At 73.6% G+C, this 86,149-nt stretch carries 64 protein-coding genes and 2 pseudogenes; 33 read left to right on the forward strand and 33 right to left on the reverse strand.

Annotation, left to right across the window (positions count from 1 at the left end; genetic code table 11):
• Positions 1 to 57: 57 nt before the first annotated feature.
• On the reverse strand, positions 58 to 1,692 hold the full coding sequence (locus ACFV57_RS32715) for an acyl-CoA synthetase (RefSeq protein WP_385239643.1): 1,635 nt from the start codon (positions 1,690 to 1,692) through the stop codon (positions 58 to 60).
• A 257-nt stretch (positions 1,693 to 1,949) separates the two neighbouring features.
• Between ACFV57_RS32715 and ACFV57_RS32720 the strand changes: the two genes are divergently transcribed.
• The 6 genes from ACFV57_RS32720 (at position 1,950) to ACFV57_RS32745 (ending at position 7,010) form a co-directional block, all read left to right on the forward strand.
• The gene (locus ACFV57_RS32720; protein WP_385239644.1) at positions 1,950 to 2,750 is read left to right on the forward strand and encodes a crotonase/enoyl-CoA hydratase family protein; all 801 of its coding nucleotides are present in this window, start codon (positions 1,950 to 1,952) and stop codon (positions 2,748 to 2,750) included.
• Positions 2,751 to 2,876: 126 nt separating this feature from the next.
• Positions 2,877 to 3,839, forward strand: coding sequence for a Zn-ribbon domain-containing OB-fold protein (locus tag ACFV57_RS32725; protein ID WP_385239646.1), 963 nt, complete (start codon positions 2,877 to 2,879; stop codon positions 3,837 to 3,839).
• Entirely contained in the window at positions 3,839 to 4,966 is a 1,128-nt protein-coding gene (locus ACFV57_RS32730) for a thiolase domain-containing protein (RefSeq protein WP_385239648.1), read from the forward strand. The genes ACFV57_RS32725 and ACFV57_RS32730 overlap by 1 nt, the downstream gene beginning before the upstream one ends.
• A complete protein-coding gene (locus ACFV57_RS32735; protein ID WP_385239650.1) occupies positions 4,963 to 6,144 on the forward strand; it encodes a thiolase domain-containing protein in 1,182 nt (393 codons plus the stop codon). The genes ACFV57_RS32730 and ACFV57_RS32735 overlap by 4 nt, the downstream gene beginning before the upstream one ends.
• Before the next feature lie 69 nt (positions 6,145 to 6,213).
• On the forward strand, positions 6,214 to 6,453 hold the full coding sequence (locus tag ACFV57_RS32740; RefSeq protein ID WP_385239652.1) for a DUF397 domain-containing protein: 240 nt from the start codon (positions 6,214 to 6,216) through the stop codon (positions 6,451 to 6,453).
• Positions 6,454 to 6,563: 110 nt separating this feature from the next.
• On the forward strand, positions 6,564 to 7,010 hold the full coding sequence (locus ACFV57_RS32745) for a nitroreductase family deazaflavin-dependent oxidoreductase (protein ID WP_385239654.1): 447 nt from the start codon (positions 6,564 to 6,566) through the stop codon (positions 7,008 to 7,010).
• A 78-nt stretch (positions 7,011 to 7,088) separates the two neighbouring features.
• Here the strand turns inward: ACFV57_RS32745 and ACFV57_RS32750 are convergent, their stop codons facing one another.
• The 5 genes from ACFV57_RS32750 to ACFV57_RS32770 form a co-directional block, all read right to left on the reverse strand.
• A complete protein-coding gene (locus ACFV57_RS32750; protein ID WP_385239656.1) occupies positions 7,089 to 7,826 on the reverse strand; it encodes a dienelactone hydrolase family protein in 738 nt (245 codons plus the stop codon).
• Between the two features lie 219 nt (positions 7,827 to 8,045).
• Positions 8,046 to 9,260 carry an RICIN domain-containing protein gene (locus tag ACFV57_RS32755; protein WP_385239658.1) on the reverse strand — a complete coding sequence of 405 codons (1,215 nt, stop codon included), beginning with the start codon at positions 9,258 to 9,260 and terminating at the stop codon, positions 8,046 to 8,048.
• Positions 9,261 to 9,504: 244 nt separating this feature from the next.
• The gene (locus tag ACFV57_RS32760) at positions 9,505 to 10,188 is read right to left on the reverse strand and encodes a hypothetical protein (RefSeq protein ID WP_385239660.1); all 684 of its coding nucleotides are present in this window, start codon (positions 10,186 to 10,188) and stop codon (positions 9,505 to 9,507) included.
• Positions 10,189 to 10,612: 424 nt separating this feature from the next.
• The gene (locus tag ACFV57_RS32765; protein WP_385239662.1) at positions 10,613 to 11,410 is read right to left on the reverse strand and encodes a DUF2637 domain-containing protein; all 798 of its coding nucleotides are present in this window, start codon (positions 11,408 to 11,410) and stop codon (positions 10,613 to 10,615) included.
• Positions 11,411 to 11,475: 65 nt separating this feature from the next.
• The gene (locus tag ACFV57_RS32770) at positions 11,476 to 11,724 is read right to left on the reverse strand and encodes a hypothetical protein (protein WP_385239664.1); all 249 of its coding nucleotides are present in this window, start codon (positions 11,722 to 11,724) and stop codon (positions 11,476 to 11,478) included.
• A gap of 541 nt (positions 11,725 to 12,265) precedes the next feature.
• Between ACFV57_RS32770 and ACFV57_RS32775 the strand changes: the two genes are divergently transcribed.
• The 5 genes from ACFV57_RS32775 to ACFV57_RS32795 all read left to right on the forward strand — a co-directional run bounded on the left by ACFV57_RS32775 (position 12,266) and on the right by ACFV57_RS32795 (position 20,247).
• Positions 12,266 to 13,780, forward strand: coding sequence for a cytochrome P450 (locus ACFV57_RS32775; RefSeq protein ID WP_385239666.1), 1,515 nt, complete (start codon positions 12,266 to 12,268; stop codon positions 13,778 to 13,780).
• Positions 13,781 to 13,898: 118 nt separating this feature from the next.
• On the forward strand, positions 13,899 to 14,984 hold the full coding sequence (locus ACFV57_RS32780) for a terpene synthase family protein (protein WP_385239668.1): 1,086 nt from the start codon (positions 13,899 to 13,901) through the stop codon (positions 14,982 to 14,984).
• 149 nt (positions 14,985 to 15,133) lie between these two features.
• Complete coding sequence (locus ACFV57_RS32785) at positions 15,134 to 16,510, forward strand: protoporphyrinogen/coproporphyrinogen oxidase (RefSeq protein ID WP_385239670.1); 1,377 nt, start codon at positions 15,134 to 15,136, stop codon at positions 16,508 to 16,510.
• A gap of 263 nt (positions 16,511 to 16,773) precedes the next feature.
• On the forward strand, positions 16,774 to 19,704 hold the full coding sequence (locus ACFV57_RS32790; RefSeq protein ID WP_385239672.1) for an ATP-binding protein: 2,931 nt from the start codon (positions 16,774 to 16,776) through the stop codon (positions 19,702 to 19,704).
• 42 nt (positions 19,705 to 19,746) lie between these two features.
• Positions 19,747 to 20,247 carry a hypothetical protein gene (locus ACFV57_RS32795; protein ID WP_385239674.1) on the forward strand — a complete coding sequence of 167 codons (501 nt, stop codon included), beginning with the start codon at positions 19,747 to 19,749 and terminating at the stop codon, positions 20,245 to 20,247.
• 69 nt (positions 20,248 to 20,316) lie between these two features.
• Here ACFV57_RS32795 and ACFV57_RS32800 read toward each other — a convergent pair whose 3' ends face one another.
• The gene (locus tag ACFV57_RS32800) at positions 20,317 to 22,320 is read right to left on the reverse strand and encodes an N-acetylmuramoyl-L-alanine amidase (RefSeq protein WP_385239676.1); all 2,004 of its coding nucleotides are present in this window, start codon (positions 22,318 to 22,320) and stop codon (positions 20,317 to 20,319) included.
• A gap of 244 nt (positions 22,321 to 22,564) precedes the next feature.
• Positions 22,565 to 23,698: an aminoglycoside phosphotransferase family protein gene (locus tag ACFV57_RS32805; RefSeq protein ID WP_385239678.1), complete on the reverse strand. Its 1,134-nt coding sequence runs from the start codon at positions 23,696 to 23,698 to the stop codon at positions 22,565 to 22,567.
• Between the two features lie 260 nt (positions 23,699 to 23,958).
• On the opposite strand from ACFV57_RS32805, the gene ACFV57_RS32810 reads away from it, so the two are divergent.
• Positions 23,959 to 25,467 (forward strand): hypothetical protein, encoded by a 1,509-nt coding sequence (locus ACFV57_RS32810; protein ID WP_385239679.1) that lies wholly within the window; start codon positions 23,959 to 23,961, stop codon positions 25,465 to 25,467.
• 257 nt (positions 25,468 to 25,724) lie between these two features.
• Here ACFV57_RS32810 and ACFV57_RS32815 read toward each other — a convergent pair whose 3' ends face one another.
• Complete coding sequence (locus ACFV57_RS32815) at positions 25,725 to 27,191, reverse strand: PP2C family protein-serine/threonine phosphatase (protein ID WP_385239681.1); 1,467 nt, start codon at positions 27,189 to 27,191, stop codon at positions 25,725 to 25,727.
• Positions 27,192 to 27,513: 322 nt separating this feature from the next.
• On the opposite strand from ACFV57_RS32815, the gene ACFV57_RS32820 reads away from it, so the two are divergent.
• From ACFV57_RS32820 to ACFV57_RS32830, 3 genes are all read left to right on the forward strand, one after another.
• Positions 27,514 to 28,938 (forward strand): HEAT repeat domain-containing protein, encoded by a 1,425-nt coding sequence (locus ACFV57_RS32820; RefSeq protein ID WP_385239683.1) that lies wholly within the window; start codon positions 27,514 to 27,516, stop codon positions 28,936 to 28,938.
• A 123-nt stretch (positions 28,939 to 29,061) separates the two neighbouring features.
• The gene (locus tag ACFV57_RS32825; protein WP_385239685.1) at positions 29,062 to 30,189 is read left to right on the forward strand and encodes a glycosyltransferase family 4 protein; all 1,128 of its coding nucleotides are present in this window, start codon (positions 29,062 to 29,064) and stop codon (positions 30,187 to 30,189) included.
• Positions 30,186 to 31,430: a glycosyltransferase gene (locus tag ACFV57_RS32830; RefSeq protein WP_385239687.1), complete on the forward strand. Its 1,245-nt coding sequence runs from the start codon at positions 30,186 to 30,188 to the stop codon at positions 31,428 to 31,430. Before ACFV57_RS32825 ends, ACFV57_RS32830 begins: the two co-directional genes overlap by 4 nt.
• On the opposite strand, the gene ACFV57_RS32835 is transcribed toward ACFV57_RS32830, so the two are convergent.
• Positions 31,427 to 32,383 (reverse strand): cupin domain-containing protein, encoded by a 957-nt coding sequence (locus ACFV57_RS32835; protein ID WP_385239689.1) that lies wholly within the window; start codon positions 32,381 to 32,383, stop codon positions 31,427 to 31,429. The genes ACFV57_RS32830 and ACFV57_RS32835 overlap by 4 nt on opposite strands.
• Positions 32,384 to 32,464: 81 nt before the next feature.
• On the opposite strand from ACFV57_RS32835, the gene ACFV57_RS32840 reads away from it, so the two are divergent.
• Positions 32,465 to 33,298, forward strand: coding sequence for an NAD-dependent epimerase/dehydratase family protein (locus tag ACFV57_RS32840; RefSeq protein WP_385239691.1), 834 nt, complete (start codon positions 32,465 to 32,467; stop codon positions 33,296 to 33,298).
• Between the two features lie 20 nt (positions 33,299 to 33,318).
• Here the strand turns inward: ACFV57_RS32840 and ACFV57_RS32845 are convergent, their stop codons facing one another.
• Genes ACFV57_RS32845 through ACFV57_RS32855 form a run of 3 tightly spaced genes read right to left on the reverse strand, consistent with a single transcriptional unit; the run spans position 33,319 to position 35,701 of the window.
• The gene (locus ACFV57_RS32845) at positions 33,319 to 34,383 is read right to left on the reverse strand and encodes a bile acid:sodium symporter family protein (protein ID WP_385239693.1); all 1,065 of its coding nucleotides are present in this window, start codon (positions 34,381 to 34,383) and stop codon (positions 33,319 to 33,321) included.
• Positions 34,376 to 34,822 carry a hypothetical protein gene (locus tag ACFV57_RS32850; RefSeq protein WP_385239695.1) on the reverse strand — a complete coding sequence of 149 codons (447 nt, stop codon included), beginning with the start codon at positions 34,820 to 34,822 and terminating at the stop codon, positions 34,376 to 34,378. The genes ACFV57_RS32845 and ACFV57_RS32850 overlap by 8 nt, the downstream gene beginning before the upstream one ends.
• A 15-nt stretch (positions 34,823 to 34,837) precedes the next feature.
• Positions 34,838 to 35,701, reverse strand: coding sequence for an oxaloacetate decarboxylase (locus ACFV57_RS32855; RefSeq protein WP_385239697.1), 864 nt, complete (start codon positions 35,699 to 35,701; stop codon positions 34,838 to 34,840).
• A 334-nt stretch (positions 35,702 to 36,035) separates the two neighbouring features.
• Here ACFV57_RS32855 and ACFV57_RS32860 point away from each other — a divergent pair, with 334 nt between their 5' ends.
• Entirely contained in the window at positions 36,036 to 39,680 is a 3,645-nt protein-coding gene (locus ACFV57_RS32860; protein WP_385239699.1) for a hydantoinase B/oxoprolinase family protein, read from the forward strand.
• Here the strand turns inward: ACFV57_RS32860 and ACFV57_RS32865 are convergent.
• From ACFV57_RS32865 to ACFV57_RS32875, 3 genes are read right to left on the reverse strand one after another with little or no spacing between them, the layout of a single operon-like run.
• Complete coding sequence (locus ACFV57_RS32865; protein ID WP_385239701.1) at positions 39,663 to 40,544, reverse strand: biotin-dependent carboxyltransferase family protein; 882 nt, start codon at positions 40,542 to 40,544, stop codon at positions 39,663 to 39,665. The genes ACFV57_RS32860 and ACFV57_RS32865 overlap by 18 nt on opposite strands.
• A complete protein-coding gene (gene pxpB / locus ACFV57_RS32870; protein ID WP_385239761.1) occupies positions 40,541 to 41,179 on the reverse strand; it encodes a 5-oxoprolinase subunit PxpB in 639 nt (212 codons plus the stop codon). The genes ACFV57_RS32865 and pxpB overlap by 4 nt, the downstream gene beginning before the upstream one ends.
• Positions 41,180 to 41,226: 47 nt before the next feature.
• A complete protein-coding gene (locus ACFV57_RS32875) occupies positions 41,227 to 42,003 on the reverse strand; it encodes a LamB/YcsF family protein (RefSeq protein WP_385239703.1) in 777 nt (258 codons plus the stop codon).
• 254 nt (positions 42,004 to 42,257) lie between these two features.
• On the opposite strand from ACFV57_RS32875, the gene ACFV57_RS32880 reads away from it, so the two are divergent.
• The 7 genes from ACFV57_RS32880 (at position 42,258) to ACFV57_RS32910 (ending at position 53,021) form a co-directional block, all read left to right on the forward strand.
• Positions 42,258 to 42,983: a GntR family transcriptional regulator gene (locus ACFV57_RS32880; protein ID WP_385239763.1), complete on the forward strand. Its 726-nt coding sequence runs from the start codon at positions 42,258 to 42,260 to the stop codon at positions 42,981 to 42,983.
• 122 nt (positions 42,984 to 43,105) lie between these two features.
• A complete protein-coding gene (locus ACFV57_RS32885; protein ID WP_385239705.1) occupies positions 43,106 to 43,813 on the forward strand; it encodes a DUF969 domain-containing protein in 708 nt (235 codons plus the stop codon).
• Positions 43,810 to 44,778 (forward strand): DUF979 domain-containing protein, encoded by a 969-nt coding sequence (locus ACFV57_RS32890; RefSeq protein ID WP_385239707.1) that lies wholly within the window; start codon positions 43,810 to 43,812, stop codon positions 44,776 to 44,778. The genes ACFV57_RS32885 and ACFV57_RS32890 overlap by 4 nt, the downstream gene beginning before the upstream one ends.
• Before the next feature lie 75 nt (positions 44,779 to 44,853).
• A complete protein-coding gene (gene pcp, locus ACFV57_RS32895) occupies positions 44,854 to 45,507 on the forward strand; it encodes a pyroglutamyl-peptidase I (RefSeq protein WP_385239709.1) in 654 nt (217 codons plus the stop codon).
• A 56-nt stretch (positions 45,508 to 45,563) separates the two neighbouring features.
• Complete coding sequence (locus ACFV57_RS32900; RefSeq protein WP_385239711.1) at positions 45,564 to 47,108, forward strand: hypothetical protein; 1,545 nt, start codon at positions 45,564 to 45,566, stop codon at positions 47,106 to 47,108.
• A gap of 133 nt (positions 47,109 to 47,241) precedes the next feature.
• Positions 47,242 to 48,150, forward strand: a complete 909-nt coding sequence (locus tag ACFV57_RS32905) for a hypothetical protein (protein WP_385239765.1) — start codon at positions 47,242 to 47,244, stop codon at positions 48,148 to 48,150.
• Positions 48,151 to 48,239: 89 nt separating this feature from the next.
• Positions 48,240 to 53,021: a hypothetical protein gene (locus ACFV57_RS32910; RefSeq protein WP_385239713.1), complete on the forward strand. Its 4,782-nt coding sequence runs from the start codon at positions 48,240 to 48,242 to the stop codon at positions 53,019 to 53,021.
• Here ACFV57_RS32910 and ACFV57_RS32915 read toward each other — a convergent pair.
• The 5 genes and pseudogenes from ACFV57_RS32915 to ACFV57_RS32935 form a co-directional block, all read right to left on the reverse strand.
• Positions 53,002 to 54,147: pseudogene (locus ACFV57_RS32915) on the reverse strand (aromatic ring-hydroxylating dioxygenase subunit alpha); the annotation flags it as partial. The gene ACFV57_RS32910 and the pseudogene ACFV57_RS32915 overlap by 20 nt on opposite strands.
• Positions 54,144 to 55,349: an N-methyl-L-tryptophan oxidase gene (solA, locus tag ACFV57_RS32920; RefSeq protein ID WP_385239715.1), complete on the reverse strand. Its 1,206-nt coding sequence runs from the start codon at positions 55,347 to 55,349 to the stop codon at positions 54,144 to 54,146. The pseudogene ACFV57_RS32915 and the gene solA, both read right to left, overlap by 4 nt.
• Before the next feature lie 93 nt (positions 55,350 to 55,442).
• The gene (locus ACFV57_RS32925) at positions 55,443 to 57,920 is read right to left on the reverse strand and encodes an FAD-dependent oxidoreductase (RefSeq protein ID WP_385239717.1); all 2,478 of its coding nucleotides are present in this window, start codon (positions 57,918 to 57,920) and stop codon (positions 55,443 to 55,445) included.
• On the reverse strand, positions 57,917 to 59,002 hold the full coding sequence (locus tag ACFV57_RS32930) for an S-(hydroxymethyl)mycothiol dehydrogenase (RefSeq protein ID WP_385239719.1): 1,086 nt from the start codon (positions 59,000 to 59,002) through the stop codon (positions 57,917 to 57,919). The genes ACFV57_RS32925 and ACFV57_RS32930 overlap by 4 nt, the downstream gene beginning before the upstream one ends.
• A 273-nt stretch (positions 59,003 to 59,275) precedes the next feature.
• Positions 59,276 to 60,082, reverse strand: a complete 807-nt coding sequence (locus ACFV57_RS32935; protein WP_385239721.1) for an IclR family transcriptional regulator — start codon at positions 60,080 to 60,082, stop codon at positions 59,276 to 59,278.
• A 172-nt stretch (positions 60,083 to 60,254) separates the two neighbouring features.
• Between ACFV57_RS32935 and ACFV57_RS32940 the strand changes: the two genes are divergently transcribed.
• Positions 60,255 to 60,599, forward strand: coding sequence for a bifunctional 3-phenylpropionate/cinnamic acid dioxygenase ferredoxin subunit (locus ACFV57_RS32940; RefSeq protein WP_385239723.1), 345 nt, complete (start codon positions 60,255 to 60,257; stop codon positions 60,597 to 60,599).
• A gap of 17 nt (positions 60,600 to 60,616) precedes the next feature.
• Here the strand turns inward: ACFV57_RS32940 and ACFV57_RS32945 are convergent, their stop codons facing one another.
• A complete protein-coding gene (locus ACFV57_RS32945; protein WP_385239725.1) occupies positions 60,617 to 61,183 on the reverse strand; it encodes a hypothetical protein in 567 nt (188 codons plus the stop codon).
• A 268-nt stretch (positions 61,184 to 61,451) separates the two neighbouring features.
• On the opposite strand from ACFV57_RS32945, the gene ACFV57_RS32950 reads away from it, so the two are divergent.
• The 4 genes from ACFV57_RS32950 (at position 61,452) to ACFV57_RS32965 (ending at position 65,769) form a co-directional block, all read left to right on the forward strand.
• Positions 61,452 to 64,199, forward strand: coding sequence for a nitrate- and nitrite sensing domain-containing protein (locus ACFV57_RS32950; RefSeq protein ID WP_385239726.1), 2,748 nt, complete (start codon positions 61,452 to 61,454; stop codon positions 64,197 to 64,199).
• Positions 64,196 to 64,645 (forward strand): roadblock/LC7 domain-containing protein, encoded by a 450-nt coding sequence (locus ACFV57_RS32955; protein WP_385239728.1) that lies wholly within the window; start codon positions 64,196 to 64,198, stop codon positions 64,643 to 64,645. Before ACFV57_RS32950 ends, ACFV57_RS32955 begins: the two co-directional genes overlap by 4 nt.
• 26 nt (positions 64,646 to 64,671) lie before the next feature.
• On the forward strand, positions 64,672 to 65,082 hold the full coding sequence (locus tag ACFV57_RS32960; protein WP_385239730.1) for a DUF742 domain-containing protein: 411 nt from the start codon (positions 64,672 to 64,674) through the stop codon (positions 65,080 to 65,082).
• A gap of 75 nt (positions 65,083 to 65,157) precedes the next feature.
• Entirely contained in the window at positions 65,158 to 65,769 is a 612-nt protein-coding gene (locus ACFV57_RS32965; RefSeq protein WP_385239732.1) for an ATP/GTP-binding protein, read from the forward strand.
• Between the two features lie 71 nt (positions 65,770 to 65,840).
• Here the strand turns inward: ACFV57_RS32965 and glpK are convergent, their stop codons facing one another.
• The 5 genes from glpK to ACFV57_RS32990 all read right to left on the reverse strand — a co-directional run bounded on the left by glpK (position 65,841) and on the right by ACFV57_RS32990 (position 71,950).
• Positions 65,841 to 67,370, reverse strand: coding sequence for a glycerol kinase GlpK (gene glpK / locus ACFV57_RS32970; protein WP_385239734.1), 1,530 nt, complete (start codon positions 67,368 to 67,370; stop codon positions 65,841 to 65,843).
• A gap of 56 nt (positions 67,371 to 67,426) precedes the next feature.
• A complete protein-coding gene (locus ACFV57_RS32975) occupies positions 67,427 to 68,194 on the reverse strand; it encodes an MIP/aquaporin family protein (protein ID WP_385239736.1) in 768 nt (255 codons plus the stop codon).
• A 275-nt stretch (positions 68,195 to 68,469) separates the two neighbouring features.
• Positions 68,470 to 70,152 carry an EAL domain-containing protein gene (locus ACFV57_RS32980; protein ID WP_385239738.1) on the reverse strand — a complete coding sequence of 561 codons (1,683 nt, stop codon included), beginning with the start codon at positions 70,150 to 70,152 and terminating at the stop codon, positions 68,470 to 68,472.
• Positions 70,153 to 70,263: 111 nt separating this feature from the next.
• Positions 70,264 to 71,454 (reverse strand): lipid-transfer protein, encoded by a 1,191-nt coding sequence (locus tag ACFV57_RS32985; RefSeq protein WP_385239740.1) that lies wholly within the window; start codon positions 71,452 to 71,454, stop codon positions 70,264 to 70,266.
• Positions 71,444 to 71,950, reverse strand: coding sequence for a Zn-ribbon domain-containing OB-fold protein (locus ACFV57_RS32990; RefSeq protein ID WP_385239742.1), 507 nt, complete (start codon positions 71,948 to 71,950; stop codon positions 71,444 to 71,446). The genes ACFV57_RS32985 and ACFV57_RS32990 overlap by 11 nt, the downstream gene beginning before the upstream one ends.
• A gap of 354 nt (positions 71,951 to 72,304) precedes the next feature.
• Between ACFV57_RS32990 and ACFV57_RS32995 the strand changes: the two genes are divergently transcribed.
• Together ACFV57_RS32995 and ACFV57_RS33000 are read left to right on the forward strand one after the other, a co-directional pair.
• Positions 72,305 to 72,466 carry a hypothetical protein gene (locus ACFV57_RS32995; protein ID WP_385239744.1) on the forward strand — a complete coding sequence of 54 codons (162 nt, stop codon included), beginning with the start codon at positions 72,305 to 72,307 and terminating at the stop codon, positions 72,464 to 72,466.
• 693 nt (positions 72,467 to 73,159) lie between these two features.
• Positions 73,160 to 74,373, forward strand: a pseudogene (locus ACFV57_RS33000) (transposase).
• On the opposite strand, the gene ACFV57_RS33005 reads toward ACFV57_RS33000, so the two are convergent.
• The 4 genes from ACFV57_RS33005 to ACFV57_RS33020 all read right to left on the reverse strand — a co-directional run bounded on the left by ACFV57_RS33005 (position 74,345) and on the right by ACFV57_RS33020 (position 80,013).
• The gene (locus ACFV57_RS33005; protein ID WP_385239746.1) at positions 74,345 to 75,229 is read right to left on the reverse strand and encodes a M15 family metallopeptidase; all 885 of its coding nucleotides are present in this window, start codon (positions 75,227 to 75,229) and stop codon (positions 74,345 to 74,347) included. The pseudogene ACFV57_RS33000 and the gene ACFV57_RS33005 overlap by 29 nt on opposite strands.
• Before the next feature lie 67 nt (positions 75,230 to 75,296).
• Positions 75,297 to 76,277: a bacteriocin fulvocin C-related protein gene (locus ACFV57_RS33010; protein ID WP_385239748.1), complete on the reverse strand. Its 981-nt coding sequence runs from the start codon at positions 76,275 to 76,277 to the stop codon at positions 75,297 to 75,299.
• Positions 76,278 to 76,511: 234 nt separating this feature from the next.
• Positions 76,512 to 77,516 (reverse strand): methyltransferase, encoded by a 1,005-nt coding sequence (locus ACFV57_RS33015; RefSeq protein WP_385239750.1) that lies wholly within the window; start codon positions 77,514 to 77,516, stop codon positions 76,512 to 76,514.
• Between the two features lie 76 nt (positions 77,517 to 77,592).
• Positions 77,593 to 80,013, reverse strand: a complete 2,421-nt coding sequence (locus ACFV57_RS33020) for a TIM-barrel domain-containing protein (RefSeq protein WP_385239752.1) — start codon at positions 80,011 to 80,013, stop codon at positions 77,593 to 77,595.
• 332 nt (positions 80,014 to 80,345) lie between these two features.
• Between ACFV57_RS33020 and ACFV57_RS33025 the strand changes: the two genes are divergently transcribed.
• Together ACFV57_RS33025 and ACFV57_RS33030 are read left to right on the forward strand one after the other, a co-directional pair.
• Positions 80,346 to 82,370, forward strand: a complete 2,025-nt coding sequence (locus ACFV57_RS33025; protein ID WP_385239754.1) for an acetoacetate--CoA ligase — start codon at positions 80,346 to 80,348, stop codon at positions 82,368 to 82,370.
• Positions 82,371 to 82,472: 102 nt separating this feature from the next.
• Positions 82,473 to 83,405: a hypothetical protein gene (locus tag ACFV57_RS33030; RefSeq protein WP_385239756.1), complete on the forward strand. Its 933-nt coding sequence runs from the start codon at positions 82,473 to 82,475 to the stop codon at positions 83,403 to 83,405.
• Positions 83,406 to 83,523: 118 nt separating this feature from the next.
• Here ACFV57_RS33030 and ptsP read toward each other — a convergent pair whose 3' ends face one another.
• Both ptsP and ACFV57_RS33040 read right to left on the reverse strand, forming a co-directional pair.
• Positions 83,524 to 85,194 (reverse strand): phosphoenolpyruvate--protein phosphotransferase, encoded by a 1,671-nt coding sequence (ptsP, locus tag ACFV57_RS33035; protein ID WP_385239758.1) that lies wholly within the window; start codon positions 85,192 to 85,194, stop codon positions 83,524 to 83,526.
• Positions 85,195 to 85,272: 78 nt separating this feature from the next.
• Complete coding sequence (locus tag ACFV57_RS33040) at positions 85,273 to 85,722, reverse strand: PTS glucose transporter subunit IIA (protein WP_385239759.1); 450 nt, start codon at positions 85,720 to 85,722, stop codon at positions 85,273 to 85,275.
• Between the last annotated feature and the right edge of the window lie 427 nt (positions 85,723 to 86,149).

Genomic DNA, 86,149 nt, shown 5'->3' on the forward strand with positions numbered 1-86,149 from the left:
GAGCCCGGCCCGTGCCGTACGGGAACGGCGCCCGCCAAAAACCGCGGGGTCCGGCTCCTAGGGCGCGCTCGCCCCGGAAACCACCGCCTTCGCCCACCGGTAGTCCGCCTTGCCGCTCGGGGAGCGCCGGATGTGCTCGGTGAGGACGACCGAACGCGGGACCTTGTAGCCGGCCAGCCGGGTACGGCAGTGGTCCCGTACCGCCTCCAGGGTCAGCGGCGCGGCGCCCGCGCGGAGCTGGACGACCGCCGCGACCCGGCTGCCCCACCGCTCGTCCGGTACGCCGGCGACCAGCGCGTCGTACACGTCCGGATGTGCCTTGAGCGCCTGCTCGACCTCCTCCGGGTAGATCTTCTCGCCACCGGAGTTGATGCACTGCGAGCCCCGGCCGAGGACGGTGACGACGCCCGCCTCGTCGACCGTCGCCATGTCGCCGAGCAGCACCCACCGCTCGCCGCCCGCCTCGAAGAACGTCTCGGCGGTCTTGTGCGGATCGTTGTAGTAGCCGAGCGGTACGTGGCCGCGCAGCGCGAGCCGCCCGACCTCGCCGGCCGCCACCGGGGCGTGCGCGGGGGAGGCGGGGTCGACGACGGCCGTGTGCGCGTTGACGCGTAACCGGAAGCCCCGGCCGGGGCCCGCGTCCTCGGTGGCGGTGCCGTTGAAGCCCGACTCGGAGGAGCCGAAGTTGTTGAGCAGCAGGGCGCCCGGCACGAGCGCGGCGAACTGGTCCCGTACGGTCGGCGAGAGGATCGCGCCGGAGCTGCTGACGCTGAACAGCGAGGAGCAGTCGGTGCCCTTGAGCGGGCCCGCCAGCGCGTCCGCGAGGGGGCGCAGCATCGCGTCGCCGACCAGCGAGATGCTGGTGACCTTTTCGCGCTCGACGGTGCGCAGCACCTCCTCCGGCACGTACTTGCGGTGCAGGACCACCTTCTGGCCGAAGTGGAAGGCGATGAAGGCGGTGAGGGTGGAGGTGCCGTGCATCAGCGGGGGAGTGGGGAAGAAGACCAGCCCCTCGCCGCCCGCGGCGACGCGTTCGGCCAGCTCCTCGGGGCGCCGTACCGGTTCGCCGGTGGGCGCGCCGCCGCCCATGCCGGAGAAGAAGATGTCCTCGTGCCGCCACAGCACGCCCTTGGGCATGCCGGTGGTGCCGCCGGTGTAGATGACGAGGCGGTCGCCGCCGGAGCGCGGGCCGAAGTCGCGGTCGGGCGAGCCGGAGGCCTCGGCGTCGGTGAACGGTACGGGCGCGACGCGCGGCTCCGGCGCGTCCGCGGGCGGCGTGCCCACGCGGATCAGGTGGCGCAGCCGGTCCGCGCGCGGCAGGGCGGCCGCGACCCGTCCGGTGAACTCGGCGTCGAAGACCAGCGCGACGAGGTCGGCGTCCTGGTAGAGGTAGGCCAGTTCGTCTTCGACGTAGCGGTAGTTGACGTTGACGGGGACGGCGCGGATCTTCAGACAGGCGTAGAGGGTCTGGAGGTACTCGACGCCGTTGTAGAGGTGCAGGCCGACGTGGGAGCCGGGGGTGACGCCGTGGTCGCGCAGGTGGTGGGCGAGGCGGTTGGCGGCGCGGTCGAGCTGTGCGTACGTCAGTCTGCGTGCCGCGCCCGTGCCCGGATGGTCGAGGTGGACCAACGCCTCGCGCCCGGGAACCGTGTCGACGACCGACTCGAACAGATCGGCGAGGTTGTATTCCACGTCTCCTCCAGAAGCGGGCGGCGGCGTCGGTCCGCGGTCATTAGAGCGCCGTGCGCCGTACGGGGGAAGGGGCACGGCAACGGAAACTGACTGACTGTCAGAAAACTCTTGAAGTCGGCCCCCGGCTACTGCAACCTGTTCTACGTTCCGGGGCGGACCGGTGGCACCCGCCCGGCGAACGGGCGCCGGGCCGGCACTCGCCCGGCGCCCGGCCGCCGGCCGGCGCACGGCACGCGACCGTACGGACAGGAGGACGCATGGGCGGGACCGAACACCTCACCGTGACACGCGACGGCGCGACCCTGGTGCTCACCCTCGACCGGCCGGAGGCGAGGAACGCGCTCTCCCTGCCGATGCTGGTGGGCCTGTACGACGGCTGGACCGCGGCCGACGAGGACGACACCGTGCGCTCGGTCGTGCTCACCGGCGCGGGCGGCGCCTTCTGCGCCGGCATGGACCTCAAGGCGCTGGCCGGCCGGGGCATGGACGGCGAGCAGTACCGCGAGCGCCTGAAAGCCGACCCGGATCTGCACTGGAAGGCGATGCTGCGCCACCACCGCCCGCGCAAGCCCGTCATCGCCGCCGTCGAGGGACCCTGCGTCGCCGGGGGCACGGAGATCCTCCAGGGCACCGACATCCGGGTGGCCGGGCGGAGCGCCACCTTCGGGCTCTTCGAAGTACGCCGCGGGCTCTTCCCGATCGGCGGCTCCACCGTCCGCCTCGCCCGCCAGATCCCGCGCACCCACGCCCTGGAGATGCTGCTCACCGGCCGCCCCTACTCCGCCGAGGAGGCCGCGCGCATCGGGCTGATCGGCCATGTCGTACCGGACGGTGACGCGCTCGGCAAGGCACTGGAGATCGCCGCACAGATCAACGCGTGCGGCCCGCTCGCCGTGGAGGCGGTCAAGGCGTCCGTCTACGAGACGGCCGCGCTGACCGAGGAGGACGGGCTGCAGGCCGAACTGGAGCGCGGCTGGCCGGTCTTCGACACGGCCGACGCCAAGGAAGGAGCGCGGGCCTTCGCCGAGAAGCGCCCGCCCGTCTTCCGGCGCGCCTGAACGCGCCGCGCCCGACCCCGGCGGCGGCCTCGACGCGCGCCGCGCCCCCCCCGGGCCCCTGCCGCGCCCGACCAGGCGCCGCCCCGCACCGCCGCGCCCCACCCCGTACCGAAGCGAGGAGCCCGAATGCCACCGACCTCCCGCACCCCAGACGTCCTGTCGGCACCGCTCGTCGTCGAGTTCCCGTTCACCCGCTCCCTCGGGCCCGTACAGAGCGCCTTCCTGACCGGGCTGCGCGAGCGGACCGTCCTGGGCGTGCGGACCGGCGACGGGCGGGTGCTGGTGCCGCCCGTCGAGTACGACCCGGTCACCGCGGCCGAACTGCGCGACCTCGTCGAGGTCGGCGGCACCGGCACCGTCACCACCTGGGCCTGGAACCCGGCCCCGCGCCCCCACCAGCCGCTGGACACCCCGTTCGCCTGGGTGCTCGTCCGCCTCGACGGCGCGGACACGGCACTTCTGCACGCCCTGGACGCACCCGGGCCGGACGCCGTGCGTACCGGGATGCGGGTCCGTGTCCGGTGGGCGGCGGAGCGTACCGGCGCCATCACCGACATCGCGTGCTTCGAACCCTACGAGGGCGGGACGCCGGCCGAAGCCGTCCCGCACAGCGGCGAGTTCACCGACCCGGTCACCGGCATCACCGCCCCCGCACGCCTCGACTACACCTACTCGCCCGGCCGCGCCCAGACCCGCTACCTCGCCGCCCTCGCCGAGCGCCGGACCGTCGGCGAGCGCTGCCCCTCCTGCCGCAAGGTGTACGTGCCGCCCCGCGGCGCCTGCCCCACCTGCGGCGTGGCCACCCGCGACCGCGTCGAGGTCGGCCCCAGAGGGACGGTCACCACCTTCTGCATCGTCAACATCAAGGCGAAGAACCTCGACATCGAGGTGCCGTACGTGTACGCGCACATCGCCCTGGACGGCGCCGACCTGGCCCTGCACGCGCGCATCGGCGGCATCCCGTACGACGAGGTGCGGATGGGCCTGCGGGTGGAGCCGGTGTGGCGCGACGGCGACCGCTACCCGGACCACTACCGGCCCACCGGCGAACCCGACGCCGGGTACGACAGCTACAAGGAGCTGGTCTGATGCCCGCGACCCCCGGCCCCACCAAAGCTCCGGACCCCGCCACGGCCCCCGGCCAGGCCGCACCGTCGCGCCCGGCCCCGCCCCGCGAAGTCGCGGTCGTCGCCTTCGCGCAGAGCGACCACACCCGCGACACCGCCGAGGTCTCCGAAGCCGAACTGCTGCTGCCCGTCCTCCAGGACGCGCTGGCCCAGGCGGGACTGCGCGCCAAAGAGATCGACTTCACCTGCTCGGGGTCGTCGGACTACCTGGCCGGGCGGGCCTTCTCCTTCACCATGGCGCTGGACAGCGTCGGCGCCTGGCCGCCCATCGCCGAATCCCACGTCGAGGCGGACGGCGCCTGGGCGCTGTACGAGGCCTGGGTCAAGCTGCTGACCGGCGACGCCGAGACCGCGCTCGTGTACGCGTACGGCAAGTCCTCGTCCGGCGAGGTGCGCGACGTGCTCACCCGCCAGCTCGACCCGTACTACCTCGCGCCCCTGTGGCCCGACTCCGTCTCCCTGGCCGCCCTCCAGGCCCAGGCCCTCATCGACGCGGGGGACACGGACGAAGCCGGGCTGGCCGGGGTCGCGTCGCGCAGCCGCGCAGACGCGGCGGCCAACCCGCACGCCCAGCTCAGCGGCCCCGTACCGCACGGCGCGTACGTCGTCCGACCGCTGCGCACCGGTGACTGCCCGCCCGTCGGTGACGGCGCGGCGGCCGTCGTCCTCGCGGCCGGCGACACCGCGCGGCGGCTGTGCGACCGGCCCGCCTGGATCCGCGGCATGGACCACCGCATCGAGGCCCACGGACTCGGCGTACGGGACCTCACCGACTCGCCGTCCACCCGGCTGGCCGCGGAGCGCGCCGGAGCCTTCGAACGGCCGGTGGACACGGCCGAACTGCACGCGCCGTTCACCTCGCAGGAGGTGGTGCTCCGCAAGGCGCTGCGGCTGGACGACGGGGTACGGGTCAACCCGTCCGGAGGGGCGCTCGCCGCGAACCCCATGATGGCCACCGGCCTGATCCGCATCGGCGAGGCCGCGCTCCGTGTCCGGCGCGGCGAGGCGCGGCGGGTGCTGGCGCACGCCACCTCGGGGCCCTGCCTCCAGCAGAACCTGGTCGCCGTACTCGAAGGGGAGCCGCGATGAGCAACGCCCGAGCGTCCAGGGAACCCGTCGCCGTCGTCGGCGTCGGCCAGACCCGGCACGTCGCCGCCCGCCGCGACGTCTCCCTGGCCGGTCTCGTCCGGGAGGCCGCACAACGGGCCCTCACAGACGCCGGGCTGACCTGGCAGGACATCGACGCCGTCGTCATCGGCAAGGCCCCGGACTTCTTCGAAGGCGTCATGATGCCCGAGCTGTACCTGGCCGACGCGCTCGGCGCGGTCGGCAAGCCGATGCTGCGGGTGCACACCGCGGGCTCCGTCGGCGGCTCCACCGCCCTGGTCGCGGCCGACCTCGTCGCCGCCCGCGTGCACCGCACCGTACTGACCCTCGCCTTCGAGAAGCAGTCCGAGTCGAACGCGATGTGGGGGCTGTCGCTGCCGGTCCCGTTCCAGCAGCCGCTGCTGGCCGGGGCGGGCGGCTTCTTCGCCCCGCACGTACGCGCCTACATGCGCCGTACGGGCGCCCCCGCCACGGTCGGCTCGCTCGTCGCGTACAAGGACCGCCGCAACGCGCTCAAGAACCCGTACGCCCACCTCCACGAACACGACATCACCCTGGAGAAGGTCCAGGCGTCCCCGATGCTCTGGGACCCGGTCCGCTACTCCGAGACCTGCCCGTCCTCCGACGGCGCCTGCGCGATGGTCCTGACCGACCGCGCGGGCGCGCGGCGCGCCCCCGGGCCCGCCGCCTGGGTGCACGGCGGGGCGATGCGCAGCGAACCGACGCTCTTCGCGGGCAAGGACTTCGTCTCCCCGCAGGCGGGCAAGGACTGCGCCGCCGCGGTGTACGGGCGGGCCGGGATCACGGACCCGCGCCGGGAGATCGACGCGGTGGAGATGTACGTGCCGTTCAGCTGGTACGAGCCGATGTGGCTGGAGAACCTGGGCTTCGCCGCGCCGGGCGAGGGCTGGAAGCTCACCGAGTCCGGCGTGACCGAACTCGACGGCGACCTGCCCGTCAACCCCTCCGGCGGGGTGCTCTGCGCCAATCCCATCGGCGCCTCCGGCATGATCCGCTTCGCCGAGGCGGCCCTCCAGGTACGCGGCCGGGCCGGCGAACACCAGGTCACCGGGGCGCGCCGGGCGCTGGGGCACGCGTACGGGGGCGGCTCGCAGTTCTTCTCGATGTGGCTGGTGGGCGCGGAACCGCCGGTCATGTGAGCGCGCCCTGTCCGACACCGGGCACGGTGGCTAGGCTGACCGCGACGCCGAACCGGGAGGAGCAGCGACGTGGCCGAGAGCATCATCGAACAGCGGCTCGCGGACGGAACCAGGCCGGAGCCGGACCTGAGCGGAGCCGCGTGGCAGTCGAGCAGCCAGGGCATGGGCGATGTGCAGGTCGCCTTCGTCGAGGGCTGGATCGCGATGCGCAACCGGCGGACGCCGGACGTGCCCGCGCTGGTCTTCACCCCGGCCGAGTGGCGCGGCTTCGTCCTCGGCGCCCGCGACGGCGAGTTCGACCTCACCTGACGGCCCGGGGCGTGCCGTCCGCGACAGCGGGAGAGCGGAGGCCTCGCCGCCACGGCGGGCTTGTGCTGAACTGCGCACCACCATCCGCAAGCGACGACGAGGGGACCGCGATGCCTCTTGAGGGCGTGTACGAGCCGAGTCCGGCACAGTGGGTGCGTGAACAGGTCGAGCTGTACGAGAGTTCGGGCGGTACGCGGGGGACGACGCTCTGGGACACGGGCCTGCCCGTCGTCATCCTCACGACGCGCGGCGCGAAGAGCGGCAGGCTCCGCAAGATCCCGCTGATGCGCGTGGAGCACGCGGGGCGGTACGCGGCGGTGGCCTCGAAGGGCGGCTTCCCGCGTCACCCGGTCTGGTACTTCAACGTCAGGTCCGACCCGCACGTCGAGCTCCAGGACGGCGCCGTACGGCAGGACATGACGGCCCGGGAGGTCACGGGGCAGGAGAAGGCCGAGTGGTGGGAGCGCGCGGTCGCCGCGTATCCGCCGTACGCCGAATACCAGGAGAAGACGGCCCGCGTGATCCCCGTCTTCGTGCTGGACCCGCGCACGGGGTAGGGGTGTGACCGCCGGAGTGGCCCGCCGCAGGTCGCGGTGATCACCGTGGAGGTCCTGCCCGGCGCCGGCCTGCCTGGGTCATTCCCCCAGGTCCTCCGTCACGGGCAGGCACTCGGCGAGCAGGTCGACGACGTCGCGCCAGGCGCGCTGCGCGTGCCGCGGGTGGTAGCCGACGCCGGGACGCACGGTGTGGTCGACCGGCGGGTGGTGGAAGGCGTGAAGGGCTCCTCCGTAGACCGTGAGGCGCCAGTCGACGCCTGCCGCCTGCATCTCCGCGGTGAACGCCGCCCGTTGCGCGGGCGGCATGATCGGGTCTTCCGACCCGACCCCGGCCCACACCGGGCAGCGAATGCGCGCCGCCTCGCCCGGTCGGCCCGTGGTCAGTGCGTTGACTGTCCCGATCGCGCGCAGGCTGACGCCGTCGCGCCCGAGTTCCAGCCCGACGGCGCCCCCGGTGCCGTAGCCGACGGCGGCGATCCGGTCGGGGTCGGTCCGCGGTTCGGTGCGCAACACGTCGAGCGCCGCATGGCCGATGCCCCGCATCCGGCCGGGATCAGCGAGCAGGGGCATGCAACGGGCCAGCATCTCCTCGGGGTCACCCAAATAGCGACCGCCGTGAAGGTCGAAGGCCAGCGCTACGTATCCCAGCTCGGCGAGAGCCTCGGCCCGGCGGCGCTCGACGTCGCTGAGCCCCGTGCCCTCCGGTCCGAGCAGCACCGCGGGCCGGCGGTCGGCACCGGCCGGGAGCGCGAGGTGCCCGATCATCGTCAAATCGTCGGCCGGGTACTCGACCGTACGCGTCGTGATCTTCGTCATGAGACCGGACTGTAGTGATCGTCCAGCCCGGTCCGGCCGGTGTTCCGCCGTCGGCGGAACGGCGCGGGTGACCCGTTCCGCGCACCCGCCTTCCGCCAACTCGTCCGACCGTGGCGGGCGGCGGCGACCACGCCGACACCCGTAGCGGCGGCAGCCGGGCGGAAACCGGGTGACCGGCGGAGACAGCCGCCGGTCACCCGGCCGCGCGAGGCCGGCCTGTTACGCCCACAGCCCCAGCAGGAACGGGTAGGCGTTCAGGACCGGCGCGGGCCCCTGGACCAGGTCGCGCAGGGTGAAGACGGTGTACTCGGTGCCCTTGGCGGCGAAGAAGTGCACCTCGTCGCCCACGGTCGCGGAGGCGACCGCGTCCGGGGCCTGCCAGCCCTTGGGCAGCTGGCCCAGCGGCACCGGCTGCACCTCGCGGAGGTCCGGCGCGCGGAACCGGTCGTCGATCAGCACCGTGGCCTGCTCGCAGAACAGCAGGTACTGCGAGTCGTCGGGCCGCGCGGGCGCCGCCTCCAGGACCCGCCCGTACGGCTCCAGTTCCCGGGACGGGAAGTAGTCCTCGGTCCGGTCGATGCCGTCGTTGCCCTTGTCGGAGAAGGCGATCGTCAGATCACCCTTGACCCCGAGGTAGGTCCGGTCGCTGCGCCGCGGTGCCCGGGTGACGAAGTCGAAGCCGCCGTGGAACTCCTTGGGCAGGTGCGGGAACCGCGTGCTGATCTTCCGCGGTCCCTCCTCGACGCGGTTGCGGGAGGAGAACCGGATGACCTCGTCACCGCGGAAGCCCTCGAACCGTACGAACGGCGTGGTGTCGCCCGGCACGTACTTCGCGACGGTGCCGAAGACACCCCCGGCGGCCTCCAGCGACGCCTTGAAGACGTGCGTCACGGTGGAGACGATGCCGCCGCCGGGCTCCACCAGCAGCCCGGACAGCGCGTCGAAGACCGGGTCACCGCCGCGCGCCTCGACCGGCTCGAAGGTCCACTGCTCGGCGTTGCGGTAGGCGGCGGTGCTCTCCGTCGACTGCTCGATCACGGCGCCCGCGACGGCGGCGTGGTCCCGCACGTTCACCCACAGCCCGCTGTGCAGGTTGGAGATCCGGTACGGGTCCTCCTCGACGAGCTGCCACGTCTGGCTCCGGTACGCCGGGCTGTTCTCCTCCAGGTGCTCCTGAACCAGCGGCGCCCCCTTGTCCTTGCTGTACCTGCGGACCTGGAGGTACCCGCCGCTGTGCTGGTTCTGCACCCGGAAGGTGTGCTCGCCGCCCGGCGCGGACTCCAGCCGCCACGCCTGGGCCGCCCGCTGCGGCCAGTCGTGCAGCCTCTCCTGCACGATGTCCGCCGGTGACTGTTTCGTGTGGCCCCTGACGGTCAGGTACAGGCCGCTGCTCGCGTTCTTGATCAGGTACGTGCCCTTGGCGCTGACGCTCACGGGAACCTCCTGGGAGCGGACGGAAAAGAGTTCCGGTTCCGGCGTTCCACCCTATGAGGCCGCACCCCCGGACGCGACGGTACGGCCACCAGACCCGGCCAAGGTCAGGTCCCGTCCCCGGCCCGGGGACCCACCGCCCACAAGGCCCGTTTCCCGGCGGCCGCGCCCCGCCGTTCCGGCTGCGCGCACCAGCAACGACCGGAACCGCACGCAGGAACGAAGGCCGTCGGCCACGGGACCGGAATCAGGACTGGTGGGGAATGGAGGACGCGCGCTCCAGCGAGGTGCCCGGCACGGGACCGGGCTCGTGCCGGGGACCCGGCTCGGCGGCGCGTGCCGCGTACGCGCCGGGGGGCTCCGGCGGCTGGTCGGGACGGCTGTCCGCGAGCACCGTGGTGGCCAGGTGCCGCAGGACGTCCGCGTGCGCGTGCAGCATCTGGTGCGTACGGGTGTCCGCGGGGTCGGCCAGCAGGATGCGCGCGGCGGTGTTCACGGCGCGCAGCCTCGGCCTCTGGGCCGTACGGTGCGACCGGGGCAGCGACCGCCAGGCGGTGTTGGCGACGGTGATCAGCCGCCACAGGTCGTTGGTGGCGGGGTCGGTGTCGTAGAACCGCAGTCCGTACCGGCCGACGAGCCAGTACGAGACGGACAGCGCCACGGCGGCCACGAGGTCGAACGCCACCCAGGCGCGGGCCAGATGGTCGCGGTCCGTGGCCACGTCGACCAGCAGCGCCACCCCCGCGCCGCCCGCGCCGAAGAGGACCGAGGCGAGCACGCCGAAGAACGCGACGGCCGGCACGATGCCGATTCCGTTCTCGCTGTCCACCCGGAGCAGCCCCTGCCAGTGCGGCGCGAGATAGCGGGCGTAGCGAACGGGTTTCGGGGCCGGCTCCGTGACAGCGATCCTCTTCGCCCAACTCACGGCCATCGCTGCACACTCCTTCGTCGGGCACTGAAGCATGGGTTCACGCATCCCCCAACGAATCACGGAATTCCCGGATACGCTCAGCCGGGTCAAACCAACGTTTCTGCTGCGGAGTTTCCTCCAGACAGCCGGGCGCATTCGGGGGCGTGGAGTACGGACCTCCCGGCGAATGCCGCCGCGAAATCGAGGAGAAAGCCGCCGGCGTTCCGGAACAGGCCGGAACGTGCCCGGTCAGCAGAGTGATCGAAGGATCAGCGGACCGTCCGGACACGTGATTTCCGGCAATGCCGAAGTAAGGGGTGGCGTACTTTCCCGGCCGCCGTCCGAGCGCTCCGGCGACCGGAAAGAACCATGCCCGGGAATACGGAAACGGAAGGACCGCCGCGCCCCGGCGCCTCCCTCGCGGGGGCCGCCGGGGCGACGGGCTTCAGCGGCCGGAACGGTGCCGGTGGGCGCCGCTCTTGGAATACGCGTGCCGGGTGACCGGCGTGACCGCGGGCCCCGGTTCGAGCTGGCGGATGAGCTGGTGGAAGCAGAGCAGCACGGTGACCGGCGGAAGCCCCGCCACGGTGATCCCCGCCGGGGTGGTGGGGGCCTTGGCGATGCACAGCACCGTCGCCACCGCCGCGAAGAAGATCACGACGCACCACGAGTGGGTGGTGCGGCGCCGGTGGGTGCGGGCCCGCAGGATGGACAGGATGGCGGCGACCCACGGCCCGTAGACCAGCAGGGGCCACAGCTGGGCGATGCGCGGCGAGGCGGCCTCGCCGGCCAGTGCCCGCAGCGGCGGGTAGGACGCCACCGCGGCGAGCAGGGCGACCGCCATGACGATCAAGGACGTCAGCCCCACGGTGACCAGGCTGAGGGTGCGCCGCCACGAGAGGCCGAAGCCTTCCCGGGCGCCGCGGCCGGCGTGCGGGAAGGTCGGCTTGCGGTGGCTGTGCCGCTCGGACGCCGGCACCTCGGCGGTCACGGCGGGCTGTTCGGCGGTGTCCAGCAGCTGCGCCAGCTCGGCGTCGAGGTCGTCGGGGACGACCATCGGCGCCGCGTCGTAGGCGTCATAGGCGTCGGCCAGGCCCTCGTGGGCCGGCTGGTCCCGGAAGAGGGGGCCGTCGGCGAGGCCGAACGCGGCCGTCAGGTCGGGCTCGGAGGTGACTTGGGCGGGAATCCGGTACCCGTCGGCGGTGGACGGCATCAGCAGGTGGAGGGTGGGGGGATCGTACACGGCAACTTCCCTGCGGGCTGGGCGGCGGCGTCGAGGCCCGGACTGTCAGGCGGCGCGTGCCGTCCTCAGCACCGCCGGGGGCCCGCGCCGTACTCGGCTTCGCTGTGCTGCGTCCACAAAGTGGCCTTGATCCGGTCGAGTTCCGCGCCGAGACGGTCCAGCAGATCGGCGGAGAGTTCCGGGCGGAAGTATTCCCTTTCGCATTCCGGGTCGGCCGTCGGCCGGTCGTTCGCGGGGGAGTCGGAGATGCCAACGGGCTTGAAGAAGCGCCGGCCGAGACGTCGTACCGGCTGATCCACAGGAGTGTCAGGCATACCTGCGGAACGAATTGGGCCGACACAAAGGGACGGGTACCCGGTCCTAATGAACTCAAGGAGACGTGGAGGGTACGAAGAGGAGGTGATCGGAAAGGTGGATGATTCGCACGGTCCGCCGCCGGTGCCGTGCGCCACCGGGCCACCGCCCGCCGTGCCGTGCGCCTTCCGGCCACGTCCGTCGGGCCCTATACCACCGTCCCCTGTGGCGCGTCACCACGGCACATGACGGCGTGTTTGCCGGGCGCGGCCCCGGCGCGTGACCACCGCCTTGCGAACGGTTGTCCGCCCCAGGGCGCCCACCTCGGAGGAGATACGTTACTGCCGACGTGGCGGCGGCTCCGGCGCGCGGCGGACCGTTTCAGCGTATGCGCACCGGTGAGCCGCGCCCCACTCCGACGCGCCCCCTCAACAAGGTATGTCCATGGGACCGGTTGGGCGGCCCGGGTAGGTAATGGTGCATCACACCTACCTGTCCCCTTCCGTTCCCGGGCGCCGTCCGACCGCCGTCCGGAACACCGGCCGAACGAGGTGGTCCCCGATGGCAATACGTGGAGAGGCGGGTCCACGCACACCGCACGGCCCCGCGGCCGCCGGCCCTGACTCCTGGGTCGTCTCGACGGCACCCGGCGCCGCACCGCTGCTGGGACACGCGCTCCCGCTGTGGCGGCGCCCGCTCGACTTCCTGGCCTCGCTGCCCGCCCACGGCGACCTGGTCGCGATCCGGCTGGGACCGCAGCGCGTCTGGCTGGCCTGCGACCCGGCCCTGGTGCAGCAGATCCTCATGGACCCGCGCACGTACGACAAGGGCGGTCCGCTGTACGACACGATGCGCATGGTGCTCGGCAACGGCCTGGTCACCTGCCCCCAGAGCGCGCACCGCAGACAACGCCGGCTGGCCCAGCCCTGCTTCCGGCCCTCCCGGATCGCCGACTACGCCACGGTCATGAGCGCCGAGATCACCGCCGCCGTCGGGCAGTGGCGGCCCGGCCGGACGCTGGACGTCACCGACGCGATGCTGGACCTCTCCGCCCGGGTGACGACCGGCGTGCTGATGTCCACCTCCCTCGACCCGGGCATCGCGGCCGAGGTGCGCGGGTGCCTGGCGACCGTCATGCGCGGCGTACTGCTGCGCGCCGTGGTCCCCCTCGGCCCCCTCTACAAGCTCCCCACCCCCGGCAACCGCCGCTTCGGCCGGGCCCTGTCCCGGCTGCACCACATCATCGACCACATCATCGCCGAACGCCGCGGCAGCACCGCGGACCACGACGACCTGCTGGCCACGCTCCTGGAAGCCACCGACGACGACCCCGCACCGGACGCCTGCGCGGACGGCCGCGGACCGGAGCACCCCACCGCCCCGCCCACGCACCGGGAGGCACCCCACGCCAAGGAACCGCTCACCGACCAAGAGGCCCACGACCAGCTGATGACCTTCCTGGTCGCCGGGATCGAGACGACCGCGCTGGCGCTCGCCTGGACCCTCCACCTCCTGGCGACCCATCCGGAGGAGGAACGCCGGCTGCACGCCGAAGTGGACTCCGTGCTCGCCGGCCGACCGCCCGCCCCCGGCGACCTGCCCCGGCTCGGCCACGCCCGCCGCGTGGTCACCGAAGCCCTGCGCATGTATCCGCCCGGCTGGGCGCTGACCCGCGTGACCACCACCGCGACCACCCTGGCCGGCCACCGGCTGCCCCCGGGAAGCACCGTCCTGTACAGCGCGTACGTGCTGCACCAGGACCCGGTGGCCTTCCCCGACCCCCAACGGTTCGACCCCGACCGATGGTTGCCGGAACGGGCAGGAAGCGTTCCGAGCGGTGCGATGCTCCCCTTCGCCGCCGGCAACCGCAAGTGCATCGGCGACCACTTCGCGATGACCGAAGCCGTCCTCGCCCTTGCCGCCATCGCCGCGCGCTGGCGCCTGCGCCCAGCCTCCGCCAGGACCGTACGACCGGTCCCGGCGGCCGTGCTGAGCCCGGGCCCGCTGCCCATGGTCTGCGAGCCCCGTGGCGGACCGGGCGGCGCGGCGACGGCTGTGCCATCTGAAGCACCGTGAACATGGAGAGAGAACGATGCAGGCAACAGGCTATGGCGCACCGGAACACGGGTTTCCCGCCTCCAGGTGGGCCCGGGTTCCGTCACCAGAGGCCCGGACGGACGACGATCCGGACGACGTGACGGCTGCGTACCGCGCCGTCGTCGTCCCCCAGCTGTACTGCCCCATCCCCGCGGCGCCGCACCACGAGACCGCCGGTATCGAGCAGCGGGTGGTGGACTGGATGGCACGGTTCGGGTTCTGCGACAACGACTTCCACCACGCACAGGTACTGGCCAACCGCACCGCCGAGTGGGCGTGCCGGATCGCCCCCGACGGCGCCACCACCCCGCTGCAGATCGGCGCCGACTGGTCCTGCCTGGGCCTGCTGCTGGACGACGTCTATCTGGACGGCGGGCTCTTCAGCCGGCACCCGGAACGTTTCCTCCCGATGGCCGTCCAGGTGATCCACGGAGCCGACCACCCCGAGACCACCGACGACCGGATGACCGACCCCTACACCGCGGCCTTCGGCGAGGTCTCGCACCGCTACCGGCGGCACGCCTCGGGCACGGTCGTACGACGGTGGGTCGACGGCGTTGCCGAATGGTTTCTCGCCGCGTGCGTCGGCATGGGCCAGCGGGCCTCCGGGACGGTACCGAGCCTGGAGGAGTACCTCGTCATCGGCCCCCGGGACCGCGGCACCAAGGCGTCCATCGCCGTCATCGAGATGGCGGAGGGCACCTCGCTGCCCAACGAGGAGGCGGAGACACCCCGAATACGAGCCCTGACCCAGATCGCCTCGGCCCTGGTGACCTTCGCCAACGACGTCTACTCCTACCACCGGGAGGTCAAGGAACAGTCCCTGGAGTCCAACCTCGTCGGCGTCCTGGAGCACGAACTGCGGGTGCCGCCCCAGGAGGCGATGACCCGGGCTGCCGCGCTGCACGACCGTCTGATGTGCCTGTACGTCGCGCTGCGGGAGCAGACCGCCGTGCGCGCCGCACCCGAGGTGCGGTGCTACCTCGGGCAGCTGGACCACTTCATCCGGGGCAACCTGGACTACAGCGCCGTCTCCCCGCGCTACCGGACTGACCCGGGTGCCGCCCCCGACCCGGCACCCGCGTTCGGCGTCTGGGCCGACTCGCCCAGCGATGGGAGTCTCGAACCGCTGCCGCTGCGCCCGGTCGCGTGGTGGTGGGACCAGCTGAGCCCCGCGGTGTGAGGCCGGGGCTTCCCCCCGGCTCCGCGGTCCACGGGGGCCGGCCCGTCCCGGCGGCCCCCTCGGACCATTCGGTCTTGTCGAACGTTCCGGTACCCGCGCCGACGCCCCTCGGCGGGCGCGCCGGGCACCGGCAGGAAGGGTGAACCGGAGTGAGTGCAAAGCCCCGTGTCGTCGTGGTGGGCGGCGGTATCGCCGGCCTGTCCGCGGCTTTCCGGCTCCAGCAGGCCGGATGCGAGACCGTCGTCCTGGAGAGCGCCGGACCGGAGGCGGCCGGCGGCCGGATGGCCACCGTCAACGTCTCGGGATTCGCCGTCAACCGGGCGGCGACCATCCTCATCAACAGCTACCGCGAACTGATCCGCCTGATCGCCGACGCCGGACTGGCGGGCGAGGTCGTGCCCGGCTCCGATCTGTTCGGACTGGTGCGCGGCGGGCAGGTCGCCCGCGTCCGGCTGGGATCGCGCCGGCAGCTCGCCACCGGCGGACTGCTGACCAGCTTTCCCCTCGGCGACGTCGCCAAGCTGCTGCGCGACTACCGCCGCATGCGTCCCCTGCTGACACCGCACGACATGTCCACGATGGCCGCCGCCGACTTCGAGTCCGTCCACCAGTACGCCACCCGCCGCGGCCTGCGGCCCGAGACGCTGGAGTACCTGCTCGACCCGCTCGTCTCCGGACTGTGCCTGGGCGAGCCGGAAGAGGTCTCCGCCGCGATGCCGTTCGTCTTCATCGACGTCATCCTGTGCGGCGGCGGTTTCTTCACCTCCCGGGAGGGTGTCGGTTTCCTGCCCAAGGGGCTGGCCCGGCAGCTCCCCGTCGAATACCGCGCCCAGGTCACCTCGGTCGAGGACCGCGGGGACGAGGTGGCCGTCACCTGGCAACGGCCGGGCGAGGCGGAACGCCTGGAGACCGCCGCCGCCTGCGTGCTGGCCGTGCCACCGCCACAGGTGCCGCCCCTGTACGCGCAACTCACTTCCGAACAGCGCGAGTTCCTGGATGACGCGCCGTACGCCCGCAGCATCCACGTCGCCTTCGGGCTGGACCGTCCCACGCGGGAGCGGGCGATGCTGGTGCAGGCGTCCCGTGTCGAACACCCCGACCTCTGCGCCTTCGTGCTGGAGCACAACCTCTCCCCGCAGCGCGTGCCGGAAGGGACCGGGCTGGTGATGACGCATCTGCGCGGCGCCTGGTCGGACCGCAACTGGGACCTGGGGGACGACAAGGTGGTGGACCACGTCCTGGCGGGTGTGCGGCGGCTGGGCATCCTGCCCGAACTGGACCGCCACACCACGATGACGCACATCTGGCGTGTCTCGCCGTGCCTGATCGGCCGGCGGCCGGGTGACTACCGCGCCATCGCCCGGTTCGCGGCCGGATTCGACGCCCGCGGCCGCGTCCAGCTCGCCGGCGGCGACCACCTGGGCCACTCCACCACCAACAGCAGTGTGTGCTCGGGGGAGCGGGCCGCCCGCAACCTGCTGACCCGGCTGCGGTCCGAGGGGGCGCTCACGCCGGTGCACCGCTGATCCGCGCACCGGACGGCGCGACTTCCCCCGTGCACAACCGATTCACCCGTAAGTGTGACCGCTTACGGGTGGATCGGAATGGCCGGAACCGCTATATGCGGGCGCGCGTAGCACGGCCCGGCCGCCGGAGCGTGGCGTGTCACTCATCCTGGTTACCGCGCGTCCGTAAGGGCGTACGCTCTGCGCTATCGCAGGCAGAGTGCGGCCGGTACGGGCCCGCACTCGCGGCGGGCGGGAGACCCACGCGGCGAACGGATTCGGTCATGGCCAACGGCTGGGAGCACGCACGCGACGCACGGCGGGGACTGCTCGAACGCAATGCCGAACTCGACGCGCTGGAGACGGCGTTGGAACGGCTCTGCGGCCCCGGTGGCGGGCCCGCCACCGTCCGGCGCGGCGGCCTGCTCTCGTTCGCGGCGTCCGCCGGAATGGGCAAGACCGCCCTGCTCGCCGAGGTCCGCACCCGGGCCGCGGCCCACGGCTGCACCGTGCTGTCCGCACGCGGCGACGAGCAGGAACACGGCATGGCCTTCCACGTCGTACGCCAGCTCGTGCAGCCGGCCCTGGCCGCGTACGACGAGGCCGCCTCCCGCACCGTCCTCGGCAGCTGGTACGACATCGTCGCCCCGGCCCTCGGTCTCGTGGCCGACGCGGGCGGCAGCGTGCCCGACCCGACCGGTGTACGCGACGGCCTGGACTGGCTGGTGACCCGCCTCGCCGTCCAGCAGGCGCCCACCGTCCTGATCCTGGACGACGCCCACTGGGCCGACCAGGAGTCCCTGGGCTGGCTCACCGCGTTCGCGCCGCGCGCCGAGGACCTGCCGATGCTCGTGGTCGTCGCCTACCGGCCCGAGGAACTGCCGCGCGACGCCGCCCCGTTCCGCAAGCTCGCCGAGCGCCATGCCAGCCGCCCGTTCTCCCTCACCGCCCTCACCTGCGAAGCGGTCGCCAGCATCATCCGCGACGCGATCGGCGAGACGGCCGAGGACAAGTTCTGCACCGAATGCTGGGCGGTCACCGACGGCAACCCCTTCGAAGCCGTGGAACTCGCCGCCGGTCTGCGCGAACGCGGCCTCAAGGGCTGCCGGGACGATTTGGCCGCTCTGCGCGAACTCGCCTCGGCCGTCAAGGGCAAGGGCCTGGTCGACCGGCTGGACCGGCTCGGCGGCGCCGCCGTCCGCCTCGCCTGGGCGGTCGCCGTCCTGGGCACCTCGGCCACACCCGAGGTCACCGCCGGTGTGGCCGCGCTCGGCACCGAGTCGACGGCGGACACCGTCGGCCGACTGCGCGAGGCCCGCATCCTGGCCCCGGCCGGGGCCACGGACGACATCCTGCAGTTCGCCCACCCGCTGATCGCCACCGCCGTCCACCGGGCGATCCCGACCGCGCTGCGCGTCGGTATGCACAACATGGCCGCCGAAGCCGTGGTGGAAGCCGGACTCGGCCCGACGGTCGCCGCGCGGCACCTGCTGGAAGTGCCCTGCCAGGGAGACGACTGGGTCGTCTCCCGGCTGCGCCAGGCCGCGCGGGAGTACGCACGCGCCGGGGCGCCCGACGCCGCCCGCCGGTTCCTGGCCCGCGCCCTGCGGGAGCCGCCCTCGCCCGAGCACCGCGCCGCCGTCCTCTTCGAACTGGGCGCCGCCACCTTCCTCGCCGCTCCCGAGGTCACCGTCAACTACCTCCGCGAGGCCCTCGAAGAACCGGACGTCGACCCGGAGCTGCGCGAAGCCATCACCTACCGGCTGGCCCAGGCCCTCGCCCACACCGACCAGGTCTCCGAGGCCGCGGCGGTCGCCGCCGAGGAGGCCCGGCGCACCAGCCTGCCCGGCACCCGGCTGCGGATGCAGGCCGAGAACTTCGTGTGGAGCGCCTTCCGCGCCGACGAGCCCGACTCCGCCGCCCGCTCCCGCAGGCTGGCCCGGCTCGCCGACCACCTGACCGGCGACGGCCTCGCCGAGCGCTACATCCTCGGCCTGCGCGCCTGGGACTGCGTGGTGCACGGCGAGCCCGCCGTCACCGCCCTGCGCTACGCCGAGGCGGCACTGGTCGGCGGGCTCAGCTGGACCGAGGACAACCGCGGGTTCGAGGTCCCGGTCGCCGTCGCCATGACGTTCATGTACTGCGACCAGCCCGGCCGCGCCGAGGAACTGTTCACCCGCGGCATGGCCGAGTGCGAGCGCAAGGGCTGGCGCGGCGCCCACCTGGCCTTCGGCCACGCCCTGCTCGGCTACATCCGCTACCGCCGCGGCGCGCTCACCGAGGCCGAGGCCCTGGTGCGCGAGGGACTGCGGATCGCCGAGCGGGTCGGCGGCGCCGTGCCCGCCCAGTGGTACGCCATCGGCATCCTCATCGAGATCCTGCTCGCCCGCGGCCGGCTCGACGACGCCCAGGAACTCGCCGACCACTTCAGCTACGGCGACATCGTGCCCAACGCCGTCGTCTACCCCGACTCCCGCACCGTCTACAGCGAACTGCTGCTGGCCCGCGGACTGCACCGGCACGCCGAACACCACCTCAAGGCGGTCGGCAGGCGGCTGGACGCCCGCGGGATGCGCAACCCCGCCTGGTGCCCCTGGCAGCTGCACCTCGCCCGCGCCACCGCGCTCACCGACAGCCCGCGCGCCGTCCAGATGGCCGAGGAAGGCGTACGACGAGCCCGCAGGTTCGGCACCGCGACGGCCGTCGGCGAGGCACTGCACTGCGCCGCCACCGTGATCGGCGGCGGACGGGCACTGAAGCTGCTCGCCGAGGCCGTACGGGAACTGGAGCACTCACCCGCCGGCTACGCGCTGGCCGAGGCCCTGGTCGACCACGGCGCGGCACTGCGCCGGGCCGGCCTGCCCCAGGACGCCGCCGAACGCCTCTACCGCGGACTGGAGGGCGCGGTCCACTGCGGAGCCGACGGCCTGGCGGAACGCGCCCGCGACGAGCTGTCCGCGGCCGGACTGCGCCCGCACCAGCTCCACAGCACCGGCACCGACGCCCTCACCGCCCAGGAGCGGGCCGCGGCCGAGCGCCTCGCGCAGGGCTGGCCCACCGGCCGCATCGCCGAGGACATGGCCACCCCCGAGACGGTCGTGACCCGCCTGCTGTCCAGTGTCTGCCGCAAGATGGGCACGGACTACACGGGCCTGCCGCGACTGCTGCGGACGGCCGTCCCGGTCGTCGCGCCGGCCGAGCCGCCGCGGGGTTGACGCCGGGCCCGCCGGCCGTCGGCGGCCACGTACGATGGCGGTATGTCGTTCCTCCGCCGCCGCAGCGCAGCCACGCCCGCCGGGCCTGACTTCGACGTCCTCGCCATGGACCCCGGGGACTGGCCCGGCAATCTCGGAGCGGGGCTGCTGCCCGCCCCGGACGGCAGCTGCCAGGGAGTCTTCCTGCGCTACGACCTGTTCGGCGGCCGCGGCCCCGCGATGATCATCGGCAACCTGCCGGAGGGCTCCCCGGCCCGCGAGCCCGGGGAGGGGCAGGTGCCGTTCGAGGTGGCGCAGCTGCTCGCCGCGCTCGGCAACGAGGAGCCGGTGACCGTCGTCGAGACCGAGGACACCCCGGTCATGCACGACGACAACCTGCTCATCGTCAAGCGCATCAAGTGCTCGGAGGGCCGGATCTCCTGCGCCCAGTTCGACCGCAGCGACGGCGTGCTGGTCACCATCGCCAGCTGGGACCGGCCGATCACCGACGACCTGTACGCCCTCCTGAAGCCGCTGCCGGCGGAGATGTTCCAGCAAGGCTGAGCCCGGCGCCCGTCCTTCCGGCAGAGCGTCGCGCCCGGCTGCGAACCGGGCACGACGCCGCCCCGGACGCTATGTGCCCGAAGGCCGTACGTCGACGTCCGCCGCCCGTACGTAGCCCACCCGGTGCCCCACCTGGATCTCGTAGTAGACGTCCGCGCCGCGCACCACCGCGTGCCGGGAGAGGTCGTACGTCGGGGCGTAGAAGTACTCGCCGCGCACCCGGTTGCCGACCGCGTAGCGCTGGCCGGCCGGCAGCTTGTACGGCAGGGGCGTGACGGCCTGGACGGGCACGCCCGCCGGATAGGCCGCCGGCTCCGGATACGCCCGCCCGTACACCGGGATGTCCGCCCGGCCCGCCTTCGGCGTGACCACCGGGCCCCTGGCGTCCACCGCGGTCGGCCGCGAGGCCGGGTTGTGGAACCACGCCTTCTGGCCGAGGTACCAGACGGCGGTCCACTCGCCCCGGCGCTCCGCGACCGCGTACCGCTGGCCGGTGGTAGCGCGGGCGCCGGTGTCGTTCACACCGGTCGTCGAGGGGCTGCCGTCCGGCCGCAGCCCGATGTCCTGGACCAGCGGGGCGCTCTCGCCCGGCTCCGTGTGCAGGCGCACCGCGGTCGAGCCGTGCGGCGCACACGGCTGCCCCGGCTTGACGCAGTCCGTGTAGACGGGCCGGTGCAGGTCGTAGTCGGGCCGGATGGTGACCAGGCCGCCCCCGGGGCCCGCCGTACGGACGAACGGCCTGCCCAGCAGGCGGAAGTAGTGCGCCCAGTCCCAGTACGGACCCGGGTCGGTGTGCATCCCCTTGATCGTGGCGGGTGTCGTGCCGGGCACGTTGTCGTGGCCGATGATGTGCTGCCGGTCCAGCGGCAGGTCGTACCTGCGCGCCAGGTAGCGCACCAGCCGGGCCGAGGCCCGGTACATCGCCTCCGTGTACCAGGCGTCCGGAGCCGCGAGGAAACCCTCGTGCTCGATGCCCACCGAGTGCGCGTTGACGTACCAGTTCCCGGCGTGCCAGGCGACGTCCTTCGTCGGCACGTGCTGGGCGATCAGCCCGTCCGAGGACCGGATCGTGTAGTGCCAGGACACATACGTCGGGTCCTTGATGAGTTTCAGCGTCGTCTCCCAGGACCCCTCGGTGTCATGGACGACGATGGCGTCGATGCGCTGGTCCCGCGGGCGGTCCGCCTTGTCGTGGTTGCCGTAGTCGCCGTCGCCGAACTCCTCGTACGGCGCCGGTACGGACACGCAGGACACCGTGCGCGGGCATTCCGGGCGCGCCCCGTCCGCGGGCGCGGCGGCGGACCGCAGTCCCAGGCGCCCGAGCTGCGCCCGGTCCGCCGCCGGCCCCGGCGTGGCGGGCAGCGTCACCCGCTGGCCCGCGTCGGTCGTACGGGACTGGCCCTGGCGCAGTACGTCGTACACGTCGTCGGCGAAGCCCGCCGCCGTGCGGGCGTCGTCCGCGCCCGAATAGCGCGCGACCGCCCCGTACCACCGGGCCGGATCGGCGGAGCGCAGCCCCAGACGGCGCTGCTCCGCGGCCAGCAGTGCCGCGCCGCCGCGGATGTTGGCCGCCGGGTCGCGCCGCAGCCGCTCGGCGGGCAGCCCGGTCAGCCGCGCCGCCCGCTCCAGGGTGCGCAGCCGGGCGGGCACCGCCGTGGCGGGCGGCAGCTGGGCGCGGACCCGCTTGCGGGCACGGGAGGCGTCGCCGCGCGGGTCCTCGTCGCCGTCGCTGTGATGCGGCCGCTCCGCCAGCGCCGTACGGGCGTCGGTCAGATGCATCGGGCCGTAGCCGCCGGACACGCTGGGCGCGCCGCCGTGCCCGTCCCAGCGCGACTCCAGATACGCGACGGCCAGCAGCACGCTCCGCGGGACGCCGTACTGCGCGGCGGCGTCACCGAAGGCCCGCTGCAAGCTGCCGGCGCGCGGCTGCTCCGCCGTGGCGGGGGGCTGCCCGTCCGGGCCGGACGACGGCGCGGCCGAGACCAGGGGCAGCAACAAGGCCGCCGCCGCGACGGCGGTGGCGGCCCTGCGCGCCCTGGAGCGGGGGAGTCTCTTCTCGTCGGATCCTCGCAATGCAGCCTCCTGTGGCCGACCGGGCGAGCCGGGGCGTCTGGCGGACGGTGTGCATACGGCCGTGCGCGGAACGGGATCCGAATACAGCTATCGCCTGGCCGACGATCCGTCAATCACCGTGCGCCACACGGGTTTCGCATGTCAGCCCGCATCCCGCAACCCCGTACGAAAGCGGGGCCGCGGCCCGGACACACGTGAGCGGCACGCCTCTACGGCGTGCCGCTCACATACCCCCCTTGGCGGATCAGCGGGTGCCGACCGCCGCCCGCACCGCACGCCGCGCCATCTGGCAGTCGTCGTGCAGCCGACGCAGCAGCAGTCGCTGCTCCTCACCGGCCGCGAGCGCACCGGGGTGTCCCGGCCCCGGCGTGCCCGTCGGCGTGGGCTCGCGCATGGTGCGCTGCACGGCGGTCTCGTAACGCCGTATTTCTCGGGTGAGCACCAGCATCAGATTGACCAGGAAGGCGTCCCGCGCGGCCGGCCCGGCGGCCTGCGCGAGCTGGCTGATCTGACGGCGCGCCACGGGGGCGTCACCGAGCACCGACCACAGCGTCGCGAGGTCGTAGCCCGGCAGATACCAGCCGGCGTGGTCCCAGTCGAGCAGCACCGGGCCGGCGGGGGACAGCAGGACGTTGTTCAGCAGGGCGTCGCCGTGGCAGAACTGGCCCTGCGTGTGGGCCAGACCGTGCAGCAGCTTCTGCAGGTCGCCCAGGTCCCGGTCGGTCAGCAGGCCGAGGTCGTGGAAGCGCCCGATGCGGCCCGCGTAGTCCAGGGGCGCGTCGAACATCCCGGCCGGCGGCCGCCAGAGGTTGACCCGGCAGATCGCGCCGAGCGCGGCCCGGACGTCCGCGCGCGGGGGTGCTTCGGTCGGATGCCGTTGGAGGGAGGCGACCCGGCCGGGCATCCGCTCCACGACCAGAGTGCAGTTGTCGGGGTCCGCGGCGACCAGCCTCGGTACGCGCACCGGCGGGCGGTGGCGTACGAAGGCCCGATAAGCAGCTATTTCGTGCCGGAACCGCTCGGCCCACGCGGGGGAGTGGTCCAGTAAACACTTGGCGACCGCGGTCGTGCGGCCGGTGGTGCCCACCAGGAGGACGGACTTGCCGCTCCGGCGCAGCACCTGGACCGGATGGAACTCGGGACAGATGCGGTGCACGGAGGCGACCGCGGCGCGCAGCTGGGCGCCCTGAGGGCCGGACAAGTCGAGTCTCCCGCTGAGCGGTTGGGCACCTCCCCCGTGCGTCCGCCGATTACGGCCGCCGGTGAGGCCGGAGACCGCCCCCGGAGACTGGGAGGGGTCGAGATACGGTCCGCTTCCCGGGGGCTGCGGACGGTACGGCCGGTTCGGGGCGCTCACGGCGGACGATGTTGCGTACATGGGTGAGGCTGATCCCTTCGTGCGCCGACGAGTTGCAGTGCCGCTCCCGGCCCGGCGACCCGGGGCCCGAAGGCCCCGGATCCGGTGTCCGCACCCTGGGGAATGCGGTACCGACACCGGGCCGGGGGCTGCACTCCTACAGAACACGCGGGCGCGGGTGGCAGACCATCTGGCGGACCCTGGCGAACCCTGGCGAATGCTCGCAAGCGTCCGGGACGGGCCGTTACTGTCAAGTCAGTCGAGGAACCTGGGGGCTTGACGTGGACAGGGAGCCGAACACCCGTCTCGCGGACCTTTTCGGCCTGGCCGGCTGGTCCAAGGGCGAACTGGCGAGACTGGTCAACCGGCAGGCGGCCGCCATGGGGCATCCGCAGCTGGCGACCGACACCTCGCGGGTACGGCGCTGGATCGACACGGGGGAGACCCCGCGCGATCCGGTGCCCAAGGTGCTCGCCGCCCTGTTCACCGAGCGTCTCGGCCGTGTCGTAACCATCGAGGACCTCGGGTTCGGTCGTTCCGGGCGCGCGGGGAGGAAACAGGCCGCGGACGGTCTCCCGTGGCCGCCCGAGCGAACGGCGGCGGTCCTCACGGAATTCACGGGAATGGACCTCATGCTCAACCGACGCGGCTTGGTGGGCGCGGGCGCGGCGCTCGCCGCGGGCTCCGCACTCAGCAGCGCCATGCACGACTGGCTGCACACCGACCCGGCGCTGGCAGCCGACGCCCCCCGATTCGACGACCCCTTCGCCGACAACACCATCGATCAGATCGGATTCGACCGCTACGAGGCGGCCCCCGTGGGGTCGCAGGAGATCGACGCCCTGGAGCGCTCGGTCGAGGTCTTCCGCGCCTGGGACGCGGCCCGCGGCGGCGGGCTGCAGCGCAAGGCCGTGGTCGGCCAGCTCAACGAGGTGGGCGGGATGCTCGCCTACCGCCACCCCGATCACCTGCAGCGCAGGCTGTGGGGGGTGGCGGCCAACCTCGCCGTCCTGGCGGGCTGGATGTCCCACGACGTGGGGCTGGAGCCCACCGCCCAGAAGTACTTCGTCATCGCCGCCCACGCGGCGCGCGAGGGCGGCGACCGCCCGCGCGCGGGCGAGGCGCTCTCCCGGGCGGCCCGCCAGATGGTGCACCTGGGCCGGCCGGACGACGCCCTGGACCTGATGAAACTGGCCAAGTCCGGCTCCGGCGGCGAGACCCTGCCGCGGACCCGCGCGATGCTCTACACCATCGAGGCGTGGGCCCAGGCGACCAAGGGGCAGGGCCAGGCGATGCGGCGCACCCTGGGCGAGGCGGAGGAACTGTTCGTCTCCGACAAGGGCGATGTGCCGCCGCCGAGCTGGATGCAGATGTTCGACGAGGCGGACCTGCACGGTATGCAGGCGCTGGCCTTCCGTACCTTGGCCGAGCACGACCCCCGGGCGGCGAAGGTCGCCCAGGCGCACGCCAAACAGGCGCTGCGGCTGCGCGACAACGGCCGGCAGCGCTCACAGATCTTCGACTATCTCTCACTCGCCTCGGCCTGCTTCATCGGCGACGACCCCGAACAGGCCGACCGCTACGCCCGGCTGGCCCTGGTGTCCATCAAGGAGAACTCCTCCCACCGCACCTGGGACCGGCTGCGCGAGATGTACCGGCTCACCGGCCAGTACGCGAACCACGGCACGATCCAGGACCTGCGGGAGGAGATCCAGCGGGTGATGCCGAAGGCCAAGGCCAAGGGGCTGGGCCCGGGGCTCGGCCCGGTGGGCACGAACCTGCGGATCTGACGCCGGCGGGCACCGGCGTACGAAACGGCCCGGACGGACGGAGAACCGGGCGACGCCGTACGCGGCCGGTGTGCGCGGGCCGAGAACAACAGCCGGCCGGGAGCGGCCGGCCGAGAGAGCAGCAGACCGACGACAACCGGGAGAGCCGAAAAGCCAAGACCCGTGACCCCGGTCCTGGCCCTATCCGCGCTGCGGGGCCGTGCGCACCGCTCAGCGCCGTACTGCCGTACGACGTCGTACGGGCCTGCCGCTGCGCGCTACCCGCTCACCCTGGCGATCAGCACACACGCATCGTCCTCGCGCTCCGCGCTGCCGAACTCCTCGGCGACGATGCGGACGCAGTCCTGCGCGTTGCGCGCCGCGGCGAACCGCGGTGCCAGCGACAGGAGGCGCTCGGACCCCTCGTGGGGCGCGAGCGCGCCGTGCGAGCGGCGCGGCACCAGGCCGTCCGTGTGCAGCACCAACAGGTCGCCGGGCGCGAGCTGCTCGCAGCGCTGGCTGTAGGCGGCTCCGGTGGTGGCGCCGAGCAGGACGCCCTCCGGGGGGTTCAGCGGGCTGCCCGTGCCGTCGCGGAAGAGCAGCGGGGCGGGGTGCCCGGCCTGGGCCCAGACCAGTTGCCGGGTGGCGGGGTCGAAGCGGCAGCACACCGCGCTGCCCAGGGCGGGCTGCGTGGAGGTGTCGAGCAGCTGGTTCAGGAAGCCCATCAGCGGGCCCGGCTCCTGGCCGGACACCGCCATGCCGCGCAGCGCGCCGAGCACCATGGCCATGCCGGAGGTGGCGGTGGCGCCGTGGCCGGTGAGGTCGCCGACGCTCAACAGCGTCTTGCCGTCCGGGAGTTGCAGTGCGTCGTACCAGTCGCCGCCGATCAGGGCGCTGGTTCCGGAAGGGAGGTAACGGGCGGCGAGGTCGAGTGCGACGGGCCCGCCCTGCGGGAACCGCAGGGAGCCGCGCCACGGCGGCAGCACGGCTTCCTGCAGCTCGACCGCAAGCCGGTGCTCGGTCTGCGCCCTGTGCCGTTGGCGCTGCAGCGAGTCACGGGTCTCGCGCACCGCCCGCTGGCTGCGGCGCAGTTCGCTGACGTCGCGCAGCACGGCCCACATGCACGCCGTGCTGCCGTCGGCTTCGAGCACCGGCTCGCCCACCATGTGCACCGTACGTACGCTCTGGTCGGTCCGTACGATGCGGAACTCGCCGTCGATCGGCCGGCCGTCCACCAAGCAGTCCGTGACCATCGTGGTCAGCAGCTGCTGGTCCTCGCAGAAGACCAGGGACGGCAGCTCGTCCAGCGTCAGCGGTCCCTCGGCCGGCTCCCGGCCGAAGATCCCGAACAGCTCCGGCGACCAGCTCACCTCGTCGGTGAGCAGATTCCACTCGGCGCTGCCGACCCGGCTGAGCAGCGAGCCGCTGCGGTGGCCCGCGGGCTCGGGCGGGGCCACGGGCAGCCGGTCCTCGTCGGCCGTCTCCGCCTCGGGGTCGGCGGGCAGGCCCTCCCGGAGCTGGTCCAGGTGCCCGCCGAGGTCGTCGAGGTGGTGGACGGCGAGGTCGCACAGTGCGCGCTGCCAGCGCAGCCGGGGGTCCGGGTGCTCCTCGCCGCCCGCCGAGGTCTCCCGGCGTACGGCGTCCAGGCCGCCGCGCAGCCGGCGCGCCTGTGTGATCAGTGCCTCGACCACGTCGCGCTCGGGCGGCTGGGCGGCTGGTCGGTCCGCGAAGAGAGGGGACGGCATGACGTACTCCGATATCAGGCGGCGCCGGGGCCAAGTCTGACGGAAGGGCCGGTAACGACTGTTGCACAGGCTGCGACCGCCCGTAAGGGATTTGGCATTACCCGATACGGTGGTGCACTTGGCATATGCCCGTGGCCTCCCGGGGGCAATCCTCGGCCGAGTCGGCGGAAGGGAGCGTTCCAGGCTAGGCTTCCGCCGCCGTAGTGCGCTCGGCCCACCGATCCATGGTGGGAACGACGCATACGACCCGTGGTCACCGGCAAGAATGCCGGTCAGCGGAAATCCCGTTGCCAGCCTGTCCCCCGCACCGGATGCTGACCTCATGTTCGATCCAGACATAGCGCCCAGTGGCACCCTGCTCGGCCTCCTGCAGCGAGGCCGCGGCGACGGGACCCTGCACGCCCTCGCGGCGCCGCGGGCCGAGGCGCTCGCGGCACTGAACGACAGCGTGCTGCGCGACCCCCGCCGCGACTGGCAGGTCGAGAACCGCTCCCTGTACTACGCGCGGCTCTACATGCAGCTCGACGGCGGACTCGAAGAGATCGAACGGCATCTTTTCCACCCCGACGACCTCACCGACCCCGGTGAGGAGCGCACGGGCCTCGCCCTCGCCGTGCTCGGCCACCTCGCCGCGTACGGCCGGGACGCCGCCCTCCTGCTGCTGCGCAGCTACGCCGCCGCGGGCACGAACTGGCGCTGGGCCCTGGACGAGCTCGCCCTGCGTGACGACGACGCCGGTCTGGCGACCCTCGCCCCCGCCGTCCTCGCCCGCTTCCCGCTCACCGCGGAGGGCGATGCCGAGCTGGCCGCCGCCGTCCGGGACGCCTTCGAGCCCCGGCCGTGGCGGCTGTGGGCCGAGGACCCCCGCTACGGGGAGCGCATCCGCGCCGCGCAGGAACAGGGCTGCTTCGACCGCTGGCAGCGCCAGCTGCGGCCGGCCGGGCCGCGCCCCGGCTGGAGTGTCACCGAGATCCTGGACTGGGCCCAGCAGGGCCTGGAACTGCACCCGGAAGAGTGGCGTCAGGTTCCGGCCGCGCGCTGCCTGGCGGCCGTCGCGGGCCCGGAGGACCGCCCCGAGCTGCTGCGCGCCGCGCGCACCGGACCGGACGCCGCCCGCGCCGCCGCGCTGCGCCACCTCGCCGAGCGCGGCGACCCGGACGCCCTCGACCTCATCGAGTCCGCGGCCGCCGACCCGTTCTCCGGCCGCCCGCTCGCCGAGGCCGCGCTCGCCGCCTTCGAGCGCATGTGCAATGTGGCCGCCATCGAGCGGGCCCGCCGGTGGGCCCCGCGCCCGGACCGCCTCGGCGCGGCCGGCGCCACGATGCTGGCCCGCCGCGGCGGGCGCGGCGACGCCGACCTGGTGCTGGCCGCGCTGCGCCGTACGGTACGGACCGACGGCCCGGACGCGGACGGCCTGTGGGAGCTGGTCGACGGGGCGGGCCGCCTCGGCGTGGTCTGCGCGGCGCCCGTATTGCGCCATATTTACCGCGAGACCTCCTCGTCCCACCTCAGGGGCCGCGCCGCGGGCGCGCTGGCCGTCACCGACCCCGGGTTCCCTGCGGGCTTCGCCGTCGAGTGCCTGTGGGACTGCGAGGAGACCACCAGGGAGCTGGCCGCCCGCCACGCGGCGACCGGTGACACCCGGGTCGTGGAGCAGCTGCGGCGGCTGGCCGCCGATCCGGCCGAGGAGGCCGAGGTGCAGACGGCGGTCCGCCTCCGGTTCGGGCCGGACGCGCCGGCGGTCTGACGGGCGCCGGGGGCCGGGGGCCGCGCGCCGGGCCCCGGCGCGGGCGTCAACGCTCATGGGACGTTCCCCGGCTGGACAGATCCACGTGGCCGGGGCCACGCCCGGTGGGCCGACAACAGCCCTATGCGTGTTGTCATCGTCACCGAGTCCTTCCCGCCCGACGTCAACGGCGTCGCCCACTGCACCCTGGAAACCGCCCGGCACCTGGTACGACGCGGCCATGACGTGCTCGTCGTCGCGCCCCTGGGCGCCGACGGGGCACCGGACGGCGAGCGGGCCGGGCCGTGCCCGGTCGTCCGCGTGCCGTCCGTGCCGCTGCCGGGCTACCCGCAGGTACGCGTGGCCCTGCCCGGCCGCCGGCTGGCCGCCGCTCTGGACGGGCACCGACCGGACGTCGTACACCTGTCCAGTCCCTTCGTCCTCGGTGCGCGTGGCATGACGGCCGCAGTACGGCGCCGCGTGCCCGCCGTCGCGGTCTACCAGACCGACCTGGGCCGCTACGCACGCGCCTACCTCGGCACCGGCAGTGCCGCCGCCTGGCGGCGTCTGCGGGCGGTGCACGCCGCGGCCGACCGCACGCTCGCGCCGTCGAACTCCGCCCTGCACGACTTGGCCGCGCACGGCGTGCCCAGGCTGCGGCTGTGGCCGCGCGGGGTGGACTCCGCCCGGTTCCACCCCGCCCGGCGCGACGAGGTGCTGCACAGCTCGCTCGCCGCGGGCCGGGACCTGCTGGTCGGGTACGTCGGGCGGCTCGCGCCCGAGAAGGAGGTACGGCTGCTGGCCCCGGTCTCGCGGCTGCCGGGCGTACGGACCGTGGTGATCGGGGACGGGCCGAGCGGCCCCGGCCTGCGCGCCGCGCTGCCCGGGGTGCGCTTCCTGGGGCGCCGCACCGGCGACGAGCTGGCCCGGCTCGTGGCGTCGCTGGACGTGTTCGTGCACACGGGCCGCTACGACACCTTCTGCCAGACCGTCCAGGAGGCGATGGCGGGCGGCGTGCCCATCGTGGCGCCCGCCGCGGGCGGCCCGCTGGACCTCGTGCGGCACGGCCGTACCGGGCTGCTGGTGCCGCCGGGGGACGGGGAGGCGGTGCGCGACGCCGTCCGGCTGCTGGCCGGGGACCCGGCGGCGCGCGCACGGCTGGGCGCGGCCGGCCGTACGGCGGTCGAGCACCGCACCTGGGAGGTGGTCGGCGACGAACTGCTGGGCCACTACGAGGACGTGCTCGCGGACCGGACGGCGGTGGCCGTATGACGCCGCAACCGGGTCCGGCCGCGCGCCGCACCCTCGACGAGACCCCGTACACCGGTTCCGGGCTGCGCATCGTGCGGCTCGCGAACTTCGTGACCCCGCAGTCCGGCGGGCTGCGCACCGCGCTGCGCGCCCTCGGCGCCGGATACCGCGCCGCAGGTCATGAGCCGGTGCTGATCGTGCCCGGCACCGCCGTACGCGACGAGGAGACGGACCAGGGGCGGGTGATCACCCTGCCGGGGCCGGTCCTGCCCGGTACGGGCGGCTACCGCGTACTGGCCGACCGGCGCCGCGTCCGGCGCGTCCTGGAAGCGCTGGCCCCCGACCGCCTGGAGGTCTCCGACCGTACGACGCTGCGCTGGACCGGCGAATGGGCGCGGCGGGCCCGCGTCCCCTCGGTGCTGGTGTCCCACGAGAGCGTGGACGGGGTGCTGCGGACCTGGGGCGTACCGCGCGGACCGGCGCGCGGCGCCGCCGACCGGCTCAACGCCCGGACCGCGCACGCCTACAGCCGCGTGGTGTGCACGACGGAGTGGGCGGCGGCCGAGTTCACCCGGGTCGGCGCCCGGAACGTCGTACGTGCCCCGCTGGGTGTCGACCTGACGGCCCGGCACCCCGCCCTGCACAGTCCGCAGCTGCGGCGGCGGTGTGCGGGCGGTGCCGGTGTGCTCCTGCTGCTGTGCTCGCGGCTGTCACCGGAGAAGCGGCCGGGGCGCGCGCTGGACGCGCTGGCGGAGCTGCGGTGGCGTGGCGTCGACGCGGCGCTGGTGGTGGCGGGGGACGGGCCGCTGCGGTCCCGACTGACGGCCCGCGCCCGTACCGAGCGCCTGCCCGCGGCGTTCCTGGGGCATATCGCCGATCCGGCCGAACTCGCCGCTCTCCAGGCCGCCGCGGACGTGGCTCTCGCGCCCGGGCCGGCGGAGACGTTCGGGCTGGCGGCCCTGGAAACCCTCGCCTGCGGCACCCCGGTCGTCGCGAGCGCCGCGTCGGCCCTCGCCGGACTGGTCGGCCCCGGCGGCGACACGGCCCTGGACGACGGCGCCTCCTACGCCGACGCGGTCCTGCGCGTCCTCGCCCGCCCGGTGGCGCACCGCCGCGCGGCGGCCCGGCAGCGCGCGGAGGGCTTCGGCTGGCAGCCGTCCGTCGCGGCCTTCCTCGCGGCCCACGACGCCGCCGTGGCACCCCGGCCGGACGGCTCGCCGTCGGCGCCGGACCGCTGCCCGCGCCATCCGGCGCATTCCTAGCCGCCGCCGGCCGCCCCGGTGGCGGCTGCCCGGTGCCGGCCGGGGCGGATTCCGTACGCCCGCTTGAAGGCCACGCTCAACCCGTAGGCGCTCTGGTATCCCACCTGCCGGGCGACGGACTCCACGGTGGCTTCCGTGCGCACCAGCAGATCGGCTGCCAGGGCGAGGCGCCAGTCGGTCAGGTAGGCCATGGGCGGCCGGCCGACCAGGTCACTGAAGCGGCGGGCGAACGTCGCCCGCGACACACCGGTCTCCTCGGCGAGCGCGGTCACGGTCCACGGACGCGCGGGCCGGTCGTGGATCAGCCGCAGTGCCCTGCCCGCGACGGGGTCGCCGAGCGCCCGGTACCAGCCGGGCGGATCGGCCTCCGGGCGGGCGAACCACTCCCGCAGCGTGGACAGCAGCAACAGGTCCAGCAGCCGGTCCAGGACGGCTTGCTGTCCGGGGTCGTCGCGGCTGATCTCCATGGCGGTGAGGTCCAGGATCGGGCCCGGTCCGCCCTCGTGGTGGACCACGAGCACCCGGGGGAGCGCGCTCAACAGCCGTTCGGTGACCCGGCCGTCGACCTGGTAGCTGCCGGTGAGCAGCACGGTCGGGCCGTCCGGGCTGTTCCCGCAGGTGCGCAGGCCCAGGATGACGTCGTCGCTGACGTCCGCGCCGTCGGCCGCCGTGCAGTGGCCGGGGTGCACGACGTAGAGCGGCGGCGCACCCGCGTCCGCGTCGTCGGCGACGGAGAACGGCTCCGGCCCGGTCACCACGGCCACATCGCCGCAGCCGAGCGCGACGGGCTCGGCGTCACCGGGGACGACCCAGCCCGCACCGCTCAGCATCGTGACGACGGTGAGCGGCTTCCCGTCGGCGAAGCGGACCGACCAGGGCGGGGCCAGGATGTTCCGGCTGAACAGGGCGCCGTCGGAACGGACTTCGTGCAGGAGGCTCGCCAGCGGGTCCATGCGGCGAGTTTAGACGCTGAGACATTTATATGAGCGGATGGACCATTTCACGGCTCACCGCTGCGCCGCTTGACTGATCACATGATGACGAAACCGATCCTGGTCCTCGGTGGTACGGGCAAGACGGGACGCCGCGTGGTCTCGCGTCTCCGTCGGCGCGGTTACGAGGTCCGCGCGGCTTCCCGTAAGGGGCCGACGCGCTTCGACTGGAACGACGAGAACACCTGGGAGCCCGTGCTGGCGGGCGTCGGCGCGGCCTACCTGGTCGACTCCATGCTCGACGACGCGGCGACATCGCTGAGTTCGTTCAGCAAGCTCGCCGTGGCGAACGGCGTCGAGCGGCTGGTGCTGTTGTCCCACCGTGACTGGGTGGCGCCCGCCGGTGAGGAGAAGCTGCCCTGCGAGCGCGCGGTGCGGGAGTCCGGCGCACAGTGGACGCTGCTGAAACCGGCGTGGTTCTCGCAGAACTTCAGCGAGGAGGGGTTCCTCCGGAGGCAGATCGTCGACGGCGCCGTCGTGCTGCCGGCCGGGGACGGCGTCGAGCCGTTCGTCGACGCCGAGGACATCGCCGAGGTCGCCGTGGCCGCCCTCACCGAGGACGGGCACGGCGGGCAGGCCTACGAGCTGACCGGACCGCGCCTGCTGAGCCTGGCCGCCGTGGCCGACGAGATCGCCCGGGCCACCGGCCGGGACATCGCCTACCGGCCCGTCCCGCCGGCCGAATTCGCCGCGCAGGCCACGCGGCAGGGCCTGCCGGAGGATTTCGTCGCCCTGCTGACCATGCTCTTCGGCTGGATCGCCGAAAACCGTTTCGCCCAGCTCGCGGACGGCGTCCAGCGGGCCCTCGGCCGCGAGCCCCGCGACTTCACCGACTACGTCAGGGCCACCGCCGTGACCGGGGTGTGGCACGGCTGACCGGTGCTCGTTCAAGACCGTCAGGCCGACGGTTCCTCCCCGGCCGGCCGGGCCGCCAGCCGCAACGGCGGCTCCGGTACGGCCGGGGCGCTCCGCGGCTGCCGCGACCAGCGGGCGGCGATGACCGCGCAGACCATCAGCTGGAGCTGGTGGTAGAGCATCAGCGGCAGGATGACCGGACCGGCCGCGCCGCCGAAGAGCACGGCCGCCATGGGCAGCCCCGTGGCCAGGCTCTTGTTCGAGCCGCAGAAGACGATGGTGACGCGGTCCTCCCGGCTGAAGCCCAGCCGGCGGGCGGCGAGGGAGGTCGTGACGAGGGCCGTGCCCAGCAGGCCCGCCGCCAGGAGCAGCAGGGCGAGCAGCCGGGTGGGCGTGACCTGCTGCCAGACGCCCTGCGCCATGCCTTTGCTGAAGGCGGTGTAGACGACGAGGAGGATCGAGGCGCGGTCCAGGAGGCCGAGCGGTTTCTTGTGGCGGGTGAGGAAGCCGCCGGCCCAGGGGCGCAGGAACTGCCCGGCGAGGAAGGGCAGCAGGAGGTGGGTGGCGATGGACGCGAGGCCCGCCGCCGAGAAGCTGAGGGAGGAGCCGATCAGCCAGGCCGCGAGCAGCGGGGTGGCGGCCATGCCGAACAGGCTGGAGTAGGTGCCCGCGCAGATGGCGGCCGGGACGTTGCCGCGGGCCGTGGAGGTCAGGGCGATCGAGGACTGGACGGTCGAGGGGACGACGCACAGGAAGAGCAGGCCCGTGTGGAGCCGGTCGGTGAGCAGGAACGGGACCAGGCCGCCGGCCGCCAGGCCCAGCAGCGGGAACAGCACGAAGGTGCTCGCCCCGGTCAGCAGGTGGAGTTTCCACTGCCGTAGCCCGTGCACCGCTTCCCGGGTGGACAGCCGGGCCCCGTAGAGGAAGAACAGCAGGCCGATGGCGAGGTCGGCGGCGGTGCCCGCGGCCACGGCGCCCCGCCCGGTCGCCGGCAGCAGGGTGGCGAGCAGGACCGTGCCGAGGAGGGCGGCGACGTAGGGGTCGACCGCCCGCCTCAGCCGGCCCGGTGGGCGCGCCGTCCGGAAGGCCGGCGCCGGGTCACTCATCGTCGCCGGTCTGCCAGGGCGGGTGGCCGACCCGCGACGGGTCGGCCCCGGGCCCGTTCGCGTCCCTGGTCCGTACGTCGATGGCGCCGCCGCCCCCGTCGTGGTCGCTGCCCGCCGTGCCCTTGCCGGCGAGCAGGGTGTTGAGCGTGCGGTCGATCTCCAGCCAGGAGTCCGCGGCGGAGTTGTCGACGACCAGCAGGCCGACGGAGGTGCCCCCGCGGGGTGCCGGCGGCTCCTCCTCCTCGTCGTCGGGGGAGTCGCACGGCGGGGCCGGCGGGACCGGCGGCGAGGGGGTGGCGGCCTGGGCGGCGGCGCCGCCCCACAGCACGCTCATCACCGCGGCGACGGCGACGGACAGGGCGGACGGGCACACGGCCCGGGACCGCTGGGCGCGGTCCCGGCGCCGCCCGGCGCCGTTCCTGAAGGGGTTCGGTGCCATGGAGGGAACCTCGTCTCAGACGGGGGCCGGTTCGAGGTGTGTGCGCCGCCTGCTGATGTTGCGTTCCAACAGCTCGGTGGCGCCGCGCAGTTCGACGCTGCCGGCCCGGCCGGTGTCGGGCAGCCGGCCGTCGGCCGTCTTGAGGTCGGCCAGCGCCCCGTCGATGGCGCCGTGCGCGGCGAACAGGCAGGGGGTGCTGTAGATCGCCACGTCCACGCCGAGGTCGGACAGTTCGGTCAGTGACAGGCGCGGCGACTTGCCGCCCGCGATCTGGTTGAACAGCAGGGGTTTGGTGCCCACGACGGACCGGATCTTCTCGATCCACGCCACGCTGCGCACCCCGTCCACGAGGACCACGTCCGCGTCGGTCCGCGCGAGCGCCTCGGCCCGCCGGATGATCTCCGCTTCTTCCGTGGCGTCCGTACGCGCCACCACGACCAGGTCTTTTCTGCTGCTCAGCACCAGGTTGAGCTTGTCCAGGTACTCCTCCAGGGGCAGGATCAGCTTGCCGTCGGCGTGGCCGCACCGGCGGGGCCGTTTCTGGTCCTCCAGGATCACGCCGGAGGCACCGGCGCGCTCCAGGCGCTGGACGACGTGGCAGGCGACCTCGGGGTCCACGTAGCCGTCGTCGATGTCCACCAGCAGGTGGTGGGCCGGAAAGGCCAGGCGCAGCCGCTCCACGAACTGCACCATGTCCGGCCAGGCGATGAACCCGATGTCGGGCAGGCCGTAATGGGACGCGGCGAAGCCGAATCCGGAGACGAACATACCGTCGTAGTGCTGGGCCGCGATGGAAGCCGAATACATGTCGTAGATACCGATGAGCGGTGTGGTGCGGGGCGACCGGGCCGCCTCGCGCAGAGCGCTGCCGTACTGCATGTTTCTCCCGCCTCCCGGACCCGCGGGGCGCGGGTCCTTGGGGTGTTCTTGACCCGACGGTCCCAGGAAACCAAGAGGGAGTAAAAGGAATCCGGGAAGCAACACCCATTTGAGGAAACGGCGCAGGCCAAGGCGGTTGGTGGGGAAAGAGGATGAGCTGATGGACATACCGCGGAAGTGACGTTTCGGCGGTGCTTCGCACGGGGGCGTAAAGGCGATGAGCTGAAATGCGCCGGAGGCTGCCCGGACGTTTTCGCACGCGGTGCCGCGCCGATCGCGCACGGGGCCGGGCGGAAAGCGCCGGGGCCGCCAAGTGCGCTGTCACAATGGCCGTATGACGGGACGCTGGGAGTTCTGGATCGACCGGGGCGGCACGTTCACGGACGTGGTGGGGCGGCGCCCCGACGGGCGGCTGGTCACCGGCAAGCTGCTCTCGCACCGCCCGGGAAGCACTGAGGACGCGGCCGTCGCCGGCATCCGGACCATGCTGGGGCTGGCGCCGGACGAGCCGGTCCCCGCCGAGCGGATCGCCGTGGTCAAGATGGGCACGACCGTGGCGACCAACGCCCTGCTGGAGCGCAAGGGCGAGCCGACCGTGCTGGTCACCACCGAGGGTTTCCGGGACGCGCTGCGCATCGCGTACCAGAACCGGCCGCGGATCTTCGACCGGCGCATCGTCTTGCCCGAGGCGCTCTACGAGCGGGTGATCGAGGTCCCGGAGCGGGTCGACGCGCGGGGCGAGGTCGTCCGGCCCCTGGAGACGGACGTGGTACGGGCGCAGCTGGCGCGGGCGTACGCGGACGGGCTGCGCAGCGCCGCGGTCGTCCTGCTGCACGGCTACCGCCACGCCGGTCACGAGAAGGCCGTGGCCGCCCTGGCCGAGGAGGCGGGCTTCGCGCAGGTCAGCTGCTCGCACGAGGTCAGCCCGCTGATGAAGCTGGTGCCGCGCGGCGACACCACCGTGGTGGACGCCTACCTCTCGCCGATCCTCGGCCGGTACGTGGACGGGATCGCACGTCAACTCCCCGGCGTACGGCTGATGTTCATGCAGTCCAACGGCGGGCTGCGGGAGGCGGCGCACTTCCGCGGCAAGGACGCGGTGCTCTCCGGACCGGCGGGCGGCGTCGTCGGGATGGCCCGCTCCTCCGCCGAGGCGGGCGACGGGTACGACCGGGTGATCGGCTTCGACATGGGCGGCACCTCCACCGACGTGTCGCACTACGCGGGCTCCTTCGAGCGGGTCTTCGGCAGCGAGGTCGCGGGCGTACGGATGCGGGCGCCCATGATGAACATCCACACCGTCGCGGCGGGCGGCGGCTCGGTGCTGCACTTCGACGGGCGGCGCTACCGGGTGGGCCCCGACTCGGCCGGCGCGGTCCCCGGCCCGGCCTGCTACCGGCGCGGCGGACCGCTGACCGTCACGGACGCGAACGTGATGCTGGGCCGTGTCCAGCCGGCGCACTTCCCGGCCGTCTTCGGCCCGGACGGCGACCAGCCGCTCGACGCCGCGACGGTACGGGACCGCTTCGCGCGGCTGGCCGAGGAGGCGGCCGGGGCCACCGGCGACCGGCGCGGCCCCGAGGAGGTCGCCGCCGGTTTCCTGGACATCGCCGTGCTGAACATGGCCAACGCGGTCAAGAAGATCTCCGTGCAGCGCGGTTACGACGTCACGCGCTACGCGCTCACCAGCTTCGGCGGCGCCGGCGGCCAGCACGCCTGCGCGGTCGCCGACGCGCTCGGCATCGGCACGGTCGTCGTACCGCCGCTGGCCGGTGTGCTGTCCGCGTACGGCATCGGGGTGGCCGACGCGACGGCGATGCGGGAGCAGGCCGTCGAGGCGGAGATCGACCCGGAGTCGGACGCGACGGATCTCGCCGAGGTGCACGGTGTCTGCGACGAGCTGGCCGGCCGTACCCGCCGCGAACTGCTCGACGACGGCGTCCCGCAGGAGAGCGTCACCACCCGGGCGCGCGTGATGCTGCGCTACGCCGGGACGGACTCCGCGATCGGCGTGGCGCTGGACAGCCCGCGGGTGATGGCCGCCGAGTTCGTCCGGGCGCATCGCGCGCGGTACGCGTTCACGATGGACAAACCGCTGATCGCCGAGGCCGTCTCGGTGGAGGCGGCCGGCGCGGCGGGCGGCACGGCCGGGCACGAGGTGCCGACGGGGGAGCGGGCCGGGGCGCTGCGGCCGGTCGCGACGGTGCGGATGTTCGCGCAGGGGCGGTGGCAGGACACCGACCTGTTCGCCCGCGGCGACCTGCGCCCCGGCGACACCCTCACCGGCCCCGCGATCATCGCCGAGGACGACGCGACGACGGTCCTCGACCCGGGCTGGCAGGCGAGCGCGGGGGAGCGCGGCCACCTGCTGCTGACCAGGGCGCGGCCCCGCGCGGGCGGGCAGGCGGTCGGCACGGACGCCGACCCGGTCATGTTGGAGGTCTTCAACAGCCTTTTCATGGCCATCGCCGAGCAGATGGGCGTCCGCCTGGAGAACACCGCCCACTCGGTCAACATCAAGGAGCGGCTGGACTTCTCCTGTGCCCTTTTCGACCACGAGGGCAGCCTGATCGCCAACGCGCCGCACATCCCCGTGCACCTCGGGTCGATGGGGGAGTCCATCAAGGAGGTGCTCCGGCGGCGGCGCGGCGCGGCGGACGGGATGCGGCCGGGCGATGTGTACGCGGTCAACGACCCGTACCACGGCGGCACCCACCTGCCGGACGTCACCGTCGTCACCCCCGTCTTCGACGACGCCGGGGAGGAACTGCTGTTCCTGGTCGCCTCGCGCGGCCACCACGCCGAGATCGGCGGCATCACCCCGGGCTCGATGCCCGCCTTCAGCCGCACCATCCAGGAGGAGGGCGTCCTCTTCGACAACTGGCTGCTGGTACGGGACGGCAGGCTGCGCGAGGACGAGACGCGCGAGCTGCTCGCCGCGGGCCCGTACCCCTCGCGGGCGCCCGACGCCAACATCGCGGACCTGCGCGCCCAGATCGCCGCCAACGAGAAGGGCATCCGTGAGCTGCGCAAGATGATCGGCCAGTTCGGCCTGGACGTGGTGCGCGCCTACATGGGACACGTCCAGGACAACGCAGAGGAATCGGTACGCCGGATCATCGCGCGGCTGACGGACGGCTCGTACCGGTACGAGACCGACGGCGGCGCCGTGATCCAGGTCGCGCTGACCGTGGACCGGGCGGCGCGCGCCGCGGTGCTGGACTTCGCCGGGACCTCGCCGCAGCTGCCCGGCAACGCCAACGCGCCGACCTCGGTGGTGATGGCGGCGGTGCTCTACGTCTTCCGCACGCTCGTCGCCGAGGACATCCCGCTCAACAGCGGCTGTCTGAAGCCGGTGGAGGTGCGCATCCCGCCGGGCTCGATGCTGGCGCCCAAGTTCCCCGCGGCCACCGTCGCGGGCAACGTGGAGACCTCGCAGGCGGTCACCGGCGCGCTCTACGCCGCGCTCGGTGTGCAGGCCGAGGGCTCGGGCACGATGAACAACCTCACCTTCGGCAACGACCGGGTGCAGTACTACGAAACCGTGGCCGGCGGCTCGGGCGCGGGCGACGGCTTCGACGGCGCGGACGCCGTGCAGACCCACATGACCAACTCGCGGCTGACCGACCCGGAGGTGCTGGAGTGGCGCTATCCCGTGCGGGTGGAGAGCTTCGCCGTACGGGAGGACAGCGGCGGCGACGGCCGGTGGCGGGGCGGCCGGGGCGCGGAGCGGCAGTTGCGCTTCCTGGAACCGGTGACGGTGGCCCTGCTGACCAACCACCGGCGGGTCCCGCCGTACGGCATGGCGGGCGGCGGGCCGGGCGCGACCGGCGCCAACCTGATCCGGCGGGCGGACGGTACGGAGGAGGCGCTCCAGGGGTGCGACGTGGCGGAGATCGGCGCGGGGGACGTGCTGGTGATCCGGACGCCGGGAGGCGGGGGGTACGGGGAGCCGGACGGGTCAGCCGGAGGCACGTGAGCGCCGGGGGACGAAACGGACGGGCGTGCCCGGTGCGGCCTGCGCGGCGGCGGCGAGGAAGCGCTCCGGGACGACACCGACGACCGGGTAGCCGCCCGTCGTCGGGTGGTCGTTGAGGAACAGCACCGGCAGGCCGTTCGGCGGCACCTGGAGCGCCCCCAGCGGCATGCCCTCGCTGGGCAGTTCGCCGTCCTTGCGCCGCTCCAGCGGCGGGCCCTCGGTGCGCAGCCCGATGCGGTTGCTCGCCGAGGAGACGCGGAAGCGCCCGGTGGCGAGCGTGCGCAGGCCCGCCTCGGTGAACCAGTCGTCGCGCGGCCCCAGCACGCACGGCAGCACCAGCTCCGCGAGCGGGAGCCCCGAGCGCGGGACGGCGTCCACGTGGGCGGGCGGGCCGTACGGGGCGCCGAGGGGCAGCACGCCGCCGTCGGACAGCGGCGCGGGCCCGAGCCCGGAGAGCAGGTCGGCGGCGCGGCTGCCGAGCACCTGCTCCGCTTCGACGCCCCCGGCGAAGGCGAGGTAGGAGCGGAGCCCGGCGGTGGCCGGGCCGGCGTCCAGCACCGCGCCTGCCGGGACGCGTACCGGCGCCCCCCAGGGGGCGGGGCGGCCGTCGACCGTGACCGGGCAGGGCGCGCCGGTCACCGCGGCCACGGTGTCCGTGCGGACCCGTACGGCGCAGCCGGTGAGGGTCGTCTCCAGGGTGGCGGCTTCGTCCGGGTTGCCCACGAGGCGGTTGGCGAGCCGGTGGGCGGGCTCGTCCAGGGCGCCCGCGCGCGGCACGCCGAGGTGGGCGTGGCCCGCGCGGCCGAGGTCCTGGACGGTGGTCAGGGCTCCGGCGCGTACGACGCAGAAGGCGCGGTCGGTCATCGGGCCTCCTGGGATGATTCCGCTGTTACCGGTACGAAGCGGACGCGGGTGCCGGGGGAGAGCAGTGCCGCCGGATCGCGGTCCGGGTCCCACAGGTCGACATCGCTGGTGCCGATCAGCTGCCAGCCGCCGGGGGACGAGCGCGGATAGACGCCGGTGTACGGGCCGGCCAGGGCGACCGAACCGACCGGGACCTTGGTGCGCGGCGTGGCCCGGCGCGGCACGTGGTGGCGCTCCGGCAGCCCCGTCAGATAGCCGAAGCCGGGGGCGAACCCGCAGAAGGCGACGTGGAATTGCGTACCGGAGTGGATACGGACCACCTCTTCCGGGGTGGTGTCCCACAGGGCCGCGACATCGGCGAGGTCGGGGCCGTCGTAGCGCACCGGGATCTCGACGGCGGGCCGGTCGTCGGCGGTGACCGGGGCGACGTCCCAGCCGGGCAGTTCGGCCGCCAGCCGCGCAGGGTCGGCCAGTCCGTCGAGCAGGACGGTGCGGGCCGCCGGGACGATCTCGCGGACCGCGGGCAGGGTGCCCGCGGCGGCGCGGCGCACCAGCTCGGCGTGGAAGGCCTCGACCGCGGCGGCGTCGTCCAGTTCGACGAGCAGCCCGTTGTCGCCGACCGGCAGCGGGCGCATCGGCAGCCGCGAGCGGCCCGCCGGGGCGCGGCCGCCGGGGGCGGTGCTCACGCGAAGCTGCCGATCCGCACGCCGGCCGCCGTCAGCTCGTCGCGCACCCGGCGGGCGAGGCCGGCGGCGCCGGGGGTGTCGCCGTGCAGGCACAGCGAGCGCGCTTCGGTCCGTACGGTGGTGCCGTCGACGGCGGTCACCGTGCCCTCCGTCGCCATGCCCAGCGCGCGCTTGACGACCTCGTCCGGGTCGTGGATGACCGCGCCCGGCTCGCGGCGCGGGAGCAGGGTGCCTTCGGGGGTGTAGGCGCGGTCGGCGAACGCCTCGCCGACGACGGGCAGGCCGACGCGGCGGGCCGCCTCGTGCAGTTGGGAGCCGGGCAGGCCGAGGATGGGCAGCGGGGTGCCGGCGGTCCGTACGCCCTCCAGGACCGCGGCGGACTGCGCCTCGTCGTGGACGCAGCGGTTGTACAGCGCGCCGTGCGGCTTGACGTAGCCGACCCGGGTCCCGGCGGCGCGGGCGAAGACCTCCAACGCGCCGATCTGGTAGGCGATCTCGTCGGCCAGCTCGCGCGGCGGTACGTCCATGGCGCGGCGCCCGAAGCCCGCGAGGTCGCGGTAGGAGACCTGGGCGCCGACGACGACGCCGCGCTCGGCGGCCAGCTCGCACACCCGGCGCATGGTGCTCGGGTCCCCGGCGTGGAAACCGCAGGCCACGTTGGCGCTGGTGACGACGGACAGCAGGGCCTCGTCGTCGGTGAGCTCCCAGCGCCCGAAGCCTTCGCCGAGGTCGGCGTTGAGGTCGACGAGGGGGGTGGTCACCGGGTCGCTCATAGAAGTCGCAAGTCCGTTCCGAAATGGCCCCACGGGGCGGGCGCGCGGGCGCCGGGTCACTGGCTGGAGACCGGCCGGCCCGTATCCGTAGTGGCTCTCCTCAGTGGCTCTTCAGCTGAGGGCACTCGGGCCGGCCGGTGGTGAGGCCAACGTAAGCGATCGTTCAACGATCCGACAAGGGGTGTGTTGTCTCGTTCTGCCATCTGGGATTGACTGCCGCTCACAGCAAGCGCGGGGCGAAAGCGGGGACGGCGATGGCGGGCGGGATGACACGGGGCGACCGGCACAGGCTCGCCGAGGTCTCGGAGCTGGCGGGCGACCGGGTGCTGCTGGGGCGCTCCAGTACCGCGGAGCGGGTCGCCGACATTCTCCGGGACCGCATCACCGAGGGCTACTTCCCACCCGGGGCGAGACTGTCCGAGGAGAGCATCGGCGGGGCCCTGGGGGTCTCGCGCAACACGCTGCGCGAGGCGTTCCGCCTGCTCACGCACGAGCGCCTGCTGGTGCACCAGCTCAACCGCGGGGTCTTCGTGCGCATCGTGACGGTGGCGGACCTGGACGACATCTACCGGGTCCGTACGCTCGTGGAGTGCGCCGCGGTACGCAGCCTGGGCGAGCCGCCGCATCCGGTGGAGGCGATGGAGGCGGCCGTGGTGGCCGGCGAGACGGCCTTCGAGGAGCGGGCCTGGCGCGACCTGGGCACCGCGAACCTGCGCTTCCACCAGGCGGTGGTGGGCCTGGCGGGCAGTCCGCGCACCGACGAGCTGATGCGCGGGGTGCTCGCGGAACTGCGCCTGGTCTTCCACGTGATGGACGATCCGCGCCGCTTCCACGCGCCGTACCTGACCCGTAACCGGCAGATCCTCGAAGAGCTGGAGGCGGGGAACGGGGGCGAGGCGGAGCGGCTGCTGGAGTCCTATCTGGAGGACTCGCGGGCGCAGCTTTCCGGGGCGTACGCCCAGCGCATCGCGGCGCAATAGGGCGCACCGGAGCAGCTGCTTTTCGCTTCCGCCAACCCCTTGTCGGATCGTTGAACAATCGCCTAACCTCCTCGCATCCTCCTCACGGTCCGCGTGGGGTCCCGTATGCGGAAGGCGGACCCATGATCGTGCTTCTCGGCGTGCTCGTGGTCGTGGTCGGCTTCGCCACCAAACGCAATGCCCTGCTGGTCGTGGGCGTGGCGGGCATCGTCACCGGCCTGCTCGGCGGCCTGTCGCCGCAGGAGGTCCTGGCGGCCTTCGGCACCGGCTTCGCGAGCAGCCGGGCGGTGACGATCTTCGCGATCACCCTGCCGGTGATCGGCCTCCTGGAGCGCTACGGCCTCCAGGAGCAGGCCCGCCGGCTGATCGCCCGCTTCGCCAAGCTCACCACCGGCCGGTTCCTGGCCCTGTACCTGGCCATGCGGCAGATCGGCGCCGCCGTCGGCCTGACGCACGTCTTCGGGCACGCGCAGACCGTGCGCCCGCTGGCCGTGCCGATGGCCGAGGGCGCCGCCGAGCGCAAGCACGGACGGCTGACCGAGAAGTCCCGGGAGAAGGTCCGCTCGTTCTCCGCGAGCGCCGACAACGTGGGGCTGTTCTTCGGTGAGGACGTCTTCCTCGCCGTCGGCTCGATCCTGCTCATCACCAGCTTCGTCAACACCACGTACAACACCCACCTGGAGCCGCTGCACCTGGCGCTGTGGGCCATCCCGTCCGCGCTGTGCGCCTTCGCCGTACACGGCTGGCGGCTGCTGCGCCTGGACCGGTACCTGGAACGCGAGCTGGTCGCCGCCAACATCGAGCCCGTCGCCGAGGGAGCAGCCAAGTGATCAAGGCAGAGTGGTTCTACTGGCTCGTCGGCCTGAGCTTCCTGGTGATGGCCTCCCAGATGCTCACCGACCGCAGCAACCCCAAGCGCTTCGGCACCACGGCCTTCTGGGGCCTGCTCGGCGTCGGCTTCATCTACAGCAGCTGGGTGGTCGAGAAGAAGGCCCCGGCCGAACCGCTGGGCGCGGCCGTCCTGGCCATGGTCGTCCTGGCCGGCTTCGGGTTCACCGGACGCGGCACTCCGCGCACCACCACACCCGAGCAGCGCGAGGCCAGCGCCCTGAGGCTGGGCAACCGGCTCTTCGTGCCCGCGCTGGCCATCCCGGCCGTCGCCCTGGTGTGCGCCGTCGGCGTCAAGAAGCTCTCGATCGGCGGTGAGCCGATCCTCCAGGAGGGCAGCGAGACCATCCTCGGGCTCGGCATCGGCGCCGTCGTCGCGCTCGTCATCGGCATGATCATGCTGCGCGAGAAGCGGATAGCGGTGCCCGTACAGGCCGGGCGCTCCATGCTGGAGGCGATGGGCTGGGCGATGCTGCTGCCGCAGCTGCTCGCCACCCTCGGCACCATCTTCCAGCTCTCCGGCGTCGGCACCCAGGTCGGCAAGCTGGCCACCTCGGTGCTGCCGAAGGACTCCCTGTACATCGCGGTGATCGTCTACTGCGTCGGCATGGCCCTGTTCACCGTGATCATGGGCAACGCGTTCGCCGCCTTCCCCGTGATGACCGCGGCCGTCGGCTGGCCCGTGCTCATCGAGCACTTCCACGGCCAGGCGCCCGCCGTCCTCGCCATCGGCATGCTCGCCGGGTTCTGCGGGACGCTGGTGACCCCGATGGCGGCCAACTTCAACATCGTCCCGGCCGCGCTGCTGGAGCTGAAGGACCAGTACGGCCCGATCAAGGCCCAGCTGCCGACGGCCGGCGTACTGCTCGGCTGCAACATCGTGGTCATGGCCCTGTTCGCCTTCTGACCACACGTACCGCACGACACGAACCGCACGCGGACCAGGGGGGCATCGCGTGGTTCACCGACCGTAGGGAATGCCATGGCGCCCACGACGCGCATCCTGCTCACCGGATTCGAGCCCTTCGACGGCGAGAGCTCCAACCCCTCCTGGCAGGCCGTGCAGGCCGCCGCGGCCGCGCCGCCCGCCGGCCTGGAGATCGTCACCGCCGAACTGCCCTGCGTCTACGGGGCCTCGCGCACCGCGCTGCGCGAGGCGGTCGCGGCCCACGACCCCGACCTCGTCCTGTGCGTCGGACAGGCGGGCGGGCGGCCCGACCTGACCGTGGAACGCATCGCCGTCAACATCGACGACGCCCGCATCCCCGACGTCTCGGGCGCCCAGCCCATCGACGAGACGATCGTCCCCGGCGGCCCCGCCGCGTACTTCGCGGCGCTGCCGGTCAAGGCGTGCGTGGCCGCCGTGCGCGAGGCCGGGCTGCCCGCCTCCGTCTCCAACACCGCGGGCACCTTCGTCTGCAACCACGTCTTCTACGACCTGATGCACCTGATCGCGACCGAGCGGCCCGCCCTGCGCGGCGGCTTCGTCCACGTGCCGTACGCCCCCGGACAGGTCACCGGCCGGTCGCTGCCCTCACTCCCGGTGAGCGCCGTCGCCGAGGGGCTGCGTGTGATCGCCGCCACCGCCGCGCGTACAAATGTGGACATCAAGGCTGTGGGAGGTGCCACACACTGACGCTCGGCCCCGTGCCGTTTCGTCCGTTGTCAGTGTGAGCGCCTACTCTGTGCGACGTGACTTTTCCTGCCCCGGGGACCGCTGCGTCCCAGCTCAACGGGCCGGCCCGGCCCGAAGGCCCGTCCCGGCCCGCGCCGGGCCCGGCCGCCGACGAGGGCCTGGCCCGCCGGCTGCGCGCCCTCGCGTGCACCGCGCCGCTGCACGACCTGGACGCGCGCAAGGCCAACCTCGCCGGTGAGTACGGGGTGTATGCGATGGCGGAGGTGGCGCTCGCCGCCATCGACCTCGTCACCCTCCACATGGACTTCGACACCGGCGCCGACCACGAGCAGATAGTGGCCAGGCTGCTCCCGCGCATCGCCGCGCAGACCCCGCGGCGCCCCGCGGCGGAGCACGAGCGCGTCGCCCGCTGGGTGCTGGAGAACCTGATCAACGTCGGCAGCGTCGACCGCGGCTTCCGCGCCGTGTACGGCACCTTCGGCCCCGAGGGCGAGTACGTCCGCCGCGACTACGACTTCAAACTCATCGAAGAGGTCCCGGGACCGGGTGGCGGTGTCTACCTCCGCACGACCGACGAAGCGGTCAACGTCCTGGTCGGCGCCCTCGACACGGACGTGACGAGCGCCCAGATCGCCGCCGAGGTCAAGCTGGAGGTGCTCATCAGCCGCGGCCGGCTGGCGGACGCCCAGCTCGCCGCCGAGCAGGCCCGCTACCGCACCGTGCAGTACGCCGAGACGCTGCGCCGCACCCTGGACGCCACCCGCCGCAACGTCCGCGCGGTGGACTGGCTGCGCGCCGTCCCCGACATGATCGCCGAAGCCCTCGACCACGTGGCCGACCGCTACCGCCACGAGAACGCGATCCTCACCAACATCCGCAAGGCCCGCGACGAGACCGAGGACCAGGAGAACAAGCGGCGCGCCGCCGAACTGGTCGACATCGTCAAGGACTGCATCCGCCGCCACACCCAGCTGCAGTCCCGGCTGCTGGAGGCGGGCCCCCTCTTCCGCGCCGAGCAGGACCGCCAGGCGTTCGCGCCGCCCGCCGGCCGCTCCGGTCTCGACCTGTACGGCCAGCTGGTCGCCCCCCTCCTGCCGCTGCCCGTGGAGCAGGCGGGCCGGGTCACCGACGCCTTCTTCGCCCGCGGCACGGGCTTTCGCACGGGGACTTCCGTACGGCTCGGCGACCTCGTCGGCCTGCTGTTCCAGCCGCCCGTCGAGCGCGAGCACCTCGGCGCCGAGATGCCCGAGCCGGACCTGATCGCCACCCCGGACGACAGCCGCTTCTCCGAGGAGCAGCTCGAAGCCGCCCAGACCCTGCTCGACCTGCCCGCCGACGCGCCCCGCCGGCTCTCCGGCCTGCTCGCCGAGGCCCGCGGCCAGGGCGACCCGGACCTGGCGTACCTGGTCGCCCTGCTGGCGGTGCACGCGGCCAGCCCGCCGGTCGGCACGGCCTACCGCCAGGGCGAACAGCATCTGCTCTTCGCCGTCGACGACGGCACCGTGCTGGAGGACCCGGAGTTCGGCGGCGCCGACCTCATCGTCGGCAAGGCCCTCCTGGACGCGGCGGGCATGGCGGCGGACCGCTCGGAGGTGGCGTGATGCCGGCGGCCGGGCGGGGCGCGCGCAGGACCCCATCAGGAGGGTGTCATCGGGAAGTTCGCATGGAGGTACGGGCGTGAGTGAGTACGGAACGGGCGTCGAGGACGGCGCCGAGGACGCGGCGCGGGGAGACCTGTCCTCCGTGGCCGCCGAGCAGCCGGCCTGGTCCGCGCCCGGCTCCGGCACGACGGCCCCCACGGCTCCCGCGGGCCCCGCGCCCGTGACGCCGGCCGACGCCGCGGACGCCGCGCGGCTCGTCTCCTTCGGGCTCCAGCCCAAGCTGCTGCCCGCCCGCGACGCCGAATACGGCGAACTGCTCCGCCGCTACCGCGAAGAGCCCGCGTTCGCGCGCCTGGCCGACGCCGTCGCCACCGGGCTCGGCCTGGTCGTCCTGGAGGTGTCCCCGCGCGCCGGCATGGCCGTCACCGCCGACGAGGACTCGGTCTTCGCCGTACGGATGGGCGACTACGCCCGGCGCGCCTCCGCCGACTCCGCCGACCGCTTCCTGCACGGCCTGGCCCACCTCGCCGTCGCCGCCATGGCCTTCCCCCGCCCCGAGGACCTCGCCGACGACGGCTACATCGGCCGTATCACCGTCAACGGCGTGGACTCCTTCGTCCGGCAGGCGTGCCGCCGCCTGGAGGAGCGCGCCGAGGAGCAGGGCGAGAACACCGACCCCGCCACCGGCGCCCCCGGCCTGGAGGCCGCCTGGCGGACCTACGCGCGCCGCAGCGCCACCGGTGCCACCAAGGACGCGCGGCGGCTGGCCGGTTCGACCACCGGCATCATCGCCAAGGCCGTCGCCTTCCTCGTCGACTCCGGCTTCCTCCAGCGCACCGGCGACGACGCCGGCGGCGCCTACCGCACCACCGCCCGCTACCAGCTCCAAGTGCGCGACATGGCGGGCAGCGCCGCCCTGGCCGAACTGCTGGAGCTGGGTGTGGTCCCCGTCAGCGACGGCAGCGCCACCCTGCTGCCCGCCGAGGACACCGACGACCTCGACCTCGTCTCCGACGCGGGTCTGCCCTTCCACTCCTCCTGACCGCCCGGGGCCGCACGCCACCCGGCGACGGCCCCACCGACCACCGGTCCACCGACCACCGTCCGCCCACACAACGAGAGTCCGCCGCCATGTACGAGCTGTCCCGGGTCCGCCTCTACTCCATCGGGCCCGCCGGTGCGCGCTATGCCGACACCGTGCTGGACCTGCGCGGAGTCGGCGCGCCGGTGCCCGACCCGGCGCCGGCGCAGGCGGACTTCTTCGAGGACGAGCCGGTCGGCCCGCCGCGCCGGCCCGCCCCCGCCGGCGTCCTCTTCCTGGAGAACGGCGGCGGCAAGTCCGTCCTGCTCAAGCTGATCTTCTCGGTGATGCTGCCCGGCCACCGCAACACCCTGGGCGGCGCCAGCTCCGGCGTGCTGCGCAAGTTCCTGCTCGCCGACGACTGCGGCCACGTCGCCCTGGAGTGGCAGCACACCCTGACCGGCGAGTCCATCGTGGTCGGCAAGGTCAGCGAGTGGCGCGGCCGGCAGGTCTCCAACGACCCGCGCAAGTTCGCCGAGGCCTGGTACAGCTTCCGGCCGGGCCCCGGCATGAACCTGGACTCGCTGCCGGTCGCCGAGGCCGGCATCGTCCGGCCCCGCGGCGAGCGCGCCGAGGGCTCCTCGAACGCCCGGGGCCGCCGCCGTACGATGAAGGGCTTCCGCGACGCCCTGGTCGAGGCCGGCAAGAACTACCCCAACCTGGACGTCTCCTGGGTCGAGATCCACGAGCGGTGGAACGAGCACCTCGGCGAACTGGGCCTGGACCCCGAACTGTTCCGCTACCAGCGGGAGATGAACGCCGACGAGGGCGAGGCCGCCGGCCTCTTCGCCGTCAAGAACGACTCCGACTTCACCGACCTGCTGCTGCGCGCCGTCACCGACACCCGCGACACCGACGGGCTCGCCGACCTCGTGCACGGCTTCGCGCACAAGCTCGGCCGCCGCGCCGAACTGACCGCCGAGCGCGACTTCACGGCCGGCTCGCTGGACCTCCTGTCCCGCATCGCCGAGGCCGCCGAGCAGCGCGAGACCGCCCGTGACGTGCACGCCGGCGCCGAACGCCGCACCCGTACCCTCGCCCGGCGGCTGCACGCCCGCGGCACCGAGGAGCGCGGCCGCGCCGCCGAGTTCGCCGAACAGGTCGCCACCGCCGCGCACGCGGTCACCGACGCCGAGCGGGTGCGCGACCGCCGCGCCCTGATCTCCGCCGAGATCGCCTACCGGCACGCCTCACTGGCGCTCGCCGCCGCCGAGAAGGGCGCCGCCGCCCAGCGCCGCGAGCTCAACGACGCCCGTACGCTGCACTCCGCCTGGCAGGCCGCCGAGACCGTGCTGCGCCACCGCGCCGCCGCCGACCGGGCCACCCGCGTCGCCGCCGCGATCCGCGAGGCCGAACGGGACGCCGCGCCCGCGCTCGCCGCCCGTTCGAAGGCCGCCGGCGAGCTGGTGCGCGCCCTCCAGAGCGCCGCCGACGTCAGCGAGGGCATCGCCAACGAGCAGGAGGAGCGTTCCGCCGCCCTCCAGGAGACCGGCGACACCGCGCACCGCGACGCCACCACCGCCGCCACCCACGCCCAGCGCGCCCGCAGCGAGGCCGAACACCTCAAGCAGCGGCTGGCCGAGGTCGAGCAGGAGACCGCCGAGGCCGTACGGGCCGGCTGGCTCGACGACTCGGCGCCGGACGCCGACCCGGCCCGCGCCGCCCTCGCCGCGTCGGACGCGGAGAAGTCCACCGTCGAGGGCTGGGACGCGGCGCGCGAGGCCGCCACCCGCTCGGCGGACCGGGCCCGGGAGGCCGCCACCCGGCTCGCCGCCGCCGAGCTGGCCGCGGCCCGCGCCGAGGACGCCGCCCAGGCGGCGGAGGGGGCGTACGAGGCCGAGCGCCGCGCCGCCGAGTCGATCGGCGCCGAGCAACGGCTCGCCGACCTGCTCGGGCTGCCGCAGGAACCGGCCAAGGCGGGCGTGCCCGGCCCCCGTACAGGACAGCCCGCCGAGGACGCTGACGGTGACGACGGCAGCCCGCGCCCCGCCCGCCGCCCCGCCTCCGAAGGCCCCCTGACCGCCGAGGAACTCGACCGCAACGCCGACGACCTGCGTGAACTGCTCGACGAGAGTGTGGCCTCCGCCGAGCGCCAGCTCTTCGACCTGCGCACCGCCGCGGCGGACGACGCCCGCATCCTCGGCGCGCTGGGCGACGGCGGCCTGCTGCCGCCCGGCCCCGACGTGCTCGCCGCCGTCGAGTACCTGGGCGAGCACGGCGTGCCCGCGCTGCCCGGCTGGCGCTACCTCGCCCAGTCCGTCGACCCCGCCGACCACACCCGCGTGCTGGCCGCCCGCCCCGAGCTGGTCGACGGCGTCATCATCACCGACCCGGAGACCCACGCGCGGGCCCGCGACGTGCTCGCGCAGGCCGCGCTGCTGCCGCGCTCCACCGTCGCGGTCGGCACCGCCGCGGCCCTGCTCGCGCCCACCCCCGCCCCGGACGCCCAGGACAGCGGCGTCTTCCTCGTCCCGCCGAACCCGGCCATGCACGACGAGTCCGCCGCCGACGAGGAGCGCCAGGCCCTGCGGGCCCGCGCCATAGAGCGCGACGACGAGATCCGTACGCTCGCCGCGCGCCTGTCCGGCGACCGCGCGCTGGCCGCCCGCCTCTCCTCCTGGCGCACCGGCTGCCCGCCCGGCCGCCTCGCCGAACTGGCCACCGCCGCCGAGGAGGCCCGTACGGCCGCCGACTCCGCGGCCGGGGAACTGGCCGAGGTGCGTACGGTACGGGCCGAGGCCGACGAGGAAGCCGCCGAGACCGCCCGGGTGCGCGACGAACGGCAGGAGGCCGCGCAGCGCGCCCGCCGGGTCGCCGACGCCCTCGCCGGACTCGCCCACCGGCTGCGCGAGCGCGCCGCCTGGCAGGCCCGGCTGCGCGAACTGGCCGACGAGGGCGCCGAACTGGAGGCCCGCGCCGAGGAGTGCGTGGACCGGGCGCGGGCCGCCGACGAGGACCGCCGCACCGCCCAGCGCGCCGCCGACGACGCCCGCCGCACGGCCCACGCGCTGCGCGCCGAGCGCGCCGAGATCGCGGGCGTGCCGGACGACGTGGGCGAGGGCGACACCGAGCCCGCGACCAGCTCGCTGCCCGCACTGCGCGAGGCCTACCGCGCCGCCTCCCAGCTCTACGAGAAGGTGGGCGTCGGCGCCGACCTGCGCGCCGAACAGGCCCGCGCCGAAGGCGACGAGAGCGCCGCGCTCGCCGAGCTGAACCGTCTCACCAACAAGGTACGCACCCGCGCCGAACAGCTCCTGGAGAGCCCCGACGCCGCCGACGGCCCGTCCCGGCAGGCCGCCGCGGCCCGCGCCGAGGCGCTGGTCGCCCGGCTGGAGTCGCGCGCCTCGGCCGCCAGTGAGCAGCTCGGCCGGCTGCGCGGCGAGGCCGAGCGGCTCGCACCGGCCGACGGCGAGGCGCACACCGAGCTGCCCGAGGACATGGTCCCCGCCGACGCCGACGGCGCGAAGGAACTGCTGCGCACCGCGAGCGCCGAACTGGCCACCGCCGACGACGCGCTGGAGACCGCCCGCGCCACCCACACCGAGCTGCTGCGCGCCCACCGCGCCGCCGAGGACGCCGCCTCCGGCTTCGACGAGACCGCCGCCCTGCTGCGCGACCTGCTGCGCGACACCCAGGAGGACGAGGGCGAGCGCCCCGACCCGTACGCCGGGCGCCTGGAGGACGCGCGGCAGGCCGCGGCCGAGTCCCGCCGTTCGCTGCGCGGCTGCGCGAGCGACCTGTCGGCGGCCGAGTCGGCCGTCCGCGAGGCCAGTGACGTGCTCGTACGGCACGCCAACTCCACCAAGTACGAGCAGGTCCGCACCCCCGCCCGGCAGCAGATCCGCGAACTGCCCGCGGCGGCCCTGCCCGACCACGCCGCCAAGTGGGCCGAGGCCTTCGCGCCCCGGCTGCGGGTGCTCACCGACGAGCTGGCCCAGCTGGAGCGCAACCGCGACAGCATCGTGGACCGGCTGCGCGGCCTGGTCGAATCGTCGCTGACGACGCTGCGCTCCGCCCAGCGGCTCTCCCGGCTCCCGGAGGGCCTGGGGGAGTGGTCGGGCCAGGAGTTCCTGCGCATCCGCTTCGACGACCCGGACCAGGCCACGCTTACCGAGCGGCTCGGCGAGGTCATCGACGAGGCGACGCGTTCGGCCGTCAAGAAGAACAGCGACCTGCGGCGGGACGGTATGTCCCTGCTGCTGCGCGGGGTCGGCGCGGCGCTCCAGCCGCGCGGCGTGGCCGTGGAGATCCTCAAGCCGGACGCGGTGCTGCGCGCCGAGCGCGTCCCGGTCGGGCAGATGGGCGACGTGTTCTCCGGCGGCCAACTGCTGACCGCGGCCATCGCCCTGTACTGCACGATGGCCGCGCTGCGCAGCAACGACCGCGGCCGGGACAAGCAGCGGCACGCCGGCACGCTGTTCCTGGACAACCCCATCGGCCGCGCCAACGCGACGTACCTGCTGGAGCTCCAGCGCGCGGTCGCCGACGCGCTCGGCGTCCAGCTCCTCTACACCACCGGCCTCTTCGACACCACGGCGCTCGCCGAATTCCCGCTGGTCATCCGCCTGCGGAACGACGCGGACCTGCGGGCCGGGCTGAAGTACATCAGCGTCGAGGAGCACCTGCGCCCCGGACTGCCGCAGCAGGACCCCGAGTCGGAGCCGGTGCACGGGAAGATCACGGCTACCCGGATGTACCGCCGTCCCGAGGACGAGCAGCCGCAGCCGCAGCCGCAGCCGCAGCAGGAGCCGGAGCCGGTCCCGGTTCCGGAGCGGAAGCCGGAGCCGCGGGCGCCTCAGGACCACCCGGAGCCCCCGGCAGCAGCCGGATGACCCACCGGTGGAAGTCGCCGATGTGGTGCTCGCTGGGGACGAGCACCCCGCCGGCCCGGTAGGCCCGCGAGTCCATCGCGGGCTGGGTCCGCTCGCAGGCCGCGAAGTCCTGCGCGTTGACCCGGTGGAAGAGCTCCACCGACCGCGACAGGTCCGCCCCCGAGGACACCACCTCGGGGGCGTACAGCCAGTCGCACTCCACCACCGTGCGGTCCGCGGCCAGCGGGAACATCCGGTGCACGATGACGTGGTCGGGCACGAGGTTGAGGAAGACCTGCGGGCGTACGGTGATGGCGTAGTAGCGGCGGTCCTGGCTCTCCTCGATGCCCGCGATCCGCGCGAAGCCGCCGCTGCCGTCGACGGTGAACCCCTCGGCCTCCTCCGCGAACGCCGCGCCGTGCCCGACGAAGTACTGCGCGGCGAAGCCGTCCGCGAACTCCGGGAGCACATCGGTCAGTTCGGGGTGGATGGTGGCGCAGTGGTAGCACTCCATGAAGTTCTCGACGATCAGCTTCCAGTTGGCGCGCACGTCGTAGGTGATGCGCCGGCCGAGGTCCAGACCGTCGAGCCCGTACCGCTCGATCGCCGCCGCCCCGCCGAGGCGCTCGCTGACCGCGCCGGTCACCGTCTCCTCGAACGACGGCGGCTCGTCGGCCAGGCACACCCACACATAGCCCAGCCACTCACGCAGCCGGACCGGCAGCAGTCCGCGCTCGGAGCGGTCCACGTCCGGCATGCGCTGGAGGTTGGGCGCGGCCACCAGCCGCCCGTCCAGGTCGTACGTCCAGGCGTGGTACGGGCACTGGAGGTTGCGCCGCACCTCGCCCGACTCCTCGGTGCACAGCCGGGCGCCCCGGTGGCGGCACACGTTGAGGTAGGCGCCGAAACCGCCGTGCCGGTTGCGGACGATCAGCACGCTCTCCCGGCCGACCTGGACCGTACGGAAGGCACCGGGCCGGGGCAGGTCGGCGGCGCGCACCGCGCAGAACCACAGCGATTCGAAGATGTGCCGCTGTTCCAGGCGGAAGGTTTCGGGGGCGGTGTAGAAGGAGCCGGGCAGGGTGGCGGTGAGGCTGGAGGCCGGGGCGGCCCCGGCGGTATCGGGTGTCTCGGCGGCGAGGGTCATCGGACGCCTCCTGGGGCGTACGGGGCGGCGGGGACGGTGGCGGCCCCCGCGGCCATGGTCAGGCGCTCGGGTGCGAACAGGCCGACGGGGTGCGCGGTGTGCCCGGTCAGGGCCAGGTCCGCGAGGATCTCGCCCACCACCGGGACGAACTTGAAGCCATGGCCGGAGAAGCCGCAGGCGACGGTGACGGCGTCGGGGTGCGCGGGGTGCCGCGCGATGACGAAGTGCTCGTCGGGGGTGTTGGTGTACATGCAGGTGACGGACTTCAGGTGGCGGCCGGGCAGCGACGGCAGCAGCCGGGCCGCCTGTCCCGCCATGGCCCGCACCTCGTCCTCGTGCACGGTCCGGTCGATGGTCTCCGGCGTGCAGGCGGCGCCCCGGCGGAAGAACGCCACCTTCGCGCCGCGCCCCGGGCCGTCGAGGGCGGGGAAGCCGTAGATCTGAACGCCGTCGCCGTCCTCCCAGATGTAGACGGGGTGCCGCTCCGGGGCGTACGGGCCGGTGCCGCCCGCGGGTTCGAACCAGTGCATGATCTGACGCTCGATGCTGAACGCCACCCCGATACCGGACAGCAGCTCAGGCGCCCAGGCACCGGGGCAGATCACCAGCTGCCCGGCCGTGTGGACGTCCTCGGGCGTGTGGACCCGCACGCCGCGACCGCCGGGCAGCGTCTCCCACCGGGTGACCGGCTCCTGGAAGCGCAGTTCCGCGCCGCCCCGGGCGGCCAGCTGGAGCTGCGCGGCAACGGTGTTCTCCGGGCGCAGGAAACCGGCCCGCGCCTCGTACAGGGCGATCTCGTCCGCGGCGGGCGTGAGCGTCGGGAAGCGGCGGCGGATCTCTCGCGCGTCGAGCATCTCGTGGGGCAGGTCCCAGGTACGGGCGGAGCGCAGCGATCCGGCGACGGTACGGCTCTCCGGGCGGCCGAGCATCACCCCGCCGCACAGCGTGGCCACCTGCCGCCCGGTGGCGCGTTCCAGTTCTCCGTACAGCTCATAGGCGCGCAGCAGCAGCGGCACATACGCCGGGTCCTCGAAGTACGACTGGCGGGTGATGCGCGAACCGCCGTGGCTGGAGCCGTGGCGGTGCACCGGGCCGAACTTCTCCAGCCCCAGCACGCGGGCGCCGCGCGCGGCCAGCCGGTGGGCCGCGGCACTGCCCATGCCGCCGAGGCCGAGCACGATCACGTCATAGGTGGGGGACAAGGGGACCTCCCGGGTCGGCGGGGCGCCCGACGGGCTGTGCCCCGACGGGCTGGGGCCGGACGACGGCTGCCTGCGACGGCCGGCCGCGACGGGTCATCTGCGGATACGTTCCATCGCGGGGTCGAACAGCGGCTCGGCGACGACCGTCGCCGCGGCCTTCTCCCCGAAGTACTCGATGTGCACAGCGGTCCCGGGCACCGCGGCCCGCGCGGGCAGCCACGCGTACGCGACCGTGCGCCCCACGGAGCAGCCGTACGCCGCGCTGGTCACGTAGCCGGCGGGCACGCCGTCCGCGTACACCGGCTCCTTGCCCAGGACGACAGCCGCCGGATCGTCGAGCGTCAGGCACACCAGCCTGCGCCGCGCGGTGCCGGCCGACCGGCCCGCCAGGGCCGCGCGCCCCACGAAGTCGCCCTTGTCCATCCGGACGGCCCAGCCCAGCCCCGCCTCGTACGGATCGTGCTCGGTGGTCATGTCCTGGCCCCAGGCGCGGTACCCCTTCTCCAGGCGGAGGCTGTCGAAGGCGCCGCGCCCGGCCGCGACCACGCCGTACGGCTGCCCGGCCGCCCAGAGTGTGTCCCACAGGCGCAGCCCCAGGTCCGCGCTCGTGTACAGCTCCCAGCCCAGCTCGCCGACGTAGGACAGCCGCAGCGCGGTCACCGGCACCTCGCCGACGAACGCCTGCTTCGCCTTGAAGTAGCCGAACGCGCGGTGCCCGAAGTCGGTGCGGGTCAGCGGCTGTACGAGGTCGCGGGCGCGCGGGCCCCAGACGCCGACGCAGCAGGTGCCGGGCGTGATGTCGCGGACCTGGACGCCGGCGGGAGCGCGCCGGGTCAGATGGTCGAGGTCCATACCGCTGTTGACGCCGACCTGGAAGCGGTCGGCGGCCAGGCGGGCCACGGTCAGGTCGCTGCGGATGCCGCCCGCGTCGTCCAGCAGCAGCGTGTACGTCACCGAGCCCGGCTTCTTCGCGAGCTGGTTGGTGGTCAGGTGCTGGAGGAAGTCCAGCGCCTCCGGCCCGGCGACCTCCAGGCGCCTGAGCGGCGTCATGTCGTACAGCGCGACCCGCTCACGGGTGGCGCGCGCCTCGGCCGCCGCCACCGGCGACCAGTGCCGGGCGGACCAGGCGTCCCGCTCCGGCAGCGCGACGCCGTCCGCCAGCGGCGCGTTGGCCTCGTACCACTGCGGGCGCTCCCAGCCCGCGCCTTCGAGGAAGTACGCGCCCAGCTCCCGCTGCCGTTCGTACCAGGGGCTGACCCGCAGCGGGCGCGGGCGGCGCGGCGGCTGGAGCGGGTGGACGACGTCGTACACCTCGGCGAACTGCCGCGTGCCGCGCTCGGTGACATAGGCGGGGGAGAGCCGGGCCTCCTCGAAGCGGGAGATCTCGCATTCGTGCACGTCGGTGGCGGGCCGGCCCTCGGTGAGCCACTCGGCCAGTGCCCTGGCGACGCCCGCCGCGTGGGTCACCCACACCGCCTCGGCCAGCCAGAAGCCGCGCAGTCCGGGCGCCTCGCCGAGCAGCGGCATCCCGTCGGGGGTGAACGAGAAGACGCCGTTGAAGCCCTCCTCGGCCCGCGCGCCGTCCAGGGCGGGCAGCAGCCGGCAGCTGTCCTCCCAGCTCGGGGCGAAGTCGTCGGGCGTGAAGGGCAGTGAGGAGGGCATCACGGGCGCGTCGTCGAAGGCGGGGACGGCCGACGGGTCCACGGGCATGGGGCGGTGGGCGTACGAGCCGATGCCGATCCGGCCCGTGCCGTCCCTTTCGGGCCCCTCCGCGACGTGCTCGCGGAAATACAGGTCGCGTTCCTGGAAGCGCAGGATCGGCCGCCGGCCGTCCACTCCGGCGAGCACGGACGTCTTCACGTACTGGTGGGCCAGCGGCAGCAGCGGCACGCGCACGCCCGCCATGGCCCCGATCACCGGGCCCCAGAAGCCCGCCGCCGAGATCACGACGTCCGCGGGGAAGCCGCCCCGGTCGGTGACGACACCCGTGACCCGGTCCCCGTCCCGCTCGATGCCCGTGACGGTGTGCCGGTCCAGGAAGCGGGCGCCCGCGGCCCGCGCCCGTGCGGTCTGTGCCCGGGCCGCGGGCAGTGCCCTGGCCAGCCCGTCACCGGGGGTGTGGAAGCCGCCCAGCACCTTGGCGGCGTCCAGCATCGGCCACAGCCGGGCGCAGCGCCGGGCGTCGACCAGCTCGCCCGCGATGCCCCAGGATGCGGCCAGCCCGGCCTTGCGGTGCAGTTCGGCCCACTGTTCCTCGCCGGTGGCGATCTCCAGTCCGCCGACGGCGTCGAAGCACGGCCGTCCGCCCTCGGTGAGGGCGGAGAACTTCTCCACCGTGTACGAGGCGAAGTCGCTCAGCGTCTTGGAGGCATTGGTGCGGAAGACGAGACCCGGCGCGTGCGAGGTGGAGCCGCCGGGGGCGGGCAGCGGGCCCTGCTCCAGTACGGTGACGTCCCGCGCGCCGCGCGCGGTCAGCTCGTCGGCGAGGCCGCAGCCGACGATGCCCGCGCCGATGATCACGATGCGGCGGTCCGCGGCCCCCGCACCGTACGCGCCGGGCCGGGCGTTCACAGGACCACCACCGAACGCAGCACCTCACCGCGCCCCATCCGCGCGAACGCCGCCTCGACGTCCGTCAGTTGCACGGTCTCCGAGACGAACGCGTCCAGGTTCAGCTTGCCGCTCAGATGCAGGTCGATCAGGACCGGGAAGTCCCGGCTGGGCAGGCAGTCGCCGTACCAGGACGACTTCAGCGACCCGCCGCGCGCGAACACGTCGAGCAGCGGCAGCTCGATCCGCATGTCCGGTTCCGGGACGCCGACCTGCACCAGCGTGCCCGCCAGGTCCCGCATGTAGAAGCCCTGCCGGAACGTCTCGGGACGGCCGACCGCGTCGATCACGACATCGGCGCCGTACCCCCCGGTGAGGTCGCGTACCGCCGTGACGGGGTCGGTGCCACGGGAGTTGACGGTGTCGGTGGCGCCGAAGCGCTCGGCGGCGTCCAGCTTGCGGTCGTCGATGTCGACGGCGATCACGCGGCGTGCCCCGGCCCGGGAGGCCCCGGCGATGGCGGCGCTGCCGACACCGCCGCAGCCGATCACCGCGACGGTGTCGCCGCTGCCCACCCCCGCGGTGTGCACGGCGGCCCCGTACCCGGCCATCACCCCGCAGCCGATCAGGCCTGCGGCCTCCGGGCGGGCCGCCGGATCGGCCCGTACCGCCTGTCCGGCCGCGACCAGCGTCTTCTCGGCGAAGGCGCCGATGCCCAGGGCCGGGGTCAGGGGCGTGCCGTCCAGCAGGGTCATCGGCTGCGCGGCGGTGCGCGAGTCGAAGCAGTACCAGGGGCGGCCGCGGCGGCAGGAGCGGCACCGGCCGCAGGGCGCGCGCCAGGCGAGCACCACATAGTCGCCCGGCGCGAGACCGGTGACGCCGGGACCGGTGGCCTCGACGACACCGGCGGCCTCGTGGCCGAGCAGATAGGGGAAGTCGTCGCCGACCGCCCCCTCGCGGTAGTGCAGATCGGTGTGGCACACCCCGCACGCCTGCACGGTGACGAGGACTTCGTCCGGCCCGGGGTCGGGGACGAGGACCGGCAGCACCTCGACGGGGGCGCCCTTCTTGGCGGCGACGACGGCGCGGGCTTCGTGCGGCATGACTCACTCCTAAACAGCGCCTGCGGGGGCAGGGGCGGGTGCGTGGAGCTGGCACGGATGCCGTTATGGGGGATTGCGGGGGCGCGCGGGGTCCACGGGACGCGGACAACCGCACGGGACACAGGGGGAACCGGAAGAGGCGCAGGGAACCGCGGAGACGGGTGAACGCCCGGTGGAATCCCTTGTGTTGCTCATGACGCGCCATGTTGCGTCATGAGAGACATGCTGGAAGTCCGTGAGCGATCCGTCAAGAGGTGACCGGGTGGCCGTACGTCAGCCCGCGAAACCCATTCGCCGGGACAGCTCGGCGGCCGCCTTCACCGCCTGCCCGGCCAGCTCCGCGAGCAGCGGCTCCGCCATCCGGTACGCCGGGCCCGAGACGCCGATCGCGCCGATCACGGCCCCGTCGTGCGCCCGCACCGGCGCCGCCACCGCGTTCAGCCCGATCTCCAGCTCCTCGCAGGAGCAGGCGTATCCCGCGTCGGCCGCGGCGGCCAGCTGGCGGCGCAGCTCGGCGGGCGAGGTGAGGGTGTTGGCGGTGAAGCGGGCCGGCTTGCGCTCCACCAGGCGCTCGCGCCGCTCCCGCGGCAGGTGCGCGAGCAGCACCTTGCCGCTCGCGGTGGCGTGCAGCGGGGTACGCCGGCCCAGCCAGTTGTACGCGGTGACCGCCGCCGCGCCGCGCGCCTGCATGATGTTGACCGCCGCGTCCCCGTCCAGGACGGCGATGTTGGCGGTCTCCCCGGTCTCGTCGGCGAGCGCCCGGCACACCGGCTGGCCCTCCTGCGAGATGTCCAGCCGGATCGCGGCGGCGCCGGCCAGCCGCAACACCCCCGCGCCCAGGTAGTACTTGCCGCGCTCGTGCTCCTGCTCCACGAGTCCGCGGTTCTCCAGGACGCCCAGGATGCGGAAGGCGGTGGACTTGTGCACCCCCAGCTCCTCGGCGATCTCGGTGACCCCGGCCTCGCCGAGGCGGGCCAGGATCTCCAGGACGCTCACCGCGCGGTCCACGGACTGGACGGATCCGGCCGCACCCCGCTTCTCCTCGGACCGGTCGTCGGCCGCCTCGGTCGTCTTCGCCATGGGTTCTTGCGTCACCACCCGTTGGCCCCGGCGGGGCACGTCGAGGGGGGCCCGCCAAGAAGCGTCGGCGGCCCCTTGACGGCACACTCCCCGGACTGGATTCTGTTGCGCAATGCGCTACGCGATGCGTTATTCAGAACGCCATGATACCGATCAGCGCTGAGGGGGCCAGATGATTCCCGTCTGCCGTACCGAGGACCTGCCCGAAGGCGGGGCCGTCCGGATCGAGATCGACGCCACCACGCCCGCCATCGCCGTCTTCCGCAGCGGCGGCGCGCTCTACGCTCTCGACGACCGGTGCAGCCACCAGGACGCCTCGCTCTCGGAGGGCTGGGTGGAGGACTGCCAGGTCGAATGCCCGCTGCACGCCGCCCTGTTCGACCTGCGCACCGGAAGGCCCAGCTGCCCGCCGGCCCGCCGGCCCGTGCGCACCCACGAGGTCACCGAGGCGGACGGCATGATCCATGTCCGGCCCGCCGCGCTGGAGACCGCCGAGCGGGCGGACGCCTACGCCTGAGGGCCGCCACCGTCCCTTCAGGTGTGCGGAACCGTTACCGCGGGCGACGCCGCTCCTTCCCGCGGCGCGCCGCCGACGTGCGACGGGCCCTCCCGCGACTTGCGGGTTCTCCGCGCCTCCCGCCGCGCCTGCCGGCGCTCCCGGCGCAGCCTCCTGGCCGTACTGCTCGGCTGCGAGCGCACCCCGTTGCGCTGCACCCACACCTGGCGCGTCACCCAGACGTCCAGCACCGCCCACGTCGCGACGACCGTGCTCGCGACCGTACTGAGCACGGCCGGGAAGGCGAACCAGGCGCCCGCCATCGTGCAGAAGAACGCCACCATGGCCTGAATGAGGGTCAGCGCCGCGATGATGACGGCGCGCACCGCGGCCGTCCGCACCGGATCGGCCATCCGGCGCCGGGCCACCGGCTCCTCCTGCCACAACGAGCGCCTGCTCCCGTCCAGGTAAGCGCCACCGTCCTCGTGATCCATCTTCGGCGTCACTCTCCCCGTACCCGCACGTACCCGCCTGCTCGCACACCGGGTCCCTGCCCGGCCTTCACCCATTGCATGTCCGTACCGGCACGCACCACCACTCACCATGGTCACGAACGGGAACGCCGTCAGGTTCCCGGACGATGTGATTTTCGGCCAACCGCCGCGACGGACGTACGGAGGTGGGGGAGGTGTTCGAGGCCACATGTGTGGGCGGGTTGTCCGGTAATCAGCCGACAACTGCGGACGATCCACCCCTGACCTGCGCCTCCGGCGCCCGGACGGGACTTCGGTCAGGTCCCCCGTCAGTAGTAGGCTCGCGCCGTTTGTTGACGGAACACCATCCCCGTGCGCCGGGGTTGACGTAGGGGAGGCCATGCGCTTTCGAGGGAAGACGATCACTCGGAAGATCGCAGCGCTGCTGCTGGTGCCGCTGGTGTCCCTCACCGCCATGTGGGCGTTCGCCACCTACCTGACCGGACGCGAGGCCAACCAGCTGCTGGGCGTCGGCAACGTCGTCGCCAAACTCGGCTACCCGGCCGAGGACGCCGTCCAGGCACTCCAGCAGGAGCGGCGCCAGAGCCTGCTCTTCCTGGCCGACCGGCGCGGCGCCGACTCCCTGGCGGAACTGCGCAAACGCAGCCGCGAAACGGACAAGATCGTCACGAAGCTGCGCGACAACGCCGCCGACCCCGCCGTGCTCGACGACCTCGACGGCGTCGCGGGCGAACGGATGGACGACATCGTCAAGAGCCTCGGCCGGCTCGCCACGCTGCGCGCCCAGGTCGAGGACAACACCATCTCCCGCGAAGCGGCCTTCGAGGCGTACAACGCCCTCGTCGACCCCAACTACGAGTTCCTCGCCGCGCTGCACGCGCTGGAGAACGTGGAGATGGACAAGCAGGGCCGCGCCCTGGTCAACGTCACCCGCGCCCGCGAGGCCGTCTCCCGCGAGGACGCGCTGATGTCCGCGGCCATCGTCTCCGGCACCATGAGCAAGCACGACCTGCGCGGCTTCGCCGACCGCGTCGCCGAGCGCCGCGTCCTGTACGCGACCAGCCTGCCCGTGCTGCCCGGCGACGACCGCTCGATCTTCACCGACTACTGGCAGTCCGCGCCCGCCCGCGAACTGGTCTCCTACGAGGACCGCGTCATCGACGGCGGCGCCTCCGTCGCCCCCCGCGCCGTCAACGCCGAACGCTGGAACGCCGCGGCCGGCAAGGTCCTCGGCGACCTCCAGCGCATGGGCCGGGAGGCCGGCGACCGCTACAAGGAACGCGTCGAGCCGGTCGCCATGGCCGTCCTGCTCAAGGCCGGCGTCGCGGGCGTCCTCGGCTTCGTCGCCCTGCTGGTCTCGGTCATCGTCTCCGTACGCATCGGCAGCAAGCACGCCAGGGACCTGATCCGGCTGCGCAAGGACGCCCACGAGGTCTCCGGCGTCCGCCTGCCCAGCGTCATGCGGCGCCTGGCCGCGGGCGAGCAGGTCGACGTGGAGACCGAGGCGCCGCGCCTGGAGTTCGGCCAGAGCGAGACCGAACAGGTCGGGCAGGCGCTGAACACCCTCCAGCGGGCCGCCGTCGAGGCCGCCGTCAAACAGGCCGACATGCGCCGCGGCGTCTCCGAGGTCTTCGTCAACCTCGCCCGCCGCAGCCAGGTCCTGCTGCACCGCCAGCTGACCCTCCTGGACGCCATGGAACGGCGCACCGAGAACGCCGACGAGCTCGCCGACCTCTTCCGCCTGGACCACCTCACCACCCGCATGCGCCGGCACGCCGAGGGCCTGGTGATCCTCTCCGGCGCCGCGCCGTCACGGCAGTGGCGCAAGCCCATCCAGCTGATGGACGTGGTGCGCGCCGCCGTCGCCGAGGTCGAGGACTACGAGCGCATCGAGGTGCGCCGGCTGCCGCGGCTGGCCGTCCAGGGCCCCGCGGTCTCCGACCTGACCCACCTGATCGCCGAACTCCTGGAGAACGCCACCGTCTTCTCGCCCCCGCACACCGCCGTGCAGGTGGTCGGCGAACGGGTCTCCAACGGCTTCACCCTGGAGATCCACGACCGGGGCCTGGGCATGGCCCCCGAGGTGCTGCTCGACGCCAACCTGCGGCTCGCCGAGACCCCCGAGTTCGAACTCTCCGACACCGACCGGCTCGGCCTGTTCGTGGTCAGCCGCCTCGCCCAGCGCCAGGGCGTGCGCGTCTCGCTCCAGCCCTCCCCGTACGGCGGCACCACCGCCGTCGTCTTCCTCCCGGCCTCCCTGCTGACCGACGCGGACGGGCGCGAGGACGGCCCGGACACCGGCGGCCGGCGCATCGACGGCCGCCGTACCGCCGAGCTGGAGGCCCCCGGCGGCAAGCTGGCCGCACTGGCCCAGGTGCCCGTGCCGCTGCCCGAACCGGCGAACCGGCCCCCGGACGTCGTCGACGGACCGGTCGAACTGGAACCGCCGCTGACCCGCGCCGAACTCGCCCGACGCGACGAAGCGGACGACGAGGACAGCCTCTTCCGCGGCCGCACCGAGCCCCGCGGCCTGCGCGACACCACCCGCGGCAGCGACCCGGAGCAGAGCCTCCCGCAGCGCAGGCGGCCCCGCCGTGACGGCACCGGGCCCGTCGCCCCCGTACCGCCCGCCGGGGCCCCCGAGCAGCACCAGCAGACCCGCGACCAGGCACCGGCCGGCGACGGCCCCGCGCCGCTGCCGCGCCGGCACCGCCCGCCCGTGCTGGTCTCCGACCACGGCAGGCCGGTCGACGGGGCGGCCCGTGCCGACGTACGCTCCGACGCGGAAACCGACGGCGACACGGATGCGGACATGGACACCGGTACGACCACGGGTACGGGCCCTGCCCCGTCCGGCCGGCCCGCCACGACGGCCGGAGGGCTGCCCCGCCGCGTACGGCAGGCCAGCCTCGCCCCCCAGCTGAAGGCCGAGCCCGCCGCGCAGGACGAGCCGGGCACCGGAGCCGACGGCCTCGCGGACGACCGCGACGCCGAGGACGTCCGCGCCCGCATGGCCTCGCTCCAGCGCGGCTGGCAGCGCGGCCGCCGGGACAACGGCGAGGACGGCGGGCCGGACGGCAGCCCAAGCACAGCACCAGGAACCACATCGGGAGGGGACGGTCGATGACCGCACCGAAGGCAGCAGCGGCCAGTGCCGAATCGAAAGGCCCGCAGGGGTCGGGCGAGCTGAGCTGGCTCCTCGACGAGCTCGTCGACCGGGTCGGCAGCATCCGCAAGGCGCTCATCCTCTCCAGCGACGGCCTGGCCACCGGCGCCTCCGCCGACCTCACCCGCGAGGACAGCGAGCACCTCGCGGCGGTCGCCTCGGGCTTCCACAGCCTCGCCAAGGGCGTCGGCCGGCACTTCGAGGCGGGCCGGGTCCGGCAGACGCTGGTGGAGCTGGAGGAGGCGTTCTTGTTCGTCAGCGCCGCGGGCGACGGCAGCTGCCTGGCCGTCCTCGCCGACGCCGACTCCGACGTGGGGCTCGTCGCCTACGAGATGACGCTGCTCGTCAAGCGGGTGGGCGCCCACCTGGGCACCGCGCCCAGGGCCGGGCAGCCCACCGGCGGCTGACCGGAGGATGACGGCACGGTGACGCCATGACCACAGCCGGCCCGGACAGGTTCGGGCAGGGGGACGCCAGTTGGTACGACGACGAGGCGGGCCCCGTGGTGCGCCCCTACGCGATGACGCGCGGCCGGACCAGCACCGAGGCCGAACCACGCCTCGACCTGATCGCCCTGGTGATCGCCGAGGACCGCCGGGGCGAACCGCTCGATGACCAGACCCTGTCGCCGGAGCACGTCGACATCGTCGGCCTGTGCCGCGACGCACCGCTGTCCGTCGCGGAACTGGCCGCCGAGCTCGACCTGCCGCTCGGCGTCGTACGGGTGCTCATCGGCGACCTGCTGGACGCGGAGCTGGTCCACGTGAGCCGCCCCGTGCCACCGGCGGAGCTGCCCGACGAGCAGATCCTGCGCGAGGTGATCGACGGGCTCCGGGCGCTGTGACCGCGCGGACCCACGAACGGCAAGGACCGACCATGCGAAAGACCAGCACCAGCGGCGAACCGGGAGAAGACAGCCATGGTCTTCGGGCGCTCTGAACGACGCCGCAAGCAGGAGGCACCCGACCCCGTCACCCTCAAGATCCTGGTGGCGGGCGGCTTCGGGGTGGGCAAGACGACCCTGGTGGGCGCGGTCAGCGAGATCAAGCCGCTGCGCACCGAGGAACGGCTGACCGAGGCGGGCCGGCCGGTCGACGACCTCGTCGGGGTGGAGGGCAAGCGGACCACCACCGTCGCCATGGACTTCGGGCGCATCACGCTCCGCGAGGACCTGGTGCTCTACCTCTTCGGCACGCCCGGACAGGACCGCTTCTGGTTCCTGTGGGACGAGCTGGCCCGCGGCGCCCTCGGCTCGGTCGTCCTGGCCGACACCCGGCGCCTGGAGGACTCCTTCGCGGCCATCGACTACTTCGAGCGCCGTGGCATCCCGTTCATGGTGGCCGTCAACTGCTTCGACGGCGCCGACCAGTACCCCGCGGAAACGGTTCGCGACGCGCTGGACCTGGACCCCGAGGTGCCCGTGATGCTCTGCGACGCGCGCGAGAAGGACTCCGCCAAGGACGTGCTGATCGCGGTCGTGGAACACGCGATGCACGTCGGCGCCCGGCGGCGCGAGCCCGCGCTCCCCTGAGTCGCGCGAAAGTGCGGCCCGTACCCCGCCGTACGGGGTACGGGCCGCACTCCTGCTGTCCGCCGGACCGGCTACGCGCCGCCGTCACCCGCCTCGTGCCACCCGAAGCTCCGCTCCACCGCCTTGCGCCAGTTGCCGTACTCGCGCTCCCGCGTCGGCCCGTCCATCCGCGGCGTCCACTCCGTGTCCCGCTTCCAGTGCGCCGTCAGCTCGTCCAGGTCCTGCCATACGCCGGTGGCCAGGCCCGCCGCGTACGCCGCGCCCAGACAGGTCGTCTCGGAGACCACCGGCCGGATCACCGGCACGCCCAGGACATCCGCCTGGTGCTGCATCAGCAGGTTGTTGACGGTCATACCGCCGTCCACCTTCAGCGCCGTGATCTGCACACCGGAGTCCTGGTACATGGCGTCCACCACCTCCCGCGTCTGCCAGCTGGTGGCCTCCAGCACCGCACGCGCCAGGTGCGCCTTGGTGACGTAGCCGGTCAGGCCCGTGATCACCCCGCGCGCGTCGGAGCGCCAGTACGGCGCGAACAGTCCGGAGAACGCCGGGACGACGTACGCGCCGCCGTTGTCCGGGACCCGCGCCGCCAGGTCCTCGATCTCGGCCGCCGAGTCGATCAGCCCCAGCTGGTCACGGAACCACTGCACCAGCGCGCCGGTGATGGCGATCGAGCCCTCCAGACAGTAGACGGGGGCCTCCCCGCCGAGCTGGTAGCCCAGCGTCGTCAGCAGCCCGCTCTTGGACGGCACCGGCCGCTGCCCGGTGTTCAGCAGCAGGAACGAGCCCGTACCGTACGTGTTCTTCGCCTCGCCGACCCGGTAGCAGGTCTGCCCGAACACCGCCGCCTGCTGGTCGCCCAGCGCCGCGGCCACCGGCACCCCGCGCAGCTGGCCCACCGCCGTCCCGTACACCTCCGCCGAGGACCGGATCTCCGGCAGCATCGCCTCCGGCACCCGCATCGCCGACAGGATCGAGGTGTCCCACTGGAGCGTGTGCAGGTTCATCAGCATCGTGCGCCCGGCGTTGGTCACGTCGGTGACGTGCACCCCGCCGTCCGTACCGCCCGTCAGCTTCCAGATCAGCCAGGAGTCGATGGTCCCGAAGGCGATCTCGCCGCCCTCGGCCCGCGCCCGCAGACCGGGCACGCTGTCCAGCAGCCAGGCCGCCTTCGGCCCGGAGAAGTAGCTGGCCAGCGGCAGCCCGGTGGCCTCACGGAAGCGGTCCTGGCCGTCCGCGCCGCCCAGTTCGTGGCAGAGCTGCGCCGTACGGGTGTCCTGCCAGACGACGGCGTTGTGCACCGGCCTGCCGGTGGAGCGGTCCCACAGCACCGTCGTCTCACGCTGGTTGGTGATGCCCAGCGCGGCGAGCTGGTCGGCGCGCAGCCCCGCCTTGGCGAGCGCGCCCGCCACCACCGCCTGCACCTTGGCCCAGATCTCGTCGGCGTCGTGCTCCACCCAGCCCGGCTTCGGGAAGATCTGCCGGTGCTCGCGCTGGTCGACGGCGACGATCGCGCCGTCCTGGTTGAAGATGATGCAGCGGCTGGAGGTCGTGCCCTGGTCGATCGCGGCGACGTACTTGTCCGTGCTGCCGTCCGTCATGACGTCTCCTGACTCCTCGTTGCTGGTCGCGCCGCCTGCCGTGCCCGGGTGGCCGGTCAGAAGACCGCGGTGAACACCAGGCCGGAGAGCGCCGCGCCGATCAGCGGGCCGGCCACCGGAATCCAGGCGTAGGACCAGTCGGAGGTGCCCTTGTTGGGGATGGGAAGCAGTGCGTGGGCGATGCGCGGCCCCAGGTCGCGGGCCGGGTTGATGGCGTAGCCGGTGGGCCCGCCGAGGGAGAGTCCGATGCCGACCACCAGCAGGGCGACGAGCAGGACGTTGATGCCGGAACCGTAGACACCGGCGTCCGCACCGGGCACCTGCCCGATCCCGATGCCCTCGTTCTTGCCGAAGAACAGCAGCGGCAGCACCAGCGCCACGGTCGCGATGATCTCGGTGACGAGGTTGGCGGCCGGGTTGCGCACCTCGGGCGCGGTGGAGAAGATCCCCAGCGTCGGCTGTGCCTTGCCCGCCTCCGCGTTGGCCGCGAACTGCGCGTAGTACAGCGCCCACGCCAGTACGGCGCCGAGCAGCGCGCCCACCAGCTGCGCGGCGATGTACAGCGGCACCTCCGACCACGGCGTGCCGCCCGCGACCGCCGAGCCCAGCGTCACCGCGGGGTTCAGGTGCCCGCCGGACAGCGGCGCCGCGGTGTAGGCCCCGGCGAGCACGCCGAGGCCCCAGCCGAACGCGACGACCACCCAGCCCGCCGCCTTCGCCTTGGAATGGTGCAGGGTGACGGCGGCGCACACGCCGGCGCCGAACAGGATCAGCAGGGCGGTGCCGATGACCTCGCCGATGAGAATGTCCCCGTTGGAATACATGGCGGCTCCTTGTCCCTGGCCCGGGGGGAGTGCCCCCGTTCCTCCGTGCAGGGTGCGTGCTTCCCGTGCCACGGGGAGGGCGGCGGGCGCTCGGCCGCCGCGCCCCGCGCGGCGTCCGCGTCGGGCGTGCCGGTGCGCCGGAACCGCCCATGGGGAATCGGGCAGCGCCTACCGCTGCCACACGGCCGGGTCGCCCGGCTGCGGCGGTGCCGACGGACACCCGGAAGTGTTCACCGCAGGTGACGGGCCGTCAAGGTGCGGGGGAGGGGTGCGGGTCAGTCCCCGCGCCGACGTCCCCGGCGCACCTCGTGCCCCTGCGCGCCGGGCCGCCCCAGCACCCAACTGCTGGCTCCCGTCAGTGTCTTGGCGGCCTTCTTCAGTGGCGCCAGCGCCGCCGCGGCCTGCCCGTGCCCGCTCACGCCGCCCGGCCCGCACACCACCGTCGCCAGCGACAGCGTCACCGGGAGCCCGCCCGCCGACCACGGCGTGTCCAGCACGGCCGCCGCGAACGGCTCCAGGTCGTCCGGCCCGGCCAGCACCAGGAAGTCGTCCCCGCCGATGTGCCCCACCCGCGCCGCGGGCAGCTCCGCCGCCGTACGGGCCAGCGCCTGCCCCACGGCACGGATCAGCGCGTCCCCCGCCGCGAACCCCGCCCCGTCGTTGACCTGCTTGAACCCGTCCACGTCCAGCCAGCTCAGCGCGAACGCCCGGCCGTCCGCGATCCGCCGGTCCACCTCCGCGTTCACCGCGTCCGAACCGGGCAGCCGGGTCAGCGGGTTCAGCCGCGCCGCCTCCTCCACCCGGCTCTCGGCCAGCGCCCGCAGAATGTCGGCCAGGTGCACCACACCCATGCAGCGGCCCTGCTCGTCCACCACCGCGACATCGTCACCGGTCCGGTCCCGGTCGCCGTCCGTGACCACGTCCAGCACCTCCCAGGCGGTGGCGTCGGCGCCGACCGTCCGCGGCCGGTCGGCCAGCCGCAGCGCCGGGCGGTCGGCGTACAGCGCGTGCCCGTACCGGCCGGACAGTGACAGCAGGAAGCGGTCCCGGTCGATGGCCCGTACGGGCACGCCGTCCGGGTCCACCAGCAGGACGCCCGAGACCCCGGGGAAGCCCGTCAGATGACTGCGCACCGCACCCGCCGAGGCGGACATCGGCAGCAGCGCGGCGGGCTGCAGGAACTGCGTCACGGGCGGTCCGGGCGGCGCGTACGCCCCGGCCCCGGCGCCGCAGGCGTAACCGCTCGCCACCGGCCCGTACCCGTCGGCCGGCTCCGGCAGGTAGACATCGGCCGCCGGGCGCCGTGCGGGCGGTGCGAACAGGAACCCCTGCGCGAGCTGCGCGCCCGCCGCGCGCACCGCCGCGTACTGCCGCTCCGTCTCCACGCCCTCCACCGCCAGCACACTGCCCAGCACCTCGCACAGCTGCCGCATCGCGGCCACGGAGGCCCGCCCGCCCCGGTCGTCGTCCAGCCCCGCGCACAGCGAGGCGTCCAGCTTCACCAGGTCGGGGGCCAGGTCCCCGAGCAGCCGCAGCGGCAGGTCGCCGTCGCCGACCCCGTCCGCGCAGACGCGGAATCCGTCCTGCCGCAGCCCGGCCACCGCCTCCAGCAGCGCCCGCCGCGGCACGTGCACGAACGGTCCGCCGATGTCGATGGTGATCTCCCACGGACGGCGGCCCACGTCGTGTACGGCCTTGCGCAGCGCGGTCAGTTCCGGCAGCTCGGCGAGGGTCGCCGCGAACATGTTGACGTGCAGCGGCAGCAGGGTCTCCTGCTGCGCGGCGGACCGTACGGCGAGCCCGGCCAGCTCGGCGTCCAGGTCGGCGGAGCGGCGTGCCGCCGTCAGCACGTCGCCGCGTTCGGGGCGGGCGAGTATTTCCAGGGCGGCGACCGAACCGGTCGCCAGGTTCACGACGGGCTGGAAGGCGAATCGGAGCTGGTCCGTCCAGGCAGGCACGGCAGCAGAATGCCCGCTGGAACGGCCGACGGCGCGTGATTCACGCACTGTTCACGCACCCTTACGGCGCACTCGAACGGGTGCCCGCAACCGCGCCGTCCCCGCGCCGCCTCAGCGCACCGCGATCACCGCCGAGCCGTGCCCGAACAACCCCTGATTCGCCGTGATCCCGGCCCGCGCGCCCGGCACCTGCCGCGCCCCGGCCCGCCCGCGCAGCTGCCAGGTCAGCTCGCATACCTGAGCGATCGCCTGCGCGGGCACCGCCTCCCCGAAAGAGGCCAGCCCGCCGCTCGGATTGACCGGCAGCCGCCCGCCGAGCGCCGTCGCCCCGACGCGCAGCAGTTTCGCGCCCTCACCCTCGGCACACAGTCCGAGATCCTCGTACCACTGCAACTCCAACGCGGTGGACAGGTCGTAGACCTCCGCCAGCGACAGCTCGTCCGGCCCGAGCCCCGCCTCCTCGTAGGCGGCCTCGGCGATGGACGGCCGGAAGGCGGCCGGCGGTTCCGGGACGGCCGCCACCGAATCGGTCGCGATGTCCGGCAGATCCAGGTCGGTACGGGGATATCGCGGCGTCGCGGTGGAGACGGCCCGGATACGGACCGGGTCCGGCACGCCCCGCCGGCGCGCGTACTCCGGCCCGCACAGCACGAGCGCCGCCGCGCCGTCGGACGTGGCGCAGATGTCCAGCAGCCGCAGCGGATCGGCGACCACGGGCGACGCGGCGACCTCCGCCGCCGTCACCGGCTTGCGGTAGCGCGCGTACGGATTGGCCGCCCCAGCCGCCGCGTTCTTCACCTTCACCTGCGCGAAGTCGTCGACGGTGTCCCCGTACAGCGCCATCCGGCGCCGCGCGTACAGCCCGAAGTAGGCCGGGTTGGTGGCGCCCAGCAGCCGGAAGCGCAGCCAGTCCGGATCGTCGGGGCGATCGCCGCCCGCGGGGGCGAAGAAACCTTTGGGCGCCGCGTCCGCGCCCACTACCAGCACCACGTCCGCCAGACCCGACAGGATCTGCGCCCGCGCGGTGGCGATCGCCTGCGCCCCCGAGGCACAGGCCGCGTAGACGCTCGTCACCCGCGCGCCCTGCCAGCCCAGCGCCCGCGCGAACGTCGCGCCCGCCACGTACCCCGGATAGCCGCCGCGCACGGTGTCCGCGCCGACGACCGACCCGACCTCGCCCCACTCCAGCCCCGCGTCGGCGAGCGCCGCCCGCGCCGCCACCGTGCCGTACTCGGCGAAGCCGCGGCCCCACTTGCCCCAGGCGTGCATCCCGGCCCCCAGCACGGCGATGTCACCGGTCACGGCCGCCTCCCGCCGCGTCCGTCCCGGCCCTGTCCACGGGCCGCCACCACCACGTGGTCCACACGGTCTCCGCGTCCTCGCCCTCGTCCTCACCGCCGAGCACCCCGGGGACCAACTCGGCCGCCATACCCACACGCAGGTCCGCGACGCGCACACCCGGCGCCGCCTGGCCCAGCACCACCATCCGCTCCGCCGCCAGCTCCACCGCGATCAGCGTGCGCGGCTGCCACGGCACCTCGGGGTCCGAGACGTACGGCGGCGGCGGCCGGTAGCGCCCGTCCGTGTACGACCACACCGTGCCGCGCGGCGACAGCGGAACCTCCGTCAGCTCGGTGCCGTCGCAGCCCGGATCGCGGCAGAAGAAGTCCTCGCGCGGGAAGAAGACGGCCCCGCAGACCCGGCACCTCGTCCCCAGCAGCCGGAAGTCCGCCGGGTCCCGCCCGTCCCCGGTCTCGGTGAACCATCCCGGCACCACCGGCTTGCGCGTACGTGCCACGAATCCTCCAGGAGTCGGCAACGGACGATCCCTGTATGTGATCTGACGATCCGTCAGGAGTCTGGCACGCGACCGGCGGCCGACGGAACCCCACACCGCGCCCCGCTCCCGCCGAACGGAAGGATCATGCTGTTCTCCGCGAACCCGGCTGAACCGGATACGCCCGCACGGCGTCCACCAAGTCAGGGCCGGGACGCGGGATCCACGGGGGTGGTTCCGCGTCTTGGCCCGTCACTCGCGGCCCGCGTCCGGGTACCCCCGGCCATGCGGCGTCGGTGCACGCGGGACGCCACGAACGCGCTGCGTCTCCGGCCCGGGAACGGAGACGGGACCTTCGGCCCGTCCAAGGCCCTGATGAGCGGCTGGAACTTCACGGAGACCGCCGCGGGCGACTTCAACGGCGACGGCGTCGCCGACCTCGTCGCCAGGGACGACACGTCCGGCGACCTCAACCTGTGGATCAACACCGGGGGCACGGTCTCCGACCAGCCGCTACGGCTGACCGGAGGCTGGTGATCCGCTGCCCGGCGACGGCTGCCGCTGCCCGGCGGCGGCAGCTCATCGGCCGACGCTCAGCGCCCGCCGCTCAGCTTCTGCTTGAACCTCCGGTCGCGGGCTGGGTGAGTAGTTGGGATACCCGTTGGGGCGAGACGCCGAGGATGTGGGCGATGTCCCGGCCGGTCATGTCCCGGCTCTTGAGGGCCGACGCTGTTCGTCGAAGCTCCGCTGCCGCTTGAAGTTGGGCTTTGTGAGCGTCAACGGTTGCCTGAGTCGAGGCCTTGACGCGTCGGTTGAGCTCGTCGCCAAGGTCGACCTTGAGTTGGACGCCGCGCTCAACCCCGGGTACGTCCGCGGCTTTCATGAGCGCACGTCCACACTCAGCCGCCTCACTCAGTCGGCGAACGTAGGCGGGGGCGACTCCGTCCATTTCGAGCATCCACCCACCGCCGGCGCGATGGGCCACGATCTTAGGTAAATCCATACTCGGCACCTTCCTCGGGTCGAAATAGGGACTCTAGCCCCCCTAGATGGCGACATCTAGGGGGGCTAGACGATGTGGTGCGGGTCCCCCACACCGTTCGGGTCGCTAGTCGAACTTGACCGGCCGGGCCCCGAACCTGGGTATTCGACGGACGCGCATCTGGTCCCCGGCTGAGGCTGATTCTGTTCTCTGATCAGGCGCACTGATCAGCATGAAGGTCGTGAAGAATGGGGCTGCCACATCACGATGCCGGGCGGGAACTGCTGGCGGAGTCCTCGCGGTTTCGGAACGATCTCTTCGAGTGCCTGACCGCACGTGGGGATGAACTGTTCGAGCTGACGGACGCGTTGCTGTGCGCTGACGGCCCGGTGGCCGCGCCCGTGGACCTGACGCTGGTAGCCGAGCACCGTCGTGGCCACGGTGCCATGTACGACGCATTGAACTGCGGAAACGTCGATGCACCCCGGCTGCGGCAAGTGCTGGCCGGCCTGACGATGCCGCAGGCCGCCCACGGGCGCCTGGCCCTCGTGGTCGACATCAGTCACTGGCTCCGCTCCGACCAGCGCGGACCGCCTGTTCTGCTACGTCTACGGACGCAGCGGCCGGCCCTCGGACCAGCTCATAGCGACCGGATACGACGCCCCGCGCATGGCCCACCTCCTGGACGGGCTGCCGGTTGAGGTTCTCGGACGGATGTGTACGGACCGGGTCATGCGTAAGCCGGTCCCGGTGCCCTGGATCTCGCCGCCGCAGGGCGGCCGCCGAAGCACGGCAGGGAGTTCCGATTCGCTCAGCCGGACACGTGGGGTGAACCGGACGCAGCGACGATGCAGGTCACCGACCGGTACGGCGCAGTCCGCGCTATGGCCTGGGGTCGCATCCACCCCCGGCTGACCACCCGCTCCGCGTGGATCGACCACGGCGGGGAACTCCCCGTCATCGAGGGCACGTTGATCCGCCTGGAGGCCGAACACCTGCCTGGTGGCGGAGATCCGCTTCCTGTCTGGTTGTGGTCGTCCGCCACCGGCCTGAGTGGCGAAGACGTCGACGTGCGCCGGCAAGCGTTTCTGAGGCGCTTCGATCTTGAACACGCCTTCAGAATGATCAAGCAGACCCTGGGTTGGACCCGGCCAAAGGCTGGACATGGCTGGTCATCGCCGCTCATACGCAACTCCGGCTCGTCCGCCAAGCCACTGCCGACCTGCGTCGCCCGTGGGAGAGGCCGGCCGAGCCCGGCCGGCTCACCCCGGCCCGGGTCCGCCGCCGGTTCAGGAACCTCCGCCCGTATCTCACCTGCCCAGCCCAGGCACCCAAACCCTCACGGCCAGGCCCGGGGCGGCCACTCGGTTCGGAGAACCGACGCCCCGTAACCCACTATGACGTGGGGAAAACCGCGAAACGACCAGAGAGCATCACGGAACGAAACTGCCTCGGACCTTAAATGCCAAGCTCAGCGACCGCCGCGAAACCGGAAAGTCGAAGTACGTGTCGGGGAAGGTCTCCGGCGTGAAGGTGTAGTGCCACCATTCCTTGTCGTAGTTCTGGAACCCGGCACGCTCCAGCCCCTCCTTCAACCGCAGCCGGTTCGCCCGCTGCTGCCCCTGCACCCGCGGATCGAGAGTGTGCGCGAGGGTGTCGAAGCAGTCGAACCCGGTCCCCATGTCGAGCGAGTTGTCGGGGAAGCGCTGCGCCTTCGGCGCGTAGCACTTCGTCAGCGGCTCCCCGGGGATGTACGGCCGCGTGGGGAGGCCCGGCAGCCGCACCAGCGTCAGATCGACGGTGCTGCCCCGGCTGTGCCCCGACTTCTCGGCGATGTAGCCGTCCCGGAAGAGGGTCGACTTGTCGATCCGTGGATAGAACTCGCCCTTCATCCGCTGATCGCCGAGGTCCTCGGCCCAGTCCACGAAGTGGTTCACGGCCTGCTGCGGCCGGTAGCAGTCGTAGACCTTGAGTGTGTAGCCGCGCCGCAGGAAGGACAGCTGGGCTCGGTGCAGGGCCCGTGCCGCATCCCGGGTGAGGATGCACAGCGGCTGCCGGTAGCCGGTGACCGGTACGCCCATGAAGTTGTGCGGCGTGAAGTAGCGCATCTCCTGGCGGATCGTCGGGTCCACGTCGCGCAGGGCGACGAATTCCCTGGGCGCCTTCGCCGTGGCCGACGCCTTCGTACCGGCAGCGGCAGGAGTGCCGCCGGACGGCCGCGGCACGGCGGCCGTTCCGGGCGGCGCGGCGGCATTGGTCAGGGCGAGGGCGGTGGCGGCCACGGCGAGGCCGCGCAGCGCGGCAGCGAGTCTCGGCATGGCACCCGTCTACCACCGGCACCGCGTCGCGCGAAAGAGCCCCGGAGCCGGATTCCGGAGAACCGGCTCAGCAGGAACTGCAGGCGCAGAAACCGTCGCAGGGATAGCGCCAGAGATAGCCGCAGGACCGCTGATAGACGCGGCAGCTGCACCGGCCCTTCATACACTGGTTGTCGTGGCAGGCGCTGCTGGAACAGTAGTTGGATTCGACGCTGCAATTGCAGTTCAAGGCCTTTGCGCCGCGCCGTCCGGAAGGCTCGGCGGGGCCGAGCGTCGCGAACAGCCGGTTCGCCTCCTCGCGCCCGAAATGCTGTGCGGCGGCTTCCCGGAGGGCCCGCTCGCCGGGGCCGGGATCGTCGACCCGGTCGAAAGCGAAACTGGACTCCCGCGCGGCGATGCGGTGGACCTTTTCGAGTACGCCGCTCTGCTCCGGTGAGAGGCCGGGGTGCGCCCGGCGATAGCGCGTGAGGTGTTCCACCCAGAGCCGGCTGCGGGTGGCGGGCGGCAGCGCGGCCCAAATGGCCTGGCGGTGGTGCAGGGGGTGGGCGATCATCGCGTCGTAGTCCTGGGGGAGGCTGTCGCGGTGGGCCTCGACCCACAGTTCGGCCTCGTCGCGGTCGGCGGTGGCCGCGTTCGCCGCTGCCCTGCCCGCCCCGATGAGCAGGCCCGCGGTGACCGCCGCACCACCGGCGAGCCGGAGGAACTGCTTGCGTCCCGGCCCGTCTTCCGTCCGGGACGGCCGGCGCAGGTCGCTGAGGGCTCCGACCGTACGGACCGTCGCGCGCGGCCCCAGCCGGCGGACGAGTGCCACCGCCATTCCCGGGCCGACCCAGGCACGTACCCGGTCCGGCCCCACTTTCAGGAGCGTCGGGGCCCAGGGCGCGTCCTCGCCGAGGCTTTCCACGCGCCACCGGTGGACATCCCGGTTCAGGAGCGACAACAGTTCGACTTTTCCCCCGCAGGCCTGCTCGACCGCTTCGGAGATCTTCCTGCACTGTTCGCACGAGGCGTCGAAGGCCAACACCCATCGCGTCGCCGGATAGCTCATTTCGCCCCCCATCCGTCTATTTACGGAAGGCTTCTCCGGCAAAAGTAACGCACGGGAAAAATGGGCGGCAATAGAACACGAATAGAAGACCGCTGCGGCTTTCCGTATCCCCGGCACCGCCCGGCGCCGACCAGCAACCCCCGGAAGCTCCCGACACCTCTCGGCACTGCCTCCAGGCAAGCCCCGGTATCGAATGGATTTCCGCACCGATTCGCCCTCGACAACGGCGCACGCTCACACGGCGACCATTTCCACCACCGCCAGTTCGCCCGCCCGGTGCACCCCCGCCACCCGCAGCCCGGCCCCGTCCGCCAGCGCCGTCAGCTCCGTCACCCCGCGTTCGCGCGCCCCGAAGTACACCAGCACCCGCAGGTCCATGCCGGTATGCACCGACTCGCCGTCCGCGCCGACCCGTTCCACGACCAGCACCCGGCCCCGCGCCCCCGCCGCCTCGGCGCACCGCCGCAGGATCGCCCGCGCCGCTTCGTCGTCCCAGTCGTGCAGGACCGCGGACAGGACGTACCCGTCCGCCCCGGCGGGCAGCGCTTGGAAGAAGTCGCCCGCCACCGCGTCCGCACGGTCGGCCAGCCCGGCGGCCGCCAGCGTGGCGCGCGCTGCCCGTACGGTCTCCGGCTGGTCGAACACGGTGCCCCGCAGCTCGGGATGCGCGGTGAGCAGAGCGGCGAGGAACGTGCCGTTGCCGCCGCCCACGTCCACGATCCGCTCCAGCGAGCCCCAGTCGAAGGCAGGTACCACCGCCTCCGCCCAGCGCGCTACGTCGACGCCCATCTGCGCGTCGTAGTCGGCGGCGCGCTCCGGGTCCGCCCGCAGGTCGTCCCAGAAAGAACGCCCGAACTGCTGTGGAAAGGCCGCCTCTCCCGTCCGTACGGAGTGGGGGAGCGCCACGAACGCCAGGTCCGCCCGGCCGATGCCGCTCTCCACGTCCAGCATCCGCCGCGCGCCGGACGGATGGCCGTCGCGCAGTTCCTCGCCGCGCGGCAGCAGCCCGTAGCGCCCCTCGCCGTCACGGCTGAACACCTCCACCGTCACCAGGTGCCGCAGGACCCGCTCCAGCACGCCGGCGTCGGCCCCCGTGGCCGCGGCCAGTTCCGGCACGGTCCGTACGCCGTCCGCGAGACGGTCGGCCACCCGCAGCGTCGCCGCCACCCGTACCGCCATCGGCGTCACCAGGTCCGCGATCGCCCATACGCCCCGACCTTCACCTTCACCGTCAGCCACTGCGTCCGTCCTCTCCGAGCGCCGCGTCGCACCGCCGCACGAACGCTCCAACCTACGCAACCGGGTGCCGCGGTGCCTACGCTTCCTCGTCCACCGGACCCCGCACCCGCACCCGGTACCCCACCTCGCCCCCGCCCTGGCGCTCGACCACCACCCGCCCGTCCTCCAGCCGCGACTCGAAGCGCTCGACCGTCGGCCGCTGCCAGCCGTCACCGGCGTCCGGTACGACCAGACCGCCACCGACCCGGCCGGGCTTCGGCGCCCACACCTCCAGCTCCGTCGCACCGTCCGCGCCCGCCACCGGCAGCACCGCACCGGCCCGCGCCAGCACCGCGATCCGCGCCGGCGGGGTGTCCACCAGCACCTGCCCGGGACCGTCGTACGCCCGCCCGCTCGCCGTGTCGTACCAGCGCCCGCGCGGCAGCCGCACCGCCCGCCGCGTCACACCGGGCCCCAGCACGGGCGCCACCAGCAACGCGTCCCCCAACAGGAAGGCGTCCTCGCAGTCGCGCAGCTTCCGGTCCCGCGGCGAGCTCCACCACACCGGGCGCACATACGGCGCCCCGGACAGCCGCGCCAGCTGCGCCAGCGTGACGAAGTACGGCAGCAGCCGCGCACGCTCCAGCAGCGCCGCCCGCGCGTGCTCCAGCACCTCGGACCCGTACTCCCACGGCTCCCGCCGCCCCGCGGCGATCGCCGAATGCGTACGGAACAGCGGCAGGTACGCGGCCATCTGGAACCACCGCAGATACAGCTCCGGCGACGGGACCCCGGAGAAACCGCCGACGTCGGGACCGCTGTACGGCACCCCGCACAGCCCCATCCCCAGCACCAGCGAGAGCGACGCCCGCAGCCCCGGCCACCCGGTCGCCACGTCCCCCGACCACGTACCCCCGTACCGCTGCATCCCCACCCACCCCGAGCGCGAGAACAGGAACGGCCGCTCCTCCGGGCGCTGCTCCAGCAGCCCGTCGTATCCCGCGCGCGCCATCGCCAGCCCGTACACGTTGTGGGCCTCCCGATGGTCACCACCGCGGCCCTCCAGCGCGTGCCGCGCCGAACGCGGCAGCGACGGGTCGCCGAACGCCGCGAACGACACCGGCTCGTTCATGTCGTGCCACACCCCGGAGAACCCCTGCGCCAGCCGCTCCGCGTACAGCCCGCCCCACCACTTGCGCACCCGCGCGTCCGTGAAGTCCGGAAACACCGCCTCGCCCGGCCACACCACCCCGCGCACCTCACGGCCCCGCGCGTCCCGTACGTACGCGTCGGCCGCGGCCCCGCCCTCGTACACCGCGTTGCCCGGCTCGGCCTGCACCCCCGGATCGACGATGGACACCAGCCGTACGCCCTCCTCACGCAACTCGCGCGCGAGACCGGGCAGATCGGGGAACGCCGTACGGTCGACGGTGAAGACCCGGTGGCCGTCGTAGTGGTCGATGTCCAGATGCACGGCGGACAGCGGCAGCCCCCGCTCGTGGTAGCCGGAGACCACCCGCCGCACCTCCGCCTGACTGCCGAAACCCCACCGGGCGTGCTGCGGGCCCAGCGCCCAGCGGGGCGGCAGCGCAGGGGCCCCGGTCAGCGCCGTCCAGCCGAGCAGGACACGGGCGGGCGTACCGACCAGGACCCAGTACCGCAACGGGCCGCCGTCCATCCGCAATTCGGAGCAGCCCGGCCGGTCGTGCCCCGAACCCGCGCCCTCCGCGCCTTCGCGCAGCATCACCGCGCCGTCCCAGGAGTTGTCGTGGAAGACCAGGTGCGTACCCGCGTCCGCCACCACCAGCTGCACCGGCATCGTGACCGACAGCGGATCGTCGCCGGGCACGAACGCGCCGCCCGGGTCGGTGTTCCACAGCCGGTACGTGCCCCCGCGCAGCCGCGGCCCCGCCGACCGCCCGCCCAGCCCGAAGAAGCGCGCGTCGGCGGCCACCTCGGAACGCTGCACCCACCGCGAGTCCCCGGACCGCTCGCCCGGCACCCCGCCCTCGTCCCCGGCCACCCGGTCCCACCAGCGCGGCGGCAGCTCCCGCCGCAGCACCACGCCGCCCGGCGTGCGCACCGCCACCGCGCCGTGCCGCGACACCGTCACCGTCACCCGCTCCGACACCACCCGCCAGCCGCCCTCCGTGTCGGGCTCCAGCACCGCGCGCGCGTCCGGCTCCGGGCACGCCCCGGCCAGCGCGTACGACGGCTCCGGCGCCGCGCCGTCCCAGCCGCAGAAGACCGCGCCGCCGGACGCCACCCGCACCCGCAGCGAGGAGCGCGCGAAATGCACCACCCCGCCACCCGGCTGCGGCTCCGCGTCCACCGCCGTCCCCGGGACCCGCGCCCGCTCCGGCCCGCGCCGCGGCAGCCCCAGCACGTCCGCCCGGCGCCGGCGCCACGCCGACCGCCACGTGCGCAGCCCCCGTACCGATCCCAGTGCCCTGACGGCCCGGACCGCACCGGCCGCCCCGTCCCACCGCACCGACCGCTCTTGATCACGCCCGTCCATGCTGCTCAGCCTGCCATTGACGGCCCGCGGAGGGGATGCCGTTCAACTCCCGTTCACCTGGGAAGAACCGGCACCCCACCCGCGGCACACCGGTGGCGTGGACGCGGCGGGGCGCCGATCGCCGGGCCGCTCCCGGTGCCGTGGGTGCCCGCCCCCGAATGTGATGGCGGCCCTGGCGCACAAGTCGATCACGTGGCATCGTCCTGCCCAGCCGTGTCACACGCACGCGCCCCCGCGCTGCGCCCGGGGTGACCCCCCAGCCGTACGGGGGCACCGTGTACCGCACGCCCACACCGCGTCCACGCAACGCCGCGTACAGCCGGGAGCCGATCATGACCACCGCACCGCAGTCCGTCCCGCAGCCGGAACCCCTGTGGCAGCCCGGCCCGGACCGCATCGCCGGCGCCCAGCTGACCCGCTTCCACGACTGGGCGGCCGCCCACCACGGCGCCCCCGCCCGTACCGCCGAGGGCCCGGTGGCGGACTACGCCGTACTGCACCGCTGGTCCGTGACCGAACTGTCCCGTTTCTGGCAGGCCGTCGCCACCTGGTTCGACGTCCGCTTCACCACCCCCTACGAGACCGTCCTCGCCGACCCCGCGATGCCGGGCGCCCGCTGGTTCCCCGGCGCCACCCTCAACTACGCGGAACACGCCCTGCGCGCCGCCGAGGACCCGGCCCGCGCCGGCGAACCCGCGCTCCTGTACGTGGACGAAACCCACGACCCCGCCCCCGTCACCTGGACCGAGCTGCGCGCCCAGGTCGGCTCCCTCGCCGCCGAACTGCGCCGCCTCGGCGTACGGCCCGGCGACCGCGTCAGCGGCTACGTCCCCAACGTCCCGCAGGCCGTCGTCGCCCTCCTGGCCACCGCCGCCGTCGGCGCCGTATGGACCTCCTGCGCCCCCGACTTCGGCGCCCGCAGCGTCCTGGACCGTTTCCAGCAGGTCGAACCGGTCGTCCTGTTCACGGTCGACGGCTACCGCTACGGCGGCAAGGAACACGACCGCCGCGACACCGTCGCCGAACTCCGCCGCGAACTGCCCACCCTCCGCGCCGTCGTCCACATCCCCCTCCTGGGCACCCCCGCCCCCGAAGGCGCACTGGAATGGACCGACCTCACCTCCGCCGCCGCCGAGCCGGTCTTCGAACAGGTCCCCTTCGACCACCCCCTGTGGGTCCTGTACTCCTCCGGAACGACCGGCCTGCCCAAGGCCATCGTCCAGTCCCAGGGCGGCATCCTCCTCGAACACCTCAAACAGACCGGCCTGCACTGCGACCTCGGCCCCGAAGACCGCTTCTTCTGGTACACCTCCACCGGCTGGATGATGTGGAACTTCCTCGTCTCCGGCCTCCTCGTCGGCGCCACCGTCGTCCTGTACGACGGCAGCCCCGGCCACCCGGACACCGCCGCCCAGTGGCGGATCGCCGAACGCACCGGCACCACCCTCTTCGGCACCTCCGCCGCCTACGTCATGGCTTGCCGCAAGGCCGACGTGCACCCCGGCCGTGACCTCGACCTGGCCGCCGTCAAGTGCGTCGCCACCACCGGCTCCCCGCTGCCGCCCGACGGCTTCCGCTGGCTGCACGACGAGGTGGCCGCCGACCTGTGGATCGCCTCCGTCAGCGGCGGCACCGACGTCTGCAGCTGCTTCGCCGGCGCCGCGCCCACCCTGCCCGTGCACATCGGCGAACTCCAGGCCCCCTGCCTCGGTACGGACCTCCAGGCGTGGGACCCGCACGGCAAGCCGCTGACCGACGAGGTCGGCGAACTCGTCGTCACCAACCCCATGCCGTCCATGCCCATCCGCTTCTGGAACGACCCCGACGGCACCCGCTACCACGACAGCTACTTCGACACCTACCCCGGCGTCTGGCGGCACGGCGACTGGATCACCCTCACCTCGCGCGGCACCGTCGTCATCCACGGCCGCTCCGACTCCACCCTCAACCGCCAGGGCGTACGGATGGGCTCAGCGGACATCTACGAGGCCGTCGAACGCCTCCCCGAAATCCGCGAATCCCTGGTCATCGGCCTCGAACTGCCCGACGGCGGCTACTGGATGCCGCTGTTCGTCCACCTCGCGCCGGGCGCGGCCCTCGACGACGCGCTGCGCGACCGCATCAAGCGCACCATCAGGGAACAGTGCTCCCCGCGCCACGTCCCCGACGAGATCATCGAGGCGCCGGGCGTACCGCACACCCTCACGGGCAAGCGCATCGAGGTCCCGGTCAAACGGCTCCTCCAGGGCACGCCGCTGGAGAAGGCCGTCAACCCGGGCTCGGTCGACAACCTGGAACTGCTGCGGTTCTACGAGCGGATCGCCGCCGAGCGCGCCGAGGCCGAACGCGCGCGGTGACCGTGTGAGCCGTCGCGGACGGCCGTTGTCAGACCCTCCGATTACTCTCAGTCACAAGTGCGGTTCGTGGAGCGAGCCGCACGCACCGACCGAGGGGGAGTCATGGCAACACCGTCCCGACGCACCGCGCACACCGACCCGGGCAACAGCACCGCCGCGCGCCGCATGCTGCGCCGCGAAGTCCCCAGCACCGCCGCCGTCCTGGCGGACGCACAGGACTTCGCGGCCATGCGCCGCTACCGCACCTTCCCGTTCGACGACCACACCGCCTACCTCCAGCAGATGGAGACCCTGCTGCGCTCGCTGACCGCCCAGGGCATCCACACCACCGTTGCCCTCTTCGACCCCGTCGCGTACGAGACGTTCTGCACGGACACCGACCTCGACCCCGACCGCCCCGACAGCCGCTCGCGCTACACGGCGGAAGTCGCCTGCACCGGCGCCACCCTGCCGTACATGGGCGAAGCCCTGACCCGACTGCTGCCCGTGCTCATCGACGAGGCGGAACGCCAGGCGACCTGGGACCGCGCCACGGCGCTCCTCGCCCGCACGGGCGCCTGCCCGGACTGCGGCGAGGACCTCGCCCGGTCCGCGTTCGCCCGCGCCTCCCGCGCCGTGACCGGCCTGCTGGACACCCTCGGCGACGGCACCCACCACCTGGTGTGCAGCGTCCCCGCGAGCGGCGCCCCGCTCCTCGCCGTGCTGCACGCCGACTCCCGCGACGACGGCCGGCTGGAGCTGTCCGAGGCCGCCACCCTCGTCTTCTGCACGGTCCTCGCCGCCGGCATCGCCCTGCGCAGCCCCGGCGGCATCGTGTCGCGGACGGACCGGGCCCCCGGGCGCGACACGGTCCGCGGCTGGGTCCTGCGCGACGCCTGGCTGCGCCCGCTCAGCGCCGCCGAGGTCTTCACGGCGTACTGCACCGACGCAGGTACGGGCGAGCCGGTCCCGCCCGAGCCCGGCGTCGACCACGAACCGGGCCTCGAAATCCCCGACCCACCACCGACGGACGGCCACCACCACAACCACAACTGAGCCCAGAACGCCGGACGGCCGCCCCGCCACAAGGGCGGGACGGCCATCCGTACCAGCGTTCTTCAACAGTCGGCGACGAGGTCCGGCCGGGCGCTCCCGGGCCGGGCCCCGCCGGGGATCACTCCCCGGAGAGCACCGCCTGCGCGGCAGCGCGCGCGTCCTCGGCGGTGTCCGCGGCGCGCGCCGCGGAAGCGGCACGCTCGCACTGCGCCAGCGTGTGCTTCGCCAGCGTCGCGCGCACATACGGAATCGACGCCGCGCCCATGGACAGGCTCGTCACGCCGAGCCCCGTCAGGACACAGGCCAGCAGCGGATCGGAGGCCGCCTCGCCACAGACACCACAGCTCTTGCCCTCGGCCTTCGCCGACTCGGCCGAGATCGCCACCAGGTCGAGCAGCGCCGGCTGCCACGGGTCCTGGAGCCGCGAGACCGCGCCGACCTGACGGTCGGCGGCGAAGGTGTACTGCGCCAGGTCGTTGGTCCCCAGCGAGAGGAACTCGACCTCCTGCAGGATCGACCGGGCACGCAGCGCCGCGGACGGAATCTCCACCATCGCGCCGAACTTGGCCTGCAGCCCGGCCTCCCGGCACGCGTCGGCGAACGCCTTGGCGTCGGTCCGGTCGGCCACCATCGGCGCCATGACCTCAAGGTAGACCGGCAGCCCGGCCGCGGCCTCGGCCAGCGCGGACAGCTGCGTGCGGAGCACCTCGGGGTGGTCCAGCAGCGTGCGCAGACCCCGCACGCCCAGCGCCGGGTTCGGCTCGTCGCCCGGCGTCAGGAAGTCCAGCGGCTTGTCCGCGCCCGCGTCCAGCACGCGCACCACGACCCGGCCCTCGGGGAAGGCCTCCAGCACCTTGCGGTACGCCTCGGCCTGCTTCTCCTTCGACGGCGCCTTCGCGCTGTCGTCGAGGAAGAGGAACTCGGTACGGAACAGCCCGACGCCCTCGGCGCCCGCCGCCACGGCCGCCGGCACGTCCGAAGGACCGCCGACGTTCGCCAGCAGCGGCACCTTGTGGCCGTCCGACGTGGCGCCCGGACCGGTCGAAGCAGCCAGCGCGGCCCTGCGGGCCTCGGCCGCCTGCTCAAGCTCCGCGCGCTTCTCGGCGCTCGGATTCACGAAGATCTCACCCGTGCTGCCGTCGACGGCGACCACGGTGCCCTCGACCAGCTCGCCCGCGCCCGGCAGCGCGACCACGGCCGGCACGCCCAGCGCCCGCGCGAGGATCGCGCTGTGGCTGGTGGGCCCGCCTTCCTCGGTCACGAACCCGAGCACCAGCGTCGGGTCCAGCAGCGCCGTGTCGGCCGGCGCCAGGTCCCGCGCGATCAGCACGTACGGCTCGTCGCTGTCCGGCACACCCGGCATCGGCACGCCCAGCAGCCGCGCGACGATGCGGTTGCGTACGTCGTCGAGGTCCGCGACCCGCCCGGCCAGGTACTCCCCGGCACCGGCCAGCAGGGCCCGGTAGGCGGCGAAGGCGTCGTAGACACCGCGCTCGGCGGTGCTGCCCACGGTGATGCGCCGCTCGACGTCGGCCATCAGCTCGGGGTCCTGGGCCATCATGGCCTGGGCCTCGAGAACGGCCTGCGCCTCACCGCCGGCCAGGTTGCCCCGCGCGATCAGGTCGGCGGCCACAGCTTCCACGGCCTTGCGGGCACGCCCCTGTTCGCGCTCCGCTTCCTCCGCCGGAATCTGCTTGGCCGGCGGCTCCAGCACCGCCGTACCCATGTGCCGCACCTCGCCGATCGCCACACCGTGGCTCACGCCGACGCCTCGCAGCGTTGTCTCCATTGCACCCGTCTCCGGTTGGCGCGGCGGCGGTTCACCGCCGCGGTGGATGTCGTACGTGCCGTCAGGGACGGCGGCGGCTCACTGCCAGCTGAAGAGCTGCGCGCCGGCCTTCACATCGCCGTCCTCGACGACCTCGCCGAGGGAGTCGGCGGTCGCCTCCAGCGCCACGATCGGGCAGACCGGCGACTTTCCGGCCTCCTCGACGGCGGCGGGATTCCAGCGCACGACGGCCTGGCCGCGGGTCACGGTGTCGCCCTTGTTGACGAGCAGCTCGAAGCCCTCGCCGTTGAGCTGGACGGTGTCGATACCGAGGTGCGTGAGCACGCCGTGGCCCTCGCTGTCGACGACGACGAACGCGTGCGGGTGCAGCGAGACGACGACACCGTCAACGGGCGATACGGCCTCGGAAGGCTCGCGCACCGGGTCGATGGCGGTACCGGGACCCACCATCGCGCCGGAGAACACCGGGTCGGGCACGGCCGCGAGTCCGATGGCGCGTCCAGCGAGCGGGGACGTCACGGTGGTCATGGGAGTCCTCCCAGGGGTGGAGATCTATCAGGCCGCCGTCACTACCTGTCCTGGACGGCGCACCGATCAGAGCGTAAGTCATAAGAAGTGAGGGTTCCGCACGCGCGACACCACCCTTGGAGCACCGGCCCCGGGGAATCGATTTGCCCCGCCCGGCGGGGGCCTGTACTGTCTGACACCTGCCCCGGTCCGACAGAACGCGATCACATCGCGGAGCGGACAGCGGGCGGCACTCCATCAGAACTGATCGAGAATTTCCGACCTCGTTTCTGCATGTCTGCGGAAAACACGGTGGTCCGGAAGCCCGAAAAGGCCTGATAGAGTGGTGGAACACCGAAGGGAAGCGCCCGGAGAGCCTGGTGAAACAGGCACAAAGGAAGCGTCCGTTCCTTGAGAACTCAACAGCGTGCCAAAAGTCAACGCCAGA

It is taken from the genome of Streptomyces sp. NPDC059788 (assembly GCF_042732265.1).
Classification (GTDB): Bacteria; Actinomycetota; Actinomycetes; order Streptomycetales; family Streptomycetaceae; genus Streptomyces.

Excerpts from the sequence above, each read along its gene's own strand:
- ACFV57_RS32725 (WP_385239646.1), top strand. The coding sequence starts at position 2,877 with ATGCCACCGACCTCCCGCACCCCAGACGTCCTGTCGGCACCGCTCGTC.
- ACFV57_RS32745 (WP_385239654.1), top strand. The coding sequence starts at position 6,564 with ATGCCTCTTGAGGGCGTGTACGAGCCGAGTCCGGCACAGTGGGTGCGT.
- ACFV57_RS32775 (WP_385239666.1), top strand. The coding sequence starts at position 12,266 with ATGGCAATACGTGGAGAGGCGGGTCCACGCACACCGCACGGCCCCGCG.
- ACFV57_RS32855 (WP_385239697.1), bottom strand. The coding sequence starts at position 35,701 with ATGCAGTACGGCAGCGCTCTGCGCGAGGCGGCCCGGTCGCCCCGCACC.
- ptsP (WP_385239758.1), bottom strand. The coding sequence starts at position 85,194 with ATGGAGACAACGCTGCGAGGCGTCGGCGTGAGCCACGGTGTGGCGATC.
- ACFV57_RS32815 (WP_385239681.1), bottom strand. The coding sequence starts at position 27,191 with ATGCCGTCCCCTCTCTTCGCGGACCGACCAGCCGCCCAGCCGCCCGAG.
- ACFV57_RS32720 (WP_385239644.1), top strand. The coding sequence starts at position 1,950 with ATGGGCGGGACCGAACACCTCACCGTGACACGCGACGGCGCGACCCTG.
- ACFV57_RS32885 (WP_385239705.1), top strand. The coding sequence starts at position 43,106 with ATGATCGTGCTTCTCGGCGTGCTCGTGGTCGTGGTCGGCTTCGCCACC.
- ACFV57_RS32760 (WP_385239660.1), bottom strand. The coding sequence starts at position 10,188 with ATGGCCGTGAGTTGGGCGAAGAGGATCGCTGTCACGGAGCCGGCCCCG.
- ACFV57_RS32965 (WP_385239732.1), top strand. The coding sequence starts at position 65,158 with ATGGTCTTCGGGCGCTCTGAACGACGCCGCAAGCAGGAGGCACCCGAC.
- ACFV57_RS33025 (WP_385239754.1), top strand. The coding sequence starts at position 80,346 with ATGACCACCGCACCGCAGTCCGTCCCGCAGCCGGAACCCCTGTGGCAG.
- ACFV57_RS32975 (WP_385239736.1), bottom strand. The coding sequence starts at position 68,194 with ATGTATTCCAACGGGGACATTCTCATCGGCGAGGTCATCGGCACCGCC.
- ACFV57_RS32845 (WP_385239693.1), bottom strand. The coding sequence starts at position 34,383 with ATGAGTGACCCGGCGCCGGCCTTCCGGACGGCGCGCCCACCGGGCCGG.
- ACFV57_RS32860 (WP_385239699.1), top strand. The coding sequence starts at position 36,036 with ATGACGGGACGCTGGGAGTTCTGGATCGACCGGGGCGGCACGTTCACG.
- ACFV57_RS32795 (WP_385239674.1), top strand. The coding sequence starts at position 19,747 with ATGTCGTTCCTCCGCCGCCGCAGCGCAGCCACGCCCGCCGGGCCTGAC.
- ACFV57_RS32950 (WP_385239726.1), top strand. The coding sequence starts at position 61,452 with ATGCGCTTTCGAGGGAAGACGATCACTCGGAAGATCGCAGCGCTGCTG.
- ACFV57_RS32880 (WP_385239763.1), top strand. The coding sequence starts at position 42,258 with ATGGCGGGCGGGATGACACGGGGCGACCGGCACAGGCTCGCCGAGGTC.
- ACFV57_RS32805 (WP_385239678.1), bottom strand. The coding sequence starts at position 23,698 with ATGTACGCAACATCGTCCGCCGTGAGCGCCCCGAACCGGCCGTACCGT.
- ACFV57_RS32820 (WP_385239683.1), top strand. The coding sequence starts at position 27,514 with ATGTTCGATCCAGACATAGCGCCCAGTGGCACCCTGCTCGGCCTCCTG.
- ACFV57_RS32850 (WP_385239695.1), bottom strand. The coding sequence starts at position 34,822 with ATGGCACCGAACCCCTTCAGGAACGGCGCCGGGCGGCGCCGGGACCGC.
- ACFV57_RS32830 (WP_385239687.1), top strand. The coding sequence starts at position 30,186 with ATGACGCCGCAACCGGGTCCGGCCGCGCGCCGCACCCTCGACGAGACC.
- ACFV57_RS32875 (WP_385239703.1), bottom strand. The coding sequence starts at position 42,003 with ATGAGCGACCCGGTGACCACCCCCCTCGTCGACCTCAACGCCGACCTC.
- ACFV57_RS32790 (WP_385239672.1), top strand. The coding sequence starts at position 16,774 with ATGGCCAACGGCTGGGAGCACGCACGCGACGCACGGCGGGGACTGCTC.
- ACFV57_RS32945 (WP_385239725.1), bottom strand. The coding sequence starts at position 61,183 with ATGGTGAGTGGTGGTGCGTGCCGGTACGGACATGCAATGGGTGAAGGC.
- ACFV57_RS32940 (WP_385239723.1), top strand. The coding sequence starts at position 60,255 with ATGATTCCCGTCTGCCGTACCGAGGACCTGCCCGAAGGCGGGGCCGTC.
- ACFV57_RS32910 (WP_385239713.1), top strand. The coding sequence starts at position 48,240 with ATGTACGAGCTGTCCCGGGTCCGCCTCTACTCCATCGGGCCCGCCGGT.
- ACFV57_RS32825 (WP_385239685.1), top strand. The coding sequence starts at position 29,062 with ATGCGTGTTGTCATCGTCACCGAGTCCTTCCCGCCCGACGTCAACGGC.
- ACFV57_RS32865 (WP_385239701.1), bottom strand. The coding sequence starts at position 40,544 with ATGACCGACCGCGCCTTCTGCGTCGTACGCGCCGGAGCCCTGACCACC.
- ACFV57_RS33020 (WP_385239752.1), bottom strand. The coding sequence starts at position 80,013 with ATGGACGGGCGTGATCAAGAGCGGTCGGTGCGGTGGGACGGGGCGGCC.
- ACFV57_RS32835 (WP_385239689.1), bottom strand. The coding sequence starts at position 32,383 with ATGGACCCGCTGGCGAGCCTCCTGCACGAAGTCCGTTCCGACGGCGCC.
- ACFV57_RS32995 (WP_385239744.1), top strand. The coding sequence starts at position 72,305 with ATGAGCGGCTGGAACTTCACGGAGACCGCCGCGGGCGACTTCAACGGC.
- pcp (WP_385239709.1), top strand. The coding sequence starts at position 44,854 with ATGGCGCCCACGACGCGCATCCTGCTCACCGGATTCGAGCCCTTCGAC.
- glpK (WP_385239734.1), bottom strand. The coding sequence starts at position 67,370 with ATGACGGACGGCAGCACGGACAAGTACGTCGCCGCGATCGACCAGGGC.
- ACFV57_RS32935 (WP_385239721.1), bottom strand. The coding sequence starts at position 60,082 with ATGGCGAAGACGACCGAGGCGGCCGACGACCGGTCCGAGGAGAAGCGG.
- ACFV57_RS32735 (WP_385239650.1), top strand. The coding sequence starts at position 4,963 with ATGAGCAACGCCCGAGCGTCCAGGGAACCCGTCGCCGTCGTCGGCGTC.
- ACFV57_RS33005 (WP_385239746.1), bottom strand. The coding sequence starts at position 75,229 with ATGCCGAGACTCGCTGCCGCGCTGCGCGGCCTCGCCGTGGCCGCCACC.
- ACFV57_RS32770 (WP_385239664.1), bottom strand. The coding sequence starts at position 11,724 with ATGCCTGACACTCCTGTGGATCAGCCGGTACGACGTCTCGGCCGGCGC.
- ACFV57_RS33030 (WP_385239756.1), top strand. The coding sequence starts at position 82,473 with ATGGCAACACCGTCCCGACGCACCGCGCACACCGACCCGGGCAACAGC.
- ACFV57_RS32930 (WP_385239719.1), bottom strand. The coding sequence starts at position 59,002 with ATGCCGCACGAAGCCCGCGCCGTCGTCGCCGCCAAGAAGGGCGCCCCC.
- ACFV57_RS33010 (WP_385239748.1), bottom strand. The coding sequence starts at position 76,277 with ATGAGCTATCCGGCGACGCGATGGGTGTTGGCCTTCGACGCCTCGTGC.
- ACFV57_RS32960 (WP_385239730.1), top strand. The coding sequence starts at position 64,672 with ATGACCACAGCCGGCCCGGACAGGTTCGGGCAGGGGGACGCCAGTTGG.
- ACFV57_RS32840 (WP_385239691.1), top strand. The coding sequence starts at position 32,465 with ATGATGACGAAACCGATCCTGGTCCTCGGTGGTACGGGCAAGACGGGA.
- ACFV57_RS33040 (WP_385239759.1), bottom strand. The coding sequence starts at position 85,722 with ATGACCACCGTGACGTCCCCGCTCGCTGGACGCGCCATCGGACTCGCG.
- ACFV57_RS32955 (WP_385239728.1), top strand. The coding sequence starts at position 64,196 with ATGACCGCACCGAAGGCAGCAGCGGCCAGTGCCGAATCGAAAGGCCCG.
- pxpB (WP_385239761.1), bottom strand. The coding sequence starts at position 41,179 with ATGCGCCCGCTGCCGGTCGGCGACAACGGGCTGCTCGTCGAACTGGAC.
- ACFV57_RS32750 (WP_385239656.1), bottom strand. The coding sequence starts at position 7,826 with ATGACGAAGATCACGACGCGTACGGTCGAGTACCCGGCCGACGATTTG.
- ACFV57_RS32730 (WP_385239648.1), top strand. The coding sequence starts at position 3,839 with ATGCCCGCGACCCCCGGCCCCACCAAAGCTCCGGACCCCGCCACGGCC.